Source organism: Chitinophaga alhagiae (assembly GCF_003568665.1).
GTDB classification, from domain to species: Bacteria; Bacteroidota; Bacteroidia; order Chitinophagales; family Chitinophagaceae; genus Chitinophaga; species Chitinophaga alhagiae.
The window spans coordinates 1,325,922-1,441,264 of sequence record NZ_QXMH01000001.1 but is presented as its reverse complement, the minus strand read 5'-3'; the positions used below and the strand labels follow the sequence as shown (position 1 = coordinate 1,441,264).

Annotated in this window: 91 protein-coding genes, 1 tRNA gene, 1 pseudogene and 1 riboswitch (2 of these 94 cut by a window edge); of the genes and pseudogenes, 35 read left to right on the top strand and 58 right to left on the bottom strand. The window is 51.4% G+C overall.

Annotation, left to right across the window (positions count from 1 at the left end; translation table 11 throughout):
* The 3 genes from D3A97_RS05645 to D3A97_RS05635 form a co-directional block, all read left to right on the top strand.
* Nucleotides 1-127: the final stretch of a sigma-70 family RNA polymerase sigma factor gene (locus D3A97_RS05645; protein WP_157986369.1), read on the top strand. It extends 566 nt beyond the left edge of the window; the window shows 127 of its 693 coding nt (coding positions 567-693); its start codon lies beyond the left edge, outside the window; its stop codon occupies nt 125-127.
* Between the two features lie 204 nt (nt 128-331).
* A complete protein-coding gene (locus D3A97_RS05640; RefSeq protein WP_119077421.1) occupies nt 332-541 on the top strand; it encodes a hypothetical protein in 210 nt (69 codons plus the stop codon).
* A 177-nt stretch (nt 542-718) separates the two neighbouring features.
* Nucleotides 719-1,663 (top strand): SPFH domain-containing protein, encoded by a 945-nt coding sequence (locus D3A97_RS05635; protein WP_232825857.1) that lies wholly within the window; start codon nt 719-721, stop codon nt 1,661-1,663.
* Nucleotides 1,664-1,724: 61 nt separating this feature from the next.
* Here D3A97_RS05635 and D3A97_RS05630 read toward each other — a convergent pair whose 3' ends face one another.
* On the bottom strand, nt 1,725-2,174 hold the full coding sequence (locus D3A97_RS05630) for a nucleoside deaminase (RefSeq protein ID WP_198673878.1): 450 nt from the start codon (nt 2,172-2,174) through the stop codon (nt 1,725-1,727).
* A gap of 2 nt (nt 2,175-2,176) precedes the next feature.
* Entirely contained in the window at nt 2,177-4,285 is a 2,109-nt protein-coding gene (ligA, locus tag D3A97_RS05625) for an NAD-dependent DNA ligase LigA (RefSeq protein WP_119077420.1), read from the bottom strand.
* Between the two features lie 89 nt (nt 4,286-4,374).
* Between ligA and D3A97_RS05620 the strand changes: the two genes are divergently transcribed.
* The 10 genes from D3A97_RS05620 to D3A97_RS05570 all read left to right on the top strand — a co-directional run bounded on the left by D3A97_RS05620 (nt 4,375) and on the right by D3A97_RS05570 (nt 22,068).
* Nucleotides 4,375-6,015: an amidohydrolase gene (locus D3A97_RS05620; RefSeq protein WP_119077419.1), complete on the top strand. Its 1,641-nt coding sequence runs from the start codon at nt 4,375-4,377 to the stop codon at nt 6,013-6,015.
* A 36-nt stretch (nt 6,016-6,051) separates the two neighbouring features.
* Nucleotides 6,052-6,756: an NUDIX hydrolase gene (locus tag D3A97_RS05615; RefSeq protein WP_119077418.1), complete on the top strand. Its 705-nt coding sequence runs from the start codon at nt 6,052-6,054 to the stop codon at nt 6,754-6,756.
* Between the two features lie 734 nt (nt 6,757-7,490).
* The gene (locus D3A97_RS05605; RefSeq protein WP_119077416.1) at nt 7,491-10,835 is read left to right on the top strand and encodes a methylmalonyl-CoA mutase family protein; all 3,345 of its coding nucleotides are present in this window, start codon (nt 7,491-7,493) and stop codon (nt 10,833-10,835) included.
* Between the two features lie 173 nt (nt 10,836-11,008).
* Complete coding sequence (locus tag D3A97_RS05600) at nt 11,009-12,787, top strand: MutS-related protein (RefSeq protein ID WP_198673877.1); 1,779 nt, start codon at nt 11,009-11,011, stop codon at nt 12,785-12,787.
* Nucleotides 12,788-12,871: 84 nt separating this feature from the next.
* Nucleotides 12,872-13,954, top strand: a complete 1,083-nt coding sequence (locus tag D3A97_RS05595) for a PA0069 family radical SAM protein (RefSeq protein WP_119077414.1) — start codon at nt 12,872-12,874, stop codon at nt 13,952-13,954.
* Nucleotides 13,955-14,057: 103 nt separating this feature from the next.
* Complete coding sequence (locus D3A97_RS05590; RefSeq protein ID WP_119077413.1) at nt 14,058-15,941, top strand: transglutaminase-like domain-containing protein; 1,884 nt, start codon at nt 14,058-14,060, stop codon at nt 15,939-15,941.
* Between the two features lie 10 nt (nt 15,942-15,951).
* Complete coding sequence (locus tag D3A97_RS05585; RefSeq protein ID WP_119077412.1) at nt 15,952-18,180, top strand: DUF3858 domain-containing protein; 2,229 nt, start codon at nt 15,952-15,954, stop codon at nt 18,178-18,180.
* A gap of 782 nt (nt 18,181-18,962) precedes the next feature.
* A complete protein-coding gene (locus tag D3A97_RS05580; protein WP_119077411.1) occupies nt 18,963-19,529 on the top strand; it encodes a DinB family protein in 567 nt (188 codons plus the stop codon).
* A 171-nt stretch (nt 19,530-19,700) separates the two neighbouring features.
* Nucleotides 19,701-20,432, top strand: a complete 732-nt coding sequence (locus tag D3A97_RS05575) for a hypothetical protein (protein ID WP_119077410.1) — start codon at nt 19,701-19,703, stop codon at nt 20,430-20,432.
* A gap of 229 nt (nt 20,433-20,661) precedes the next feature.
* Complete coding sequence (locus D3A97_RS05570; protein WP_119078444.1) at nt 20,662-22,068, top strand: RtcB family protein; 1,407 nt, start codon at nt 20,662-20,664, stop codon at nt 22,066-22,068.
* A 127-nt stretch (nt 22,069-22,195) separates the two neighbouring features.
* Here the strand turns inward: D3A97_RS05570 and fcl are convergent.
* The 4 genes and pseudogenes from fcl to D3A97_RS05550 form a co-directional block, all read right to left on the bottom strand.
* A pseudogene (gene fcl / locus D3A97_RS05565) lies at nt 22,196-23,149 on the bottom strand (GDP-L-fucose synthase); the annotation flags it as partial.
* Between the two features lie 44 nt (nt 23,150-23,193).
* The gene (gmd, locus tag D3A97_RS05560; protein ID WP_119077408.1) at nt 23,194-24,306 is read right to left on the bottom strand and encodes a GDP-mannose 4,6-dehydratase; all 1,113 of its coding nucleotides are present in this window, start codon (nt 24,304-24,306) and stop codon (nt 23,194-23,196) included.
* Between the two features lie 41 nt (nt 24,307-24,347).
* Nucleotides 24,348-25,475 carry an acyltransferase family protein gene (locus D3A97_RS05555; protein WP_119077407.1) on the bottom strand — a complete coding sequence of 376 codons (1,128 nt, stop codon included), beginning with the start codon at nt 25,473-25,475 and terminating at the stop codon, nt 24,348-24,350.
* A 176-nt stretch (nt 25,476-25,651) separates the two neighbouring features.
* Nucleotides 25,652-27,544 carry an ABC-F family ATP-binding cassette domain-containing protein gene (locus tag D3A97_RS05550; protein WP_119077406.1) on the bottom strand — a complete coding sequence of 631 codons (1,893 nt, stop codon included), beginning with the start codon at nt 27,542-27,544 and terminating at the stop codon, nt 25,652-25,654.
* Between the two features lie 723 nt (nt 27,545-28,267).
* On the opposite strand from D3A97_RS05550, the gene D3A97_RS05545 reads away from it, so the two are divergent.
* Nucleotides 28,268-29,293: a NosD domain-containing protein gene (locus D3A97_RS05545; protein WP_157986368.1), complete on the top strand. Its 1,026-nt coding sequence runs from the start codon at nt 28,268-28,270 to the stop codon at nt 29,291-29,293.
* A gap of 142 nt (nt 29,294-29,435) precedes the next feature.
* Complete coding sequence (locus D3A97_RS05540) at nt 29,436-33,233, top strand: T9SS type A sorting domain-containing protein (RefSeq protein ID WP_119077404.1); 3,798 nt, start codon at nt 29,436-29,438, stop codon at nt 33,231-33,233.
* A gap of 77 nt (nt 33,234-33,310) precedes the next feature.
* Here the strand turns inward: D3A97_RS05540 and D3A97_RS05535 are convergent, their stop codons facing one another.
* From D3A97_RS05535 to D3A97_RS05420, 24 genes are read right to left on the bottom strand one after another with little or no spacing between them, the layout of a single operon-like run.
* Nucleotides 33,311-34,879 carry a hypothetical protein gene (locus D3A97_RS05535; RefSeq protein ID WP_119077403.1) on the bottom strand — a complete coding sequence of 523 codons (1,569 nt, stop codon included), beginning with the start codon at nt 34,877-34,879 and terminating at the stop codon, nt 33,311-33,313.
* Between the two features lie 26 nt (nt 34,880-34,905).
* The gene (locus tag D3A97_RS05530) at nt 34,906-35,565 is read right to left on the bottom strand and encodes a sugar transferase (protein ID WP_119077402.1); all 660 of its coding nucleotides are present in this window, start codon (nt 35,563-35,565) and stop codon (nt 34,906-34,908) included.
* A 3-nt stretch (nt 35,566-35,568) separates the two neighbouring features.
* Complete coding sequence (locus D3A97_RS05525; RefSeq protein ID WP_232825855.1) at nt 35,569-36,780, bottom strand: polysaccharide biosynthesis protein; 1,212 nt, start codon at nt 36,778-36,780, stop codon at nt 35,569-35,571.
* Nucleotides 36,781-36,801: 21 nt separating this feature from the next.
* The gene (locus D3A97_RS05520; RefSeq protein ID WP_119077401.1) at nt 36,802-37,935 is read right to left on the bottom strand and encodes a LegC family aminotransferase; all 1,134 of its coding nucleotides are present in this window, start codon (nt 37,933-37,935) and stop codon (nt 36,802-36,804) included.
* Complete coding sequence (locus tag D3A97_RS05515) at nt 37,935-38,567, bottom strand: acetyltransferase (RefSeq protein ID WP_119077400.1); 633 nt, start codon at nt 38,565-38,567, stop codon at nt 37,935-37,937. The genes D3A97_RS05520 and D3A97_RS05515 overlap by 1 nt, the downstream gene beginning before the upstream one ends.
* Before the next feature lie 10 nt (nt 38,568-38,577).
* On the bottom strand, nt 38,578-39,783 hold the full coding sequence (locus D3A97_RS05510; protein ID WP_119077399.1) for a glycosyltransferase family 4 protein: 1,206 nt from the start codon (nt 39,781-39,783) through the stop codon (nt 38,578-38,580).
* Nucleotides 39,780-40,901: a DegT/DnrJ/EryC1/StrS family aminotransferase gene (locus D3A97_RS05505; RefSeq protein ID WP_119077398.1), complete on the bottom strand. Its 1,122-nt coding sequence runs from the start codon at nt 40,899-40,901 to the stop codon at nt 39,780-39,782. The genes D3A97_RS05510 and D3A97_RS05505 overlap by 4 nt, the downstream gene beginning before the upstream one ends.
* On the bottom strand, nt 40,898-41,317 hold the full coding sequence (locus D3A97_RS05500; RefSeq protein WP_232825854.1) for an acyltransferase: 420 nt from the start codon (nt 41,315-41,317) through the stop codon (nt 40,898-40,900). The genes D3A97_RS05505 and D3A97_RS05500 overlap by 4 nt, the downstream gene beginning before the upstream one ends.
* A 43-nt stretch (nt 41,318-41,360) precedes the next feature.
* Nucleotides 41,361-42,374 (bottom strand): Gfo/Idh/MocA family protein, encoded by a 1,014-nt coding sequence (locus tag D3A97_RS05495; protein ID WP_119077396.1) that lies wholly within the window; start codon nt 42,372-42,374, stop codon nt 41,361-41,363.
* Nucleotides 42,375-42,384: 10 nt separating this feature from the next.
* Entirely contained in the window at nt 42,385-43,503 is a 1,119-nt protein-coding gene (locus D3A97_RS05490) for a glycosyltransferase (RefSeq protein WP_119077395.1), read from the bottom strand.
* Between the two features lies 1 nt (nt 43,504).
* A complete protein-coding gene (locus D3A97_RS05485) occupies nt 43,505-44,638 on the bottom strand; it encodes an N-acetyl sugar amidotransferase (protein ID WP_119077394.1) in 1,134 nt (377 codons plus the stop codon).
* The gene (locus tag D3A97_RS05480) at nt 44,635-45,393 is read right to left on the bottom strand and encodes an AglZ/HisF2 family acetamidino modification protein (protein WP_119077393.1); all 759 of its coding nucleotides are present in this window, start codon (nt 45,391-45,393) and stop codon (nt 44,635-44,637) included. The genes D3A97_RS05485 and D3A97_RS05480 overlap by 4 nt, the downstream gene beginning before the upstream one ends.
* A gap of 1 nt (nt 45,394) precedes the next feature.
* Nucleotides 45,395-46,012, bottom strand: coding sequence for an imidazole glycerol phosphate synthase subunit HisH (hisH, locus tag D3A97_RS05475; RefSeq protein WP_119077392.1), 618 nt, complete (start codon nt 46,010-46,012; stop codon nt 45,395-45,397).
* Nucleotides 46,013-46,022: 10 nt separating this feature from the next.
* Nucleotides 46,023-47,171: a Gfo/Idh/MocA family protein gene (locus D3A97_RS05470; protein WP_119077391.1), complete on the bottom strand. Its 1,149-nt coding sequence runs from the start codon at nt 47,169-47,171 to the stop codon at nt 46,023-46,025.
* Between the two features lie 29 nt (nt 47,172-47,200).
* Nucleotides 47,201-48,172 (bottom strand): SGNH/GDSL hydrolase family protein, encoded by a 972-nt coding sequence (locus D3A97_RS05465; protein WP_119077390.1) that lies wholly within the window; start codon nt 48,170-48,172, stop codon nt 47,201-47,203.
* Complete coding sequence (locus tag D3A97_RS05460) at nt 48,172-49,620, bottom strand: MBOAT family O-acyltransferase (RefSeq protein ID WP_119077389.1); 1,449 nt, start codon at nt 49,618-49,620, stop codon at nt 48,172-48,174. Before D3A97_RS05460 ends, D3A97_RS05465 begins: the two co-directional genes overlap by 1 nt.
* A gap of 13 nt (nt 49,621-49,633) precedes the next feature.
* The gene (locus tag D3A97_RS05455) at nt 49,634-50,836 is read right to left on the bottom strand and encodes an O-antigen ligase family protein (RefSeq protein ID WP_157986367.1); all 1,203 of its coding nucleotides are present in this window, start codon (nt 50,834-50,836) and stop codon (nt 49,634-49,636) included.
* A gap of 13 nt (nt 50,837-50,849) precedes the next feature.
* Nucleotides 50,850-51,995 carry a glycosyltransferase gene (locus tag D3A97_RS05450; protein ID WP_119077387.1) on the bottom strand — a complete coding sequence of 382 codons (1,146 nt, stop codon included), beginning with the start codon at nt 51,993-51,995 and terminating at the stop codon, nt 50,850-50,852.
* Nucleotides 51,992-53,440: a lipopolysaccharide biosynthesis protein gene (locus D3A97_RS05445; protein ID WP_119077386.1), complete on the bottom strand. Its 1,449-nt coding sequence runs from the start codon at nt 53,438-53,440 to the stop codon at nt 51,992-51,994. Before D3A97_RS05445 ends, D3A97_RS05450 begins: the two co-directional genes overlap by 4 nt.
* A 48-nt stretch (nt 53,441-53,488) precedes the next feature.
* Nucleotides 53,489-54,151 carry a class I SAM-dependent methyltransferase gene (locus D3A97_RS05440; protein ID WP_119077385.1) on the bottom strand — a complete coding sequence of 221 codons (663 nt, stop codon included), beginning with the start codon at nt 54,149-54,151 and terminating at the stop codon, nt 53,489-53,491.
* Between the two features lie 6 nt (nt 54,152-54,157).
* Nucleotides 54,158-55,288 carry a dTDP-4-amino-4,6-dideoxygalactose transaminase gene (gene rffA / locus D3A97_RS05435; protein WP_119078442.1) on the bottom strand — a complete coding sequence of 377 codons (1,131 nt, stop codon included), beginning with the start codon at nt 55,286-55,288 and terminating at the stop codon, nt 54,158-54,160.
* 10 nt (nt 55,289-55,298) lie between these two features.
* Nucleotides 55,299-56,582, bottom strand: coding sequence for a nucleotide sugar dehydrogenase (locus tag D3A97_RS05430; RefSeq protein ID WP_119077384.1), 1,284 nt, complete (start codon nt 56,580-56,582; stop codon nt 55,299-55,301).
* A gap of 40 nt (nt 56,583-56,622) precedes the next feature.
* Nucleotides 56,623-57,708 carry a lipopolysaccharide biosynthesis protein gene (locus D3A97_RS05425; protein WP_119077383.1) on the bottom strand — a complete coding sequence of 362 codons (1,086 nt, stop codon included), beginning with the start codon at nt 57,706-57,708 and terminating at the stop codon, nt 56,623-56,625.
* Nucleotides 57,709-57,737: 29 nt separating this feature from the next.
* A complete protein-coding gene (locus tag D3A97_RS05420) occupies nt 57,738-60,212 on the bottom strand; it encodes an SLBB domain-containing protein (protein ID WP_119077382.1) in 2,475 nt (824 codons plus the stop codon).
* A gap of 456 nt (nt 60,213-60,668) precedes the next feature.
* On the opposite strand from D3A97_RS05420, the gene D3A97_RS05415 reads away from it, so the two are divergent.
* Together D3A97_RS05415 and idi are read left to right on the top strand one after the other, a co-directional pair.
* Nucleotides 60,669-61,169, top strand: a complete 501-nt coding sequence (locus tag D3A97_RS05415; RefSeq protein ID WP_119077381.1) for an RNA polymerase sigma factor — start codon at nt 60,669-60,671, stop codon at nt 61,167-61,169.
* Between the two features lie 396 nt (nt 61,170-61,565).
* On the top strand, nt 61,566-62,102 hold the full coding sequence (idi, locus tag D3A97_RS05410; RefSeq protein WP_119077380.1) for an isopentenyl-diphosphate Delta-isomerase: 537 nt from the start codon (nt 61,566-61,568) through the stop codon (nt 62,100-62,102).
* A 266-nt stretch (nt 62,103-62,368) separates the two neighbouring features.
* Here idi and D3A97_RS05405 read toward each other — a convergent pair whose 3' ends face one another.
* Nucleotides 62,369-63,067 (bottom strand): hypothetical protein, encoded by a 699-nt coding sequence (locus D3A97_RS05405; protein ID WP_157986366.1) that lies wholly within the window; start codon nt 63,065-63,067, stop codon nt 62,369-62,371.
* Between the two features lie 66 nt (nt 63,068-63,133).
* Nucleotides 63,134-63,649 carry a YdeI/OmpD-associated family protein gene (locus tag D3A97_RS05400; protein WP_119077378.1) on the bottom strand — a complete coding sequence of 172 codons (516 nt, stop codon included), beginning with the start codon at nt 63,647-63,649 and terminating at the stop codon, nt 63,134-63,136.
* Nucleotides 63,650-63,837: 188 nt separating this feature from the next.
* Here D3A97_RS05400 and D3A97_RS05395 point away from each other — a divergent pair, with 188 nt between their 5' ends.
* Entirely contained in the window at nt 63,838-64,167 is a 330-nt protein-coding gene (locus D3A97_RS05395; RefSeq protein ID WP_119078441.1) for an ArsR/SmtB family transcription factor, read from the top strand.
* 168 nt (nt 64,168-64,335) lie between these two features.
* On the opposite strand, the gene D3A97_RS05390 is transcribed toward D3A97_RS05395, so the two are convergent.
* The 5 genes from D3A97_RS05390 to D3A97_RS05370 all read right to left on the bottom strand — a co-directional run bounded on the left by D3A97_RS05390 (nt 64,336) and on the right by D3A97_RS05370 (nt 69,212).
* Nucleotides 64,336-65,049: a hypothetical protein gene (locus tag D3A97_RS05390; protein WP_157986365.1), complete on the bottom strand. Its 714-nt coding sequence runs from the start codon at nt 65,047-65,049 to the stop codon at nt 64,336-64,338.
* A gap of 38 nt (nt 65,050-65,087) precedes the next feature.
* Entirely contained in the window at nt 65,088-66,017 is a 930-nt protein-coding gene (locus D3A97_RS05385) for a 2-dehydro-3-deoxygalactonokinase (protein ID WP_119077376.1), read from the bottom strand.
* A 112-nt stretch (nt 66,018-66,129) separates the two neighbouring features.
* Nucleotides 66,130-67,410 (bottom strand): MFS transporter, encoded by a 1,281-nt coding sequence (locus tag D3A97_RS05380; RefSeq protein WP_119077375.1) that lies wholly within the window; start codon nt 67,408-67,410, stop codon nt 66,130-66,132.
* An 18-nt stretch (nt 67,411-67,428) separates the two neighbouring features.
* Nucleotides 67,429-68,577, bottom strand: coding sequence for a galactonate dehydratase (gene dgoD, locus D3A97_RS05375; RefSeq protein ID WP_119077374.1), 1,149 nt, complete (start codon nt 68,575-68,577; stop codon nt 67,429-67,431).
* Between the two features lie 11 nt (nt 68,578-68,588).
* On the bottom strand, nt 68,589-69,212 hold the full coding sequence (locus D3A97_RS05370; protein ID WP_119077373.1) for a bifunctional 4-hydroxy-2-oxoglutarate aldolase/2-dehydro-3-deoxy-phosphogluconate aldolase: 624 nt from the start codon (nt 69,210-69,212) through the stop codon (nt 68,589-68,591).
* Between the two features lie 239 nt (nt 69,213-69,451).
* Here D3A97_RS05370 and D3A97_RS05365 point away from each other — a divergent pair, with 239 nt between their 5' ends.
* Nucleotides 69,452-70,696, top strand: a complete 1,245-nt coding sequence (locus D3A97_RS05365) for a hypothetical protein (protein WP_119077372.1) — start codon at nt 69,452-69,454, stop codon at nt 70,694-70,696.
* Between the two features lie 61 nt (nt 70,697-70,757).
* Here D3A97_RS05365 and D3A97_RS05360 read toward each other — a convergent pair.
* Both D3A97_RS05360 and D3A97_RS05355 read right to left on the bottom strand, forming a co-directional pair.
* Nucleotides 70,758-70,829: transfer RNA gene (locus tag D3A97_RS05360), tRNA-Arg, on the bottom strand.
* Between the two features lie 47 nt (nt 70,830-70,876).
* Entirely contained in the window at nt 70,877-71,446 is a 570-nt protein-coding gene (locus tag D3A97_RS05355) for a MarC family protein (protein WP_119077371.1), read from the bottom strand.
* Nucleotides 71,447-71,528: 82 nt separating this feature from the next.
* Here D3A97_RS05355 and D3A97_RS05350 point away from each other — a divergent pair, with 82 nt between their 5' ends.
* Complete coding sequence (locus tag D3A97_RS05350; protein ID WP_119077370.1) at nt 71,529-72,113, top strand: helix-turn-helix domain-containing protein; 585 nt, start codon at nt 71,529-71,531, stop codon at nt 72,111-72,113.
* 159 nt (nt 72,114-72,272) lie between these two features.
* Here D3A97_RS05350 and cobC read toward each other — a convergent pair whose 3' ends face one another.
* The 4 genes from cobC to D3A97_RS05330 all read right to left on the bottom strand — a co-directional run bounded on the left by cobC (nt 72,273) and on the right by D3A97_RS05330 (nt 76,607).
* Complete coding sequence (gene cobC, locus D3A97_RS05345) at nt 72,273-72,830, bottom strand: alpha-ribazole phosphatase (RefSeq protein WP_119077369.1); 558 nt, start codon at nt 72,828-72,830, stop codon at nt 72,273-72,275.
* 168 nt (nt 72,831-72,998) lie between these two features.
* Nucleotides 72,999-73,934 (bottom strand): ABC transporter substrate-binding protein, encoded by a 936-nt coding sequence (locus D3A97_RS05340; RefSeq protein WP_119077368.1) that lies wholly within the window; start codon nt 73,932-73,934, stop codon nt 72,999-73,001.
* Between the two features lie 141 nt (nt 73,935-74,075).
* Entirely contained in the window at nt 74,076-74,675 is a 600-nt protein-coding gene (locus tag D3A97_RS05335; protein ID WP_119077367.1) for a DUF6580 family putative transport protein, read from the bottom strand.
* Nucleotides 74,676-74,693: 18 nt separating this feature from the next.
* A complete protein-coding gene (locus D3A97_RS05330; RefSeq protein WP_198673874.1) occupies nt 74,694-76,607 on the bottom strand; it encodes a TonB-dependent receptor plug domain-containing protein in 1,914 nt (637 codons plus the stop codon).
* A gap of 108 nt (nt 76,608-76,715) precedes the next feature.
* Nucleotides 76,716-76,937: riboswitch (cobalamin riboswitch) on the bottom strand.
* Nucleotides 76,938-76,977: 40 nt separating this feature from the next.
* On the opposite strand from D3A97_RS05330, the gene D3A97_RS05325 reads away from it, so the two are divergent.
* On the top strand, nt 76,978-78,315 hold the full coding sequence (locus tag D3A97_RS05325) for an APC family permease (protein ID WP_119077366.1): 1,338 nt from the start codon (nt 76,978-76,980) through the stop codon (nt 78,313-78,315).
* Nucleotides 78,316-78,378: 63 nt separating this feature from the next.
* Nucleotides 78,379-79,551, top strand: coding sequence for a trans-sulfuration enzyme family protein (locus tag D3A97_RS05320; protein WP_119077365.1), 1,173 nt, complete (start codon nt 78,379-78,381; stop codon nt 79,549-79,551).
* Nucleotides 79,552-79,755: 204 nt separating this feature from the next.
* On the opposite strand, the gene D3A97_RS05315 is transcribed toward D3A97_RS05320, so the two are convergent.
* Nucleotides 79,756-80,406, bottom strand: a complete 651-nt coding sequence (locus D3A97_RS05315) for a tetratricopeptide repeat protein (RefSeq protein WP_119077364.1) — start codon at nt 80,404-80,406, stop codon at nt 79,756-79,758.
* A gap of 116 nt (nt 80,407-80,522) precedes the next feature.
* The gene (locus D3A97_RS05310; protein ID WP_157986363.1) at nt 80,523-81,029 is read right to left on the bottom strand and encodes a lipocalin family protein; all 507 of its coding nucleotides are present in this window, start codon (nt 81,027-81,029) and stop codon (nt 80,523-80,525) included.
* Between the two features lie 380 nt (nt 81,030-81,409).
* Here D3A97_RS05310 and D3A97_RS05305 point away from each other — a divergent pair, with 380 nt between their 5' ends.
* From D3A97_RS05305 to D3A97_RS05290, 4 genes are all read left to right on the top strand, one after another.
* Nucleotides 81,410-82,009, top strand: a complete 600-nt coding sequence (locus tag D3A97_RS05305; RefSeq protein WP_119077362.1) for an RNA polymerase sigma factor — start codon at nt 81,410-81,412, stop codon at nt 82,007-82,009.
* Nucleotides 82,010-82,073: 64 nt separating this feature from the next.
* Nucleotides 82,074-82,967, top strand: a complete 894-nt coding sequence (locus D3A97_RS05300; protein WP_119077361.1) for a FecR domain-containing protein — start codon at nt 82,074-82,076, stop codon at nt 82,965-82,967.
* Between the two features lie 283 nt (nt 82,968-83,250).
* Complete coding sequence (locus D3A97_RS05295; protein ID WP_198673873.1) at nt 83,251-86,595, top strand: SusC/RagA family TonB-linked outer membrane protein; 3,345 nt, start codon at nt 83,251-83,253, stop codon at nt 86,593-86,595.
* Nucleotides 86,596-86,598: 3 nt separating this feature from the next.
* Complete coding sequence (locus D3A97_RS05290; RefSeq protein ID WP_119077360.1) at nt 86,599-88,128, top strand: RagB/SusD family nutrient uptake outer membrane protein; 1,530 nt, start codon at nt 86,599-86,601, stop codon at nt 88,126-88,128.
* Between the two features lie 170 nt (nt 88,129-88,298).
* On the opposite strand, the gene D3A97_RS05285 is transcribed toward D3A97_RS05290, so the two are convergent.
* Nucleotides 88,299-88,529 carry a hypothetical protein gene (locus D3A97_RS05285; protein ID WP_119077359.1) on the bottom strand — a complete coding sequence of 77 codons (231 nt, stop codon included), beginning with the start codon at nt 88,527-88,529 and terminating at the stop codon, nt 88,299-88,301.
* Between the two features lie 1,056 nt (nt 88,530-89,585).
* On the opposite strand from D3A97_RS05285, the gene D3A97_RS05280 reads away from it, so the two are divergent.
* From D3A97_RS05280 to D3A97_RS05265, 4 genes are read left to right on the top strand one after another with little or no spacing between them, the layout of a single operon-like run.
* Nucleotides 89,586-92,228: a DUF1553 domain-containing protein gene (locus D3A97_RS05280; protein ID WP_198673872.1), complete on the top strand. Its 2,643-nt coding sequence runs from the start codon at nt 89,586-89,588 to the stop codon at nt 92,226-92,228.
* Between the two features lie 4 nt (nt 92,229-92,232).
* The gene (locus tag D3A97_RS05275; protein ID WP_119077357.1) at nt 92,233-93,726 is read left to right on the top strand and encodes a DUF1501 domain-containing protein; all 1,494 of its coding nucleotides are present in this window, start codon (nt 92,233-92,235) and stop codon (nt 93,724-93,726) included.
* Nucleotides 93,727-93,729: 3 nt separating this feature from the next.
* Entirely contained in the window at nt 93,730-94,668 is a 939-nt protein-coding gene (locus tag D3A97_RS05270) for a twin-arginine translocation signal domain-containing protein (RefSeq protein WP_119077356.1), read from the top strand.
* The gene (locus D3A97_RS05265; protein WP_119077355.1) at nt 94,665-96,089 is read left to right on the top strand and encodes a c-type cytochrome domain-containing protein; all 1,425 of its coding nucleotides are present in this window, start codon (nt 94,665-94,667) and stop codon (nt 96,087-96,089) included. The genes D3A97_RS05270 and D3A97_RS05265 overlap by 4 nt, the downstream gene beginning before the upstream one ends.
* Before the next feature lie 193 nt (nt 96,090-96,282).
* Here the strand turns inward: D3A97_RS05265 and D3A97_RS05260 are convergent, their stop codons facing one another.
* From D3A97_RS05260 to D3A97_RS05220, 9 genes are all read right to left on the bottom strand, one after another.
* Complete coding sequence (locus D3A97_RS05260; protein ID WP_119077354.1) at nt 96,283-97,566, bottom strand: DEAD/DEAH box helicase; 1,284 nt, start codon at nt 97,564-97,566, stop codon at nt 96,283-96,285.
* A gap of 279 nt (nt 97,567-97,845) precedes the next feature.
* Nucleotides 97,846-98,685 carry an SDR family NAD(P)-dependent oxidoreductase gene (locus D3A97_RS05255; protein ID WP_119077353.1) on the bottom strand — a complete coding sequence of 280 codons (840 nt, stop codon included), beginning with the start codon at nt 98,683-98,685 and terminating at the stop codon, nt 97,846-97,848.
* Between the two features lie 80 nt (nt 98,686-98,765).
* Nucleotides 98,766-99,668 (bottom strand): helix-turn-helix domain-containing protein, encoded by a 903-nt coding sequence (locus D3A97_RS05250; protein ID WP_119077352.1) that lies wholly within the window; start codon nt 99,666-99,668, stop codon nt 98,766-98,768.
* Between the two features lie 150 nt (nt 99,669-99,818).
* Nucleotides 99,819-100,784, bottom strand: coding sequence for a YheT family hydrolase (locus D3A97_RS05245; protein ID WP_119077351.1), 966 nt, complete (start codon nt 100,782-100,784; stop codon nt 99,819-99,821).
* A gap of 185 nt (nt 100,785-100,969) precedes the next feature.
* Nucleotides 100,970-102,820 (bottom strand): family 20 glycosylhydrolase, encoded by a 1,851-nt coding sequence (locus D3A97_RS05240; RefSeq protein ID WP_232825853.1) that lies wholly within the window; start codon nt 102,818-102,820, stop codon nt 100,970-100,972.
* Nucleotides 102,817-103,974: a sialidase family protein gene (locus tag D3A97_RS05235; RefSeq protein ID WP_119077349.1), complete on the bottom strand. Its 1,158-nt coding sequence runs from the start codon at nt 103,972-103,974 to the stop codon at nt 102,817-102,819. Before D3A97_RS05235 ends, D3A97_RS05240 begins: the two co-directional genes overlap by 4 nt.
* Before the next feature lie 57 nt (nt 103,975-104,031).
* Nucleotides 104,032-105,255 (bottom strand): AGE family epimerase/isomerase, encoded by a 1,224-nt coding sequence (locus D3A97_RS05230; RefSeq protein WP_119077348.1) that lies wholly within the window; start codon nt 105,253-105,255, stop codon nt 104,032-104,034.
* A 1-nt stretch (nt 105,256) separates the two neighbouring features.
* Entirely contained in the window at nt 105,257-107,875 is a 2,619-nt protein-coding gene (locus D3A97_RS05225) for a sodium:solute symporter family protein (RefSeq protein ID WP_198673870.1), read from the bottom strand.
* 13 nt (nt 107,876-107,888) lie between these two features.
* On the bottom strand, nt 107,889-108,830 hold the full coding sequence (locus D3A97_RS05220) for a dihydrodipicolinate synthase family protein (protein WP_119077346.1): 942 nt from the start codon (nt 108,828-108,830) through the stop codon (nt 107,889-107,891).
* A gap of 364 nt (nt 108,831-109,194) precedes the next feature.
* On the opposite strand from D3A97_RS05220, the gene D3A97_RS05215 reads away from it, so the two are divergent.
* Complete coding sequence (locus tag D3A97_RS05215; protein ID WP_119077345.1) at nt 109,195-109,902, top strand: FadR/GntR family transcriptional regulator; 708 nt, start codon at nt 109,195-109,197, stop codon at nt 109,900-109,902.
* Between the two features lie 46 nt (nt 109,903-109,948).
* Nucleotides 109,949-110,692 (top strand): DUF2490 domain-containing protein, encoded by a 744-nt coding sequence (locus D3A97_RS05210; RefSeq protein ID WP_119078438.1) that lies wholly within the window; start codon nt 109,949-109,951, stop codon nt 110,690-110,692.
* A gap of 71 nt (nt 110,693-110,763) precedes the next feature.
* Here the strand turns inward: D3A97_RS05210 and D3A97_RS05205 are convergent, their stop codons facing one another.
* Both D3A97_RS05205 and D3A97_RS05200 read right to left on the bottom strand, forming a co-directional pair.
* Nucleotides 110,764-111,993 carry an MFS transporter gene (locus tag D3A97_RS05205; protein ID WP_119077344.1) on the bottom strand — a complete coding sequence of 410 codons (1,230 nt, stop codon included), beginning with the start codon at nt 111,991-111,993 and terminating at the stop codon, nt 110,764-110,766.
* A gap of 36 nt (nt 111,994-112,029) precedes the next feature.
* Complete coding sequence (locus D3A97_RS05200; RefSeq protein ID WP_119078437.1) at nt 112,030-112,701, bottom strand: FadR/GntR family transcriptional regulator; 672 nt, start codon at nt 112,699-112,701, stop codon at nt 112,030-112,032.
* A gap of 146 nt (nt 112,702-112,847) precedes the next feature.
* Between D3A97_RS05200 and D3A97_RS05195 the strand changes: the two genes are divergently transcribed.
* Both D3A97_RS05195 and D3A97_RS05190 read left to right on the top strand, forming a co-directional pair.
* A complete protein-coding gene (locus tag D3A97_RS05195) occupies nt 112,848-113,132 on the top strand; it encodes a hypothetical protein (protein ID WP_119077343.1) in 285 nt (94 codons plus the stop codon).
* 164 nt (nt 113,133-113,296) lie between these two features.
* Nucleotides 113,297-114,130 carry an ion transporter gene (locus tag D3A97_RS05190; RefSeq protein WP_119077342.1) on the top strand — a complete coding sequence of 278 codons (834 nt, stop codon included), beginning with the start codon at nt 113,297-113,299 and terminating at the stop codon, nt 114,128-114,130.
* 215 nt (nt 114,131-114,345) lie between these two features.
* Here D3A97_RS05190 and D3A97_RS05185 read toward each other — a convergent pair whose 3' ends face one another.
* The gene (locus D3A97_RS05185; protein ID WP_119077341.1) at nt 114,346-115,092 is read right to left on the bottom strand and encodes an SDR family oxidoreductase; all 747 of its coding nucleotides are present in this window, start codon (nt 115,090-115,092) and stop codon (nt 114,346-114,348) included.
* Nucleotides 115,093-115,265: 173 nt separating this feature from the next.
* On the opposite strand from D3A97_RS05185, the gene D3A97_RS05180 reads away from it, so the two are divergent.
* Nucleotides 115,266-115,343: the beginning of an FAD-dependent oxidoreductase gene (locus D3A97_RS05180; protein ID WP_119077340.1), read on the top strand. It continues 1,470 nt past the right edge of the window; 78 of the gene's 1,548 nt are visible here — the first part of the coding sequence; the start codon lies at nt 115,266-115,268; its stop codon lies off the right edge, out of view.

Here is a 115,343-nt window from a genome sequence, read left to right as displayed (position 1 = left end):
AATTGCCGAGAAATTAAATTTAAGCCGCTATACCGTTGAAACCCACCGCAAAAACATCCGCCTCAAATTAAAGGTCAGAAATACATCTGAACTGGTGGCGCTGGCCAAACAGATCGGCATGCAATAAACCCCTTTTGCGGACAATTGATAATCAGTTTGTATATGTTCATTTTTAATTTGTAAATCCGCTACAACGCACGTGTGATGTGGGATTGGCGCGAAAAATACCCAAGCTTGGGTATTTTCCGGCGTCTCAAACTCCAGTAATTTAGTAGCCGAATCAGAACGGAGTTCATTTGGATAGTTTTTAGAGGTAGTAATACTTATCGCTATGATAACCGAAGACAAGGCGTATGATATCCTGGCGTTAGATCAGTCAGCCACACCCGAAGAAATAGTTCGCCGGTATCAGACATTAAAAGACCAGTACAAAAAAATAAAGGAAGAGGCAGATGACCTGAAGACCCAGTTGGCTTATCAATTGAAACAGATTGAACTAGACGACGTGTTCATCTACTTCCGTAAATGCCAAAAGATATAAGCAAGTTGTTTACTCTTTCATGCGTTGTTTCGTGTTAACCCGTACACGAACGGTTCATTCATTGTTTGTTATTGTTCCCCTTGCCAAGCGATCCCGGTCTTTGCATCCACGTTTGGAAACCCGCTGCCGCTGTAGTGAAGGATTTTAGTTACATTTGGTAATAAATCCTTACACTACATGATGGATAACATTGTTTTGTATGTTATACTGGGCCTTGTTGCCCTCATTGTACTGTCTTCTTTTGTTACCGTACAGCAGGGCACCATTGGGGTTACTACCATTTTCGGGAAATATAACCGCATTCTCTTTCCCGGTCTTAATTTCAAAATACCCCTCATTGAAAAAGTATTTAAGCGCATTTCCATACAGAACCGCTCTGTGGAGCTGGAGTTTCAGGCCATTACGGTAGACCAGGCCAATGTTTACTTCAAGGCCATGCTGCTGTACTCCGTGCTGAACCAGCAGGAGGAAACCATCAAGAACGTAGCTTTCAAGTTCATGGACGAGCGCAGCTTCATGCAGGCGCTGGTACGCACCATAGAAGGCTCCATCCGAGGGTTTGTGGCCACCAAAAAGCAGGCGGAAGTGCTGGCCCTGCGCAAAGACATCACAGAACATGTAAAAGAACAGATAGACCTTACCCTGGAACAGTGGGGCTTTCACCTGCAAGACCTCCAGTTGAACGACATTACGTTTGACGAGGCCATTATGCGCTCCATGGCCCAGGTGGTGGCCTCCAATAACCTGAAGGCGGCCGCGGAGAACGAGGGCCAGGCCCTGCTCATTACCAAAACCAAAGCTGCCGAAGCTGACGGTAACGCCATCAAGATTGCCGCGGAAGCAGAGCGGCAGGCCGCCCAGTTACGCGGTCAGGGCGTAGCCCTCTTCCGCGAAGAAGTGGCCAAGGGGATGACCATGGCCGCAAAAGAAATGCAGCAGGCCAACCTGGACACGTCTGTGATATTGTTTTCCATGTGGGTGGAAGGCATCAAGCACTTCTCCGAGAACTCAAAGGGCAATGTGATTTTCCTGGACGGGTCTTCCGAAGGCATGGAAAAGAGCATGAAACAGTTGATGAGCCTGAACCAGCTGATGGAAGTGAAGAAAGAGGGAGGGAAATAGAACGTTATTTGAATATAACAAAGAGGCCCGGAAGCAATGCGCCCGGGCCTCTTTCATTTTTTCATTTCCGCCTTGCCGCAAAAAAAGCTTTCACCATACTTAAGCTCTCTTCCCCGCGGAGACCGGTTTCTATTTTTGTTTTCGGGTGAAAGGGCGATTTTTCACCGGTAACCCGGCGGTAGCCGTTCTTGTCATCTGGGGCGGCGTACACAATGCGGCCTATTTTACTCCAGTATAGTGCCCCGGCACACATTACGCAGGGCTCCAGCGTTACGTACAGCGTGGCTTCCGGCAGGTATTTGGCGCCCATGTAATTGAAGGCGGCCGTGAGCGCTATCATTTCAGCGTGGGCGGTACAGTCAGTGAGCATTTCCACCTGGTTATGCCCCCTGCCTATGATCTGCCCGTTCATGACCACCACGGCACCTATAGGCACCTCTCCTTTTTCCTGTGCTTTACGGGCTTCGTTGAGCGCCTGCTGCATAAAATGTTCGTCACTCATGGTTGTCATGTTCAAGGCGCGGTTACCATTTTTATAAAATCGTCTTCAGACAATATTTTTACCGTGTTGATCTTCTTGGCTTTTTCCAGCTTGCTGCCCGCATCTTCTCCCACTACCAGGTAGTTGAGCTTGCTGCTTACGCCGCTCAGTATTTTGCCGCCATGCTGCTCCACCATTTCTTCCGCGTCGCTGCGTTTGAGTTTGTTGAGCGTGCCGGTAAAAAGGAAGGTCTGGCCGCTGAGCGTGCCTTCCGCGGAAAGCGCGCCTTTGGTGCTGTGCAGGTTCAGGCCCAGCTCTTCCAACCGTTTCAGCATATGCAGGTTGTCTTTGTTGCTGAAGAACTGGCGTACGGAACCGGCTACCTTGGGGCCAATGTCTTCCAGCGCCAGCAATTGCTCTTCGGAGAACTGTGCCAGGTCAAGCAAATGATCTACGGCGTTGGCCAGCGTTTTGGCGGTAGTTTCACCTACGTAGCGGATGCCCAGCCCGAATATCAGGCGGTGCAGCGGCTGGGTGCGGCTGTTATCTATAGCCGTGCGCAGGTTGGTGATGGATTTGGCGCCAAAACCTTCCAGTTCGGCAATAGCGTCAAAGTTGAGCGTATAAATGCCAGGCACATCTTTCAGGAGGCCCAGCGTGTAGAATTTCCGCACGTTGCTTTCTCCGAGGCTGCGGATGTCCATAGCGTCTTTACTTACAAAGTGGATCATGCGTTCCACCACCTGTGCTTCGCAGTTGATGTTCACACAGCGCCATACACTTTCGCCCTCCGGCCGTACCAGCTTGTCTTTACAAACGGGGCATTCCGTGGGGAATACGATGTCCCGCTCGGTGCCGTCCCGCAGGTCTGCCATGGATTTTACAATGTAGGGTATCACATCGCCCGCCCTTTCTACCAATACCGTATCTCCTATTTTCAGGTCTTTTTCCTTTATCACATCTTCATTGAACAGGGAAATGGACCCCACCGTTACGCCGCCAATAGGCACCGGGTCAATTTTGGCAACGGGCGTGATGGAGCCAGTACGCCCTACCTGGAACTCTACGTTGCGCAGCTTGCTGGTGGCCTGCCGCGCCTTGAATTTGTAAGCCATGGCCCAGCGCGGGTGGTGGGTGGTCATACCCATTTTGTCTTGCAGGGCGTAGTCGTTCACCTTGATCACCATGCCGTCTATCTCATACGGCAGATCATCCCGGCGGGTCTCAAACTCATTGCAGTAATCTATCACGGCCTGTATGCCGCGTACCACTTTCTTTTCCTTGTTGGGGCTTCTGAAGCCCAGGTCCCACAACATTTGCAGTGTGTTGCTATGCGTTTGTATGGCTGCCGGCTCGGTTGTACCGGGTTGCATGGTATGGTAGCTCATGTTGTAGAGAAAGGCCTCCAGGCCGCGTTTGGCCACCTCTCCGGGGTCTACGATACGCAGGGAGCCAGAGGCAGCGTTGCGCGGGTTGGCCAGCGGGGGCAGGTTTTCGGCCACCCGTTGTTCATTCAGTTTTTTGAACGTGTTTTTATTGATCAATACTTCACCCCGCAACTCTATTTGCTGAATACCGTATGCAGAGAAGTTGGCAGACAGGGGAATGGTGCGTATCTGGCGGATGTTGACGGTAATTTCATCGCCCTGCACGCCGTCTCCCCGCGTGGCGCCGCGGGAAAGCATGTCATTTTCGTAAATGAGGGAAATGCTGGCGCCGTCAAATTTGGGTTCTATACAATATTCTATTTCCGGGAGTTTGGCCAGCTCACGCGCTTTACGGTCCCAGTCTACCAGATCGTCCGCATTGTAAGAGTTTTCCAGGCTCAGCATGGGCACCAGGTGCTGTACGGTGGGAAACAGTTTGGTAAGCCCTTGTGCAACGCGCTGGGTGGGCGAATCCGGAGACACCAGGTTGGGATTGTCATTTTCCAGTTGCTTGAGCCAGGCAAACAGCTGGTCATATTCCTGGTCGCTCAGTACGGGGTCGTCCTGGATGTAATACCGCCAGTCGCTATACCGGATCACCTGCCGCAATGATTCGGCCAGTTCTTCGGCGGTGTCTTTAGAAGGTTTTGCCGCCTGGACCAGCAGGGTTTTGCCAAGGCGCGCCAGGGTTATTTCTGTTTCTTTTGTGTACATGATGAACTTGATAAGTCAAAAACTCTGGCGTAAATTTAGTCTTTACCCTGCAATAAATTTGCCCCGCACCGGGCCATAAAAACAATAGTATGCCGAAAAGACTCCCTCTCTGCCTTGCAGCGCTACTGGCATTTACCGCTTGCAGCCGGCGGGAAAAAGCAGACCTCATTGTTCATCATGCCCATATTTACACCCTTGATTCCGCCAATACGGTAGTACAGGCCATGGCCGTGAAAGACGGGAAAGTGCTGGCCACGGGCACCAATGAATTTATACAGGGCCATTACTCGGCGGCAGCGGAGAGGAACGCTGCCGGCGCCGCCATTTATCCCGGCTTTAACGATGCGCATGCGCACTTTATGGGCTATGCCGCTTCCCTGCGTACGGTTGACCTGCGGGGTACCAAAAGCTGGGAGGAAGCGCTGGAGAGCGTGAAGGCCTTTGCGGCCACCCGCCGGTCTGCCTGGGTGCTGGGCGGTGGCTGGGACCAGAACGACTGGGAGCAGCGGGCCTTTCCGGATAAAACCGGCCTGGACAGCCTTTTTCCCAACACCCCGGTTTTACTGCGGCGTATAGACGGGCATGCCGCCCTGGCCAACCAGGCCGCCCTGAACGCTGCCGGCATCCAACCCGGTCAAACCATTACAGGCGGCACTTTTGAAACAAAAAACGGGCAGCTTACCGGCCTGCTGGTAGATAATGCCATAGATCCCGTAGCGGATAAAATACCCGACCCCTCGCTGCCCGAGCTGGAAGAATCCCTGCTGAAGGCGGAGGCCAACTGCCTGGCCGCGGGCATTACCAGTTTAACGGACTGCGGCCTCTCCGTTCCCGACATGCAGTTGCTGGACAGCCTGCTGAAACAGGGCCGGTTGCACCTGGGCCTGAACGTTATGTTGAGTGACAATGAGCAGAACATCAGCTGGCTGGTAAAAAACGGGCCTTACCGGAGCGGGCGGCTGCAGGTGCGCAGCGTGAAATTTTATGGAGACGGCGCGCTGGGTTCCCGCGGGGCCTGCCTCTTGCATGATTATTCAGACAAGCCCGGATGGAAAGGGTTTATGCTGAAAGACCGCGCCTATTTTGAGCAACAGGCCGCCCGGCTGGCAGAAGCCGGTATACAGATGTGTACCCATGCCATTGGAGACTCCGCCAACCGCGAAATACTTCGTATATACGCTGCCGTGCTAAAGGGCAAGAACGATCAACGCTGGCGCATAGAGCATGCGCAAGTGATAGATCCGGCAGACTTCGGGCGGTTTGGGGAAAACAGCATTGTGCCCTCCGTACAGCCTACCCATGCCACTTCAGACATGTATTGGGCCGGGGAGCGGCTGGGCGCACAGCGGTTGCGCCATGCATACGCCTACCGCCAGCTGCTGGAACAAAACGGCTGGCTGCCCCTGGGCACGGATTTTCCTGTAGAAAGCATTAACCCCCTGTTCACGTTTTATGCCGCGGTGGCCCGGAAAGACAACAGCGGCTACCCGCAGGGCGGTTTCCAGCCGGAAAATGCCCTTACCCGCGAAGCCGCGCTGCGGGGCATTACCCTTTGGCCTGCCGCTGCCGCCTTTGAAGAAGCAGGGAAAGGGAGCCTGGAGCCGGGCAAAGCGGCAGATTTTGTGATCACCAGTGAAGACCTGATGCTGGCCCCGGAAGATAAAATTCCTGCAATTAAGATTTTAGCTACTTATATTTACGGAAAGGCGCTCTACGAAGCTGGCCGTTAACTACTGCATTTTATTGACATTCCACGATTATGTACTATGTCCGCCAAGAACATTAACACCCACCTCATTGAGATCCAGGATTACTTCAAAGCCGCTATATCAGTGGATTGTGTGATATTCGGCTTTGACGAGAACGAGCTGAAGGTATTGCTCATAGAATCCGACCTGAAAGAATTTAAAGGCAAATGGTCGCTCCTGGGAGACATCATGCACCCCGATGAAGATATTGAAACCGCCGCCTACCGGGTATTACGGGAGCGTACCGGCCTGGAGAACGTGTACATGGAGCAGGTGCAGGCCTTTGGGGGCATCAACCGGCACCCCGCAGGCAGGGTGATCACCATTGCCTATTATTCCCTGGTGAACATAGAACATGTAGAGCTGAAAACCCACTCTAACGAGCTGCACTGGCATGCCGTGAAAGACATCCGGCAGATGGCCTTTGACCACCGGGAAATATTGGCCACCTGCCTGGAAAGGTTGCAGCGCAAGGTGATAGACCAGCCGGTAGGGTTTAACCTGCTGCCCAGGAAGTTCTCGCTGCGCGAGCTGCAGAACCTTTATGAGGCTATCCTGGACGTGAAGCTGGACCGGCGGAACTTCCGCAAGAAATTTTTTGCCATGGACTACCTGATAGATCTCAATGAGGAAGAACAGGAAGTACGGCACCGCCCCGCAAAGCTGTACAAGTTCAACCAGGAGAAATACAACCAGCGGCACAAGAAGAGTCTTGGCTTTTGATACTATTTTAACTTCCAATCAAATTTTCATTTCTTCCCCGATCCTTTTCCCTGAAGGGTTTTAGCGTACCATATCCGGGTACGCCGCCTGTATATTTTCTGCCAGTGCCTGGTAAAAATTGTTTTTTAACAAAATTTTAATTAAGATTGTGTAAAATATACACACTAGTGGATTCGGGGTATATTTTACAGTAGTAGCCAGAGACCAAACATCTAAATCGATCAGGTAAAATTTATTGGAAAAAGAAAACCCGGTACTGAAATACTTCAGCCAGCAATGGCTTTTCATATTATTCTTATTGCGTTTTATCAATTCCACGTTATGTTTTACAATTAGATAGATCACCTTTTGAGAAAATGGGGTTGGTCGGGATTTTTCCCGGCCGCCCCTTTTCGTTTTTAGTACCGCCTGGCCGAAGGGGCATTAAGGGCGCCCGCTAAGCAACAAACCAATGTTCCTTCAGCTTTTTGACCTGGCCTGAGAAAACTTGTATTCGCCCCCAATATTTTCTCCGTTTATGCTACATACAGATGGCCGGAATGGCGGAATTTTACAGCAGCGGGATTTGCAAGCATGTTTGGGTAAGCCGGTCGAAGGAGCCGGTTTGGTTAATTTTTTTTATCGTCATTGTATAGTCGTTGAAAAATTTCCAAAGGAACATCCCCCTCCTTCAACCAATACTAATTCTCCGTCTCAACGCGCTACAGCCCCTATTTTCGTAAATTGCATGCCTTATGTCATATACACCACAACACAAGGTCCGTATTGTTACGGCAGCCGCATTATTTGACGGGCACGATGCCGCTATCAACATTATGCGCAGGATCATGCAAAGCACGGGAGCGGAAGTGATACACCTCGGCCATAACCGTTCCGCGGCGGAAATAGTGGATTGCGCCATTCAGGAAGATGCGCAGGGCATTGCCGTTACGTCTTACCAGGGCGGCCACATCGAGTTTTTCAAATACATGTATGACTTACTGAAAGAAAAAGGCTGCGGTCACATCCGCATCTTCGGCGGCGGTGGCGGTACCATACTGCCCGCTGAAATAGAGGAACTGCAGGCGTATGGCATTACCCGAATTTATTCTCCTGACGATGGCCGCAAATTTGGCCTGGGGGGCATGATAGAAGACGTGATACAACAATGCGATTTTGAAACGGTGAAACAGGGAGAATGGAAGCTCCAGCAGGAAAAGCTGACAAAGAACGCCGCCCCTGAAATTGCCAAAGCCATCACCTATGCGGAAAACTTTGCCATGAACGGGCAACTGGCAGACCTGGGAGCAATGGCTGCCCGCAAGGCGCCCGTGCTGGGTATTACCGGCACCGGGGGCGCAGGCAAGAGCAGCGTAACGGATGAGCTGGTGAGGCGTTTCCTGCATGAATACGATAACCGCACTATAGCCGTCATATCGGTAGACCCCTCCAAGAAAAAGACCGGCGGCGCCCTTTTGGGAGACCGCATCCGGATGAACAGCATCCACCACCCCCGCGCGTACATGCGCTCCCTGGCCACGCGGGAAAGCGATAAAGCCATCAGCCTGCATATACAGGAAGCTATTGACATCTGCAAGGCCGCAGGCTTCGATTTCATCATTCTCGAAACCTCCGGCATAGGCCAGAGCGATACCGCTATTGTGGACTATTGCGATGTGGCGCTTTACGTAATGACACCGGAGTACGGCGCCGCTTCCCAACTGGAGAAGATCAACATGCTGGACTATGCGGACGTGATCGCCATTAATAAATTTGACAAGGCCGGCGCCCTGGACGCCCTGCACGACGTGCGTAAGCAATATAAGCGCAACAACGGGCTGTGGGAAGCCAAAGACGATGAGCTGCCGGTAGTAGGCACCATTGCCTCCCAGTTTAACGACGCCGGCGTGAACCAGCTCTTCTGGCGCCTGATGCACCGCATTGTCGAAAAAACCGGAGTATACTTCGGGGAAGACCATCCAGACAAGCCCATACTCACTACTTCTACCAAATCCCAGATCATACCGCCCGCCCGCGTGCGCTACCTGGCCGAAATAGTGAGCGGCATTGAGGAGTACGGCGCCTGGGTAAATGAACAATGCGCCCTGGCCACGCAATGGTACCAGGTAGAAGGCGTGCTCAAGGCGCCCGGCTTGCAGCATGCAGATGAGCTGCGGCGCATCAGCGAACAGGTGCAATCGCAACTGCACGCGGACTGCAGGCAAATGATAACCGCCTGGCCCGCGCTGAAAGAAAAATACAAAGCCGATCATTACGTGTTCCAGGTGAGGGACAAAGAGATCAGGCTGCCGCTCTTTTCCGAAAGCCTTTCGCATTCCCGTATTCCGAAGGTAAGCCTGCCGCACTATCAAGATTGGGGAGACATTCTTCGCTGGCAGCTCACAGAAAACCTGCCGGGAGAGTTTCCCTACGCCGCCGGCGTGTTTCCCCTGAAAAGGGAAGGAGAAGACCCTACCCGCATGTTTGCCGGCGAAGGCGGCCCGGAACGGACCAACAAACGCTTCCACTACGTTTCTGTAGATCAGCCCGCCAAACGCCTGTCTACCGCGTTTGACAGTGTAACCCTGTATGGCGAAGACCCCGCCTACCGGCCGGATATTTACGGTAAGATCGGCAACTCCGGCGTGAGTATTGCCACGGTAGACGACGCCAAAAAACTTTACAGCGGCTTTGATCTCTGCGACCCGAAAACCTCCGTGTCCATGACTATCAACGGGCCGGCCCCCATTCTGCTGGCTTTTTTCATGAACGCGGCCATTGACCAGGAATGTGAAAAATACATTGCCGCCAACGGGTTAACGGAGCAGGTGGAAGCCACTATCAAAAAGAAATTCTCTGACCATCCCCTGCCGCACTACGCCGGCAGCCTGCCCCATGGCAATAACGGTTTGGGGCTGCAACTGCTGGGCATTTCCGGCAGCGATGTGCTGGAACCGGGGGTATATCAGCAAATAAAGGCCCGCGCCCTCAGCACCGTGCGCGGCACTGTGCAGGCAGACATTCTGAAAGAAGACCAGGCGCAGAACACCTGCATCTTCTCCACGGAGTTTGCGTTGAAGCTGATGGGAGACGTGCAGGACTATTTCATCCGCGAAAAAGTACGCAACTTCTATTCTGTAAGTATTTCCGGCTACCATATTGCGGAAGCGGGCGCCAACCCCATCACGCAACTGGCCTTTACGCTGGCCAACGGCTTCACTTATGTAGAGTATTACCTCAGCCGTGGCATGCACATAGATGATTTTGCACCCAACCTCTCTTTCTTTTTCAGCAACGGCATGGACCCGGAATATGCCGTTATAGGCCGTGTGGCCCGCCGCATCTGGGCCAAGGCCATCAAACACAAATACAAAGGCAACGAGCGTTCGCAGAAACTGAAGTATCATATTCAGACCTCCGGCCGCAGCCTGCATGCGCAGGAAATAGATTTTAACGACATCCGTACTACCCTGCAGGCCCTCTACGCCATTTATGACAACTGCAATTCCCTGCACACCAATGCCTACGATGAGGCCATTACCACGCCTACCGAAGAAAGCGTGCGCCGCGCTATGGCCATACAACTCATCATTAACCGGGAGCTGGGCACCGCCAAAAACGAAAACCCCAACCAGGGCAGCTTCTTTATTGAAGAACTGACAGACCTGGTGGAAGAGGCGGTACTGGCGGAGTTTAACAGGATCACGGAACGGGGCGGCGTGCTGGGCGCTATGGAAAGAATGTACCAGCGCAACAAGATACAGGAAGAAAGCCTGTACTACGAGTCTCTCAAACATTCCGGCGTGTTCCCGATCATCGGCGTGAACACCTTCCTGAACAAGAACGGTTCTCCCACTATTATCCCGGCGGAAGTGATCCGTTCCACACAGGAGGAAAAGGAGTTCCAGATCAACGCGCTCACTGCCTTCCAGGAACGGCATGCCAACCTCAGCGCTGAAAAGCTGAAGCAGTTGCAGGCCGTAGCCGTGCAAAACGGCAACCTGTTCGCCGAGCTGATGGAAACTGTCAAATACTGCTCACTGGGGCAGATCACGCATGCGCTGTATGAAGTGGGCGGGCAGTACCGGCGGAATATGTAACGAGATCACACGCAGAAAAAGCACCCCTTAGCCGAAGAAGCGGCTGAGCGCATGGCTTCGGGACCGATGTTACAATCGTTCCCGGGGCCATGTTCCTTGTCAGGCTAACAAGCTATTGTTTTTTGGTGGCCTACCCTTGCCATTACTCCTCATTTTTGCCTTATCTTTCCGGTATGCAACCGGCAACCATCTATCAGCAGCAAATAGACAATTTCAAAGCCCAGCTATCCCGAACGGCCGCCCGGCTTACCAATCTCAGTATGGCGCGGCTGGCCTGTTTCATCGGCCTCCTCTATTTTGGGTACCGGTATTTTACCACCGCTTTTGCCGTAATATGGCTGCTGCTGATGCTGGCCATGCTGGCAGGTTTTGTGGCGAGCCTGGTGTTTTACCAGCGCGCAAAAGACCGGCAGGCTTTGTTGCAGGCGCTGTTGGACCTGAACGAAAAGGAACTGAAAGTGGTAACGGATCATGTGGCGGATTTTGATGACGGGGAAGAATTTGTCAATGATCAGCATGATTTTTCAGGTGACCTGGATGTGTTTGGGCCTTCTTCTCTCTTTCAATACCTCAACCGCACCGGCACCCTCACCGGCAAGCAGCATTTGGCCAATGCATTGCAGCAGCCGATGCAGAACGTGGAAAATATTCAGGCTATGCAGGAAGCGGTGCGCACGCTTGGCGGCCAGGTGGAGTTCAGGCAACTGTACGCTGCGCATGCGCGGTTATCCAGAGAAGAGCCGAAAGATGTACGGGAGATCAGGCTGTGGCTGGATGCGCCCATGGACTTTCTGCAACGCCGTGGCCTGTTCCTGATAAGCTGGTTGCTGCCTGCCCTGTTGCTGCTGGCAGTGGCTTATTATGCGAGCAGCGGCAATTACGTGCCGATGTTATGCCTGCTGTTTGTTAACTGGGGCGTGTTGCTGCTGAACGTGAAGAAAGTGAATGCGCAACACCAGTTGCTTTCCAATAAAGAAAAGCTGCTGCACAAATTTGCCAACCTGCTGCAGCTGATCAAGCAGGGCAACTGGCAAGGTTCGGCGTGGCTGCAAGCCCGGCAGGCCAAAGCGGCGGAAGCGGACAAAGATCTGAAAAAACTGGCGCGCATCAGCAATATGCTGGACCAGCGGCTGAACCTGCTGGTGGGGGTGGTGCTCAATTCTTTCATCCTGTATGAGCTGCATTGCATCCTTGCCCTGGAAAAATGGAAGGCCCGGCATAAAGAAGATGTGTGGACATGGCTGCAGGTGATGGCGGAGATGGAAACGGCCAACAGTCTTGCCACTTTTGCCTATAACCATCCATCCTATACATATCCGGAACTGGTAAATACGCCCGGCGTAAAAGGCACGGCCGTTGGCCACCCGCTCATCCCACAGGCGGAATGCGTAACAAATGATTGCAGCATCGGGGAGCAGGAACAGTTTCATATCATCACCGGTTCCAACATGTCCGGCAAAAGCACCTTTCTGCGCAGCGTAGGCGTGAACTGGCTGCTGGCCATGACAGGCGCGCCGGTATGCGCGGCCGGGTTTACCTGCAACCCGTTGCGCATTATGACCTCCATGCGCATCAAGGATTCTATTGCCCGGCATACTTCCTATTTTCAGGCGGAACTGTTGCGGCTGCAGCATATTATACAGGTACTCAAAACCGGCCAGCAGGTATTTATTATCCTGGACGAAATTTTGAAAGGGACCAATTCCGAAGATAAACTTACCGGCTCCCGAGAACTTATCCGCCATTTTCTCCGTTTCCACTGCATGGGCATGATTGCCACGCACGACCTGGAGCTGGGCTCATTGGAGGCTGAATATCCCCGGCAGATCCGCAATTACTGCTTTGAAAGCAGCCTGAGCAACGGTCAGCTGCTGTTTGATTACCGCATGCGCCCGGGTATTGCACGCAACAAGAACGCTACCTTCCTGATGCAGCAGATGGAGATCATCTGATGGGTGTAACCCGAAAGCAGGTTCAGTGCAAATTATTTGGAATGCTAATAAATTTAGTATAAATTTACTAAAAATATTAGCGTAATGACGCTCCCTTTTAGCGATACACCGTCAGAGAACCCTTATTATAAAGGGCGAGGCGCCCAGGTAAACCCGAAAAACAGGTTCCTGGAGCAGGAATATGCTCAGGAACATGCGGAGGGCATTGATGAATGGTGGCAGGCAGACGTGCCTACCCAGATCTTTGAGGAACATGCTAAATCCGTAGTGAACAAGGTAGACAGCCCGGATGTAGGCATGTGGTACTCCATGAACCCGTACCAGGGCTGTGAGCACGGCTGTATTTACTGTTATGCCCGTAACTCGCATCAGTACTGGGGGTTCAGCGCAGGGCTTGATTTTGAGCGGAAGATAGTGGCCAAACGCAACGCGCCGGAACTGCTGAAGAAGTTCCTCAATAATAAAAACTGGGTGCCCAAACCTATTTCCATTTCCGGCAATACGGACTGCTACCAGCCGCTGGAACGCAAGCTGTGGCTTACCCGCCAACTGCTGGAGGTAGCCTGGGAGTACCGCCAGCCTGTGGGCATTATCACCAAAAACTCGCTGGTGTTGCGAGACAAGTACATTCTCCAGAAAATGGCGGAGCATAAGTTGGTTTGTGTGTTCGTATCTCTCACTACGCTGCAGGAAGATCTTCGCCAGAAAATGGAGCCCCGCACCGCCACGGCCGCGCAGCGCCTGAAAGTGATACGGGAATTGTCTGAACTGGGCATTCCGGTAGGGGTGATGACAGCCCCGCTTATTCCGGGCCTCAATGATCATGAGGTGCCCCGCCTGCTGGAACAGGCTGCTGACCATGGCGCCAGGTATGCCGGCTACACGGTGGTGCGCCTCAACGATGCGGTGAAGATCATTTTTAACGACTGGCTGTATAAAAACTTCCCGGACCGGGCGGACAAGGTTTGGCACATGATAGAAAGCCTGCATGGCGGCCAGGTCAATGACAGTGATTTCGGCCGCCGCATGCGGGGAGATGGCAACCTTGCGGAAATGGTGCGGCAGCAGTTCAAGGTACATACCAAACGCCTCGGCATCAATGCGGAACGGTTTGAGTTCAATACGTCTCTTTTCCAACGGCCCAACAACCAGTTGAGCTTGTTCTGAGGGGTCGGCAACCGGCGGTACAGCAAATAGCGTGCAGCGGCATAAGGATATATTATATATTTATAATATTTTGTATTTTTATGTCCCTTACACCTATACGTTTATGCGAATTGCACGTAACTGTCTGTACCTGAATGTTTTATTATTCAGCCTGTTGCCGGTGGCATCTCTCCGGGCCGGCACAGACAAAAATATTGTGATCAGCGAGCGGAAAGAACGGTACGAGTTTACCAAAGGCGACGCAAAAAATCCCGTTTGGGTCAAACAGTATTTTTCTACTACCTACCGCTGCAACGAGTTCCGTGGCACCATTCCTTACAGTACGTTTTATGATGATTATAGCCGTGTAGACGATGTAAAGGCCTATGTAAGCGGAAATCGTGTAAAAGGCCTGCGGCCGCAGCATGGTTATTATTCCATAGAAGGTTTTTTTTACTCAGACGCCAGGGTGTGCGGTTTCATGCTGGACCTTGAAAAAAAGGGCCGCGAAAGCCGGGTAGACCTGGAAAAGACCGTGCTGGACCCGCGTTACTTCACCTCTGTGTATTTCAATGAAGACTATTTCCTGCACCGTAAAGAAATAACGCTGGTAGTGCCGCGCTGGATGCAGCTTGAAATAAGGGAAATGAATTTTAATACCGCCGGCATCAGTAAGAGTAAGGTGTTTGACGAAAAAGCCAATGCGGACATATACACCTATACCATTCTTGACCAGCCCGCCGCAAAAAAAGAACTGTCTGCGCCCGGGCCTTCGTACCTCTACCCTCACCTGCTGGTATGCAGCCACTTTGCTGAAACACCGGCTGGGCGCATTACCTACTTTGGCAATGTAAAAGACCTGTACAACTGGTATCACAGCCTGGTAAAAGAAATAGGGAACGATCCCGGGCCCGTTAAAACTGCCGCGCTGCAGATAGCCGGAGAAAAAAACAGCGAGATCGATAAGGTGCGCGCTGTGTATGCCTGGGTACAGGAAAACATCCGCTACATTGCTTTTGAAGACGGCATAGCCGGTTTCAGACCGGCCCCTGCGCAGGATGTGCTGCAGAAAAAGTACGGGGACTGTAAAGGCATGGCCAACCTGCTCAAGGAAATGCTGGTATCCCTCGGGCTGGATGCGCGGCTTTGCTGGATAGGCACGCGGCACATTGCTTACGATTATTCCATGCCCACATTGTCTGTAGACAATCACATGATTTGCGCGGTAAACCTCCAGGGCAGGCAGTATTACCTGGATGCCACGGAGACCTATATCGGCCTGGATGAGTATGCGGAACGTATTCAGGGCCGGCAGGTGCTTATAGAAAATGGCGGGGAATATATCTTGTCCCGCGTGCCGGAGCGCACGTATGAGCAGAACCGGCAGCAGGAGCGGCGCAGCCTGCGTATAGAAGGCAATGACCTCACCGGTACGGCCCGCCACCGCCTCACGGGCGAATGCACGGAATACCTGCTGACACAGGTACACAGCATCAAAAAAGAAAAGCTGGAAGAAGCGATGCTGCAATATCTTACAGCAGACAACCGCCTCTACGGGATCTCCGGTATCCAAACCAACGGCCTTCAGGACCGCGGCCCGGAACTGACCATTCAGTACAAGGTGCAGCATAAGGAGGCCGTGAACAGCTTCGGGGACGAGATGTACATAGACCTGGATTTCCGGAAAGAAATGGACGGCGCCGGCATTGACACGCTTACACGCGTACATGATCTATGGCTACATTTCAAAAGACAGGTGCTGCAGGAAACCACCCTGTCCATACCCGCCGGGTACAAGGTGAAATCCCTGCCGGCACCGCTTTTGGTAGACCAGCCTAAATACGCTTTCAAGGCCGCTTATGAGGTGAAAGGCAACGAAGTGGTATACCGGAAGGAGATCATCATCAAAAACACCCGCCTGCTGAAAAGCGAATTTGGTCAGTGGAACGAAGATATACGCCGGCTGAAACAAACCTGCCAGGAACAATTGACCCTTACCAACAAATAAAAACCATCCAATGAGAACCTTCATAATCGTATTAGTCAGTCTGCTGCTGCTGGTGATGGGCATGGTAGCCCAGGATAGAAAAACAGCGCCCTGGGACGTAAAGGCGGAAGTAAAATACAAAAAGCGGCTGGCGGAAGTGAAGGAGGAAATATGGAGCGCGGAGCATGCCGGCTTCAATAACCGCACCGTACCCACAGAGCATGCGGGCGAATCTGCCGTGATACTGTCCAAACGCCAGGAACTGACCACCCCCGACAAAGACCGGGAACTGCACCAGACCACCCGGCTGCTGGTAAAGATCAATGACAAGGCCGCGCTGGAAGAATACTCCGGTTTTACCTTCAATCAATACGAGCTGTATGCCACCGGCGGGTTCAATACGCTGGACCCTTTCAGCAAAACTACCGCCGTTACCTATGTGGGCGCCAGGGTGTACAAGCCGGATGGCAGCATGAAAGAGGTCTATTCAGACGAGGCGGTTGTAACAGACGTGGACCGCTGGAAGCGCAAACAGCGCAAGCTGGCTATTCCGGGCTTGCAGGTGGGAGACTGCATAGATTACTTCATCCGCACGGAGCGGTTCATCAACCATGCCAATGCCTATACGGAAGAAGTGTTTGTACTGGGAGACGAGCATCCTATATTGGAATACGCCATTCACGTGGCGGCCTGGGAGGAGGTGTTTGCCCTGGAATACCGGGCCATGAACGGTGCGCCGGATTTTAAACAAAAAATAGGCGGTAGGATGATGGAGCTGGACATGCTGGTGCGTAATGTGCCTGCCCAGCCCCTCAACCTCTGGATGAACCCCTTTCGCCAGATGCCGCTGATACGCCTTCACCTTCGCATAGGCGGCCGCCGGGAAGGCCTGGGCCGCCGCAGGGAGGGTACGGTGTACAGCAACCCCAACGCGGTGAAGATCAGGGATGAAAGTGTAGCGCAACTCGTGGCCATGCGTAACCTCACTTCCCGGCAAAACTTGCCTTTCCTGGGAGAGGTATGGGAGCATGTTAAACGTTTCAAGCGGGAGCACCGCAATGCAACAGAAGAGGAGCTGGCCGCGCATATCTACTACGTGATCCGCTACATGGGCCTTTACCGGGTAAAGCCGGGAGAAGAGATAGTGGTAGACCAGCGGCGAAACTATGCGGGTCTCAATGAGCATAACTTTCTGCTGTATGTCAACTATATGCTGGTAAAAAATGACATTGAAGCAGACTATGTGCTGGTGACCCCCCGGTACGGCCCCGCCCAGAGTGAGGTATTTGAAACGGACGATTACCGGCTGATGCTGAAAACCACCGGTAAAAAGCCGGTATACATGAGTGCGGTGGGCATTTTTTCCAGTTCAGACTATGTACCCGGCGCCTACGAGGGCCAGCGGGCCCCCCTGGTGCCCGGCGGGCCGAAAGCCACCTCCATGAAAGGGCAGGTGGAAGTGCCGGTGAGCACTGCGGCAGACAACCGGCAGGTGGAGCGCCTGCAGTTCAGTTTTGGCGAAGCAGACATGCAGCAGCTCCGGATTGCGCGTACCACCACGGTTACGGGCCATTTCAAAAAAACGCAGCAACAGCAGCTGCTCCTGTTTGAAGATTATTATGAAGCGGAACGCAAGGCCCTGGGCATTCCGCAGTCCTTCATGGAAGAGTTTGCAGACAGCCGCCGCAACAAAGTATTGGCGGAAGAGTACCGCCATGCCTTTGACAGGGCCAGGGAAGAACAACGGGAATATTTCCTTGACGAGATCAAAGATCAGTTTGAAAGGTTGCCCGAGGTGCTGGAAATGTTTAACATCGTGAAAATGGGCCTCCGTCATACCGAGCCGGAAATGGAGTACACTACCCGCTTTTCAATGAACGGTTATGTTAAAAAGGCGGGGAACAATTATATATTGGAAGCGGGCCGCCTCATTGGCCCGCAGATGGCCATCAAACCGTCGCAGAGGGAACGGAAAGCGGATATATACATGCCCTTTGCCCGCAGTTTTGAGTACAATATGGAGTTTGCCATACCGCCCGGGTATACGGTTGAAGGGGCAGATAAACTGGCAAGGAACATTGATAATGAATGCGGGAGCTTTATAGTGACCACGCGGACCACTGACGGAAAGCTGGTGGTACAGGTGAGGAAAGTATACAAAAATGCTTTTGCCCCTGCCGCCAAATGGCCGCTGCTGCTGCAAATGGTAGATGCTGCTGAAGAATTTCAGCAGCAGAAGCTCCTGTTGAAGAAGGCATAAGCATTGGTATGATGCCTGGAAGGCCCGGCAGTGGCGCTTTTCCCGGGCGCGGCGTGCTGGTCTTATTAAACCGGGGCGTGCACCATCGGTCAGCCGGAAAAATCTGTTGAATGCAATTGCTCCTGAAGCCCTTTGCCGGCGGGCATTTGGAGAGGCAGAAGCCTGCGGGGAAGCGCGTTTTGCAGCGGGGAAACAATTTTTTAATAAAAAGAATTTCCGGATAAAAGAAATAAAATTTATCTTTGTTACGTAACAACAAACTTAACAGTGTCACGCAATTGTACATATAAGATAAAGGTCTCAAAACGCATGCTGAAGAAGCAGGCGGATGAGAGCATGCGGGCATGTTATAGCTGGTACTAACGAATACGAAGTTATCCAACAGAGATATAACAAGAAGGTCCCGCAGGAAAATGCGGGGCCTTTTTTTATAAGTGATGATGAAACCGAGCATGAGAAAAAGTACTTGCACAGGGCAATGTTCCTGTGAAGTTCCATCCGGCCTTAAAATCAATTATGAACGGATGAAAGATTTGATTATCAGACTGTCTGTAGAGCGAAGCATGGCAAAGGCGCCAGGGGCATTGTATGTCATACAATGCAGGCGGAGAAGGTATGTTAAAATGTAAACGAACACTACGTTAACGTTATTAATAGCCCGGTCCGCCATAAAGCGGGCCGGGCTTCTTTTTTAAAGGCATATGGAAAATAAAACAATTGAACATCTATATATAACACGGTAAGCGCTTTCGGGAAAAGCGGTTGCCCCAAAAACAAGAGCAATGAGAAATGTAGTACAATTCGTAAGAGAGGCCCTGATCAACAATTTCCGGGAACTGGACAAATGGTTTCAGAAAGAGGAAGCATTGCTGGATTACAAACCCTCCATGGACCAGTGGAACATCCGCGAGGTGCTGGAGCATATTAGTCTGACCAATTATTTCCTGCTGCTCACCATCAATAAAAGTACCCGCAGGGCACTGGAGCGCAAGATGGATGGCCTGATCATCATGGCGCCGCATGATTATGAGGAAAAGTTCAGGCAGATAGAGATCGTGCGCAGCAAATCCTTTGGCTGGGTAAATCCCGCCCACCTGGAACCTTCAGGCAGCCGGGACCTGTACGAAGTGAGGATGTTGCTCAAACAACAGTTTGCACAATGCATGTACAACCTGAGCCTGCTCAAGAACGGGGAAGGCAGGCTGGTAAAAACCATGATGACCGTTAACAACCTCGGGAAGCTGGATATTTATCAATATATCTTCTTCCTGACCAAACATATAGAACGCCACCAGGCACAGATGCAGGAGCTGCGCGAGCAGTATGAAGACAGCGCGGTGGCCGTTTAAATGAGTTACGCAAAAGGTAAAGAGTCAACCCCGGCTCCCGCCCTTGGCGGGAGCTTTTTTTATGCAGAATTTTTTAAAAAAAGAACAAAATGAGAAAAAGTACCAGGTCCACATACAACCCGATCAACAACAACCGCCTGGCGGTATTATCGATGAATTACAATATCAGGTATGATGGACAATATGACGATGGCGGAGGAAAGCTGCTCCTTGCTCTCCTTCCGCATACGGTGCCCGCGGGCAAAAAAACGCGCACTGCGCGAGCACCGGGAAAAGCAGTTACGGAAACTTGACCGTGAACAACGGGAGCTGCGTAGAGAACAGCGCCGGCTTGGGTATGTTGACCTTGAGCAGCCCCTTATGAGGGGTTGGAAACGTACATTTGTACTCCAGCCAGACGTGGTCGGCGGAAGACATGCCACCTTTTACCAGCAGGTGCTGGAGAAGATCAATACGGTGCAATACCACCCTGACCGGCATTTCCTGGCTAAAAAAAGAATAATGGGCCGGAAGAAGCGGGTGCCGCGGAAGCAGCACCTCCTTACATTTTCCGCCGCGGCATTCAGCCGCCGGCAATTCACGGTGTGCGAGCAGCGGAAATTCCATACCATAGAGTATTGGAGCAACCGCACCAAAAGGTTTGAAACGGCGTATGTATTCTCCGACCAATGGTGCTTCCGGTTGCAGGTACGCCCTAATATGATCACAAAAGTGCGGCTTGAAAGCACACTGATGGAGCAGCGGCTCCAGGAGATCGGCAACTACCTGGAAGGATATGCCCTGTACGGCCAGCTGCACCGCCTGCATGGGCGTAGCTACCGGTGGTGGCGTAAGTTCCGGAAGCGGGACCACAAGCGTCTTCGCCGTAGGCCGGTGGAGCTGTCGGGAACCTGGGAGGTTTAAGCGGCATTTCTCACTTATGCTGTGCAATTCGCTGTTTTTTGACGGAACAATGCAACCTGGCAAATTGGCTGTTCTTACTACCGTAAAACACACGCTTTGCCAGGCTACCTGTACCGGCAGGCATGAACAGCTACGGGGCACTGTATTTGCGGTTCCTCTTGTAGCCACTAAAATTTTGACACTTTGGGTGCGGCCAGAGGCCTTTGGCCGTACCTCAACTAAAACCTATATGGCCAAGTTAAAATTAAGGGGGAAAGACCTCCGCAACATAGGGTACCCCGAGGGGCCCGTTATCAGCGTAGCAATTACGGTGATGGAACAACATTACAAACATCATGGGCAGGCAGACGCCCTGGGCCTGTTGCGGCAGGTATTGCAAAACCCGGAGGCGTTCAAAAGTGAAGAACACCTGGGCCGCATAGCGGAGAAACTGATCGTGGAAGAAACCGCGGAAATACCGTTGAACGAGACCCCGTTACCGTATGAGGTGTACGGCCGGGAATTTATTGATGAAGGTGCTATCCGCCAGATGGACTACGCCATGCGGTTGCCTATAACGGCCGCCGGCGCCCTGATGCCGGATGCGCACCAGGGTTATGGCCTGCCTATTGGGGGCGTGCTGGCTGCAAAAAATGCTGTTATTCCCTACGGCGTAGGAGTAGATATCGGTTGCCGCATGTGCCTGAGCATTATAGACATCCCCGCTGAACAACTGGAGAAAAAAGCATCCGTTTTCAGGAGGGAACTGATTGCCGGCACCGTATTTGGCGCCGGGGCCGAATGGAAGCCCCGGGTAGATGATGCCGTGCTGGAAAGCCCGCTGTTTGCTGAAATAGGCCTGCTGAAACACCTGCAGGCCAAGGCTGCCGCGCAATTGAGCACTTCCGGCTCCGGCAACCACTTTGTGGAATGGGGGCTGGTAGATATGCTGGAGCCCTGGGAAGGCCTGGTGCCAGGCCGTTACCTGGCATTGCTGTCTCATTCCGGTTCCCGTGGCTTGGGAGCGCAGATCGCGGGTTATTATACCAACCTGGCCCGGGAAATCCGCCAGCTGCCGCGCGAAGTGCAGCACCTGGCCTGGCTGGACCTGGATTCCGAAGAAGGACAGGAATACTGGCAAGCCATGAACCTGGCCGGCAACTATGCCTCCGCCTGTCACCATCACATTCACCGCCGGCTGATAAAAGCGGTAGGCGGCGCTTTGCTGGCACGGGTAGAAAACCACCACAACTTTGCCTGGAAAGAAAAGCATAACGGTGAAGAGCTGGTGGTACACCGCAAAGGCGCTACACCGGCAGGCAAAGGCGTAATGGGCGTTATACCCGGCTCCATGACGGCTCCTGGCTTTATTGTGCGGGGGCGCGGCGAGGCCGCCTCACTGCATTCCGCCAGCCATGGCGCCGGCCGGCAGATGAGCCGCTCCAAAGCCACACAATCCTTTACCGGCCATGCGCTGGCTAAAATACTGGCAGAGCACAAGGTAAAACTGATTGGCGGCGGACTGGATGAGGCGCCGGGCGCTTACAAGAACATTGCTGCCGTCATGGCGGCACAGACATCCCTCGTAGACGTAGTGGGCAAGTTTTACCCGAAAATTGTGCGGATGGCGGAAGCCGGCGGGTTGAGAGAGGATTGAGAAGTCCTGCCTGGACAGTGGGGGTGGATTCTGGAAAAACACGGATAACAGTGGGAGGTATGCTCACGATATTATTGCGCATAAATAAGGGCAGATCAGCTTACTGGTCTGCCCTTATTTATGCTATTCAAAATTTCTCTTTATACACGCTCCGTATCCCTTCCTCCAGGTGAATGGACGCTTTCCAGCCGAGGCCGGTCAGTTTGGACACATCCATCAGCTTGCGGGGCGTGCCGTCTGGCTTGGTAGTATCGAACTGCAATTCCCCTTCGTACCCCACAATTTTCCGGATCATAGCGGCCAGGTCTGCAATGCTGATGTCTTTCCCCACGCCAATATTGATAGGCCCCGGCTCGCTATATTGCTGCATCAGGAAGTAACAGGCATCCGCCATATCATCCGCATGCAGGAACTCTCTCAAAGGAGTGCCCGTGCCCCAGATGGTTACTGCCGGGTCTCCTTTCTCCTTGGCATCATGGAACTTTCTTAACAGGGCAGGCAGCACGTGCGAGTTCTGCAGGTCATAATTATCGTTAGGCCCATAAAGGTTGGTGGGCATCACGGATATGAAGTCTGCGCCGTATTGGGAGCGGTAGGCGTCACACAGTTTGATACCGGCTATTTTGGCAATGGCATAAGGCTCATTGGTAGGCTCCAGCAGGCCGGTGAGCAGGTATTCTTCTTTCAGCGGCTGCGGCGCCAGCTTCGGGTAAATGCAGGAGGAGCCGAGGAACATCAGTTTTTTCACGCCATGCACATATGCCTGGTGGATCACGTTGTTCTGGATCATGAGGTTATCATAGATAAACTCCGCCCGGTAGGTATTGTTGGCCACAATACCGCCTACCTTGGCCGCCGCCAGGAACACGTACTCCGGCTTTTCTGCCGCAAAAAAAGCTTCTACAGCCGCCTGGTTGCGCAAATCCAGCTCTGAGGATGTGCGGGTCACGAAGTTGGTGAAACCGGCTTTTTCTAGCCTCCGTTTAATGGCGGAGCCCACCATACCCCGGTGGCCGGCAATGTATATTTTTTCGTTTGTCTGCATGTTGATCAACGTTTCTATAGTTTCTCCGGATGTTTTGCCAGTACTTCCGGGCGTTTTGACAAGTCGTTTGAGTCCGGCCCCTACTCAAACTGGTTCAATACTTTAAACCCGGCATCTTTCAGCAACTTTTCCCGTTGGAACAGCTCTATGTCTGCCGCTACCATTTCTTTTACCAGGGCCTGTAGATCATATTCCGGCTGCCAGCCCAGTTGTTTGTTGGCTTTGGTAGGGTCGCCTATCAGGAGTTCTACTTCCGTAGGCCTGAAATAGCGGGGATCTATGGCTACTACTTCCTGGCCCGGCTGCAGCGCGTAAGCGGGGTTGGAGGCCTGTTTAACAATGCCTTTCTCGTTTACGCCTTCACCGCTGAACGCCAGTTCCACCCCAATTTCAGCAAAGCTGAGGCGGATAAAATCACGCACCGTGTTGGTAATGCCGGTGGCAATCACGTAATCTTCCGGTTGATCTTGCTGGAGGATGAGCCACATGGCCTTTACGTAGTCTTTTGCATGGCCCCAGTCACGCTTGGCGTCCAGGTTGCCCATATAGAGCTTGTCCTGCATGCCGAGCGCTATTTTAGCCACCCCGCGCGTGATTTTACGGGTCACAAAGGTTTCCCCGCGCAGGGGACTTTCGTGGTTAAAGAGGATGCCGTTGCAGGCAAACATTTTATAGGCCTCCCGGTAATTCACCGTGATCCAGTACGCGTACATTTTGGCTACGGCATAGGGAGAACGGGGGTAGAACGGGGTTTTTTCAGATTGGGGCACTTCCTGCACCAGGCCGTACAACTCAGAGGTAGAGGCCTGGTAAATACGGGTTTTCTGGGCCAGGCCCAGCAGGCGCACCGCTTCCAGGATGCGGAGGGTGCCGATGCCGTCTACATCCGCCGTGTATTCCGGTGTTTCAAAGCTCACCTGCACGTGACTCATGGCGCCCAGGTTGTATATCTCGTCCGGCTGCACTTCCTGGATGATGCGGATGATATTGGTGGAGTCTGCCAGGTCCCCGTAGTGAAGCGTCATCTGCACATTTTTCTCATGGGGGTCCTGGTAAAGATGGTCAATCCTGTCTGTATTAAAAAGCGAAGTGCGGCGTTTGATGCCATGCACTTCGTAGTTCTTTTTCAGCAGTAATTCTGTTAAATACGCGCCGTCCTGGCCCGTAATACCGGTGATTAATGCTTTTTTCATTGAGCGGGATGGTTTGATCCCGGCAAAAATAGCATTTCGTTTTATACCCTGATATAAATCTTCTTTCTGTCCATCCACCAACCCAGCAGCCACAGCAATAACACGTGAAAGATACCGAAGAGCAGTGAGCCCGGATAGTCACCAAACGCGGGACGGAACACATGGTTATACAGCCAGGAATACATATTCTCGTTCTTTTCCCCGAGCCGGAACAGGAAGTACAACTTCACCACTACGCCAGACATCACATAGATGAACAGGGGGTTTTTGCCGAATACCTCAAAAAAGTAGGTACCCCATCGCCAGTTCCTCATCTCTATCAGGTAAATGAGAATGGAAAGCAGCAGGGTGGCAATGCCTACAGTATAGAGGGTATAGGAGCTTGTCCAGATCTTTTTGTTAATGGGGAATACGGTGCCCCAGAGTATGCCCAGCACTATCAGCATGCTGCCGGCCAGTACCAGCTTGAGCAGCATACCTCTGGCATGCCGGTTCTGCTGTACATAGCGCCCCACCAGGTAGCCGAATACCACGTTGCCCACCGCAGGCAGGGTGCTGAGGAGGCCTTCCGGCTCAAAGGGAATGCCTTCGCCCTTATACATATGGTTTTCGCCAATGATGGCCAGGTCTATCTGCAGCCCGATATGCCCTTCCAGGCTGTAAGGGTCGCTGCCGCCGAAGAACCACAGAATGGCCCAGTAACCCAGCAGCAGCACGCAGGTGGCAATAAAGGCTCCTTTAGGCCTGAGGTAATGTACCAGCAGGGCGCCAATGCCATAGCAAAGGGCAATGCGTTGCAACACGCCGAGGATGCGCAGGGTATCCAGGCCTTTCATGACAAAGTTGCCTTCGGCGTTATACTTTATGAAAGGGAACCAGCTCAGGAGCAGGCCTATGACGAAAATGAGGGCGGTGCGTTTGAATATCTTGCCCAACACGGCCGCATTGCTCATGGTGTTGAATTTCTTCATGGCAAAGCTCATGGCGTTGCCAACAGCGAACAGGAAGAAGGGGAATACCAGGTCTGTAGGGGTGCAGCCATGCCATTTGGCATGCAGGAAAGGGGAATATACGTGGCTCCAGCTTCCGGGGGTGTTTACCAGTATCATACAGGCTATGGTGAGGCCGCGGAATACGTCCAGCGAGAGGAAACGTTGATTTTGGTTCATTGTCAGGTCCTATAGGTTCAGTCAATAAAGCTAATATAAAAAATGGGATTCCCCAGGGGTGCCAGGCCGTGGCAGGGGCAAATCCCTCCGCCGTATGTAAATTCCGGTGGAGGCTTTTCTGCTGATTACGTTACGGGCGAGCGATCTGCAGAACGGGATCAGGATAATTGCGGCGTTCAGGAAGCCAGCTCGCTCAACTCCAGCCAGCGCATGCCTTTTTCATCCAGCAGCTGCATTACTTCACCAATGCGCAGGGAGGCCTGGTTCAGTTGTTCAAAAGGCAGGTTACCGGCGGCCATCTGCCCGACCAGCAGCTTTTTTTCTTGCTCCAGCGTTTCTATTTCTTTTTCCAGCAGCTCCATTTCCCGTTTTTCCTTGAAAGACATTTTACGGACCTTCTGCTCCTGTGGCAAGGCGGCAGGCGTATTTTCAACCGCAGGTTTAGGAGGCTCCGCCCTGATCTTTTCCTGGTCTTTTTCCCAATCCCTGTACTGGGTATAGTTGCCGGGGAAGTCCCGCACTTCTCCATCGCCTTCAAATACGAAGAGGTGGTCTACCAGTTTATCCATAAAATACCGGTCGTGGCTCACTATAATGATGCAGCCCTGGTAGTTTTGCAGGAAATCTTCCAGGATGCTGAGCGTGGGCAGGTCAAGGTCATTGGTGGGCTCGTCCAATACCAGGAAATTCGGGTTGCGGAACAGGATGGCCAGCAGGTGCAGGCGGCGCTTTTCACCGCCGCTCAACCTGGAGATGTAGGTGTACTGTTTTTCAGGAGGGAAGAGGAAGAGGTTGAGGAACTGGGCGGCACTTACCTTGGTGCCGTCTGCCAGGGGGAAGTTTTCCGCGATGCTCTTGACGAATTCGATCAACCGCATATCTTCCTTTACGATCAGCCCTTCCTGGGAATAATTGCCAAAAACAACCGTATCTCCCACGTTGATCTTGCCGGAGTCTGCTTTTTCCGTTCCCAGCAGCAGGTTCAGGAAGGTGGATTTACCTACGCCGTTTTTCCCCACCACGCCTATGCGTTCCCCTTTTTTGAAGGTATAGTCGAAGCCTTTGAGTATCTGAAGCTTGCCGTAGGCTTTGTACACTTTTTTCAGCTCCAGCACTTTGCCGCCCAGGCGGGTCATTTTGACGTTCAGTTCCAGCTGTTGCTGCTCTATGCGTTTGGCGGCGCGCTCTTTTACGTCGTAAAACGCGTCTATCCGTGATTTTGCTTTGGTGGTGCGGGCCTTGGGCTGCTTGCGCATCCACTCCAGCTCTTTGCGGTAGAGGTTACGGGCTTTTTCGGTACTGGCCTTGTCTGCCTCTTCCCGGGCGGCCTTTTTTTCAAGATAGTTCTCGTAATCGCCTTTATAGATATATAGCTGGCCATTGTCTATTTCCATGATCTCATTGCAGACACTGTCGAGAAAATACCGGTCGTGGGTGACCAGCAGCAGGGTTACGTTTTCCTGGGCAAGGTAGCTTTCGAGCCATTCTATCATGCCAATATCCAGGTGGTTGGTGGGCTCGTCCATAATGAGCAGGGTGTGTTTGTGTTCAAACCCTATGTCTATCAGTACTTTAGCGAGGGCCACCCGTTTTTGCTGCCCACCTGATAACGTGCCTACACGCTGGTCCAGGTGATGGATATTGAGTTTGCCCAGTATTTGTTTCACCTTGGCGTCAAAGTGCCAGGCGTTCAGCTCATCCATTTTCGCAATGGCGGCGGTGAGGACCTGTGCGTCCGGCTCACCCTCCTGGTCTGTGAGCTGTTCGTATTCCTTGATGGCGTTGAGAATGGGATGGTCGTGGTCAAAGATGTTCTCGAGTACCGACTGACTTTCGCGGAAATTGGTAGCCTGTTCCAGCATTACCACTGTGACGCCTTTGTGTATCCATACCTTGCCTTCATCCGGGTGCTCCTTGCCGGTGAGTATCTTGAGCAGGGTAGATTTGCCGGTGCCGTTGAGGGCCACCAGGGCTATTTTATCGCCTTCTTCAATATGAAAAGAAATATCCTGAAAGAGGGGCTTTTCCCCGTATGATTTGGAAAGCCCTTCTACCGTTACATAATGCATGGTGCGAAGTTAATTGGGTTTTTCCAGATTTATTTCGTATATTCATTTAAGCTATTATATGATGACCTGTAGATACGGAGACCTTATTTTGACCATCCAGCCAATTCGAAGAATCAGCAGTACATACATATTATAATTATGAGTATGCTTCCTGTGAAAATGATGCAGCCGGGGAGAGACGGAGGATGCATTTCATTCAGTGTGGATTCCCCATTGGATAACGGCCTATCTTTTGTTTGTCTCCCCTGGTTACGAAAGATAACGGGCTGATCAAAAAGATCGGCCCTTTTCTATGTAGGAAGAGGCGGCCGGATAGGACATGAAATATTCCCATTAGCTTATAGCTATACCAGGTTGACACTTATAGCGAGCAAGCTCGTCAGAACTTGGAAATCGGGGGAACTTGCTTAGCGGCAATGGAGGATAGAACGCTGCTTAGAGATGCTAAATGAAGAAGAGCTTCGACAGATTTTCATCACGGTCGTTTTTGCTATTGTTTGCGAAAGACCTTATTAAAAATTAAAACCAAAATTGTGGCAACTCAACCTTAATCTGCAAGATGGAGAGGTATGTTAAATGCTGATTAACCAGTATTTATGAAATTAATACCTGTTGTGAACTATTTGGCTTAATTTATGCGTTATGTAATGACATAGTAGATTGTTAACTATATAGAGAAGTAGTACTGTGATAAAAATTATACTAAACTTCATTATTGTTTTTTTGTTCACATTTTCTTCCTGTGCGGTCAAATCACAACCAATGCCGTCGGTAAAGGTTTTTTTTGCTGGAACCCAGCTGCCTTCCAAAGCACCCTCAACAGGGAACGGTAGAAAACAGGTTTTTCAGGTGAAGAACGCAGTGGAGTTGATCGCTGCTGCAAAGCAATACAAAGATGGGGATGTGATCTATCTTGGCCCTGGAATGTTCGATTTCACCGAAGCTAGTGTACTCGAATTTCCCCTGAAGGTCGTTCTACAGGGCACTTACGATCTCAAAACTCAGACCGGTACCACCGTGTTCACCGGCCGTTTGGGTCATCAGCCTGTGATAAAACTAACTGGTAAAGGGTCGAAATTTTTGAATATCAGGATGAAAGGCCCTGACACTTCCAGGAGAACTGAACAGATGATGAAGCTCTACCAAACCAACGAATATTATTCTATCCCTAACAGTCGGGGCATTAGCGTAATGGGTGATGATATAACCGTATCCGGCTGTGAATTTTTCGGCTGGTCTGAAGCAGCTATTTATATTGATGAAGCAAAAGGTGTAGAAGTGATGAACAACTATATTCATCACAACCAACGTGAAGGATTGGGTTATGGGGTTTGTCTAAACAAGTCTTCCGCCAGAATATATTACAATTACTTCGATTGGAACCGGCACGACATTGCTGGCACAGGTAGAACTGGAACCTGCTTTGATGCACAATACAACATGGTCGGAGCCCATAAAAGTTCACATTCGTTTGATATGCACAAGATTATGGACGAATCTATTAGGAAAGAGATCGCTGGTGATACGATTATTATCAAAAATAACTGGGTGTATGTGAAGGACCAGGAATTTGTTCGAATTAGCGGGGCTACCCGATTTTATGTTTCTATTGAAAACAATCAAATGGTAAACCTCGAAAAGAAGCCTATCAAAATCTTGCGTGCTACCGGGCGAGAAAAAGTGGTAGGCAATCGGCAGTTGAAAAATAATGCGTGGGTAAAAAATATAAAGCGAGGTGATATACAGTAGCGGGTTCTTATATTTTACATTAGGGAATGTAGGCAAAAATAGTATATTTATCAGTGGTTAGTAAACTGGCACATGTTTACTTCCTTAAGCTCCCAGATATTTTGGGGCAAAGCATGGCAGAACTATATCCAAAGAAAACGAAATGAAAGTATTTTTATGGTTGCTTCTTCTCTCGGGAGCATTCTTTAATGCAAAGGGACAAGCATCAATTAAATTATCCGAATACTCTCCTTCTAATAAAACAATTGCAGCCGGAGATGGGAAAGTGTACAATTGGCTGGAAATCAACAATACGGCTTATGAATCACTTGAACTTTCTGAGTTCGAATTGATCGTGACACCTGAAAACGGTTCGCCGGCGACGGTTGCTTTACCCCCCGGGAAAATTATGTGTGGTGAGTTCAAGATGATTTGGTTCGGTGCTTCTACCAGCACAATTGTCGGACAGGATATTTATGTTGCTGCCACTGTCCAGAATGTGAGGTCTGTACTGGAGTTAAGGCATAAGACTTCCAACCTCATGATAGACATTATGCATGTGCCTTCACTGCTGAAAGATGACGAAACGTTAAATGAACAGCACCTCCTGAATCTTCCTCCGGTGATGTTGCCTGGAATACAGTCTACTCCTTACGCGAGAAATCTCTTCGCCTCATCCTGGTCCAAACTTACAAATCATACTGCATTTCAGGGTAGGGACAGTTCGCCCAACGCACTTCTGCTGTTCAAAAACAAATTATGGGTAATGGCTGGTTGGAGATACGAGCCTGAAAATGGCGATTATCATTCCCGTTCTGATATATACAACTCAGACGATGGCATCAACTGGACTCTGGTGAATCCTTCTCCACCTTACCAGCCTTATAGCGGTTTTATTGTTTATAAAGATAAAATGTGGGCATACGACGATACTGGCATCTGGAATTCCGATGACGGCGTGACATGGGAGTTCCTTGGCACATCGCCTGTGAGGGCCAGCAGCAGAGTGTTACTGGTAAACGATACTATTTGGTTCGTGGATACATATGGGAACGCGGGTTACTCGCCTGATGGGCTCAACTTTACGCTTACCCGAAACGGTGATGCTCCATGGGGCCTGCGCGACTGGCCAGGATTTGTATATCATCGCAATAAGTTTTGGGTATATATTGGCCGCAAATACATTGACGGCGTACAACACGCAACTAACGATGTATGGTCTTCCTCAGATGGTATCAGCTGGGAACTGATGACGGATGAGGCAGTGCTTCCCAGCCGCTTTTGGCACATGTACGGGGCCTTTGAAGATAAGATGTGGATTATCGGTGGAGCATCGTGGGACAGTGTGGGCAACGCAAATAACGGCAACTTTAATGACGCTTGGTACAGCGAGAATGGGAAGGACTGGAAGCTTTTGTCTCAAGATAACTATCCCAATCGCCACGCGGCGATGATTAAAAACTTTAATGACAGGCTTTATTTCATGTGTGGATACGGTGGCCTTAGCTTGGATCGTTTGTATAATGATGTTTGGGTATTCAACTATCGGATTTATTATTCCCGTAAAGGGCAGGATCTTTCGGAGTTGTCCAGTTGGGGCACCGTACAGGATGGTACGGGACTTCAACCGTTGTCTTTCGACCAGTCCAATGCTATTTATGTGGTTACTAATGACAGCGCCTATACGCTTTCAGGATCATGGCAGGTAGCCGGGAAAAATTCGAAGATTATATTAGGCAACGGTCGAGACTCAGTAACGCTAAAGGTAAATCCGGGTGTGAATATACCTACGGGGATGCATCTTACGGAGCGCTCCCGACTGGAATGGGAGTCTTCCTCCCCCCCCAATATAGCCAGAACAGCTCCATCCTCGACCGTCGCGTTCATAAATACTGAAACTACCCTGCCCGGGGTACAGAATGGTTACTATAACCTGGAGGTCAGCAATACGCAGCTCACAACCGCGTCCAGCGTGATAAAGGTTGGGCATAATCTCCGAATGACGGGATCTGTGATTACAGATAACGGAAATAGCAGCGGGATATGGATTTATGGTAGCTTATATGCGGATAACAATACCAACACAAAAGGTGTTAACCTGGAGATGAGGGGCTCAGAAGATGCTGAAATCTTACCGCTGAACGGAGGTGAACCGATAATTGGCGACCTTGTTATACATAAAGATGACGGAAGTGTGACACTTGGCACGAATTTGCATATTTTGAACATGTTCACTTACGTTAAGGGAGATTTGCAGAAGAACGGTTTTCAACTGATGTTTGACAATAAAGGATCAATGCGGCTGGCTGGCAACGAGCAGGGGCTTAAATTGAGCAATTTTATTACACCCGGATCGGAAGTTTACGACTTGATGATAAATAATCCTAATGGTGCTGTGCTTGGGCAATCTATAAATATCAACGGTATACTCAGGATGGTTAACGGCCAACTTGTCTTGCATGAATACGATCTTGGCATTGCCTACGCCCTTGGAGGCAGTGAGCAGAGTTATGTGCAAGCTGACAGCAGCGGCATGTTGCGGTTCAAAGCCAACTTGGATGAGGTGACCCTTCCAATAGGTAACAAGAAAGGTTTTATGCCTGTAACTATTTCCAGCAATGCAACTGAAGGTATAATGGGCCTTAACTTCAGCAATATCGAAAAACTGGATAACCTGGAGTCCGCAAGGTTTGTACATCCTACTTGGAACCTAGACGCCGGAACAATGACGGATATTGACGTAAATGTGGAGCTCAGCTGGAAGCAATCCGATGAAGGAGAACTGTTTGACAGGAACGAATGTGGTGCGGCAATATACAGACTGGAAGGATTCCTCAACAAACAACGGCCATCGGCGGCAAGCCCAGATACTGAAAATTCCTTCAGTGTAAAAGCCAGAATGAAATTAGCAGGTACCATTGTTGTGGGGGATTCTGCGTCTACTGCTACCAAGCAATATCAAACCGTGTCTGTAGAACCATCGGGTGTCATCGAAAAAAAATATGGCGATCCCTCCTTTACACTTAGCGCGGGTAGTTCTTCAGGCCTGCCCGTAATCTTTTTATCAGATAACGATGTGCTCATGGAGACGGATAGTCACTTTGATATCATGAAGGCGGGCACCTCGGTAATTTCTGTTTTCAGCGAAGGTTCGGACGATTATGTACCTTCAGATACAGTTAAAGTGACCGTAATTGTTACGCAGGCATTACAGCCTCCGCTGGAAATAGACACCAGCACTTTGGTGAAACGCTATGACGATGAGCCTTTTACTCTTTTGGAAGAAACCAGCTCCATTTATGGTCCTATTGTGGTTGAATCGGCAACACCTGAGGTAGTGCAGGTTCACGACGATACAATAATCGAGATCAACAGCGTTGGTCGAGCGCTGCTTGCTGTACATTCTCCCGGCAACGAAAATTACCTGCCTTCTGATACCGTATATGTAACGGTGGTGGTAAAAAGAGCATTGCAGAATATTACCATAAATAGCCTAGTTGGACGTAAAGTATTGAACGTCGATACTCCTTTTGTGCCGGTAATATTTGACAGCGGACTTTCTCCCACGGTGAGCATCTCCAATACTGCTGTGGCCGCTTTCGAAAATGGCAGAATCGTATTGAAATCCAGCGGTGAAACAAACGTTACGATCGAGCAGCCAGGCAACAAATATTATGCCCCCTTCCAACGCCAGCATTTTCTGTTGAAAGTAATGGAATGGGGTACCCTGAAGGTTTATCCTAATCCGACTACCGCGTGGCTAAATGTGGTCGTAGGCGATGCTGTAGGCAGCGAATACTATTATCAATTACATGACATACAGGGGCGCAGAATACTATACGGCCCTATTAATCCGAGAGACAACCTCCGCATTGATCTCAGTGCGTATCCCTCCAATACTTATATTCTGAAGGTGACTGGTCCCAGTTATAGCAAATCGGTGAAGATCATAAAACAATAGGGTTTAACATGATATAGAGAAGCGACCATACCGAACGGTCGCTTCTCTATATCATGGCTTATGTTCTTCTATGGGGATCAAAAATCATAATTGAACCTTCGGAAGGTGCTGCGCAACCCCACTTGAAATATCAGTTCCCGATGATTGAACAGGTCATTTTTTTCCTGTCTGCCCGCCACGGACACCTCCAAGCGGAGGTTGTTTTTGGGGTTTAGTAAGAAGGCGATGCTACCCCGTAAGTACATAAGGTCAGTTGTAATACCTTGCCCTATTTTGTTTCCATATTCTTTCGTTCTGGTATGATAGGAAGCAAAAATATCTTTTCCGTAATTGGTCATCCCGGAATCGAGGCCATACCTTGCGAGCTGTACCTCACCGCGGAAATACCATCTTTTGTACTGATAATCGGCAAGGTTCATCCATTCTATGAAATTGGCCCCGAGGGGATGGGCCAGCGCTTGGTTATAATGGGTATATGCCAATAGGCTGTTACGCTGCGCGTAAGTAAATGGTCGCGCGGCATTTACTTCGGTAAGCAGGTTCAATGCAGGCACCCTGAAGAGATTGTTCGAACGGAAACCCAACTGGCCACCAAATTTATTTCCCCACCAACCTTTTCCGGAAGTCACTTCTTTGAGCTTAAATTCATCGAGTATAAACTGGCCATAGATAGTACTGTTTGTCGACAGATCATATTTGGCGTTCACGCCCATCAGCGCGTTGTCTGGCGAACCTACTGAAAATTCTACTGGGCGAAGCAATGCCAGCGGTATGAGGTAGCTGAAGTCGAATCCGCGTTTGCCTGCGGTATCCGCATCGTTCCAGATAACAGCCTCAAACAGACCAAGGGAGAACTTATTCGTAATGTTCCAGTCAAGGTAGTGAAACACCCCCCATTTTTTTCGATAGCCATTGAGGAATGAAAGTTTTGGTTCTTTCATGTCCATAAACTGCGCCCACATCACCATATATTTCACGTTGCCTATCCCAGCAGTGAGTTTGAGGAAGGGATAGTTAAACGAATTGTCTGAAAGCAACATCGACCTGTAACCATCACCAATGAAATTGCGATCATAACCCAACTGAACGTTTAGATATTTGCTCGGTGTGAAAGATAGGAGGGCGGAAGTATATGCGAAATCGAAAGAAGCGCCGCTGCTGTCGAATTTTACTTCTCCCTGACCCGGAATGATCTGCTCACGGCGAGTAAATTCATCCAGATATCGAGGATATTTGCCCTGGTTCTCATAAAATTCTGCTCGAAACTCAAAGTTTTTGCCTAGCCTACCCCCGGCAATAGCGCCACGGGTGTTGAGCCATATGGTATTGCGGGCAGAACTGTTTCCTAACTGAAGGTCTGGCAGCAGGCTGAAGTAAAAGTTATAATCGGGGTGATCATATTCCAGAAGATGCTCCTGAAACAGTTTGCGATGCACCCAGCTTCTTGCTTTAGGAACAGAATCTGAAGGCAGAACAAACTGTCGCTGCTGAATGTAATCCCGTATGGATGAGTGATAATTACCACTGTCTATTTGCGAGCGATAGAAACCGATAGAGAACTGGCTACCGGCATTCTGGGCCATGCCGTCAAACATGGTAAAAAGCAGGCAAATCAATAGGGAATTTAGTTTCTTTTGCAGTTGCATACGATTTCGATTTACAGGGTAAATGATTATTTCCGTTTGGGAAGATCGGTGAAAACCTTGTATGGAAGATGGGTGCGAGGGGCGAGAATGACCACTACGGTGAGTATCAGGATCATAAAGTCTACATATAATGATCTGCGACGGTGATACCACAATTCCAGCTCTCCTTTGTATGGAAATACAAACAGCCTATAGAACTCTTGGGGTGGCATGTTTGAATTAGTAACCAACTCTTCCTCGTCGCGGAATATTATGGAACCTATGCCGGTAATGCCAGGTACTGACTGGTACACCTTTTCCTGCACTTCAGGTGAATATTGATCGAAACTCTTTTTCATCAGCGGACGGGGTCCAACGAAACTCATTTCACCAGACAGGATATTGAGTAATTGTGGTAGCTCATTGATTTTGCTGAAACGCAGGAAACGCCCGATCCTAGTCACACGTGGATCATTTCTTAGTGTGATCTCCCCTCCCGGCATGTTTGGGCTGTTCTTTAGCATGGTAGCAAACTTCCATATGCCAAACTTGCGGTTGCAGTATCCAATACGTTCCTGCCTGTAAAATACTTCCCGTTCATCTGTAAATAACAGAATGATACATATTGGTAGCATAAAAGGCAGCAATAGTAATAACAGCAATGATGCAAAAGCAAGGTCAAATATCCTCTTAGTAATGCTGTACATAGATTACATTCTTTGGTCAAGATTTTTACCTGTTTCAATATGATTGAAACCAGGGATGACGGTTTTTAATGTTCCGATGATATCCTGTTTCTGTAGGTGTTCTTGCCTGAAGAGCTGTTCTATGCTATTGATGACATTTCCAATCGCTTGGAGATTTTTCCTTTCAGCGTTTTTTACGACGCCGATAGCGCTGAAAGATGTATAATCCAGCACTTCCTGTGTGGTAAAAAATTCCTCAAATGATTTTTCACCTGAAGTGTCTGACTCAAAAAAATACACCGGATATTGAATACCGGGAATAGCGGCGGCCTTTTCTCTTGCTTCCTGCTCTGTTGTACAGCGGTCTGCCTCAAAGCCGTGCGCCTTCAGGAGATCAACGGCTATGTCTGCAAAAGATATCATTTCTTCTTCGTTCAGTTTTGGAAAGAATATATCGCCTGGTTCGCCGAGAATGCATGCCAGCATACATAGTTCACCTGATTCGCGGGGAGACACGAAATATCTTCTAATGTCGGATGGAGCAGAGAGCGGCTGTTGTTTCTGGAGCCTTTCCATAAAGCCGAACAGCAGACTGCCATTTGAAAATGCAACGTTGGCGAAACGGGCGGTAGAGATGTTTATCTGGCTGGCATAAGCCATGATCACATCTTCCATTAGCTTTTTGCTAGCCCCCATTACATTTACTGGGTTGGCGGCCTTATCGGTGGAAACACAGAAAAAGTGTTTGGGCGGTGCGGTGAAAAGCAGGTCCAGGAGCGCTTTGGCCCTGATCACATTGTTTTCGATCATGGCTTCTATGGAGTACTGGTCTTTCTCGCTGCGTACGTGCTTATGTGCTGCAAAATTCGCTATAATGTCAAACGGTCCTTCGTGGCGGAAGATTTTTTTGAAAATATCACTGGAAAAGTCGATAGGGTAGGTCAGGAATATTTCGGGCACAATTGTGTCGGGAGTACTTCTCACATCACGTACCAGTTCGGTTAACCCGTTTTCGTTAATATCTATGACGATCAGCTTCGCCGGTTGGAACCGGAGAATAGCCTTGATGAAAGATGAGCCGATTGTACCGGCTCCACCTATTATCAGGGCTGATTTGCCTTTTATTCTTTCGCTGAGCTTGTGGTAGTTGTCGCGGATATCCCTTGCAAAAAGACTTTCGTTGCGACGAGTAATGTATTGTTGTATGAATTTTTCAGTATGGAAAATCCGCATCATTGCGCTATAGTTTAATTATGATTAGTAAAATGCCTTAATAGCTGTGGTTATCGCTTCCAGGTTTTCTTCTGTGAGATTGACCGAACTGGGAATGCTCAAGCAGTTACCGTACACTTTCTCCGAGGTATGGTTATGCGTGATATAAGGTGCGTTTTTGTACATAGGAAGCAAGCTCATCGGCACCCAGAATGGACGGCACTGGATGCCTTGGGCGTTTAGCGTCTTTAGCAACTCGGGCTGGCGCATGGTACTCATGGTAAAAAGCCAGCAGTTGGGGTCTACATCGGAAGATACTTCTTGGAAAAGGATGTCACCTACGCCGCGCAGATGCTCCCTGTAATAGTTGTCCATATATTTCTTGCGGAGGATAAATTCGGGCAGTTGCTCCGTCTGGGCCACGCCAATAGCCGCCAGAATATTTACCAAGCGATAGTTGTAACCCACTTCGTCATGATAATATTCAATGGGGTCTTTTTTGGCGGTGGTAGTGATATGTTTGGCCTTTCGCGCAAGTTCTTCATCGTTAGTCACAATCATGCCTCCTCCGCCTGTGGAAATGATCTTGTTCCCATTGAAGCTGAAGGCGCCGAACAGGCCGAAGGTGCCACTATGGCGGGCTTTGTAATAGGAGCCAAGCGATTCGGTGGCATCTTCAATAACAGTAAGGCCGTATTGCCCCGCAATGTGCATAAACCTATCCATATCGCACATATTGCCGAGCACATGCACCGGCATGATAGCCGCAATAATGCCATTATCTTTTTTGTATCGCAATTTACCCTGGTCGTCCCGCAAGGTTTGAGTTAGGAGGAATTCTTCCAACAGCTCTATATCCAGTTGCCAACTGCCCGGCGTAACATCCATGAGGATAGGTTTCGCACCGGTGTAGGAAATGGAGTTGATGCTGGCCACAAAGGTGATGTTGGGGGCAATTACATAATCTCCTGCTTTTACGCCGCCCAACTGTAGGGAAATATGCAGTGCGGCAGTACCGTTCATGGCCGCCACGGCATACTTTGCACCGCTAAACGCAGCGATCTTTTGTTCAAATCGGTTCACAAATTCGCCAGCAGTAGAAATCCATCCTGTATCTAGGCATTCTTTAACATATTTCCATTCATTGCCTGCCAGATGGGGTACTGATAATGGTATCATTAGTTTGATGTTTTATTTAGAGGCCTGCCGGGGTTCCCGGCTACCACCATATTGTCGGGAATATCATGGATAATGACGGAGCCTGCCCCCACGGTCACATTTCTACCAATAGTTACGCCCTGCCTAATAACCGCATTGGCGCCGATAAAGGTTTCTTCACCAATGCTTACATTTCCTGCAAGAACTGCGCCAGGGGCAATATGGGCAAATTTGTTAATAATACATTCATGTTCAATAACGCAGCCCGTGTTGCAGATCACGCCTTCGTGTATCTCTGCCAGTGCGTTCACGGCCGCATTGATCCCGATCATTACGCCGGCATTTGCCGCTACTATACCGTTTACGGAGGCGGACGGATGTACAGCGTTTGCTATTAATATCCTGTTTTCCTGCAGGAATTGCGTTATTTTCCGCCGGGCGTGATTATTGCCGACCGCAACAAAAAAAAGGGTGTCGCGGTGCCATCTGAGTGTTTCGACGTTTTTCTCGCTACCGAGGTACGATAAATCAAATGGATTAGCCTTTTTTTCTTCGTCGTCCATATATCCGGCCAGCAACCACCTGTCCGCGGTAAAAATATTTATAACACTATACGCATGGCCGGAATAGCCGATAAGTATCACGGATTGCATAATACATTGGTTATAAGGTAAAAATAGCCAAATATTCTTTAGCAAGGCGATCAAATGTACGATGTGTTAACAGGAATTCCTTGCCTTTCAGCCCTATTTCCGCGAGCTCGGTGCGAGGAGTCAAGTAGTATTCATACAGTTTATCCGCCAGTGCTCGACTGTCACCATACTTCACAAATGCTCCGTTGCCTGCTTCGTTTACCATGCTTTGAAAACCGTCGTAGGAGCATACCAGGGGTTTCCCTGCATACATATAGTCGATCCATTTATTACGGGAAAGACCGTATGCAGCAAGAAAAGATTCAAAACTGTCGTAACATACATGTACCTTGACTAGCAGATCATTTATTTGGCTCTTTTTCAGTGGGGGAAGAAATAATACGTTGGGGAGGCCTTTAGCTTCTTCTTGCAGGTTGGGCTTATTGGATCCGTCTCCCACAATTACGAAATAGATATCCCGCTCGTTTTTCAGCAGGCGTGCGGCTTCCACAAGGGTAGAGAGGGGATTGTTAATACTGATGGTCCCGGCATAGCAAACCACGAACGCATTCGGTGGAATCGCGTTAAAATAGCCTGGAGGAATGGATTCTTGCTTTTCGTAAAAAGAAAGGCTGAGGCCTTGCGGAATGCAGTATACGGGCGCACTAGAGCTTGATACATTCCTAACATGCTGTTGCAAGTTGGGAATGGTGCCTACAATTGCGTCTGCCTTTCGGTAGCCGAACTTTTCGATCATGGCCAGCAGGCGAATAATTGGATGCTTGGGGGAGTAATTGCCGAGTAGAATGGCAGAAAGTGGCCAGATGTCGCGTACTTCAAAGATCAAGCGGGCTTTGTGCTGGCGTGCGTATATCCAAGCGGAAATTACTGTAAACAGGGAAAGAGATGATGCAATGACGACATCAGGCCTGCCTGCTTTTTGCTTTGGCATGGTGAGCACCTGCCATTCAAAATGCAGCCAGCTTAAGAACCGTGAAATGCCAGTAGACGTTTTGCTTCTGTAAGTATTCAGCCAGAATGTTTTTACGCCGTTAATGACCTCGAAAAACATTTTCCCTTTGAATTTGGGGAGGTTGTCACTCATATGGCTGGCATTGGAAGTGATGATGGACACCTCGTGCCCCATTTTTACCCATTCTTCAGATAAGTAAAAATGCCGTGTGCCGAAAAAATATTTCTCGGGGGAAGCATACTTGCAGATGTACCAAATATTCATTTTTTTATTTTGAAAAATTCCATGATATGACCGGTTACGTATTCGATATCGTCCTGTGTCAATTCAGGGTACATAGGCAAAGAAAGCAGCATCTGCTGGTTGCCGGTGGCTACAGGATAGTCATCCTGTTTCAGGTCCAGATGCCGATAACATTCCAGGTTGGGTAGCGCTGTGGGGTAATGCACGGCGGTTTCGATGCCTTTTTCACCCAGGTAGGCTTTCAGTTCATCCCTACGGGATGTTTTGATGACGTAGAGGTGAAAAGTATGCGAGGTGTTGACTCGAACAGCGGGAAGCTCAATATCTTCCACACTCTGGAGCAGGCTGGTATAGATCCCGGCGTTTTTCTGCCGGCTGGCTGTCCAGCCGAGAATGTAAGGTAATTTAGCAGTAAGGATGGAAGCCTGTAGCGCATCCAAACGACTGTTGATGCCTTCTATCTTATGCGCATGTTTTACGAGCGCACCGTGGTTAGCATACATCCTGAAGGCGGAGGCGATATTGTCGTCGTTGGTAAGAATGCAACCGGCATCGCCATATGCGCCGAGGTTTTTGCCTGGGTAGAAACTGAAGGAAGCGGCAATGCCTATAGTACCTACGCGTTGGGCGCCGTATTGAGAAAAATGCGACTGCGCGCAGTCTTCGATGAGGAAAAGCTTATGTTTATCACAAATGGCTTTCAGTTTGGACATGTCGCACACCTGGCCGTGAATATGTACGGGAATGATGGCTTTTGTCCGGGGAGTGATCTTTGCTTCAATCATGTTGGCATTGATCGTATAAAACTCATCAATGTCGACAAATACGGGTTTAGCACCAGTTTGCGAAATGGTTTCGGAGCTGGAGATCCAGCTATATGCGCTGGTGATCACTTCATCGCCTTCTCTAATGCCCAGCATTTTCATGATAATGTACAAAGAGTCAGTACCATTACCCACGCCGATGCAATGTTTTACACCATACAGGCTTTTGAAGGCCTCTTCAAAGTTCTTAACGTATTTGCCGCCGATAAAAGCAGTTTCGCTGATCACATTGTAGATGGCCTTATCTATTTCGTCTTTTATAGAAATGTATTGAGATTTGAGATCTACGAATGGTACTTTTCTGATTGTGTTCATAGTGTTTTGATTAGTTTAGCAGGGTTACCGGCATATACGCCTGGCGTATGAATATCTTTCGTTACCACGGCACCCGCGCCTATAACGGTGTTGGAGCAGATGTTGACGGGGAGGATGGTGGCATTGGAGCCGATGGATACCTTGCTGCCAATGCTGGTCTTTCGCCATTTGGTGATGTCTCCCATAGCCGGGCCTCCACCGGAAAAAAGGTCGTTGATGAACATGACACCGTGGCCGATAAAACAATTGTCACCGATTGTTACCAGTTCACATACGAAACTGTGCGACTGGATTTTACAATCTTTACCGATGATAACATTTTTCTGAATTTCTACGAAGGGGCCAACGAACGTTCCGTCACCGACCTCACAGCCGTACATGTTCACGGGATGTACAATTTTAACATGTTCTCCCATCTTGACGTCCTTTATCCCTGAAAAGTATTCCTGCATCATACTGTTAATTATTTTCCGCTGAGGTGTATATTTTATTAATGATCTCAACAGTCTTAAGTCCCTCAAAGGCATTGGTTGAAATGGAGGCCCCGTTGTTTAGAACCTGAACGAGATTTTCATACACCTTATCGTGATTGGACATAGAACCTTGGTACGCTCCGTAGTTATTGGCCTTGTTACCTTCCGGCAGGTCTTTAAACTCGAAGCCTTCAATTTGCTGGTATTCCAGTTCGTTCAAGTACTGTCCACCGATTTTTACAGTGCCTTTTTCCGCAAATATGGTCAGTGAGCCCTCCATGTTTTTTTTGTAGCTATTCACAGTGTAATTGATAGTGCCAATAGCCCCGCTGTAGAACTCCATTACCACCACACCGGTATCTTCAAATTCGATGATGTCTTTATGCGCGAAATTGCGAGTAATGGCATGTACTTTTTTGATGTCACCCACAATCCAGTAAAGGAGGTCAATGAAATGGCTGAATTGCGTGTATAAGGTACCTCCGTCGAGTTTTTGCGTGCCTTTCCAGGAATTACGATAGTAGTCTTCGTTCCTGTTCCAGAAGCAACTAAGTTGAACGCTGTAAATTTTCCCGAGCGCACCTTTTTCCATAGCATCTTTTACGGCCGTGACGGGTGGGTTGAAACGGTTTTGTTTGATGGCGAATAGGCGTTTATTGTTTTTCTCTGCCGCTTTTATCATTTCGCCGCAGTCGTGTACAGAAATGGCCATGGGTTTCTCGCACAATACATGAAAGCCGGCATTAAGGGATTTGATACTATGTTCCGCGTGTAGACCGTTGGGACTACAGATAGATATTACATCTATGTCCTTTTCTTCTGCCAAAAGGGTATCAATATCGGCATACACCTTGGCACCGTATCTACTGCCAAGCGCTTCCGCTTTCGTCTTGTCAATATCGACAACAGCCGTGAGCAGGCCGTTGTTTTTAATATGTTCTGCGTGTCTTTGGGCGATCCTGCCACATCCGACAATAGCAAATCTGATGTTTTTTGTCATTTTCCTGGTTTTAACTTTTATAGATCCGGGTGTATGTGTCCGCAATTTTGCACCAGCGGAACTTTTCCGCCGCCTGGGTTGCACCAGCGGCCATCTGGGCATAATTTCCTGCTATCGCATTTATTTTGTCCGCAATATCTTGTACGTTATGTGGGTTCACATGATAGCCTATCTGTCCTTCCGGGAAATAGCCGTCTATTCCCTGGCTTTCGGTGTATATTACTGGCAGTCCCTGGCTCATGGCTTCGATATATACAATGCCAAAAGTTTCGAACAGCGAGGGCATTACAAAAATATCTGCTTTTCGGTATTGTTCCAGTAATTCGTTTTTGTCGCTGGTGCGGGGGAGGAGGGTAACAAGGGCTTTTTCAGCTATAGCCGCTGTCTTTACCGTTTTGTCGCCGTTACCCCCTCCGCCCAGTATAATGAGTTGCACGGGGCGCACGGTAGCCAGCCGCTTTGCAGCAGAGATAATACTGGGTATATTCTTATTGACGCTGAAATCGCCTACGTACAGCAGGCGTAGTGTGTCTGTGGTTAATTCGCGACGTTCATGCATGTGATCAAACCAGAACTCATCTGCGCCATTAGGCACTACTATGCACTTATTCTTGATGGCGCGGGCTACACTAGAAGGGAGAATGTCGTTCAGCAGCTTTTCCTGGTATGACGGGGAAAGGAAAATAATCTGTTTGGCTTCCCGCAATATTTTATAGGCAAGGCCTTTAAGGTGTTTCATGTACCTGAAAAATATATTGATATCTGTATTTCTCACTGCCACGATATACGGTTTGCCGTATTGCTGTTTGAGTCGAAGGGCCACTGCTCCGTCGCTGAAAAGGAAGTGGGCATGTACAATGTCAACAGCACTAGGATCGGTGCGAGATGCGAGATCTTTCAGCACCGTTCGGATTTTGAGATGAAATAGAAGACGATGATATTTTTTCAGGATATGTGCATAATGGTATACTGTATTTTCAAGCGTGCTATTCTGATACAGACCTACTTCATAAGCAGTGCGTACAGGCACATATACAATCTGGTAATGCCCCTGACGGCCTAACGAGGTCACTAGGTTATTATAAATGCTTTGTTTGGCGTAGTCACTGCAAATATGAAGTATTGTCATATTATTTTGAGTATATACCTTTTTTGCGCATCCAGTTAAGAAATTTTTTCAGGCGGGCTACGCCCTTTTCGCTGTTGTTGTAAGATTCGTAAGTGGTAGGCGGTGCCCGCATGATACTTTCGAATTTAGTGGGATCAAGTTCCAGCTTTTTTATCACGAAATCCTTGTCTTGCTCCAGCATATTCATATCGGCCACCGGGTCTTTGATAAGCTCAAGTGCTTCGTCCCGGGTCAGCTGGCCGGCATGAATGAGGTCGGATAAATGGCCCCTTCGTTTGTCTATATTGAATTTCCTGGGAAGGATGTAAGCTTGGTAAAAGCGGGTATAAACGGATTCGTAGTGTTTGCCGCCGTAATATAGCCAACCCAACTCATTCTGCAATATTTTCATCACCTCGTTTTTGTCATAAGGAATATAGTTGAGAATGCTGATCACTTTTATACGGCGAATGAAGATATAGTAAAAAAGGTCGAGGAAACTAAAGTGAGGGTAATGTTTCAACTTGACGATACCAAATCTTTTGTGTACCGCGTTGATGTATTTCCAGTCGGAATGACCATAAGCCCATTTTTTTACTGCGAGGGACTCGGTAGCGAAGTTCATGCCGTTGATGATGTATTTAATGCCTCTTTTGGCGGCTTCTTTAAAAAGTAGTGCGTTGATGGCATGATCCGTAGGCACTTCGCCATCAGGTGTGGAGGCATACAGGAAGGAAAGCTGCAGGTTCTTAAATTCTTCCCAGTCGATTACGTAGGTGTACAGATCGATATTGAGTTTGTCTAGCGTTTTTTCGATGTTACTCACCGCTAACTCCGAGTTCCATCCATTATCGAAATGAACAGCGAGAGGATTAAGGCCTAGTTTTTTGGTGAGATAGGCTACGTAGGTGCTGTCTACGCCACCACTAACACCTATAATGCAGTCATACTCAGCGTTATGTTTGTCTCTTTTGATCCGGCTTATCAGCTTTTTTAGTTTTTGCGTGGCTAGATTGCCGCGAAACACACGAGTATCAATCAAATCGGTGTACCGCGTGCAGTGATTACAAACGCCTTCCTGGTTAAATTGTATATCCGGGTCGCTAGTGTCCATTATACAACGGCTACAGATCTGATATGGTCTTTTATCGGTCATGGTAAGTATTCTTTGAGGACCTCCTGAGAAGGATAATTTATCAATACGGCTTTGTGTTTACCTTTATATACAAAAATACTGCCTGCAGATACGGCTGAAGCACCCGCGAAGGAGATCACTTCTTTCATGGAAGCAAGATCCGCCGCACCACCGGAAGCTACTACAGGCACTGTCAAAGCGTTGCTGAACTGGCGTGTTATGTCGAGATCGTAACCTTTCATGTGCCCTTCCTTGTCTATGGACTGCAGATATATTTCACCGGCGCCGGCGTTCACACAGTTTATGGCATGTTCCAATGGGGGAATGGGTAGTTTTTTGCTGCCACTATGCGTGAAACCTTCATATTTTCCCCAGAAACTTTTTTTTACATCTATAGAAACTACGATGCTTTGACTGCCAAAGATGGCCGCTGCGGAACGGATCAGTTCAAGGTTGGTGCTGGCGCTGTTAAGAACCACTTTTTCTACGCCGAGGTTAAAGAGCTTTTTGATCTGGTCGAGCGTCTGTATGCCACCACCGTAGCCGATGGGCATAAAACTTTCACTTGATATATCTTTTATCCAGGCGTAGTTGGGTTCTCGGTTCTCTACGCTGGCGGTAATGTCTAGCAGCATCAACTCGTCTACTTCTTTTTCGTTGAAGATGCGCACTGCGTTTATAGGGTCTCCGATGTAGGTTGGATTCTTGAAAGAAACCGTTTTCACCAGGCCTTTGTTTTTCAATAGCAGAACAGGTATGACTCGAACTCTCAGCATATTAAATGTCAAGGAAATTTTGAAGTAATCTTATGCCATATTTATGGCTTTTCTCCGGATGAAACTGTACACCGTAAATATTACCTTTTTCCAGGCTCGATGCAAACTCCAGCCCGTGTTGTGTGGTGGTGAGTACTTCTGCTGGGTCAGAAGCGGAAGCATAAAAGGAATGCACGAAATAAAAGCGGGGATCTTCGGGCATGTCTTTGAACAACCGGCTGTTTTTATTTACCAGTGAAACGTGGTTCCATCCCATATGAGGCACTTTCAGTTTTACCTCGTTGTCAGAGAACTGGAATTTTTTCACGGTAGCGTTGAACCATCCAAGGCCGGGCTGCACACCTTCCTCACTCCGCTGTGTCATCAGCTGCATACCCAGACAAATGCCAAGCACTGGCTTTTTGTCACGGATGACAGCCTCTTGTAGGGCTTCTGACAAGCCGGATTTGCGCAGTTGCAACATTCCATAGTCGAAATGGCCAACGCCGGGGAGGATCAGCTTTTCAGCGATCCTGATCTCGTCAGCGTTTCCTGAAATGCAGGCTTTCCCCCCGATTCTTTTGATCATGTTCAGGATGGACCCGATGTTGCCTGCTTCGTAATCTATAATTGTGATCATTGCATCTTTATTAGAGTTGACCTAATTCTTTAGGCCAGTATTTTTTTACTTGTACGGTGGCCCCTGTGCGGTAGGCTTCTACTCCAGCGAGGGCTACGGCAACAGATCTTGCGGCATCCAACGCGGTACATTGTAATTTCGCTTCGCCGTTTACTGCGTCCAGGAAATTTTTGGCAGATTGGTTTACTGCCAGGTAATGTTCATATAGCCTGATCGGATAAAAACCTATATTGTACTGTGCATTGTACGGATATATCTTCATGAGTTTTTCGAACATATTGGAAAAGCCGGTGATGGCAAGATCTTTAATAAAGGCCTGTTTGCGGCCGGGCAGCGTATTTTTCTTCGGCCGTGCGAAGATTTTGAAACCGCCATCTTTTTCAAACAGCATATTGTTGAAAATGCTCCGCTGATCGCCATAAATCTGTACTGTATGGTCCTGCGGCCTTCCGGCACCGAAGGCAGTCACCACTTTACCTATCACACCGGACCGGAATTTGAGCAGTATCACATTCAGATCACTTTCCGGGTATTCCGGGAAGCAGATGTTGTTGGCCATGCCACATACTTCCACTACTTCATCCTTCATGATCCAACGCAGCAGGTCAACGAAGTGAATGCCAGAGTAAATAAGCGGCGTGGCATTGTCTCTCAACCGCCATTCGTCATACTCGAAAGCTCTTTTGGTAAGGTTGTGCACGTAATACCCTTCTATGTAGCCGATCTTTCCCAACTGGCCCTGGCGTACAATATTGTGAATTTCCGTATGCACTGGCAGGCATCTCATCTGGTGCTGTACACCTACCACCTGCCCGGGATGGCGAGCAATAGCATCCAGGATCTTGCGAATGCCTTCGATGGAATCCGTCAGCGGCTTTTCGCAAAGTACATGCTTGCCGGCGCTAAGACTATCGGCAATATAATCCGCGTGGGTATTGTCAGGGGAAGTTACTACAACGATATCTATCCCGCTGTTAAGGAATTCCGTAAGGCTGTAAGTGGTAAAGATGCTAGGCAAATAAAATCGAGCCCTTTCAAAGGCGGTTTCTTTTATATCCAATACACTGGTAACACTGCAATCCGAAAATCTTTCAAAATGTTGAAATAGGGCTATTCCCGCTCCTCCGAATCCAATTATACCAATTTTATGCTTTTTCATGTTGCTGTTTTATTCAAATATCATTCAGGTTATTTCATTTGAGTCGCAAAAATGTTTGAATTCATATATTTCTTAAGGTCTGTGGCAAACTGCGCTGTAAATGCCTCGGCCCCTGTTTTGTTTAAATGTTGCGAATTATAGAAATATTTTTTGTCATAGCAAATAGGGGTGCTAGAGTAATCCCAGAGAGGCACCTGGTGCTCTGCTGCGATAGACCGGTAAGTCTCTAATATCTTGTCCCTGTTGCGGCTCAACGGATAGTTCTCAAAGTATTCGGGCGTGTAAACAAGCACCACCCGTATATTTTTTGACTGCGCTTCGGTGATGATCTTTTTAAGATTGCTGATTGCGGAGCTTTCGATTGGATAGTTCACCCCATGAGGGTATTGTTTTTTGAACTTCTCGAAATCTTCCTTCCACCTGGCGTCTATAGGCAAATAGCCTTTGTTGATAACAGTTTCCTTTTTGAGCTTCAGGTATCCGTTTAGCGACCACAGTACGGTTCTGAATCCGTATTTGCCGAAGGCATAGAGAGGAATATATTTGTAATACCAATAATCAGGTTCTATACTTCGCAACTGCTTGTATATCTGTGGGATATAAAGGTAAGGAATGTATTGTTCGCCTTTCCAGACGTACTTCCTGGTTTCAAGAGATTCGAGGTCCAGCCCTTGCACTAATATTTTGGGCGTGGGGTTATGCTGAAAGTAAGTTTGTAGTTTGGGCAGTTGCATTTCGAAAAAGGAACCATCTGACCCGATGTTAAAGCAGCGTTGACCAGTTATTTTTTCAGCGATTGCCGGGTCGAAATGATGGAAAGTGCGTGATGAACCGGAGAAAATAACGTCTGCCGCAGCCTCCCCAGCAATCAGCTGGTTCCATATGCCGTAATTTCCAGTGCTATTTCGTCGCAAACCCTCAACCAGAAACAGATGCAGGCATGTAGCTAAGCAAATTAGCAACAAAATAAAAGCTTTTAACCGGATCAGTGGTTTTTTCATCAAAATTGAAAGTATATGAATTGTTGACCTTTGTACTCTCCAAAAAGTACAATAATAATGATAAATAAACAATAAACTAACCATTTGATTGGCAATGGTTTAGTGCCAATCACGCTACTTAAATTATATTTTGAATGAATGTATTCAAGTATCAGCAACCCAAAAATTGAGCTGATAGCCACTATTATTTCCATCCAATTGAGTCCCAGACCTTCCAAAGAATATCGATAACCGGAAAAGTTAATGATTTCTCTCAGAGAATAAAATGCTTCATTTACGGTATTAGCGCGGAAGAACACCCAGCCTATCAGCACCAGGTGGAAAGTGACCATCATATTCACAAATCGGTAAAACCAGCTGCCCTTTTTCAGGCCGGCCATTTGCACCAGCCTGTTGCGGAAGGGCCGTGTTACGAGGGCGAACACGAGGTAGAATCCATGTAACGCGCCCCAGATCACATAAGTCCAGTTTGCACCATGCCAAATGCCGCTTACCAGGAATGTAACAAATAGGTTCCAATAATGCTTCCATTTTGAGCTCGTCCGGTTTCCTCCCATTGGGATGTAAAGGTAATCTCGAAACCAAGTTGAAAGAGAAATATGCCAGCGTTTCCAGAATTCGGATATACTCTGGGAAACATATGGCCTATCGAAATTTTTCATGAGGTTGATTCCCATTACCCTGGCTGCCCCCAGTGCGATGTCTGAATATCCGGAAAAATCGCAATAGATCTGGAATGCGAAGAAATAGGCAGCCAAGAGCAGTCCGAAGCCGTTTTGGGCATATACGTCGTCGTTTACAGTGTTTACTAGAATTGACAACCTGTCGGCTATAACCACTTTCTTGAACATACCCCAAGCCATTTGTTTGAGGCCGGATACAAGGTTGGCATAATTGAATCGCTGCACCTTATGGAACTGCGGCAATACGTTCTGTGGCCTTTCGATGGGGCCTGCCACCAACTGAGGGTAAAACATTACATATAGTGCATAAATGCCAAAATGCCTTTCAGCCTTGAAATTACCCCTATATATTTCAATCGTATAACTCATGGCCTGAAAGGTGTGGAATGAAAGCCCGATGGGCAGAAGTATTTGTAGATAGGGAATGGGGTTCTGCCGGCCCAAGCCACCTAGCAATAGGCTGAGATTATCGTTAAGGAAATTGAAGTACTTGAAGAAACAGAGTACACCAATGTTCGCGATGAGGCTGATAACGAGGTAAACCTTCCGCTGTTTAGGTTCTTTGGCGTTTTCGATACAGATGCCGGCAATATAGTCTATAATGATCGTGAAAAAGAGGATCAAGATGTATACAGGCACAAAGTACATGTAGAAATAACAGCTGGCCAGAAGGAGCAGCAACCAGCGGAATTTGTGAGGCAGCAAAAAATACAATATGGTTACGATCGGGAAAAATATGAGAAAAGCAATAGAATTAAACAGCATACCATACGTTAGTTTATAGCAATTTATTATCTGTTTGGTTCACAGTATTCCAGGTTACCCCAAGATAAATGGCCAGAAAAGTGCTTAATTGAGGTATTACGCAAACTGTTTCTGTAAAGTCTACGGAAATCATTACCAGGCCGATTAGGATCCTCGTGATATTATTTTTAACAAGTAAAAATTTTGAAAATAAGATGTAAAGATATATCAAATATCCCAATATGCCCCGCTCTATCAGAAGCAAAAGGGTAGCGGATTCCATGCCTTTGTGCGGTGCGCCGGTACTCATCATCAGTTGCTGTTCATTGCCTACGCCCACCCCAAAGAACGGTCGCTCTCCAATAAGTGGGATGGCAAATTTCGCAATCTCGCTCCTGATGCTGTACGAGTTGCGATCCTCACTGGAGAGACTGGACAGCCGGAAGATATTATCTATAGCCTCAATTTGCTCATAATTGGAAAGCACATAAGCAATCCCTGCCAAAAAGAATAGGAAAACGACTAACAAAGGAATGAACTTGCGTTTGTGAAAGAGGTATATCAGCAGTGTTACAATAAATGCTGCCAGCGAGGTTCTTGACTTGGAAAACAGGGTGAGGTTGAGAATGGTAACGATGAACAGCGCTACCTTCTGATTTTTGGTGAGCCGCTGGTTGCCTTCCGTAAACAATATCAGGAAGCAGAATACTGTGAATACGCCAAATACATTCGAGTTTCCCAAGTAGGAAACTGGTCGTTTCATCAGTGTAAGTACACCCTCTACTTCTTCCCAGGCGCCGTCGTCGTTGATGATATACGCGGGCTGGAAAAAGAACTGGTACGCAGCCACAAGGAACGAAAGAATGAGCAGGTAATAAAGAACAGAATAATAAAAGTCGGTTTTTTTTACATTGAGTACCCTTACCAGGTAATAGAAGATGATCGGCACCAGTGCTCGGAGAAAACCGGCGATGGTGAACCCGAAGGGAGAGGTAAGGTAAGACAGCAGGAGGCTGAGCACAAAAAGTCCCAGGAAAGCAATCTCGTTCTTCGTCACAAAGCGGTTCGAGTAGTTCGATGTTATGAAGATGAATATGGGAATGGTGATAAATGTGCCAATATTATACAGCCAGTATGGCAACATAGGAATATATCCCAGGAGGCTGATGAAAAATAGCATGGCGAACATGACGTTTTTCAGACCGGCGTTGTGATATTTTAAAAAAAAGTCATTCATTTTATACCAACTACTAACTGGTTTTATTGTATTGTGCATACAGTTCTTCCAATCTTGCGGCACAGGCAATGTTGCTGTGATATTCGGTCACAAATTTAAGGCCTCTGTCTGACAATGCATTCCAGTCATCCATTGCCAGCAGCCGTTCAAACTGCTGAACCAGCCCTTTAGCATCATATTCAGCGGCCAGAAAATGGTTCGCTTCCGGGATGATGTGCGGAATGTCTGCATGGGTAGTAGCTATCACGGGGAGTCCTAATGCTTGCATTTCAAGAATGATGGTGGGTGCCCCGCCTTCAGAGCCGCCATCGGGAGCGGTTTCGCTAGGATGGAAAAACAGGTGCATGTTTTGCGATAGCTGGTAGATCTGCGGAAGTGTTCTGGAGCCGAGGAAAGTGACACGGGAAGCCAGGCCGTTTGCATTTACGTATTCCTTCATCTGTTGCTCTTGTGGACCGCTGCCCACGATCTGGGCCTGAAAACTGAAGCCTTTTCCAAGCATAATCCTGAAAGCCTCCAGCGCTCTGAGGAATCCTTTTTTGGGATAGAAGTTGGCACACATTAGTATTCGGAGCGGCTCCCCGCCCACTGGCCTCTTGCGATATGAAAAAGGAATATCTCCCAGAGGAATGCCGATGCGCACCACGGCCACTTTATGTGCAGGGCAGCCCAGCTCCACTATTTTGCCCTTCATAAATTCCCCCTCCACAATAATACGGGCAGCTTTGTGAAACAGTGTATGATACCGTTCGTCCCACCCAGGCAGTTTCGGCACGTCCGACATGTCTGAGCCATAGAAGGTCACGAAAAGATTCTTTTTCAGTTTTTCGGCCAGCGGTATCGCATAATATCCTTGCGGTCCCATATGCGCGTGAAGCACTAGTATATCGGCTTCTTCCTTCAACAGTTGATAGTAGGCAACCCAGTCGTTGACCGGCCGCGCTTTGAATTTCATCTTTACGGTTAGGAATTTGTCTAACAACCAGGTAAAAGAAAACAACCGCGATGTCTTGATGATCTTACCATAAGGATACAACTTAAGGTCGCGGGTAATGATCTCCCGGCATGCTACCCAGTGTTCATACTTTCTGAACCCCTTCAACAGGAAATAAACAAAGCTAACCCTGAGGTATTGGTCTCTTAAATGTATTATCTTCATAACGAATTCCTTGTAAATGATTGTAATGTTGCTTTCAACCCGGGTAGACTCGGCAGGAACTGCAGACCAGAAAGCGCAAGAGCCAGCGCGGATACTAGCAATTTATAGGACACCGGAATTTCCAGTCGTACAATAAAATAATCCGAAACGGTAACAGCAATGAATATGAAAATAGACACCACAAGCGGCTTCAATTGATAATTCAACGGATAATTCCGTTTATTATAAATGTTGATTGCAATAAAACCGGCAAATGTCATAATTATCTGGCTAATAGCGCAGCCTATCATGCCCAGGAGAGGGATCAACAACAGGTTTGCTGACATGCCCATTATCAGCATAATGCAAGTGATGAACATTTCAATGCTAGTTCGCTTATGGATATTGGTGGTCATGGCCAGTAGCATAAACAGGACGTTGAACGCATTGGCCATGATGAGGAAAGGGGTGTAAAAGCTGGACGACAGATACTCCGGCTTGGACAATAGGCTTAAGAAATAGTGATCGGCAACAATGACGCCGCCACCCATAAAAAAGAAGACCCTGGTGAAAATGGCGAGCACTAGATTGATCTTGCTGTTGAATTCCAGGGCGGTTGCGGATTGGTGCAGTGAAAGGTAGTACGGGGTGAATGCGATCATAAATCCGTTTACCAGTACAATTCCTAGGATGCCGGTTATTTTCTGTGCAACGTCGAATATCGCTACTTCCCTTTCGCTGGTGAAATACAACAGAAAGTAACGGTTGCCATAAGATATAAGGTAAGATATCGTGTTGGCAATGGAAAGCGGCATGCCGTAGGTCACGAGGTATTTTACAGCGGGCTGGTGCAGTCGGAAAGCAAAATAGCGGGCAATAAAAATGCTGCCCGTCAATACACTGAGCAGGGAAGAAATGGTATAACCCCAGAATATGTGCTCTACTGCAAAGGCGGTATGGTAAATGATAAAATAATTAATCAAGAACAGGCTTAGTACGTCAGAGATGGACAGGATTACATACTTTATGGATTCATTGTTTGCACGCAATACGCCAAGAATCATGTTGAAGAGAATACGGCTAAATGCCCATGTCAGCATCAGCGAAATAAACGCAGGGTTATCGGGTAATTTGAATGCCTCAAGTACATTGAAACCAGCCGCCCGCACTGCGAAGGTCAGGCCGGCAATGACAAGGAAGATGAGGAAAAAAATTACCAGTAGCGAAGATACGGCCTCTTTACGCTCCTTAAGTCCGCTATATTCTGAAAAATAACGTAATATCCCATTGGAAACGGAAAGCGAGAACAGTACGCTCAGAAGGTTGCCCGTCACATAGAAAATGGAATACAGCCCATAGTCGGTAATGTTGAGCTTTTCCAGATAGATGGGCACAAGCAGCAACACAACGGCCGTATACAACATATTACCAAGCCCATAAATCAGAAAGTTCTTTTTTAAACTCATATTGAATATTTCATATCACATTGGACCTAGAATTTCACTTCGCTCTCTTTAAGGTTTACGGCCAATGAAAATGCTGTTGCAGTCTTCCAGATCTTGGTACTCTTCTATTTTCCTGAGATTAAATACTTTGAAGGACGATTCGTAAAAGGCAACTGTTTTGGTTTTGTAATTGGAGAGGTCTTCGGAGGTCTTTTCAACTAGAAATACAAGCCCTCCGGGTTTTGTTACCCTCAGCACTTCGCTTACTGTCTTTTCCAGCACGGTCATGTTGGTTACAGAGCCAAGCACGAGACAGATCCAGGTAATGTTCACGCTGTTGTCATCAAGTGGAATGATGCCTTCTTTCATGAGGTTGTAGTTTACCAGGGGAGAAGCCGGCGCAATATCCAGCAGATGTTGGATTGGATCAATGCCTACGGCTTGGCAATGGCAGAGGACCGCCAGGTCGTGCGTAAAACGGCCTGGTCCGCAGCCAAGATCCAGTAGTAGCTTTTCGTCCCCTTTCAGTTCTTTCTGAAGGAGCGGGAAAAGGATGTTCTGCTGTTTTTGAGTAATGGCAGCCAGTTCTTCTTCCGAATGTCCTAAATGAATGACTGATCTGGCGCCATATTGCTTGGCCCTTTTTTCCCAGTACTTAATAGACGAAGTACTGGTAAAAAGTGGCGCAACAGCGTGTTTGATTTTCCGAAGTATTTTTAATAGCACAAGCATATTTTTTTAGGGCTTAAAGAAGCGGGTTACTTCAGCACAGACTTTTTCCACTGCGGCTTCATCCAGGTTCAGATGCATGGGCAGCCTTAGGAGTCTTTCACTTTCGGTGGTGGTATATTCGTCAACACCCTGGAACCGTCCGAACTGCAAGCCTGCTTGGGAAGAATGGAGGGGAACATAGTGGAAGGTACCCTGCACGCCATTTTCCTTCAGGAAACTGATCAGGGCCTGACGCTGTTCGATGTTTTTTAACTTGATATAGAACATATGCGCATTATGCTTTACTTCAGCGGGAATGGAGGCGAAATTGATCAGTCCTTCTTTTTCAAGCAAGCTGAGCTTTGAATAGTATGAGTTCCAGATAGCTAGTCTTTTTTGAGTGATCGAGGCAGATTCCTCCAACTGGGCGTACAGGAACGCTGCATTCAGCTCGCTGGGAAGATAGCTGGAACCAATGTCTACCCAGGTATATTTATCTATCTGTCCGCGGAGGAACCTGGAACGGTTCGTTCCTTTTTCACGAATAATTTCGGCCCTTTCTGCAAAAAGCTCTTCATTGATCACTAGAGCACCGCCTTCACCGCAGTGAACGTTTTTAGTTTCGTGGAAGCTGATGCAGCTGAGATGCCCGAATTTGCCTACCGGCTTTCCCTTATAGAACGATTGAAGGGCCTGCGCTGCGTCCTCTATTACTAGTAGGCCGTGTTTAGCAGCAATCCCCATAATACTGTCCATATCGCAGGATACGCCGGCGTAGTGAACAGGCACTATTGCTTTAGTGCGTGGCGTAATGGCAGATTCAATCTTCTCAGCGTTCATGTTCATGGTAGCGGGATCAACGTCCACAAATACGATTTTCGCCCCCCTCAAAGCGAAGGCGTTGGCGGTAGAAACAAAAGTGAACGAGGGCATAATGACTTCATCCCCGGCTTCGATACCTGCAAGCAGCGCGGATATCTCTAGCGCATGCGTACAGGAGGTTGTTAACAGGGCTTTGGGTGCTTGGTAGAAGTTCTCCAGCCAGGCGTGGCATTTTTTTGTGAATGAACCGTCTCCGCATAGTTTTTTTAGCGATAATACTTCATCCAGCAGAGGTTTTTCTTTACCGGTAATCAGTGGAACATTAAATGGTATCATATAAATACTATTACAATCTTGCATCTACTATGTCTCTATTGATAAATGCTTTTGTATCAAAAATAACTGTATTGTGACTGTTTTTCAGCTGTTTGAAATCAAGCTTCGAGAATTCCTTATGCGCCACAGCCAGCACAATGGCATCGTATTGCAACTCAATTTTACTAATGAGCGAAATGCCATATTCCTCCTTTACTTCATTATGATCTGCATAAGGATCATAAACGTCTACTTTTACACCAAACTCTTCCATCTCCCGCACAATATCTATCACTTTGGAATTTCTGATATCAGGGCAGTTTTCCTTGAAGGTAATCCCTAGGATCAGTGCCCTGGTGCCATGGACTTTCAGGTCTTTGCGGATCATGAGTTTGATCACCTTCCCAGCTACAAACATGCCCATGTTGTCGTTCACCCTTCTGCCGGAGAGTATAACTTGTGGGTGATAGCCCAGCGATTCCGCTTTATGGGCCAGGTAATATGGGTCTACGCCAATGCAATGGCCGCCTACCAAACCCGGTTTATATTTGAGGAAGTTCCATTTGGTGCCTGCTGCTTCGATGACATCGGTAGTGTCTATGCCCATCCTGTCGAATATGAGTGCTAGTTCGTTCACAAAACTTATATTCACGTCCCGCTGTGCGTTTTCGATCGCTTTGGAGGCCTCCGCTACTTTCAAGCTTGGAGCCCTGTGCGTACCGACGGAAATGATGCTAGCGTAAAGGTTGTCCACTATCTCGGCTATTTCAGGCGTAGAACCGGAAGTAACCTTCTTGATCTTGGTGAGAGTATTGACTTTGTCTCCCGGATTGATCCTTTCAGGTGAATAACCACAGAAAAAATCTTTGTTGAAAGTAAGGCCGGACATTTTTTCCAGCACGGGCACACAATCTTCTTCCGTACAACCGGGGTATACAGTGGACTCATAAATGACAATATCTCCCTTTTTTAGCTGCTTTCCCAGCATGGCGCTAGCTTTTAATAGGGGCTGAAGGTCGGGAGCTTTGAACTGGTCAATAGGGGTAGGCACGGTTACAATGAAAACATTGTAATCCACAAGTACCTGCACATTACTGGAGAATTTGATCGGAGGCCGTTCCCTGCTGCCCGCTATTGCCTCCTGTAGCTCCTCCGGGCCTGCTTCTCTTGTGCGGTCTTTACCACTGGAAAGTTCCCGGATCCTGTCATTGTTAATATCAAACCCCAATACAGTATATTTTTTACTGAACTCTATCGCCAGAGGTAATCCTACATAACCAAGCCCGATGATGGCAATTTTGTATTGTTGATTCATGCTGATTTATTTTGAAATAAAATGTTTCTGGGTAATTACATCAATTTGTCATGATGCTCTTCAACAATCTTCTGAATAAAAGAAAAAAGCAGATCAGTATGCCCCCAAGAATACCGCCTGTAACAAGCGATTTCAACTTGCCGAGTTTTTGTTTTTTAAGGGGTAATATAGGGGTATCTACGATCTGTATGATGGGGGTTTCCTGCGAATAGGCTGCGCGGTTTATTTCAAGATTTTTGATCACTTCGCTGTACATGGTGAGCAGCACGGTTTTGTCACGTAACGCCAGTTCTGTACCTACAGTGGATACCTTTCTGGCCGGGTTCAGGTTCAGGTCTTGAGAAGCGGCGGCAGAATAGGTTTTACGATTCAGCAGGGTTTCGAGGGAATCTGCCTTGGCCTGGAGTTTGGTAATGTTGGATTGTGAACGCTGGGTTTTGGTGGCGACATAGAACTGTGTGGCTTCCTTTACGAGCCTTTCCGTAAACATTTTGGCGAACATTTCGTTTCGCGAAACACAATTTACATGGATAAAGGCCAGCTTTTTATCTGGTTTGCTTACTGTGAGATCTTCCTCTGTGACACGTTTGTAGATCAAGAACAGGATACTGTCCTGCAGGCGGCTGAATTTTTCCCTGGCCTGGCCTTTCGGGTAACTGATGTGTTTCAGTTTTTCTGAATGATGTATCTTTTCTCGGAGGTCTGGCATAAATGAGATGTAATAGTCTGCCAGTGTCGTGTTTTTGCCATTGAGGTTGATGGTGGACAAGAGAGACTTTTCAACCATCAGGCGCGACTTCAGGAACTCCATTACGTTGTCTCCAGAAAACAAGCCGCTGCCTGTAGAACCTCCCAAGTCGATGCCGAATTGGCTGGCCAAGCCGGCATAAGCGCCTAACTGGCTGGTTTTGGCGTCTTCCAGCACAAATGAAAGTTCTGCTACATATTTTGTCTTTTCGAGAAAAGAAACCGCCAACCCGATGCCTCCCCCCAATATTCCAAAGAGCACAATTATTTTCCAGCGGGCCAGCAGATACCGAATGGAGGTATTTATCTGGATAATAATATCCTTTAGCGTAATTTCTTTATCAGGATGGTTCTGCAAGTTCTCTAGGCTTCTTTCCATACAAGGAAAATATGAATCAGATTAAGTAGTTATTGTATTTTATCCAGCAGCGTAACAATGATCAATGCGATAGATGCTATACCTGTACCTATACCTACTACTTCCGCACCACTGAGCCCTCTGCTATCTTTTTTCGCAGGAACATATATCTCAGCGCCCGGCTTCAACCTTGGGAAGCTGTTGAAAAAAAGAATACGTTTAGTGCTTTTCACATCGCCGTTGGCATACACCACATAACTTCTTTTTTTTAAGGCATTACTGGTAAAACCACCTGCGTTTCTGACATATTCGCGGAAGCTTTGATTATTGTCGTAACGCACTTTCTTGGGGAAATACACTTCGCCAAATAGCTGAATAGTCTGTAGCTTTTTTGGTATTTTAATGATATCTCCCTCTTCCAGCAACAGGTCATATTTAGAGCCTGGTTTCGTCATGATCTCCTTCAAGTTGATGCCGAGCAGCTGCTCCTTCTGCGAAAAAGTGGATTCCATTTTACGGATAGCAAGGCTATCGGCCAGCTTGTTGTAGTATACTTGTAGTTTGGAGTCTAGCAGGGCACTGTCGGAGTTGTTTATGAATGTTTTACGCAGCAGCAGCGCGCCCTCGGGATATGCTTCAGGCCTTAGCCCTCCAGCCCTTTTTATGACATCAGAAATCTTCTCACGTTTGGACTGGATAGTATAGTAACCAGGATACACCACTTCTCCGTCAATGGAAATAGAAGCCTGCTTCGAGTAGGAAGGAGTCCGGCGTACCACCACTTCGTCAAAAGGCTCCAGTAAAAAGCCATTTGCGCTGGAGAGGTCTTTATTCAAGTCGAACTGCGCTACGATGGAAGTAGTGCTGTCTATGGTGGAGCTATGCCCATTATTTCGTATACGTCTCGAAACTTCAACTCGCTGCAGCGATGCAGCATCGCTCAGCCCGCCTGCCATGAGAATGAGGTCTCCCACCTGCATGCTGTCCGAATAGCTAAAATATCCTGGCATGTTCACTTCTCCTGATATCTTTACTTGGAATTCCTCGAGAAGGGCAAGCTTTGAGTAAATTACTACGCTGTCTTCACGCATAAGTGACACTGAACGGCGATTATTGACAATATCTTCAACGTTGAAACTCAGTGAAGATGGGGAGAAGTCTTCTTTCAATCTGAAGATAACGGCGCGCGCCATGGAAGCCTCTTCCTTCACACCATCTGCTCTCGTAATCAGATCGGCTACGGTCATATTATTTTCCAACGCGTATTCGCCAGGATGAAATACAGCACCCGTGATGTATACTCTGTTAGAAAAGCGGCCCAACACGGAATCAATCGTAAATTTATCGCCAGAGCGTAGTTTGAAGGAGAGGATTTCTGCACTGGGCACGTTTACGATCTCGCGTTCCTTATTATTAATACGGCTGACGCGGATTACATCGCGATAAGCGATATCGGTGAAGCCGCCAGCATAATCAAGTATGTTTTGGAGTGTTTCTGTTTCTTTTGTTTCAAATATTGCGGGACGTTTTACTTGTCCGGTAAGTTCAACGCGTGTTTTATAAGGATTCACCCGAACGATGTCCTGATCCTGTAATACAATATTGTTTGTTAGATCACCCTGATTAAGAAAATCATATAAGTCAAATTGTGAGATGGGGGAGCCGTTGCGGATCACCTGTATGTTACGGAAGGAACCATTCTCGCTAGGTCCGCCGGAAGCATATAAAGCATTGGCCACGGTAGCGAGGGAGGGTAGCATATATGTTCCGGGGCGTTCAATCTCACCGATCAGTAACACCCTAATACTACGAATTGCGCCGAGAGATACTTGTACGAATGTATTGCCTGATTTGATTCCATTGTAAATGACAGTCAGCTGTTTAGTAATCCTGTTTTTGGCTTCCTCCATGGTGAGACCGTTTACGTAAACGGGGCCGAGGTAAGGAACACGGATATTGCCTTCGGGCGAAACCTTTAATTTATGTTGTACCTCAGAGTAACCATACACGTCTATCACCAATTCGTCGCCTGCGGCCAATTTGTAGTTAAGCGGTGTAGGCATACGGAGATTGGGCTCGAAGGTGAGGTTTTTGTTGGTGAATAGTTCCGCGCCGAATATCTTTTTACGCCGAGCTTGGTAAGCTCTTTCTTCCGCAGTCATGGGTTCTTTATCGCGGGCAGATTGGTAATTCATATCATCCGGATCGATGCCACGATCATTATTGTCAGGCGAGTCTGTTGACGGGCGAAAGGAGGGTGAAGCGAGTTCCTTATCGAGATTGAGCAGTCGGATGCGGTCTTTGAGTTTGATCACCTCGGATGCAGAAATACCCTTTTGTTGTGCATAATTATCCAGATCATCAAGGGGCACCTTGTTCCGTTTCATCTCCACTACCACTTGCCTGATTTGCTCATCAGACAATTCATCTACCTTCACTTTTTGGGCTTGGGGAATAACAGGAACCTGAGCATAGACGCACAGGCCGATAGACAGGAACAATTGAATCAATAATAGCTTCTTCATGCAGTATCCAGATAATAAATACACTTCTCAAGATATTTCGGCCGTTTTCTGCAAACTTCTTACCAAATAAAGGGTTTACAAAAAGGGATCGGCAAATTTATTGAAAATAACATATAAATGTTAGCAGGCTGAAAATCAATGGGACAATACAGGCAATTTTTCTCAAGATATAAAACCACAAGACTAGTGTGGGCGTATGTATTGTGGTGTATTGATTATCTACTCGTATGTCTATAATTATATATTTGTTTTATGTTTTATATGTGTGATTAAACATGCCATGACCCGTTAACCACTATTTACGCATGTGAATAATATTTCTTGTTATGTTATTAACTGTTGATTATGAAATAATTACTTGTTAATTAACTCTGTCTGGTAACGGAAAAAAATCAAGGAAATTGTTTGGAGTAACGCATTATTTTGTTTAAATTAGAATAACAAAAATTAAACAATATGTCATCCGCTGAATTTAACACCCTACTGCTCAGCAATGCTGACTTCCTAAAACCCTTCGCCATCACCTTGACCAAGGACAGCGAATCCGCCAAGGATCTTTACCAGGAAACCATGTTCAGAGCTCTTTCAAACCAGGAAAAGTACCTCGCAGGCACCAATATCAGGGCCTGGCTGTACACCATCATGAGAAATATCTTCATTAACAATTACCGGCGAAAGTCAAAACAACACCTCTGCTTCGACAATTCCACCAACGACTTCCTGCTCAATACCCAACAGGTGATCATTGGTAACCAGGCAGAAAGCGGGCTGAGAATCAAAGACATACAATTGAGCGTTCACAACCTCCCCGGCATTTTCAAGAAACCGTTCATTTTGTATCTCGACGGATTTAAATATTTCGAGATCGCTGAAATCCTTGAAGAACCATTAGGAACCATTAAGAGCCGTATCCACTTTGCCCGTAAAATGTTGAAAGCCCAGGTAACCCGTTTCTAACTTTCCTTTTATTTAACATCCGCTTTCCCCGGATTACTCCAATCACAATATCCCTTTGAGCCTTTGTACTGAACCCGGAACTTAACCCGCCGGACAGGTAATGCCGTATTGTAACCCGGCGTAACAAAGCACTCAAAGAAACGCTGATCCCCTCCGGCCAAACGCAGGAGAATATAATTGCATGCAGCGAAAGGGCCGCCGTGCATCCGGAATGTTTCCACGCTGAAGGTATGCTGCAGATACACCGCAAACGGGAATGCCGCAGATTTCCGATCCCCAGGGCCACTTCAGCCAACAATGCTGCAACACCACCGCAGACAGCCCCATTTTTACACACTGCTGTAAAATCACAACAACTTAATATATATTTATAGGCTAAACCATTTCCGCTGAGTAATGCTACAACCGCCTGTTATACTAGTGAATGAAAAGGACGAACCTGTTGGCACCATGGAAAAAATGGAGGCCCACCAGAAGGGATTGCTACACCGCGCATTTTCCGTATTTGTAATCAATTCCAAAGGGGAGATGCTGCTTCAGCAGCGGGCGCTCCACAAGTACCATTCAGGCGGGTTATGGACCAATACCTGCTGTAGCCACCCCTTACCGGGAGAAGATGTACTGGCTGCCGCCCACCGCCGCCTGCAGGAAGAAATGGGGTTTGATTGCGGGCTGGAGGCAATTTTCAGCTTCACTTACCGGGCAGCGCTTGACAACGGGCTCACGGAGCACGAATTTGACCATGTATTTTTAGGCGTGTACGATGGCGTCATAACGCCAGACGCCGAAGAGGTACTGTCACACCGCTTTTTACCGCTCGGTACCATTCGCCGTTTGCTGGCCGAAGAACCGGATACCTTTACCCACTGGTTTCAACTGGCATTCCCGAAAATGGAGGCGTACCTGGAAAACAAGGAAAAAGGAGGGGAATGATACTTAGCATGTAGAAAAGCCTGACTACCGGCCAGAGACAACAACCTGTTTACATGCAGAAGGTGCTAATATACCATCGCGGCAACCGGGAACTTTCGGGATTTACCTGCGGTTTAGTCTTCCCTACCGCGCTAGCCATGCGTTATTATAAATTGGAGATCCTATAGAAACCACTCAAAATTTTTCGTTCTATTGCCCGGTAACTTCCTCTCTGCGGCCAGATGGATCTATCAACGCTTTCGAGACAGGTGAAAAAACATAACTTCTTATCCGCCTTTCCTGAACCTGGCACAAGCCTCCACAATAAACCGGATAAAATCATAATCCGCCGCCTCTGCCGTGAACTGATAATCCGGCCGGCAGGTATTCATAAACCGGGCCAGGCTATCACCCCGCAGGCCGGTAAACTGCGTTACCAGCGCAGGCGTGAACCGCTGGTCAATGAATTTTTGCTGCTCATAACTGAGCAGCCGCTCTTTGAACACATCAGCCCGTTTGTTGCTTTTGAAAGAAAGCGCTTTGTATAGTTTGTAGATATTGATGCCAATGCCCGTTGGGGTGATCATGCCTACTTCGTGCCAGCGGGGCCGGCGGAAGTTGAACGCCTTGTTGTATTCTTCCCGTAGCGCCAGGGAATCTGCGGTATGTGTGCGTTTGCGGACTTCAACGCCAGGTAGCCGGGTGATCTGTGTATGGAGGAACAGTACCTTGGGCAACCGGCCGGCCTGTATGGCCAGCGGCACGTACCCGATGGTGGTAAAGAGCAGCGTATCGCCAGATTGCGCCGTAATACGGAAGTGGCCGCTGCCGGCGGATACTGCGAGCGTACCGGAGCGGATGTTCTTGATGGATACACCGGGCAGCGGTAAGGAGTCCCGCCCGGCTACCAGCCCTTCCACCATAGATTGGGAAAACAGCGCATGGCTGCATAATAACGGCAGTATGACAGAAAATATCCTGCGCATGGTTTCACAAAAAAGCTGAAACAAGATATTCCCTTTTTTACTAAAGAAAAGTTAAGATGCAAGCGGTCAGAATTTGTCTTTCGCGGCTTTCTGGGCGCGGATCATTTCGCCGTACCCCATTTTCTTTGCCAGCCCGTTAATGGAGAGCGCAATACGTTTGGCACGGGTTTCTTCGGTTTTGGCGCTGTCTATCCACTTTGAAAAATACCGCTGGTGGCTGGGCGGCAGGGTATTGAAAAAAGCCTGCGCCTGAGGCTCCTCCAGCAGGCAGGCCATAAAATCTGTATCCATCTGGTATGCCACCTTGTCTTCTTCCAGCTGCACCTTCACGGAGGCGCCCTGGCGTTTGCCAATGCCCTTGCGCATGGCCGCGTTGACGGCCAGTATGTAGTCACCTTCACCCATGGGCACCAGGGATGTCTGGTGAATAGGGTAGGCATCCAGTAAGCCTTTTACGCGAAACGACTTTTTGGTGCCGGGTTTGAGCTTGGCAGCAAGGTTGGCCGGCACTTCGAGGTACGTCCAACCGGTTTTCTCTCCTTGTGAGTCAAATTTTTTAAGGATGGCCGTGAACTTGATCATAATCGCAAATTAATTAAAATTGCCGCTAGGCGTACGGGTGATGGGAAACACCTGATTGCCGGCACCCCTGTGCAACAAAGATAAGCTCCTGAATGCCTGGCCATTCCGGAGAAGACCCGCTCCGCCCAAACGGTTAAATTGATACGTAACCATTAGGTTCCGTATATTTGGAGCAGAAAGCACCCAACATGAGAAGAGATGTTTTTCAGGCCATAGCAGACCCAACGCGCAGGGAAATCATTCACCTGCTGGCGCGCCGGCCATTGAACCTCAACACGGTGGCGGAGCATTTTGACATCAGCCGCCCTGCCGTATCCAAGCACATCCGGATATTAACAGAATGCGGCCTGGTGGTGATCAGGCAGCAGGGCCGGGAAAGGCATTGCATGGCTGACCTGGGCCGGTTGAAAGACGTGGCCGACTGGGCGGAGCAGTACCGCGTTTTCTGGACAAAAAAGCTGGACGCGCTGGATGCGTTCCTGACAAAGGAACATAAACCGGCAAAACAGAAAAAATGAAATGCTCCACAGCATTGCAAGGTAACAGAAACAGGGCTATAGCAATAAGATATGATCATCTGTTTACCCGTACTTCCACAAGGCTTTGTCATTGCTGGAAAGCTATGCTAGACGCGCTATATTGAGCACAGGGGAAAGGGCTGGCTCGGTTGCCCTCTTATAATTAGCTCATTCCTTCGGATCAGGCATTGCCGCAAACTCCTCCATCCCCTCCTCCGGGCGTATAAAACCCAGCTGCGGGCGTCCCACCAGTGCTCCCATCCCCACGCCGCACCGTAAAAAGTAGATCTGCCCTGGCCGTACGTCCACTATCACTTCTTCCCGTGCCTCCGTGCGTGCCCATATTTTGATTTCGCCGTTGTGGGGCAATTTGATCGTGAACTTGCAGCCATTTTCTACCCGGCCCACCAGGGAGTCATTCACGTGCAGGTTGTACCCCACCGCCCAGCCGTAGCCGCCTTTGGGGCGGTACACGCAGAGCAGGGAATAGGAAGCGGTGTCAGGCAGCATGGCCTTCAGCGCTGTTTCTTGCCTGGCGCGCCTTTCCTCCAGCATGGCCGGCAGGTCTTCCTGGTAATAGATGTCTGCCCGCAGGCGGTAGCAGGTGCTGAGGGCGTCAGGTCTTTTGAGCTGTGTTATTTTCACAATGTTGGCGCCCTGGCTTCTGGCTTTGTTGCGGGCTTCTTCCATGGTTTGTTCGTACCCGCAGCGCATTTTGAAACCGCCGTCTTTGATCCGTATGTTGCCAATGTGTTTGGCGGAAGTGGGAGCAGCCTCGTTTTCCTGCAATATGAGTATGGGTGTACCGGCGGAAAGCGCCTGGCAGAAAGCGATGGCCGGCATCAGCAGGCAGGCCGTCAAGAGAGCGAAGAAATGCTTCATAGGTATAATTATCTGGGCACTAAAATACAAAACGGCCGTTAGTGCCGCAAATTTGAAATAACGGCCTGTTGCCCGTGTATCAGTGCTTCATCCGCATCTATCACCGCCGCTACATCAATTTGAAGTACTCGGCAGGCCAGTGTATAAAGCGGGGTATGCAGGGGGCCCGCCACCAGGTATACAGGCAGGCGGGGCGGAACATCTTTCAGCTCCGAACCAATGAGCAGGCCGCTTAAATAAAAGTGGTTATGTGCCGGCGGTACCTTTTTGAGCAACTGGTTAGTGCGTACCATAAAGGCCGCATGCAGCAGGTTGCCGGTACGCCCGGCGTGTACTCCTTCCGTAAAGATATCCTGGCAGGCGGGGTCATCTAGCTGGCCGCCAGCACTCACCGATGCGGCCAGGATACTGTGGGTGGACAGCAGGTCAAAAAATTCGCCCGTCATGAAAGATTGAAAACGCAGTGCCTGCCTGCGGTGTACCGTTACGTGCTTTGGATGGGTACCGGGCATGAGCAGCAGTTGTTCCTGCTCCGTATCCGGCAACCACGCGGCGCAGCCTGTTATTTTGGTTTCCTCGCCGCGCATGACGTCATGCCCGCTGCTGGCGCCGGAAATAATGATAAAACGGTTAAAGGTCCGTACCGCCAGGTCTGCCCCGCTCAGGCTGAAGGGCAGCTCTTTGTAAGGCAGCTCCGTCATGCCAATGCTGGAAGACGCCATGCCGGACAGTACTACGGGCACCTCCTGCAGCGGCAGGCCTGTTTTTTCCGCCAGCGTAGCGATCTGCCGGTTGATAATAGCGGCAAAAAAGTCTTCGCGGGGCAAGGATGTTTGCTGCCACTGCTGGTAGGTGCCGGCAATGCCGGTACCTGATCTTTCTTCTGCCGTTACCTTCAGGCTCCCGGCTTCTACCAGTCTTAACCGGAATGAGCTGGTGCCCCAGTCGCAGCTTAAAAAATGGTCCATTTGCTGCTATGTTTATAGATCGTTCTGTTCAATACAGCCCATGCCTGCTGTTCTCCTTCCATGAACACTATCCCGGTGGCTGCTAATATCATCACTTTCCCAACCATGAACACTATTCATCGCCCGCAATTTTTATCCTTTCCACGTTCCCCACCAGGAAGATATATGAACAGGCGCCCACTACGCCCAGCACCGCCACAAACACCAGCGCCGGCGCAAAGCTGCCGCCGCTGGCCAGCACGCCGATCACAATGGGCACAATGATGCCCGCCAGCTGGCCAATAAAGTTAAACACCCCGCCTGTAAGATTGATGAGGTGCTTGGGCGCCAGTGTGGATACAAATATCCAGGTGATGGAGGCAAAGCCTATCCCGAAGAAGGAGAGGGACATAAAAAAGATGATGAGGCCGGGTGTATTTACGTAGTTGGCGCCCACTATGAAGGCGGATATCAACAGGCCTATGATGATGGGCCATTTGCGCGCCTTGGCGGGAGATGTGCCTTTCTTGACGAGGTAATCAGACAGGAAGCCGGAACATAAAATACCGATAAACGCCGCCAGGTAAGGCACAGAGGCCCAGTAACCGGATTTGATGAAGTCAAGCCCGCGGTAGTCTACCAGGTATTTCGGGAACCAGGTGAGGAAAAACCAGGTGGTGGCGTTCACGGCAAACTGGCCAAGGTAGATGCCCCAGAGCTTGCGGTAAGAAAGCACGGCCTTCAGGTCTGCCCAGCGAAAGGCGGATCTCTTTGCCGCCTGCTGTTTGTCCAGCAGGCCGCCGCCGCTTTCAATATGCTGCAGCTCTGCGTTGTTCACGGCCTTGTGCTGATGCGGGTCCCGGTAAAAGATGTACCACACTATGCCCCATATAATGCCAATGAGGCCGGTCACTACAAACAAGCCTTTCCAGCCTACTTCAAGCTGGATGCTTGACAGCACCGGCATCAGGAAGGCCAGGCCCAGGAATTGCCCGGAGGTATACACGGCAATGGCGGAAGCCCGTTCGTTGTCAGGGAACCAGTTGCTCACCACGCGGTTGTTGATGGGGAAGGCCGGCGCTTCAAACACGCCGGTGGCCATGCGCAGGCCGAAGAGCGTGGCAAAACCCTTTGCAAAACCCTGCATGACGGTGGCGAGCGACCAGGCTATGAGGCTGAACGCGTACAGGATGCGGGGGCTGAAGCGGTTCACCAGTATGCCGCCGGGTATCTGGAAGGCCAGGTACGTCCAGCTGAAGGCGGAGAAGATCAGCCCCAGTTGTACGGGGGTGAATTGAAATTCCTTGTCTATTTCAGAAGCGGCCACGGCCAGGTTGCTCCTGTCCATGTAGTTGATCACCACGTTCACAAATATCAGGAACAGTACCTGGTAGCGTATTTTAGTAGGTTTCATCAAGTTGCAGATCTGTGTTTACCATTCCGCCACACTGCCATCTGTATGCCGCCATACGGGGTTGCGCCAGTTGTGCCCTTCGGCGGCCATTTTTCTTACATGCGTTTCGTTGATCTCTATGCCAAGGCCCGGTTTGGCGGGAATGTCCACATAACCGTCTTTATAGTGGAACACGGTTTTATCCGCCAGGTAGTCCAGCAGGTCGCTGCCCTGGTTATAGTGGATGCCCAGGCTTTGCTCTTGTATAAAGGCGTTATGGCAGGTAGCGTCTACCTGCAGACAGGCGGCCAGAGCAATGGGCCCGAGCGGGCAATGGGGGGCCGCGGCCACGTCAAAGGCCTCTGCCATGGAGATGATCTTTTTACATTCGGTGATACCGCCGGCGTGGGAAACATCTGGCTGAATGATGTCTGCATAACCTTCTTTCAGCAATGTTTTGAATTGCCATTTGGAGAACATGCGCTCGCCGGTGGCAATGGGGATGGCCACATGCTGTGCAATGTCCCGCAGGTCTTCGTTGTTTTCCGGCAGTACAGGCTCTTCAATGAACATGGGGCGGAAGGGCTCCAGTTCTTTGGCCAGTATTTTGGCCATGGGTTTGTGTACGCGGCCGTGGAAGTCGATGCCGATGCCCATGCCCGGCCCGCCGGCTTCCCGCACCGCGGCAATGCGCTGAATGGCGGCGTCAATTTTTTCATAGCTGTCTATGTACTGCAGCTCTTCGGTGGCGTTCATTTTTACGGCCAGGAAACCCTGCTCCGCCATTTTGCGGGCGGCCAGCCCTACTTCCGCCGGGCGGTCGCCGCCGATCCAGGAGTAGACCTTCATTTTATCCCGTGCCTTGCCGCCCAGCAACTGGTGAACGGGGGCGTTGTAGTATTTGCCTTTAATGTCCCACAGCGCCTGGTCAATACCGGCAATGGCGCTCATCAGGATGGGGCCGCCGCGGTAGAAGCCGGCGCGGTACATCACGTTCCAGTGGTCTTCAATATGCATGGGGTCTTTGCCCAGCAGGTATTCCATCAGCTCGTCTACCGCTGTTTTAACGGTGGCGGCCTTTCCTTCTATTACGGGTTCTCCCCAGCCGGTAATGCCTTCGTCTGTTTCTATTTTGAGGAACAGCCACCGCGGCGGCACCTGGAACAGTTCGTAACTTTTTATTTTCATAACGTCTTTTTTCAGGATTGAATGGCCTTGATGAACTGCCGCGATCTTTCGGTCAGCTGCTGTAGGTATGCCGGGGTAACGGCCGCCTTTGCGTTCACCAGTGCGCTGCCGATGCCGAAGCCCGCGGCCCCGGCTTGCCGGAAGTCCCGGATATTTTCAGGCGTGATGCCGCCGGTGGGCAGCAGGTGCATTTTGGGCAGGGGCGCGGCAATGTCTTTGATGTAAGCGGGAGACGTGGCGGGGAATATCTTGATCATGTCTGCGCCCTGTTTGTAAGCGGCATAAACTTCCGTGGCGGTGTAAGCGCCCGGTATGCTGACCATGCCCAGGTCCCGGGCGGCTTTGATCACTTCCGGCTCCAGGATGGGAGAAAGAATGAAACGCGCTCCCGCCGCGGCCGCATCGCGGGCGGCGGCGGCATCCAGTACGGTGCCTGCGCCGATGATCATTTTATCGCCCATTTTGGCGGATACTTCCCTGATAACGGCCAGCGGCTCCAGGGAGTTCATGGTGACCTCCAGCAGCCGGATACCGCCGGCGTACATGGCCTCGGCCAGCAGGAGCACGTCTGCCGGCTGCACGCCGCGTATGATGGCAATAACTTTGTGTTCGAGTATTTGTGAGAGCGTAGACATGGAATTTATTTCGGTGTTGAATGATGAAAGATAGAAATAAAGAAGTGTATTTTCAACATTTCCGACCTGCGCACCCCACCCGAGCCTCCCGTTACCCCTCCGGGAAATAAATATTTCCAGCCGTTCTTCCGGAAATGTCAATTTTTTAATTAACTTTGAAATACAAAGTGCTTTGAGTAAACGGCACTACCTGTCAAAAAGTCTCTAAAAACAATGACAATCAATTCATTAAAGAGTTTATGAAAGACGAAATATTATCCAACCTCAACGATCCCGCGCAGCTGGAAAAGCTGTACAGGGCCAATAAATCAGCCTTTAAGGAAGCATTCAGCGCATTGCTGCCGGAGCTGAAAGACAACAGCCTCACCGGCTTCTGGAACGCCCGGCTGAATTTCACCAGGGAAGAAATTTCCTGGGGTACCGCCAGGGACCTGCTGTTTGTGATCGTTGCCGCACTGGTGGCCGGCCTCATTGCCAAACTGCCGGCGTTCCTCCATATAGATGAAGAGCTTTTCTATACCAGGAACATCAGTTTTATCGTTTTCCCGGCGTTAATGGCCTACTTTGCCTGGAAGAACAGGCTGTCTGCCGGCAAGGCCGCTTTCATAACCGGCGCAATGCTGGTTGGAGTGGTCTTTATCAACGCCTTCCCCGCAGACCCCAAAAGCGATACCCTGGTGCTGTCATGCATCCACCTCGCCTTGTTCCTATGGTCTTTGCTTGGTTTCGTTTTTGTTGGCGGAGCTTTGAATGATCTGGAAAAGCGGCTCGGTTATTTAAGGTACAATGGTGACCTGATCGTGATGACAACGCTCATCGTCATAGCAGGGGCTATCCTGACCGGGGTAACTCTCAGCCTTTTCCGGCTGATAGGACTGGATATTGAGCATTTTTATTTTAACTACATAGTGGTGTTCGGGCTGCCCGCGGCGCCCATCCTCGGCACCTGGCTTACCCAGGCCAATCCGCAGCTGGTAGGGAAGGTCTCACCGGTCATCGCCAGAATTTTCAGTCCGCTCGTATTGGTGATGCTGGTCATCTATCTTGTTGCCATTATTTATTCCGGCAAAGACCCCTATAACGACCGGGAGTTCCTCCTGATCTTTAACGCCCTGCTGGTAGGTGTAATGGCCATCATTTTCTTTTCCGTGGCGGAAATATCCAAAAACGCCAAAAACCTGCGCGAGGTGTGGGTACTTTTCCCGCTGTCTGTTGTCACCATTATAGTGAATGGCATTGCGCTGTCTGCCATCCTGTTCCGGATCGTGGAATGGGGTATCACGCCCAACCGTGCGGCGGTGCTGGGCGGCAATACTTTAATGCTGATCAACCTGGTGCTGGTGGCCGTGCAGCTCTACAAGGCGCTGGTGAAAAAGACAGATATTTCCGGGGTGGGAACGGTGATTTCTTTGTACCTGCCGCTCTATTTTGCCTGGACCATCATTGTGACCTTCCTGTTCCCGTTGATATTCGGTTTCAGGTAGCGGGGCATCATTAGCAATAAAAAAAGGCGCCGGGTTTACCGCCGCCTTCTGTAAAAACTCGTAGCCTCGCCTGGAATCGAACCAGGATCTGGAGCTTCGGAAACTCTTATACTATCCATTGTACTACGAGGCCGAAAAGGTCTGCAAAGCTAAACTAATTTAACAATTTCCGAAACATTTTTATAGCGTGCCGATGTTGCTCTTGAAAATGCGCACCGCAATGGCCAGCAGTATCACGCCAAAAAACTTGCGTACCACCATCAGCCCCGCTTTGCCCAGGATGCGCTCGATCCAGCTGAGGGAGCGCAGCACCACGTAAATGATCAGCAGGTTGACCAGGATGCCGGCCAGTATGTTGTAATCGCCAAAGTCCGCTTTGAGGGACATAATAGTGGTCAGCGTACCGGAGCCGGCTATCAGCGGAAAAGCAATGGGCACCAGGCTGCCGGTTTTCGTGTCCTGGTCGCTTTTGAAAAATTCTATGCCCAGTATCATTTCCAGCCCAATGATGAAGATCACAATGGAGCCGGCTACCGCAAAAGATTGCAGGTCTACGCTCATCAGCTTCAGGAACGCTTCCCCCACCAGCAGGAACGCCACCATCAGCACGCCCGAAGCCAGCGTGGCCTTCACAGCGCTGATCTCGCCTATCTTCTCCTTCAGCGAAAGCAGTATCGGTATGGAACCAAGGATGTCTATTACGGCAAACAGGGTAAAGCCAACAGTGATGATCTGGTCTAAACTGAACATATGATGGAATTTTGGCAAAAGTAGGGCATTCTTCCCCCCAATATGCACTAAAATATTTAATTTGTCACTTATTTGAACGGGTATGCGAGAAGATATTATTATCCAGATCAGTAACAAGATCAAGGAGAAAAGGAAGGCGAAGGGAATTACCGTACAGGAGCTGGCGGACAAGGCAGATGTGAGCAAGGGGCTCATTTCACAGATAGAGAACAACCGTACCGTGCCCTCGCTGCTGGTGCTGGTCAACATTATACGGGCGCTGGACCTGGGCATGAACGAGTTTTTCATAGATATCAGCGAGCATCAGCAGGCCGCCAAAGTGATCATTAAAAGAAAAGACGAATACCAGGCCTTTGAAAAGGAAAGCGCCAGGGGCTTCCAGTACAGACGCATTCTTGCCCGCAGCATCAAGGGCGGCCCCACGGATTTTGTGCTGCTGGAACTGAAGCAGGGCGCCCGCCGCAACCAGCTTGTAAAAACAGACGCCTACGAATATAAATACGTGATCAGCGGCACCGTGGAGTACCTGATCAACGGGGAGTCCCATATTCTCCACACGGGAGACTCCATTTTTTTCGATGGCCGCCTGGGCCACAAACCTTCCAACATCGGGGAGAACGATGCCCTGCTGCTGGCCGTTTATTTCTTCCAGGAAACTGAAAAATAAGGGGGTACAAGCCGTATAACCCTGCCCGGCCGCCGTTGTGTCACTCACTTCAGCGGCAGGAAGCCTGTGTCTTATCCTGAAAAAACTTTACAGAGGGGTATGTTAATACTGATTTGGCTTTACAGTTGGCGGGCAAAGTAGTGTCTTATCGCAAAAACCTTACAGGTTCACACCTTTCACTTCCAGGCCTTTTCCGTTCAGATGCAAGTGTGCCACGCGCCCGTATTCCACCCTGATCTTGTAAGAAGCCTCAATGGGCGTGTTGCTGGCATAGGCCAGTATGGAGCGGATCACGCCGCCATGGGTAACAATGGCGGTATCCTGGCCGGATGCAATGATCTCCCGGAAGGCAGCTATGCTGCGGTTATAGAGTTGCGTATAGCTTTCGCCGTTGGGCATGGGCCGGTGCAGGTAGTCGGCCATCCAGTCCTGTGCGGTGGTTTCGGGAATATTGTCCCAGGGTTTCATTTCCCAGTCGCCAAAGTTCACTTCCTTCAGCCGCTCGTCTGTCTGGAAAGTGCCGCCAAAGAGGAAATGCGCCAGTTTGCTGCAGCGTTGCAGCGGACTGGCAAATACCGTAAAGTTTTTGCCGGGAAGAATTTCCTGTACACGGGTGGCTTCCGCGGTAAAAGTAGGTGCAAGGTCAAGGTCGGCAAATCCGTAGCAGGTCCCGTAGGTAATGGCAGGCGTGGTGTGCCTGATCAGAAAAATGTCCATATCAGGGCGCAAATATACAACTCTTTCGGGGAGCGGGGCGGCAGGTGATGGATAAGCGGCGCATGGTGTTGGAGCTGAATGCGCAAAACGTTCTACGGCCCCGCAGCAGGCCAGCGCATCCGGTATGCAGGCTTCAGCCAGCCTCCTATACTGCCGCTGCACAGGGCATCAGCTTACAGCGCCAACTTGCGCCATCACCCGGAACTTGTGCGCCAGCCCTGCCGGCGCGGCAAATACGCCGGGGTGGAACAGGTGAGCCAATACTTCCACGCCATCTACCAGCGTGCTGGCGCTGGGTTGGGTAAAGAGGTCGTAGTCCGCCAGGTACACTTCATGCTGGCGTACGGCCTGCAATTGCTCCCAGCCGGGCACGCGGGTAAGCAGGTGCAGCTCTTCCGCGGAACGTTCTGTCAGAAAGCCGCAGGGCGCTATCACCAGCACTTCCGGGTCATAACGGAGAATTTTTTCCCAGGGTGTTACAATAGAATCTCCCGCCGGGTTGGAGAGCATGTCTACCCCGCCCGCATAGGCCACCTGGTAAGGTATCCAGTGGCCGCAGTTATACACCGGCGCCATCCATTCCATGATCATCACGCGGCGCAGCGGCGCCCGGTGGGCGCGCAGGCGGTCCGTTACCCCGTCCAGCCGCTGTTGCAGGCCGGCCAGGTAGCGGTAGGCGGCGGCCTCTTCGCCCAAAGCCTTTCCAATGGTTATGGCGCAATTAAAAACATCCTGCAGGTTATTGGGGCTGAGGCTCACCAGTTCCGGCTGTTTGGGCAGTTTGTACACTGCCTGCTGTGTGCAATGGGTATCTATCTGGCATACCTCGCAAACATCCTGCGTAAAGATCACATCAGGCGCTATGGCGGCCAGCAGCGGCTCATCTACATAGTACAGGCTTTTGCCCTGCGCTTTGGACGCGGAAAAGATGCGGTCTATTTCTTCGCTGCTGTATTGTTTGCCTTCCAGCACGCAGCGCACCACCTTCTGCTTTTCGGCCAGTGCGGCGGGCGGGCATTCAAAAGTGATGCCGTTCAGCAGGTGCTGCAGGCCCATGTCATAGATCATTTGCGTGGCGGCGGGGAGAAAGGAAGAAGCGGTCATAGCGGAATGTGCTGTAATGAAAGTGAAAGAAGGGCATTTGCTTTTTTTGCCCGGTATGGCAAAAGCCGGAAGGGACGCTTGTTGGCATGCACCTTCCGGCTATTTGCCTGGTAAACAACGGGGCGCCGTTGGCGGGAGCGTCTACCGGTGAACGGCCAGCGCCGGTATCTTGTGCTGCATGTATTCAAACAGCCCGAAGAAAATACCGCTGTATACCAGGTTACTGAGCAATGTGTTTTTCAGGAAGGGCAGGCCCATGGCGTAGCACTTCATCAGCCCCTGCCAGTCTTTCGTGTAGGCCACGCCGGTAGTCATGTCAATATTGGAAGGGCTCATCCATGTACCGAAATCGGCTATTAGCCAATACAGTACGGCGGCCGCTATGGAAGCCGCCACTATGGGCAGCACCCGTACTTTTTTGATCAGCAGCTGCCCTGTAAGCACCACGGCCGCAAACCCCAGGTAGTTCCAGTACCAGCCGTCAAACAGGAAGCCGCTGGCGTATTGTTTGTATACCGTTTGCATCATGATCACGTCACTGAGAAAAAGCGTGGCCAGCGGGAACAGGTAGCTTTTCCACCGGTCTGCAAAATAGGCGCCGCCAAACAAGGCCATGGCGCCCAGCGGGGAAAAGTTGGAGAAAGGCGTAATATGCCCTGCTGCCGTAACGCGCAGCACGCCTGCCACTATAATGAACAGCAGCAGTACTATGAAACGGGGCTGTAAGTTTTTAACTGACATATAAAAATGATTGAGCGTTTACAGTTGAAAGGCAATGCCGGCCTGCATGGTGAAACCCTGTACGGAGTAGCCGTAAATTTCCCAGTACTTCCGGTTGTTGGTGATGTTATTGGCGTTCAGGAACAGGCGGCCGTTGCCGGTGAAGCGGTACTCGGCGTACATGTCCCAGATGGTGTAGGCTTTCAGCGGTTGCGGTACGCCGGTGAAGGCGCCGGGGGCGTAATATATATCGTCCCGGTCACCGGTGTGGCGGATGTTGGCGCCTACATAGAACTTGGAGAAACGGTAGCCGATGTTGAGGCCGCCGGTGTGGGCGGGGCGGCGGGCCAGGTTGTTGTAAGACGTGTCTTTCCCCGGCGTGGCGGCCACGGTGGTAACAGCGCCGTCCACATACGTGTAGAACGCTTTGATGTCAAGCCCTTTTACCGGGTGGGCGGTTACTTCCAGCTCCACGCCTTTATCGTTCTGTTTGTTGTAGTTAACGTATTGGTAGTTGATGTAGGAGATCACGTCTTTAATATCCCTCTTGAACCCTGTAACGCGCAGTTCCAGCTTGTCTTGCAGCAGGGAGGCCTGTGCGCCGCCCTCATAACTGGTGGCCTTTTCAGGCTTCAGGCCGGGGTTGCCCCACTGGCTGTAAAGGGAGGTAAGCGTAGGCGCTTTGAAACCGGTAGAAATGTTGACGAACAGCTTCACTTTATCCCGGATCATATAAGAAGGGTTGATGCTGTACGTGAAGTGGTTGCCGAACTGTGAATGCAGGGTATACCGGCCGCCGGCTTCAAGGCTGAACCCGTACAGGTCTTTGATGAAGAGAGACAGGTAGGGGCTGGTATTGTACTGGGTGCCGATGCCGAAGGTGCCGGTGTTGATGAGCGTGGTGTCCATCAGTTCTGATTTGCGGTACTCCACGCCCGCCAGCGCCTGCAGCCAGCCGGTAATATTGTAATGCGCGTACAGTTCCCCGAAATAGGAGCGGCCGTCCAGGTCGGTAACGCCCCAGGAAGATTCATCGTGGCGGGTTACTTTCTGGTAGCCGAAGTTGGCGTGCAGCTGGCCTTTGCCCAGGTCGTACAGGCCGCGCATGCCGGTGTGCAGCATGTTGGACTTGTTGTTGTTGGTCTTGCTGTCCTGGAAAGAGCCGGCATCGTAGCTGCTTTTATAATCTGAATAGATCAGGAAGGGCGTAAAGCGCAGCTGTTCGGTGGCCTGTATACCGAAATTGGCCATCAGGCTGCTTTGTTTATAACCGTCGCGGTCAAACTGCGGGTTGGTAACGGTATCAAAGGGGGCGGCCTCGGAAATGCCGTCTGTTTCAAAATGGGTGAAGGCCACGTTGTAGTCTACATTGTCACGCTGGCCGCGCAGCCCCGCCGTGCCTTTGATGCTGCGGTTGCTGCCCCAGGCCAGGTTGCCGAAGCCGTTCAGCGGTTTGCCGCTGCCTTTGCGGGTAATCACGTTGATCACCCCGGCAATGGCGTCTGCCCCGTAGAGGGTAGACTGGGTGCCGCGCAATATCTCAATGCGCTCAATGGCGTCTATGGGCAGCAGGCGCAGGTCAATGGCGTTGCCGGTAAGGCCCGTGGCGTCCCCTACGGGAATACCGTCCAGCAAAATGGTGGTGTATTGCGACGTAGCACCCCTGAAATACAGTTCCTTGTTTTTGCCGGGGTTGGAACCGGCGCCGTTGATGAGGATGCCGGCCTGCTCGTTGAGCACGTCCGTAACGGTGCGGCCCACGTTCCTTTCAATTTGCTCCCGCGAGATCACGGTCAGTACCTTGCCGGTCTCGCTTTGTTTTTTGGCGAATTTGGTAGCCGTAACAACTACGGTGTTGAGTTGAGACACGTGCGCGGTGTCTTCCTGCGCAAAGCCGGGCCGGCCCAGGGCCAGCAGGCTGAATGCCATCAGCGAAAAGCTCGTTGTTTTCATGTAAGTGAACAGGTTGATAATTTTTATACGCGCGGAAGGGGGAAAATTGAAAATGTATAGCATGCGGTTGCGCACATACACCCTCCGCTTTTCACCCGAAAGCGCGGACTGAATACGAGGTATGCGGCAGGTCTTCTGGCTCTCCCGCTTTCCGGTGGTACCTTCCCATTCCGCCGGGCGGAACAGTGGTTGCAGATACCGGAAAACGTTCCCTTTATATCGGGAGCGGGATTACAGCTACGGGGATAGCTCCGGATTTACACCGGATTCCCTATTAATGCCCTGTGTGCGAGTGGCTCGCGCCGGGCAACCGTTTACCGGCAGCAAACCTACGGATATTTTATGTAAATAATCGGTTATCTTGTATAGCATGAGTATTAAACCAAAGCTGGGTCCCTTTGACCTTACCATGATCGTAGTGGGGCTGGTGATTGGTATGGGCATTTTCAGAACACCCGTCAGCGTGGCGCGGGAAACAGGTACGCCGTTGCTGTTCTATACCGTATGGGTGCTGGGAGGCCTGGTTACGCTCTGCGGGGCGCTTACTTATGCGGAAATAGGCTCCCGTTACCCCGTGGCGGGCGGGTTTTACAAGGTGCTGTCTTACGGCTTCCATCCCGCCTATTCCTTTATGATCAACTGGACGCTGGTTATCTCCAACGGCGCCTCCATTGCGGCGGTAGCGCTGGTGGGGGCGGAATACATTGGCCCGGTGCTGTTGCCCGAGGCCATGCAGCACGAAGGCGGGCGCAAGACCATTGCCATCACCGCCGTTATTGTGCTTTATATTATCAACATGCTGGGCATCCGCATGAGCGCCAGCTGGCAGAACGTGCTCACCGTGTTCAAGATCACCCTGGTGCTGCTGCTCTGCCTGGCCGCTTTCAGCAACTCCGTGGCGCCTCCCGTGGCGCAGGCGGTAACGCCGGTGTCTCACGGCTGGGCCTACATTTTTGGGGCGGCGCTGGTGCCCGTGTTCTTTACCTATGGCGGTTACCAGCAAACCATCAACTTCGGCAGCGATGTGCGGGAGCCGTCCAGGAACATGCCCAAAGCCATTTTTCTCGGCATCGGCATCATCCTGCTGCTGTACATTACGGTGAACTACGCCTATGTAAAAGTGCTGGGCTTTGAGCAGCTCAAACATACCGATGCGCTGGCCGCCCGCATGGTGGCCGTGTTTTTCGGGGAGTACGGGTTCAAGATCACTTCCGTACTGCTCTTCCTGTCCGTGCTCGGCTACGCCAATGTGAACCTGATGAGCAACCCCCGCATGTATTACGCCATGGCGGAAGACGGGGTGCTGCCCGCCGTGTTCAAACGGGTAAACAGCAAAACGCAGGTGCAGGAAGTGGCGCTATCCGTGTTTGCCGCCATGGTGGTGGGCATGCTGTATTTCATGAACAATTTCGACAACATTATCCGGTACGTGATGCTGTTCGATACCATTGGCCTGGCTTCCGCGGCCGCCACCATTTTCATCCTCCGCAAAAACACCGCCCACCTCAACAATACGGGCATCTACAAAATGAAACTGTACCCCCTGCTCCCCGCTTTTTTTATTACCGTTTACCTGTTTGTTACCGTCAACATCTTTATCAAAGACATTGAGCAGGCCCTGAGCGGCATGGTATGGTTCGTGGTGGGGCTGCCCATCTACTTTTTCATGAAGCGGGCGGTGCGGCCGGCCGGCAACCCGGAAGCATAGTTTTGCCGCGCAATGATTCCGGTACGCGGATTGTTGCGTACTTTGTGGGCAGTTTTTATGCATATGGATTTATCTTATATAATTAATGAGCTGGGCGAAGAGCGGGAACACTATTTTAATGCCATTGCTCCACCTATTGTACAGAGCAGCAATTTTGCCTTTGACACGGTAGCGGCCCTGCGTGACCTGTTGCTGGACGAATACAACGGCTTTCTGTATTCAAGGGGCAACAATCCGACCATAGATATTTTGCGCCAGAAACTGGCCGCGCTGGACGGCGCTGAAGATGCGCTGGTATTCAGCAGCGGGGCGGCGGCCATTTTTGCGGCCGTGCTCTCGCAGGTAAAAAAGGGAGATCATGTGGTATGCGTGCGCGATCCTTACAGCTGGGCGCGGCGCTTGTTCGAAAATATATTGCCCCGCTTCGGCGTAGACACTACTTTTGTAGACGGCACCCGCACGGCCAATTTTGAGGCCGCCCTGCGCCCCCATACCAGCCTGATCTACCTGGAGTCTCCCAACTCCCTCACATTTGAGCTGCAGGATGTGGCGGCCGTGGCCCAACTGGCGCGCAGCCGCCATATCACCACCATCATAGACAACAGTTATTGCACCCCGCTGTACCAGCAGCCTTACCTGGCGGGCATAGACCTTTGCCTGCAGTCCGCCACCAAATTCATCAGCGGGCATAGCGATACCATGGCCGGTGTGCTGACGGGCAGCCGGGACAGGATACGCCGCATTTTTGCCTCCGAGTTCCTGAACATCGGCAGCGGCATTGCGCCGTTCAACGCCTGGCTGCTGCTGCGGGGCCTGCGCACGCTGGAAATACGCCTGCAAAGGAGCGCAGACAGTACCCGTAAAGTGGTGAGCTGGTTGAAAACCCATCCCCGGGTGCGGAAAATATACTTCCCGCTAGACCCTGATTTTCCGCAATACGAACTGGCCGCGCGGCAAATGAAAGGGGCCGCGGGCCTGGTCACCATTCAGCTGAACGCGGGCAGCCGCGGGCAGGTAGAGGCTTTTTGCAACTCCCTGCAACACTTTCTGATGGCCGTATCCTGGGGCGGCCATGAGTCCCTCGCTTTCCCTGCCTGCGCAACGCTGCGCACGGAAGATTTTGACGTGAACGATCCCAGGCACAGCCTGGTGCGCCTGTACATCGGGCTGGAAGATGCGGATTACCTGGTGGCCGACCTGGAGCAGGCGTTGAAGAAGATGGGCGAGGTGGAATGAGCGGGGAAAGGGATGTTTGAACGGGGTGGAACATAGCATAAACCGCAATATGCTTACCCGGCAAGAACATGCCATATGCAAAGGCACCGGTGAATGGCAATATCGCACCGGCATCGGGAATACCGCTTTAACCAGAATGTGATATAAAAAGCTGACCCGGCCCTTATGAGGCCGGGTCAGCTTTTTATACAAAAGTTCCTTGCATCAACCGGGCATCCGGCTGATGTATTTTTCCATTTCCTTGATCTGCCCTACGATCTGTTGCGTAGTGGGCTTCTGCGCCTTGGCGCGGCGGAAGTAGTCTTTCGCGGTCTTGAAATCGCGGCGGCTCATGGCAATAGAGCACAGCGTGAGCAGGGCCGCGGCCGTGTTCTCTTTATCGGGCAGGCCCAGGCGTACCGCCTTTTTCAGGTTCGTGTCCGCCGTTTTGATGTCGTTCTTCTGGTAGGCAATGGTGCCCAGCTGGAAAAACTGCATGCCCTCATATTCCTTCATGGGGCTGCCGGACTTGATGCTTTGTTTCACCGCGGCCTCCGCCTTGTCAAGGTCCTGGTTGTACATGGCCAGGTTGCTTTGCATGAAATAGTATACAGAGCGGATGGGTTTATAAAGCAGCTTCGGGAATTTGATCTGGTTCATGATGCGCATGGCATTTTCCACATCGCCGGCTTCTACGGCTTCCTGTACCAGCCGCATGGGGCCAAAAAGAAAGTGCGTAACGATACATACAACGGCCAGCACCAGCACAATGGCGGCTTCCCACCAACCAAAGGCAACTCCGAGGGCAATACCCGCCGCCAGCAGCACAATGCCCAAAGGCAGGCGGTATTTGATAAATAAGTTAAATGCTTTCATAATATTTGAACGAAGGGCAAAGATACAATAACTAAAAAGGAAAAAACCAGGTAAAATGCCCGGTTTTTTCCTTTTTCGAATAAAAATGCGTGGCCCCCTGAAAGCGGGTGGCCGTCTTAATTTCTGTTGAAAGTGTATACGATGTAGGCGGTTTTTCCGTCAACATTCACGGGAGCGCGCCATACCATGGTGGTATTGTCTACGGAAGACAGTTCCACGGAGTAACCGTCTGCCGTGTTCTTTGCCTTTACGCCCTGCAGCAGCTCCTTGAACTTGAACATAATGACGCCGCCTTCGTTACGGGTAGACCACATGATGCTTTGTGTAGCGGCATTGCAGCCTTCCCCTGTTGAGGTGATGGCGTAGGAGCCGTACCCGTTCTCCGGCAGGTTCCACTGGCTGCCTTCCAGGCAGGCGGGGGGAATGTTGGAAAATACCGTGCTGATCCTGGAGGTGGAGGGCATGCCTTCAAAGTTTACATTGTTCAGCGTCCACTTGCCCTTGGCGGCCCGGTGGGTGCTGTTGGCAGTGGGGGCACTGGCTCCCTGCTGGGAGGCGCAAGCGCTCAGCAGCATGGCCGCTGCGCCGAAAACAGTAAACAGGCGGATCAATTGCTTTGTCATTGTTTGGATGTTTTTGCTGGATGGATAACAAATTTCCGGCCAAAAGTGTTGTTGCCGGGCAAACGGTTGGGCATAATAAATAAACAGCCCGGTCACGTATTTTGTCCATTCACGCCATACCGGCATGCCCGCAAACGGGTACCGCCTACATTTGCACCGTTGATAACCCCGTTCATGCACCCCGGATATATACATCAACGTTCACATATGAAATTAACAATGAGACACCCCCGCAGGGCATTTGCGGGGCATGGGAAAGCCTTATAGGAATATGCTGCTAATATGACGGGCGCGGGCTTCTGCCTGTGCCTTTTCTTTTCACGCCCATCTTTTCGCCGTTATTCCTTATTTTACACCTGACTAAATCGAATATTCTGCTCATGCCGGATACCTATGATCAGGGTAATGATCTTACGGACTATTGGAATGCAGTGAGAACTGGCAATTCCCGGGCATATGCACAGATCCACGGCCAATTACATCCGGTATTGTACCGGTACGCCTTTGCCATGCTCGGGGATGAAGAGCTGGCGCAGGATGTGGTGCAGGAGCTGTTTATCCACATCTGGTACAAAAAGGAAAAAATAGGAGCGTTGCAAAATGTGCGCGCTTTCTTTTTTACCGCCCTCCGCCGCCGCGCCCTCAACCAGTTGAGAGGCCTGCGTAACCTGCAGATACTGACCCCCGCGGAGCCGGATATTGAATTTTCCGCGGAAGACATCGTGATCGGCCAGGAGCAGCAGGCCGCCCTGCAGCAACAGATCAGCCGTTACCTCAACCAGTTGCCCAAACGGCAGAAAGAAGTGCTCTTCCTCCGCTTTTACGAAGAGCTGCCCTATACGGAAGTGGCCGCCATTATGAAGGTGAACTACCAGTCCGTGATCAACCTGGCCCACAAGGCCATTACCCAGTTGCGCGCCCAGATGGGTAAATTGCCGCTCTGGTGGCTGTTCTTCTCTGTTCTCTCAAAAATTCTCTGAAAAAAGCCGGTTAAAAAGAGTATCCCCCGCCCGGCGTTGTGTCTTATAATAAACAGCGGACGTTATGGACGATCAATTTTCACCGCAGGAGCAGGACCGCCCGCCCTTCCGCTTTCGCCGGCAGGAAGTGCCGGAAGAAAGCACAGCGGCCAGCTGGCAGCACATTGCTTCCCGCCTTTCCGGGAAAAAGACCGGTACCGGCAGGCGCCGCGTATGGATGGCCCTGTCTGCCGTGGTCATGCTGCCCGTTTTAGCGTACGCCTCTTATTTTATGTATTGCCACATTGTAGCCAACAGCACAAAAGAATACCATACGGCTTACGGGGAAATAAAACGGGTAGTGCTGCCAGACAGCTCCGTCGTATTTCTCAACGCCAACTCCACCCTGCGCGTGCCGCTGGAGTGGCCCCCTGAAAAGGGCCGCAGCGTTTGGCTGGACGGAGAGGGCTATTTTGAGGTCAGCAAAAGGAAAGGTACGCCCAATGCCCGTTTTGTTGTACACACGCCGGCTATAGACGTGGAAGTGCTTGGCACAAAATTTAATGTAAATATGCTGGGGCAGCGCACCACGGTGTCATTAAAAGAAGGCAAGGTGCAACTGACCGCCAAGGCGCCCATCAGCAAGGGGAAGAGCGTGTTCATGATGAAGCCGGGAGATGAGGTGCTGGTGGGGAAAAACTTTTCGCAACTGAAGGAAGCCATCAATACGGAACTGATCGCAGACTGGCGTAATCACCGCTACCACTTTGACAATACGTCCATGGCGGATATTTCCGACATGATACTCAACAAGTTCGGGTATACTGTGGTGATACTGACGCCGGAGCTGGAACAGCGTACCATCAGCGGGGACCTGTATGCCGAGAACATCAGGCAGCTTTCCCGCGCGCTGTCTATCACCATGAACATTAATATTGAAACTAAAGACGAGCAGATGTTGTTCTCTATAAAAGATTAAGAGCAGCATATACCAAAATCGGATCGAAGAATACTGACAGTTCCTGAAAGAAAAACTGGTTAAGTAAGGCTTATCAATATCAACCCAATTTTTGACCTGGCCGTTCCATATTATGAAATCGACAGTATTGTTGCATAGCGCCTTGTTGCTTGCGGTTGCAGCGATCACTCCCGGAGGGTCTCTTGCCGGCCACCCGCAGGATGTGACCGCCGCCCGCCGGGCACAGCGCGCAAAGCAAGATGTGTCGGTTCCCTGGCAACAGCAAAAAACACTTTTGCAACTGTTGAAGGAAATTCATAGAACATATAAAATAGACCTGCTGTACGAGGCTAAAAACCTGCCAAAGGTAAAGGTAGACTTCACGCCCGCCGCATATGACAATGTGGAGGACATGCTGAAGGCGCTGCTCACGCCGTACGGGCTGCAGGCGCAGGCGGTGCAACCCAATACCTGGGCCATAGTGCCGCTGCGGGAAGAGCCCAACGGCAAACCCAGGCCGGCGGCGCCCGGCAAACAGCAGGCGGCGGAAGATGCACAGCAGAACGCGGCCCTGCTCCGGTTGCAGGGCGCGGCCAACATGACGGTACACGGTTCCGCACCTGACACGGTGAAAAGGGTCAGGATATCCGGCCGTATCACAGACAGCGAAAATGCGCTGCCGCTGCCCGGCGTGGCGGTAATGGTAAAAGGCGATATGCGCGGCGCGCAAACGGATGCGGACGGCAGGTATACGGTAGATGCGGTGCCCGGCAAGGTGCTGGCCTTCAACCTGCTGGGCTACGAATCACGCCAAGTAACGGTGTCGGCCCAACGGAATATTGACCTGGCGCTGGATGTGAGCAACCGCGCGCTCAATGAGGTGGTGGTGGTAGGGTACGGCAGCCTCCGTAAAAGCCTGGTTACCGGCGCTATTTCTTCCGTAAAGGGTACGGACCTGGCCAGTGTTTCCGCGGGGCGGGTAGAACAGGCCCTGCAAGGCCGCGCGGCAGGCATCATGATATTGCCCGTATCCGGCTCGCCCGGCAGCGGTATGCGGGTGCGCATCCGCGGCACCGGCTCCAACGGCTCCTCCGAACCGCTGTATATCATAGACGGTATGCGCGCCGGTAATATGGAATACCTGGACCCTTCTGAGATTGCATCTGTAGAAGTGCTGAAAGATGCGGCATCCGCCGCTATCTACGGCGCGGAAGGGGCCAACGGCGTAGTGATCATCACCACCCGCTCCGGCCAGCGGGATGCAACGCCCCGCGTGGAATACAACATGCAATACGCCAGCCAGTCCATTCACAAGCCCATGAAAATGATGAACGCGGAACAGTACGCCCGCTACCTGGCGGATGCGGGCACTTCCGGCACTATCCCCGACCCCGCGGAATGGGCGGGTAAACAGGGTACCGCGTGGATGGACGAGATCACGCAAAACGCCCCCATGCAGCGCCACTCGCTCAACTTCAGCAGCGGCACGGAAAGGTCTACCTACCTCCTGGGCGCTTCCATGTTCCACCAGAACGGGGTCATAGGCGGAGAAAAAGCCCGCTTTGACCGCTATACGGTACGCCTCAATACGGACCACCAGGTGAAATCCTGGCTCAACGTGGGCAACCGCCTCTCTTACGCTTATTTTAAAAGGAACGGGGTATCGGAAGATTCCGAGTTCGGCGCCGTGATCAACAGCGCCATCATGATGGACCCCACCATGCCCATGGTATACACCGGCGCCCTGTCTCCCCGCGCGCAAAAAGCGCTGGACGACGGGTATACGCTGGTGAAAGACGCCAACGGCCGCTACTACGGCATTTCAGATTATGTGTTCGGAGAGGCCGGCAACCCCCTGGCGCAGATAGACATCACCCACAATACCACCACGCAGCATAAAATAACCGGCAACGTGTACGCGGAAGCGCAGCCGCTCGCCAGCATCAAAATAACCACCCGCTTCGGCATAGACGCCATGTTCCTCCGCAGCCATGCCTGGATGCCGTCTTTTTATTTTAATGCCAGCCGCCTCAATACTTCCCCCGGCACATTTGACAACAACGAGAACTGGAACAACTGGCAATGGGAGAACTTTGCCACTTACAGCCGGAAAATAAATTATCACGACTTCAGCCTCCTGGCGGGCATGAGCGCCCTGCGCCGTAATTATAACCGGCTCAACGGCAGCGCCTACGGCATGTTCAAGGAACAGAAGAACTTTGGCTATCCCGATTTTTTGCCGGATGGCCAGGACCGCATCGGCGGGGTGCAGACCAGCACCTCCATGGTATCTTATTACAGCCGCCTGCAGTATAATTATAAAGACAAATACCTGCTGAACGCCACCCTGCGCCGGGACGGCTCTTCGCTGCTGCCACCGCAGAACACCTGGGGCACCTTCCCCTCCATATCCGCCGGCTGGATAGCCACCAACGAGGCCTTTTTCCCCCAGCTGCCGCTCAACTACCTGAAGCTCCGCGCCAGCTGGGGGCAAAACGGCAGCATTGCCAATATCAACATCGGTGACTGGCAGGCGCTCATCACCACGCAGAGCATCAGCTACCCGGATGCGGACGATAATTTCCACAGCGGCGCGGAACCTGCCGGCCTGGAAAACCGTTTCCTGAAATGGGAGGCCAGCGAGCAGCTGGACTTTGGGGCGGATATGGGGTTTTTCGACAACCGGTTGAGCATTACCGTAGATTATTATAACAAGACCACCAAGGGCCTGCTCACGCCCGGTACGGTGCCCAGCTTTGTGGGCAATGTACTGGCCACGGTGAACGGCGGCGACGTGCGCAACAAAGGCTGGGAGTTTGAACTGCTGTACCGCAGCAACAGCGCCCGCGCTTTTACGTTTGAACTGGGCATGAACCTTACCACTATTCACAATGAGGTGATCCGGCTCAACGAGTTCGTAGACCGCCTGCCCGGCTCCAACGTGGGCACCGGCTGGCGCGCAACCTGGTTTGAAAAGGGGTACCCCATCTGGTACTTCCGCGGCTATAAAACAGCCGGTATTTTCCAGGACCAGAAAGAGGTGGACGCCTATACCGCGCGTATCAAAATGACCGTACCGCCCAAGCCCGGAGACCCTGTTATCCTGGACATGGACGGAGACGGCACCATCTCCAACAGCGACCATACTTTCATTGGCAGCCCGCACCCCAACGTGGTGTACGGCGCCAACCTGCGCATGGCGTACAAGGGGGTTGACCTGGTGGTGCTGGTACAGGGGCAGGCCGGCAATGATGTGCTGATGGGGTTTAACCGCGTAGACCGGCCCACGGCCAACCGGCCCGAATTTTTCTATAAAGACCGCTGGACGGGAGAAGGCAGCACCAACGAATGGTTTGCGCCCAATACCAACAGCGAGTTTGTATACAACAGTGACATGATGCTGTTTGACGGTTCGTATATGCGTGTGCGGCAGTTGCAGTTGGGGTATACATTGCCCGAGCGCCTGATCAAACGCATCCGTTTCCGCAATGCGCGTGTATACGGGTCGCTGGACAATTTTTTTACGCTGACAAGATATAAAGGAATGGACCCGGAGGCCGGCAGCAATGACGTGAACAGCCTGGGGGTGGACAGGGGGGTGTACCCCATTCCCCGCTCCGCCGTAGTGGGCCTTTCCTTCAGTTTTTAAACCATGAGCCTGAAACAGGTCATATCATCCGTTTTACTCTTCCTGGGCATGCTGGCCAGCTGCTCCCGGAGCTTCCTTGACCAGGAGGTGCCCGGCAGGTCCCCGCTGGAAGGGTATTACCAGACGGATGCGGATGCCGTGACCGCCACGTTTGCCGTGTATGATTTCCTGCAGGCGGAATACAACTGGGGATGGGGCAGCCCGCTAATGGTGAAAACGCTGCCTTCAGACGAGAGCAACGCCGGCGGCAACGGCCCGGCAGACCAGCCGCATTACCAGGCGCTTGACAAATACACGTTCGAGTCGCAGAACCAGGGCGTGCTCTGGGTGTGGCGGGTCAATTATTTTGGCGTGTACCGCGCCAACCAGGTCATTAACCGGGTAAAGGGCGAAACGGAGACGCAGAAAAGGATGATAGCCGAATGCAAGGCCCTGCGCGCATATTTCTATTTTGAACTGGCGGCCTTGTGGGGAGATGTGCCGCTCATTTTGCAAGACCTGCAGGTAGATGCCTATAACGCCACTCCCCGCGCCAAACGCGCGGATGTATACGCGCAGCTGGAAAAAGACCTGCAGGAGGTGATCCCGCAGCTGCCCCTGAAAAGCGCGCTGCCGCATGCAGACCGCTTCCGGGTGTCAAAAGGCGCGGCGCAGGCGCTGCTGGGTAAAATATACCTGTACCAGGGCAAATGGCCGCAGGCGGCGGAGCAGTTCAACGACGTGATCGTTTCCGGGGAGTACGGGCTGGAAACGGCGTTCAAAAATGTTTTTTCGCAGGCAGGGGAGTTTGGGGTGGAAAGCGTGCTGGAGGTGCCCTTCTCGGAAAAGAAAGGGTATACGTGGGATAATTTTCCCTGGGGCGCGTTCCGCCAGATAGAGAGCAACATACATGTACAGCTGATGGGCCCCCGGGAAGAATATTATACACCCGCGCCCGGAGATTCGCTGAATGCGGGCTGGGGCTTTAACACGCCCAAACCCAGGCTGTACAATGCCTTTGTGGCCGCGGGCGATGTAGTGCGGAGAAAACAAACGCTCATGTCTGAAGCGGAGCTGACGGCCGCCGGCGGTAAATGGACGGCTCCCACGGCCTGGGATTACGAAGGGTACCTGCAGCGGAAATACGGCTCGTTTGCCACCCGCACGCAAACCGGCGGCGGGGCCGCGGCCGCGCTGAATTACGGTACCAATAACAAGCTGATACGGTACGCAGACGTGTTGTTAATGGCCGCGGAAGCATACTACCGGGCGGGTAACGAAGATCGCGCGCGGGCGGAGCTGAAAAAAGTGCGCCTCCGGGCGGGCCTGCCGGAAATAACGGCGGCCGGCCAGGCATTGTTCCAGGCTATTGTGAACGAACGGTTTATGGAGCTGGCCTTTGAAGGTTTCCGCTACCTGGACCTGGTGCGCTGGGGCCTGGCCGCGCAGGAACTGGGGCCATTGGGCTTCCGGGCCGGCAAACATGAACTGCTGCCCGTACCGGATGAAGACGTGCGGGTGGGCAACCTTACCCAGAACCCGGGGTATAATTGATCCGGTTTTCGGGAAAAACAAATAACGCCCTCCCCGGCGTAATGGGGTGCAACGTAGTTATTGATAAAAGCGATATATTAAAGTAGATGTTAGGTAAAAGGGCCGCCTTTCCAGGCAGCCCTTTTTTAATGTTCAATAGGGAACATGGGATGGTTGATTTGGTTTTTGATTTACGGCACGGGTTGGCCGATGGCCCACTCCATCTCCTGCCGGGGCATCTTTTCCGGGTCCAGCATTTCGCCGTCTCCCGTGAGCAGCCACCGGATGTTCAGTTCTTCAAAGTTTTGCGCAATGTCCTTGACAATGTCTACGCTGGGTTTAGCCCCCTCTATCCGGAAGAGGCGCGCCACTTTTTCGCAGCTATTATAGTTCAGGCAGCGGCTGAATTCAGACGCCGTCATGTTTTTGTGCTGTAAAAAACAGCTGAGTCTTTTCGCAATCGGTTCCATAATAAAAACAGATCTTTCTCTTTAGAGTCTCGAAATGAAAAAAAAGGGTGAAAGATTTCAGCGAAAAAATATTTTTTCTTTCCACATTCACCCTGACCCCCATTAAAATCACTCTATAAGTATGGGAGCCCCCGCATTCAAAGGAATGCATCGCACCCGGTCAAACAAACCGGTTGGGAAAGGGAAGCTCCGGATTACGGACGTGGATCCGTAAAGGCCAGTCTGGCTGAGCGACTCGCAAGGCATTTTCAGGCGGCGGGTACCCGGAAGGGTTCCCGGAGCCGTTTTTGCCGGTCCGGCCTTTCATCGTTCCATACCCCAATACCGGACTATGGCCAACGTGGTGCAGCCTTTTGAGGCAGCATTTTTTTCAAGATAGTCTCATGTCTAATGTATGCATATACCGGGGGGTGAATTCTTTCACCCTTCTTATTTTTTTTGTTAGCCACCCATACCAACCCCCCGTGGCGGGTTAAAATTTGTTAAGGCCTCCCGTGCAAACGGGAGGCCTTTTATTGATAGTATATTAACAGTAGCCTCAACCGAACCTCAAGCGAACGTGAAGCGAACGAGAAGCGAAGGAGAACCGAAAGAGAGAAAGGGTAAAATAGCATCAGTTTTGAGCTTTCCGGCCATCCGCCACCCCCTAAAAACGCAAAGGGCCCCGGTTCAACGGAGCCCTTTACTTATGGTTGTTCAAAGGAGCTGATATGTAATGTCATAAAAATAGGAAACCGCGTTCAAAACCGCGCCTGGCAACAGATATATTTGTTGCTATAAAGTATCGGATTTTTCAAATTATAAGAAAATCAACTATTTTTTATCGTTTTGCAACTAGAAGGGTTTTTTGTACATTTAAATCAAATTCCGCCGGAAGCAGCAACAGTGCAGAAAAAGACATAGATTCAACAACGGAAAGGGGCGGGTGCTAAACTCATTATTAAGTATTACGATAAGCAAATGTATTATTACTCCACGTACCGGGCCGTGCTGTGCGCATGCGTCTTTATGATGGCTGCTGCCCAGTTTGCGGGTTGCAGTAGCCGGAGGCAGGTCGATTATAGTTCCGAAGTAAAACCCATTCTCAACAAACATTGCATCAGTTGCCATGGCGGCGTAAAACAAAGCGGCGGCTTCAGTGTGCTGTTCCGCGAAGAAGCGCTGGGCAACACCAAAAGCGGCCATCCCGCCATTATTCCCGGAGATGCGGGCCGCAGCGAGTTCATCCGCCGCCTTCACAGCAAAGACCCTAAAGAGCGCATGCCTTATAAAAGCGCGCCGCTCAGCAAGGAAGAGATCAGCATCCTCACCCGCTGGGTAGAACAGGGCGCGCAATGGGGCGAACACTGGGCTTACGTTGCTCCTGCAGCGCCCAAAGAAAAAGAAGCCGGTATAGATTTTTATATCAACGAAAAACTGGAGGAAGAAAACCTGGGCGCCGCGCCGGCAGCAGATAAAGTAACCCTGCTGCGCAGGCTCAGCCTGGACCTGACCGGCCTGCCGCCCGCAGATAACATGATGGCCGCTTTCCTGGCAGACAACAGCGCGGGCGCCTATGAGAAAATGGTAGACACGCTGCTGGCCTCACGGCATTACGGGGAGCGCTGGGCCGCCATGTGGCTGGACCTTGCGCGCTTTGCGGATTCCAAAGGGTACGAAAAAGATGCCAAGCGGGAAGCATGGCGCTACCGGGACTGGGTGATCAGCGCGTTCAACAAAGACATGCCGTACAACCGCTTTACGGTAGAGCAACTGGCCGGCGATCTGCTGCCGGACCCCACGGATGACCAGATGATAGCCACCGCCTTTCACCGCAATACCATGAATAATGACGAAGGCGGCACGCAGGATGAAGAGTTCCGCACCGCCGCTGTAATAGACCGTGTAAACACCACCATGGAAGTGTTCCAGGGTACTACCATAGCCTGTGTGCAATGCCATGCCCATCCCTACGATCCGTTCCACTTTGAGGACTATTACAAACTGATGGCCTTCCTCAATAATACCCGCGATGAAGATACGCCCGGAGAATACCCCACCTTGCGGCTGTATGACAGCATTGGCCGCAGGCAGGTAGATACGGTAGCCGCCTGGGTAGCCGGCCATGCCGGGAAAGATGAAGAAAAAGAGATACGGGATTTTCTCCGTACCCTGGAGCCCAAGATCCATGCGCATGACCATGACTCGTTCGTAAACGGGGAACTGGCAGATACCAAATACCTCAGCATCCGCAACGGTGGCAGCTGCCGCCTCAAAGACGCGCCGGTGAACGGCAGGGGCAACCTGCTGATGTTTTACTGGACGAGGAACGACGGCGGTTCCATGGAGATACGGGCCAACAGTTTAACCGGCCCCGTTATTGGCCGCACCCGGCTGGAAAAAGGCAGGGGCATTATCAACGTGCCCATTGAGCCGCTGGAGGGCCGCCACAACCTGTTCTTCGTATTCCGCAACAGCAGCCTGGAACCCTTGCAGTCCGTTTGCGCGGTGGAGTGGATGGCCTTCCGCGAAGACCTGCCGGGCAAAGGGGAACCGGGGTATAGAACGGTAGAAACGGCTTTTATGAAACTGGTGAACGCCGCTCCTGAAAGCGTACCGGTAATGGTGGAAAACCCGGGAGAGATGTTCCGCCCCACGCATGTTTTTGAAAGGGGCAACTGGCTGGTGAAAGGCGAGCAGATGCAACCCGATGTACCGGCCTCGCTCAATCCCTTCCCCGCCAACGCGCCACGTAACCGCCTGGGGCTGGCGCTGTGGATGACCAGCAAGGAGAACCCGCTTACCGCGCGTGTAATGGTCAACCGCTTTTGGGAACAACTGTTCGGCACCGGCATTGTGGAAACGCAGGAAGATTTTGGTACGCAAGGGTTTTTACCGTCTCATCCCGCCCTGCTGGATTACCTCGCTTACCGGTTTATGAATACCCATGGCTGGAGCATGAAAGCCCTGCTGAAAGAAATGGTGATGTCTGCCGCCTACCGGCGGGATTCCCGCAGCTCCCCTGAACTGCAGGAAAAAGACCCCGCCAACCGGCTGCTGGCCCGCGGCCCGCGCTTCCGCCTCACCGCGGAGCAGGTGCGGGACCAGGCGCTGGCCGTAAGCGGGCTGCTGAGTGAACGCATGTATGGCGCCAGCGTAATGCCCTACCAGCCGGAAGGCATTTGGCAGGCGGTGTACAGCGGCCAGGCCTGGAAAACCAGCGAAGACGGCAACCAGTACCGCCGCGCGGTATATACCTACATCCGCAGAACAAGCCCGTACCCCTCACTGGTCACCTTTGACGGCTCCAGCCGCGAGGTATGCCTGCAGCGGAGGATACGCACCAATACGCCGTTACAGGCGCTGGTAACGCTGAACGACCCTGTGTTTGTGGAAGCGGCCCGGCACCTGGCCCTCAAAATGAAAACAAGCGGCGGTGCAAACAAAGCAGCGTGTATCCGTGCAGGTTATAAAGCCGCCATGTTCAAAGATATTGACCCGGCCCGGCTGGGCATACTGGAAAAGCTGTATGCACAGGCACAGGCAAAATACAGCAAAGCGCCCAAGGACGCGGCCGCCCTGGTACAGGCCGGTGAAGACGCGCACCTGGCCGCTTTAACGGTGGTTGCCAATGCTATTCTCAACCTGGATGAGTTCTTATCCAAATCCTAAGATCATGTCAGCAAAACTCATAAAAGAAGCAAACGAACAGGCCGCCCGGTATTTTTCCCGCCGGCACTTTCTGCAAAATTGTGTGACCGGCCTGGGCGCCACGGCGCTCACGTCGCTGCTGGGAGGCTGCAACTTGTTCTCCTCATCCGGCAACGGCGGCGGCATGCCGCAAAGCCTCAACCCGCTTGACCCGAAAGCCCCGCATTTCCCCGCCCGCGCCCGCAGTGTTATTTACCTGCACATGGCCGGCGCTCCCTCGCAGCTGGAAATGTTCGACTATAAACCGGAACTGCAAAAGCTGCACAACCAGTTATGCCCGCAGTCACTGCTGGAAGGAAAAAAATTTGCCTTCATCCGCGGTGTGCCCAAAATGCTGGGGCCGCAGGCCAACTTCAAACAGCATGGCCAGTCCGGGGCCTGGGTGTCTGACTATATGCCGCACTTTGCAGGCATGGTAGACGAAGTGAGCTTTTTGAAAGCCGTGCAAACAGACCAGTTCAACCACGGCCCGGCCCAGCTGTTCATGCACACCGGCAGCGCCCGCCTGGGCAGGCCCAGCACCGGCGCCTGGGTAACGTATGGCCTGGGCTCTGAAAACAGCAACCTGCCCGGTTTTGTGGTGCTCACCTCCGGCGGCAAAACGCCCGATGCGGGTAAAAGCGTGTGGGGCAGCGGTTTTCTTCCATCTGTATACCAGGGCGTGCAATGCCGCTCCAAGGGAGACCCCGTGCTGTACATCACAGATCCCGACGGCATGGACCGCGATCTGCGGTACCAGTCCATACAGGCCATCAATGAAGTGAACAAGCTGGAATACGAAGCCTTCTCAGACCCGGAAACCCTTTCCCGCATTTCACAATACGAGCTGGCCTACAAAATGCAGATCTCCGTACCCGGCGTAATGGACATCAGCAGTGAGCCGGCCTATATTCATGAACTGTACGGCACGCAGCCCGGCAAGGAATCTTTTGCCAACAACTGCCTGCTGGCCCGCAAGCTGGTGGAAAAAGGCGTGCGGTTCGTGCAGCTGTTTGACTGGGGCTGGGATGCCCACGGCACAGACGAGCATACGGCGGTAGACCTGGGCATGCGCAACAAGTGCCGCGAGATAGACAAGTCCATTACCGCGCTGCTGCTTGACCTGAAGCAACGCGGCCTGCTGGATGAAACGCTGGTGGTGTGGGGCGGCGAATTTGGCCGCACGCCCATGCAGGAAAACCGCGAAGGCAAGGAAATGCCTTTCCTGGGCAGGGACCACCATGCGGAAGCATTTACCATGTGGATGGCCGGCGCCGGCATCCGCAAGGGCGTTACCTGGGGAGAAACGGACGAGATCGGTTTCAGCGCTGTAAAAGGCCAGGTGGCCGTTCACGATATTCACGCTACCATCTTGCAACAACTGGGTTTTGATCACGAAAAACTGACCTATCACTTCCAGGGCCGGCCTTTCAGGCTGACAGATGTGGGCGGCCACGTTATAAAAGAAATTATAAGCTAACCTATGCAACTGAACAGAAGGAACTTTCTCAAACAATCCGCCGCCGCGGGGGCCACGTCTTTATTGCCTTCCCTGCCGGCGTTCAGCACCGCTCCCGGAGAACAGCAAACCCCTGCGGCAGCCGGTTTCAGGCTGGTGGTACTGGCCACCAACTGGGGCTTTCAGGGTAGTACGGACGAGTTTTGCCGCCGCGCCAAAGAGGTCGGTTATGACGGTATTGAAATGTGGTGGCCGGGCGATGCGGCGGCGCAGGACGCCCTGTTTGCCGCACTGGCCAAATACCAGCTGGAAATAGGTTTTCTCTGCGGCAGCGGCAGCAGCGATTATGCCAAACATGCGGAACAATTTGAAGCGGCCCTGAAAGCCGCCACCGGCCAGCAAAGGCAGCGCCCGCTGTATATTAACTGCCACTCCGGGAGAGATCATTTTTCTTTTGAGCAGAACACCAAGCTGATTGAAATAACCACCCGCATATCACAGCAAAGCGGCATACCGGTGTGTCATGAAACGCACCGCTCCCGCATGATGTTTGCCGCCCACATTACCCGCCGCTTTATTGAAACACAGCCCGCCCTCCGCCTCACGCTGGATATTTCCCACTGGTGCAACGTACACGAGTCGTTGCTGCAAGACCAGCAGGAAACCGTAGCCATGGCGCTTTCCCGCGCGGAGCACGTGCATGCGCGCATTGGCCACCCGGAAGGGCCGCAGGTAAATGACCCCCGCGCACCGGAATGGGAAGGCGCGGTAAAGGCGCACTTTGCCTGGTGGGACGAAATTGCCCGCCGCAAAAGAGAAAAAGGGGAAGTGATGACGGTGCTTACGGAATTTGGCCCGGTAGACTATATGCCCGCCCTGCCGTATACCCGGCAGGCAGTAGCCAACCAGTGGGACATTAACGTACATATGATGAAACTCTTAAAAGCGCGGTACGGGAAATGACGATCTTACTGGAAGTTTCGCAGACCGGCTGGGGCCTGTTTTTCGGGCGCTTTCACCCGGTGCTGGTACACCTGCCCATTGGCATGCTGCTGGTGGCGTTCGTACTGGAAGCATTGAGCAAGCACAGGAGGCTGGCCATACTGGGCGCGGCCGTACTGCCTGTGCTGATATTCGGCGCGGTGTCTGCCGTGGCCGCCTGCGTAGCGGGTTACCTGCTGTCTCTCTCCGGCGGGTACGATGACGGCGCGCTGGCCCTGCACATGTGGCTGGGGATAGGCGTAGCCGTTATATCCGTATTGTTATGCGTATTGAGAAGGTACACCCTCTTCAAAAAGAGCTGGCTGGCAGTTTCCGGCGTAATGGTGCTGCTGCTGTCTGCCGCCGGCCACTATGGCGGCACGCTCACGCATGGAGATGATTACCTGACCGCGGCCCTGCCGCTGGGCAAAAAGAAAACGGCCGCGGCCACGCTCACCGGCCCGCCGGAAGAAATAAAAGTGTATGACCAGCTGGTGCGCCCCGTGCTGGAGCAGAAGTGTTATGGCTGCCACAACGAACAAAAGCTGAAAGGCGGCCTGCGGCTGGATGGCATCAAACACATCCAGGAAGGCGGCGAGAACGGCCCGGTGCTGAAAGACAGCCTGCCGGAAATGAGCGAACTGTATAAACGCCTGGTGCTGTCTGAAGACGATGACAAGCGCATGCCGCCCAAAGGCAAGCCCCAGCTGAACCCGCAGCAGGTAGAAATTATTTACTGGTGGATAGCGCAGGGCGCTTCGCCCACGGCCACGGTAAAAGACCTCCATAAAACGCCGCGCATACAGCTGGTGCTGGAATCCCTGCAGCCGTCCCGGGGCGGGGAGGCCAATCCTTTCATTCCCGAAGCGGAAGCCGGCGCTCCGTCAGAAAAAGACGTGGAAGCGCTGGAGGCTATTGGCGTAAAAGTGATGCCTGTTGCCGCGCAAAGCGGGTATGTGATGATCAATGCCATCAACGCCGCGGCGTTCGGTAACCGCGAAGCGGAACTGCTGCTGCCCCTCAAATCTCACATTGCCTGGCTGAAGCTGTCCAACACACAGGTTGGGGATTCTGCCTTGGCCGCCATAGCGGAACTGCCGCACCTGACCCGCCTGCACCTGGAGAATACCGCGGTAACAGACGCAGGCCTGCCGGCGCTGGCCGCCAGCAAATCGCTGATGTACCTCAACCTGGTAGGCACCAAAGTAACAGGCAAAGGCCTGCAGGCGTTGCACCAGAACAAGGCCCTGCGGGAGGTGTATCTCTATAAAAGCGCTGTAACCCCTGCGGAAGTAACCACGCTGAAACAGCGCATGCCCCGTGTGAAGATAGATACGGGCGGGTACCACATGCCCGTGCTGGCAACGGATACGCTGGTGTTCAGGAAAGAAAAGAAATCGTAACGCTGTTGTGTAGCAAAAAATAAAGAGGACGTTTTACATGTAATTGCTGCCTGAAGGCAGTTGGAGGATCGGCGCCTGTCTGCCCTTGCCCTCAACATGTAAAACGTCCTTTTCTTATTCTTCTATGCGCGGCACCCTTTAACACGGTCACCGCGCCGCCTGTTTGGGCGGTTGTTTCTCGTTCCTATATGCACTACGCCTGCTGTTGCCGGTTACCACGGCCGCCGCGCCACCTGTTGGGGCGGTTGTTCCGCTTCTTGGCCGCTACCTGCTGGGAAGATGATTGCCGCATCTGCACGGCCGGTACGGGTTTCACCGTGGCGGTCACAGAAGTTTGGCTGGCAGGGAAAGGGTGGTCTTTGATCACCGGAATTTCCTGCGCTATCAGTTTGGCAATGTCTTTCACATACGGCAGCTCTTCCGCTTCACAAAAAGAGAGGGCTATACCGCTGGCGCCCGCCCTGCCCGTTCTGCCAATACGGTGCACGTACGTTTCCGGTACGTTGGGTATTTCGTAATTGATCACGTGCGAAAGATTGTCCACGTCAATACCGCGGGCGGCAATGTCTGTTGCTACCAGCACGCGGATGCGGCCTGCCTTGAAATCGGTCAGGGCGCGCTGGCGGGCGTTCTGTGACTTGTCTCCATGTATGGCGCTGGCGGCTATCTGCGCTTTGTTCAGCTCCTTGGCCACCCGGTCCGCCCCATGTTTGGTCCTGGTAAACACCAGGGCGCTGGAGATGGACGCATCTTTCAATACATGCACCAGCAGCGCGCGTTTGGAGCTTTTATCCACATGATAAAGGCGCTGCTCCACTTTTTCAGCAGTGGAGGAAACGGGCGTTACCGCTACCTTCAGCGGGTTGGTGAGGATGGAATTGGCCAGGCCCGCAATTTCTGCCGGCATGGTAGCGGAGAAGAACAACGTCTGGCGTTTTTCAGGGAGTTTGGTGATCACCCTTTTTACATCGTGAATAAAACCCATGTCCAGCATACGGTCTGCCTCGTCCAGCACAAACTGGCGGATGTACCGCAGGTTGATGTGGCCCTGCTGCCAGAGGTCCAGCAGGCGGCCCGGCGTGGCCACCAGTATGTCTGTGCCATGCCTCAGGGCTTGTATCTGCGTTTGCGGGGATACGCCCCCGAAAATGACCAGGTGTTTGATGCCGGTATGCGCGCCATAATCCCTGATGTTCTCTGCTATCTGGATGGCCAGCTCGCGGGTGGGCGTAAGTATCAGTGTTTTGATATGCCTGTCCGGCACCTGCGCCGTTTGTTTTTCCTGATATAATAATTGCAGGATGGGAATGGAAAAGGCAGCCGTTTTACCGGTACCGGTTTGCGCACAGGCCAGCAGGTCTCTCTTCTGCAATACGATGGGTATGGCCTGGCTCTGGATAGGTGTGGGCGTATGATAACCCTGTGTTTCAAGCGCACGCAAAATGGGCGCAATGAGACTTAATTTCTCGAATGACAATATGTTATGATTTTGCTAAAATGATGCTAACAATCCTGCTTAAAAAGAAGGGAAGGATGGCTAGATTGTATATCCACACATCATTTTAATGAACCTGACTGCGGCTTTTGCCGAGGAGGGGATATAGAAATATCCGCAAAGGTACGGAATTTCCGGCAAATGGGGATGGATGGGCAAAGTCTTTGTAAAATGGGCCGGCGCTGGCGCCGGCCCCGGAAGGGAGCGTGTTAAAATGTTTTTCCCGCATCATGTTTGTTTCCCTGGCGGGCGGCCCCCCGCTCAGTTGAAATCCGTAGCCGTGGCCAGGTGCTGCCAGCTGTGCAGGTCTCCCTCCACCGCCGCCATTTTCTGGCGGGCCAGCTGATAGGCGTCTGGCCCCAGGAACAGGTGGAGCGGCGGCTGTTGGGCCTGGGCGGCCGCCAGTATCACGTCAATGCCTTTCTCCGGGTCTCCGGGCTGCGCGCCGTTGATCTGCTGCTGGTGCGCGATCTGTGACTGGCGGGTGGAGGTGTACGCCGCAATAGGGTTTGCGGGCACCGCCAGCGATCCGGCGGAAAGGAAATTGGTGCGGAAGTAACCGGGGCTGACAATCACCACCCTGATGCCAAAGGGCGCCACCTCCGCGGCCAGTGACTCGGAAAGCCCTTCCAGCGCAAATTTGGTACCGCAGTAGCTGCCGAAACCGGGAAAGGCGCCGTTGAACCCGCCGATGGAGGAAATGTTGAAAATAGTGCCGCTGCCTTGCGCGCGCAATACCGGCATTACATGGCGGATCACGTTCAGCGGGCCAAATACGTTTACATTGAAGTTGTTGCGCACTTCCGCGTCTGACAGCTCTTCCAGCGTGCCAATGAGGCCGTAGCCGGCGTTGTTGACCACCACGTTTATAGTGCCGAAGGTGTTCACCGTTTCCTGTACGGACCGCAATACGCTCTGTTCGTCTGTTACGTCTGTTTGCAGCGGCAAAAAATTCTCATGCTGCCCCACCGCGTTAACGAGCGTTTCCTTTTTGCGCGACGTAGCGGCTACCCTGTACCCCTGCCCCAGCAGTTTTTTTACGAGTACCAGGCCAAAGCCTTGTGAAGCGCCTGTAACATACCATACTTGTTGCTGTGCCATGTGTGTTGTTTTTGATAGCACAAAACTAGCGCGGCGGATGGCCACGGCTGTTAATCAATTCAAACCAAAAATTGCAAAAATCAAACGGTGCGGAAAGAGCGGGGCGTTACCTGCGTTTTTTTCTTGAAAAAATTATTGAAGTGGGCCGGCTCCTGGAAACCAAGGCAGTAGCCTATTTCAGATACGTTCCAGTCTGTATGGCGCAGCAGCATTTTGGCTTCCCGCACAATGCGCTCCGCTATCAGCTCGGAGGTAGATTTACCGGTAGTGTCTTTCAGCGCCTTGTTGAGATGGTTCACGTGTACAGACAACTGGTTGGCAAAGTCTATGGCCGTGCGGAAGTTGACCTGTTGTACGGGAGACTGGATGGGGAACTGCCTTTCCAGCAGCTCGCTGAACATGGTGGAGATGCGCCCGGCCGCGTTGCCGTGGGCATGTACTTCCTGCGCGGGCTGCATCTTGAGCCCGGTGTGGATCAGCTCCAGTGCATAATTGCGCAGCAGGTCGTATTTATACGTATAGTCAGCCTGCAGCTCCGCCAGCATTTTCTCAAAGAGGTCCCGCACCGGTTGTACCTGCGCCGCGGGCAGGTGTACAACGGGCTGGCCGCCCGGCCTGAATACGGGGAAATCCAGCAGCCTGATGGAGGTGAACTGGTGGAAGAACGCTTCCGTGAATATGCAAAAGTAACCGCCCTGCTCTTCAGAAAGATGCTCGCACTGGTAGGGCACCTGCGGGTTGGCAAACATCAGGGCGTGGTCTTCTACTGCTATTACCTTGTCCGCGAAATAATAACGGTTCCTGCCGCTTACAAGGGCCACCTTGTAGAAGTCACGACGGCTGTAAGGCAGGGGCCTGGCTTCGCGCCCCACAAATTCCGCCGAGTTAAAAACGTTGAAATGACCGATCTCTTTCTCCAGGCCGCCGGGTACCTGGAGGTCTTTGGCACGGTAAAATTCTTCCAGGGTTTGGGTCTTTTCCATATACCAAATCTACGAATAAATGTTTTTCCGGAATTTTTTTCGGAACAGGGAGACGTAGTGCTGTTCACGGCCGGGGCGGGCGGCAGCCTGCCATCAGAATAAGCGCGCAGGCCCCGTTGTAAAACGGGCCATTGATGTACAAGCCCGTTTTCAGGGATGCTCGTGAATGAACTGGAAAGCCCTTCTTTCAGACCAGTAATGTTTGCCTGAAAAGGTCACAAACCCCACATGCCCGCCGGTTTGCGGGGTTTCCAGGTGGAAGAAGGGGTTTTGTTCCGCTTCCTCATAAGGAAAGCTGCCCTTGCCAAGAAAGGGATCGTCCAGTGCATTGATGAGCAGTGTGGGAATGCGGATGCCGGGCAGAAATTGCCGGGAGCTGTTGCGGGCCCAGTATTCTTCTGCGTCCTTGTAGCCATGCATGGGAGCTGTGTAGCGGTCGTCAAACTGTTTGAAGTTTCGGATCTCGTCAAACCGCTCCAGCGAGATCTTACCGGGGTAACGAAGGGCTTTCTCTTCCAGCTTGGCGCCCAGCGAGCGGATGAAACGTTTCATGTAGATGGCGTTATGCCGTTTTTCCAGTTCCAGGGAGCTATCTTTCAGATCGCAGGGCACTGAAATGGCCACCGCGGAGCGGACCAGGGGAAGAATGCCCGTACTTCTTTCGCCCACGTACTTGAGGGTCACATTACCGCCAAGGGAAAAACCCACCAGGTGAAGGTGCGTGTACCGGCCGGTGGCGGCCATATGCTCTACCACGGTTTGCAGGTCCCCGGTTTCGCCGCTGTGGTAAAAGCGGAGGGCCTCATTGCTTTCCCCGCTGCACCCGCGAAAGTTCATGGCAACCGTATCATACCCGCCTTCATTGAAAATGTTGACCATACCGGTAACGTACTGCCTGCGGGAGCTGCCTTCCAGCCCGTGGAGTATGATCACCAGCTTGCGGCTGTTCACGCTGCTGAGGTCAAGATCAATAAAATCGTTATCCGCTGTACGGATGCGCGTACGGGTGTACCGCGCTGTTTTTATTTTCCTGAACAGGGAGGGAAAAATGGTCAGCAGGTGGCGGTTCCGCAGCAGAAAGGGAGCCTTGTAATCCGTGGTGGGTACAACGGGCATCTTTTTTTTTGTAAAGATAGAATATTTGGAGCGGCAGGCAGGAGACAAAAGAGGGCCGGTGACTGTGCATGACCGGCCCTCTGTCAGGATCAATGGCGCGTAACACCGCTACAGCGGAGGTACAAAGAAGGCCGGCCAGTATACCTGACCGGCCTTCTGCACAGGATCAATAAAGCGTAGCACCTTCACGGCGCGGGTATAAAGGTGAACATCCACTTCACGGGGTTATGCCAGTCCGGCCCTTTGAAGCTGCCCACCGGCGCTTTTATTTTAACGGTGTTCCAGCCTTTGCGCAGGGGAATGATTACCGGCGCGCGGTATTCATATCCTTCATCCACCAGCGGAATTTCGCTGTCTCCCTTTTGCCCGGCCCTTTTCCAGTGGGGCGGCGGCACCAGGCTGCCGTTTACCCATACGGCGCTGTGGCGGTTGTCCCACGCGCGGGCGGGCGGTGAGTCTGTGTTCGGGGAGCGGGAAAAGTTGTTGAACCCTATCCAGAACTTTTCAGGGCCTGCCTTGTTGCGCCAGATCCTGGTGTAAGCGTACCAGGTGGTGTTCTCTTCCGGCGCCGGTAAAGCGCCCGTTACTTTCGGCGCCCACCAGTGGCGGAGAATAACCGTGCCGCCCACGGTTTGCAGCGCCGGTGCGCCGGTAGTATCAAAATCACGGGCAAGGTCTCCATTATTCCGGAAGGGGCCGTACAGGTCCCATACCAATGCGGATTGGGCTGCGTAAGGGAAAGATAATGTTGAAAAATAGCGTTGCCGGTGCTGCAGGAGGCGTTGCTCAAAAGCGGCAAAAGAGGTGGCTTTTGCCGTGCCGGGCGCGCCGATGGCGGCGGCCCAACCGGGGTACCCGCCGCCTTTCCAGACACGTTCGGAAAAGGCCGGAATGCCCGGGTATACAGCGTTCATGCGTAGCAGGTCATCTTCATGCCGCACCTTCCGGTCGTGCCAGAGGCACAGCGTGGCGCCTTTCATGGCCGTGTCTATTTCCCGGAAGAACAGGGTTGCCACGGTTTCCAGCGGGTCCATATGGTTCAGGTAAAGATGGCGGGAGTCTACATACTGCAGGGAAGTATCCGTGGCGCCATCATTCATCCACAACTGGCGGAGCGTGCCGGGGTGCAGGTTGCCGCCGGGGCTCCAGCCAATGGTTTGTTTGCCCAGGGAATGCAGCAGCGCTGTTACCTCCGGCAGAAATTGCCGGTTGGAAATATGTACCTCGTCACCGCCGATGTGTATATAAGGTACATCGTACGTGGCGCAAAATTCCCGCAGGATGCTTTTCACGATGGCCAGCCCTGTGTCTGACTGCATGTCTGTTTTCATGGCGCGCCTGAAGGCGGTGCTATGGCCGGGCATGTCTATTTCCGGCACAAGGGTGATATAACGGTCACGGCAGTACGCTATCAATTCCCGCATGTCGGCTTCGGAATAAAATTTCCCTTTGTTGCGTGTCATGTGCTCCGGCGCCGTCAGTTGAGGATATTGCCTGCAGGCCAGCCGCCAGGCCACGTCTTCAGTGGGGTGGAAGTGAAAAACGTTCAGCTTGTACCGTGCCATTACATCGATCTGCTGTTTCAGCAGCGGCATGCTTTGGTAGTTCCTGCCCACGTCCACCATGTAGCCGCGCCAGGCAAAGGCCGGCCAGTCTGTAATGCGGCATGCCGGTATCTTGCTGTTGCCCCGGGCCAGTTGCTGCAGGGTCTGTATGGCGTAGAACGCGCCGGCCGCGTCCTGGGCCGTTATCACAATACTGTCCGGGTGTACCTGCAGGGTGTACCCTTCCGGCCGGTTGCCGCCGCGGCGGACCACCACGTAATTGTTGCTGCCCTGCGCCATTCTGGCCTGCGGGAAGAGGGTTTGCAACAGCCGTACCTCCCGCCTGAACATGTCATCCGCCGGCAGCAGGTACCGGCAGGCCGCTTTTTCAAAATGCCCGGCGTCCCAGCTTACCTGCTGCGGTGCGGGGATCAGCGCCGGCTGGGCGTGGGCGGCAAACGGCAGCAGCAATGTTAGCAGGCGCCGTATCATAATTTGATCTTTACGGGAACGAAGGTGATGGTGCTGTAATTGTCTTTTTCATACAGCACGCCCACAGCCCTGCGGGACAGCCGCACAATGTCCGAATAGGCGGTTTTGCTGCTTTTCAGCGCGCCGGGGGAGCGGTCTATCACGTAGCTTCTTTTCCATGTTTTACCATCGTTGGTGCTGATGCGCAAGGTGAGATTATCCCGCTGGGTGGTGTCTGCCGCGTTGCAGAAAGCAAGTACATGCCCTTTTTTGCGGCGTTGCAGCGTGAGCAGCGTGCCCTGGCATACTGGGTCTGGCAGGTTGCGGTCAAAATAGGCGGTATCCCAGGTGGCGCCGCCGTCTTTACTGACGGCCACTATCCTGGCCCGCACATCGCCCTGCTGGTTGCGGACGTTCATCATGAGGCGGCTGCCGGAAATATCCGCGGCAATGGCCTCGTTACCGCCGGGAACAGCTACGCTCCCGCCAAGGCGGAAGGTTTTGCCATGGTCATCGGTATAGAAACCATGCGCGCGGTAATCCCGGAAGTGCGGTTGCGGCGGCCCGGCGGAGTGGTTGGCGGCAACAAATATCCTTCCTTCGAACTTCCCGCTTTCAAACTGCATGGCGTGGCCGGGCGTGTTGGCATAGCTGCGCCAGTCTTCCGGAAAGGAATAGGCCGGCGGAAATGAAGGGCGGTGCGTTTGGGCGGTGATGTTCACCGGGTCAGACCAGGTGGCGCCATTGTCTGCGGAGGTTTTGTACCAGACCTCGCGCAATCCTTTCCCTTTCCGCACTTCTCCTTCGTGGTTGTTGCCGGTGTTGTAAAAAAGGAAGATGCGGCCGCCGGGGAAGGCGGGATCTCTGGTATCTACAACCGGCGCGGGGTTGCCAGCTTGCAGGGAGTCATAGTCTACTACTTCCTGCAGGGCGCTCCATGTTTTGCCGCCGTCTGTGCTGCGTTTCATCACAATGTTGATATCCCCGAAATCTCCTGCGTTGTGTACACGCCCCTCGCAAAATGCCAGCAGGTGGCCGTTGGGAAGCCCGATAATGGCGGGGATGCGGTAACTGCGGTGCCCTTCCTGGCCGGCCGTAAATACCGGTACGGACTGGCTGTAGGTAACCATGCTGCTGAGCACCAGCACGCACAGTAAAAAAAGTCTGCTCTTCATGATCCTGTTATTTTGATCCGGGCAAAATTTCTCACGATGCCCGGGACCTTGAATTTTTTATAGGCTGCTCCCTGCTTTACGGGCAGCGTTTTGTTCCTTTTTCTCCAGGTGCTCCTGCAATATCTGCAAACAATACCATTCCTGCCGCGGCAAATGGAACGGGCCTTTGAAGAGGTTGCCCTTGGCCGTTTGCGCCACCGTACCGTTGCGGTGCAGGTAACCGAACCACTCCCCGTTTTCCGTATCATGAAAATGGCTGTAGGCATATTGATGCACCTGCCGGTGCCAGCGCGCGTATTTTTCGTTGCCGGTCATCAGGTATGCCAGTAAGGTGGCTATGATGGCCTCATTGTGCGGCCACCAGAACTTCATGTCCTGCCAGTATTCCTGCACCGGTTTATGATAAACGTCCCGGAAGTAAAAGATGCCGCCATACTCTTTGTCCCAGCCCCGCTCCCACATGTAGTCCAGCATTTTGCAGCCCAATGCGGTGAGGCGTTCATCATTACCGCGGTGGCGGGCTTCGTGCAGGATGAACCAGGCGCCTTCTATGGCGTGGCCGGGGTTGAGGGTGCGGCCGTCTATGTGGTCAATAATGCTGCCGTCTGGCGCTACGGTCTCCATTACGCAGCGGATATCGTCTTTCACAAAAAAGGTCTCTATTTCAGAGATCCACTGGTCAATGTACGCATCACAGCGCTCATCGCCAATGGTGGCGCGCAGCTGCTGGGCGGTGTTGAGCATGATCATGGGCACGCCAATACCGCGGGCGGGCCGGGTGCTTGTGTATTTGGAGGGCAGCAAACCCGGTGTGGACGCATATTCCAGGCATTGCCCGAACAGCGCGCGGGCAAATGATGCCATGCTGTTGCTGCCGGTGGCCTGTGCATATGCCGCGGCGGCAATTACGGTAAAGGTTTCAGAGAAGAAGTACCGCCGCTTGCGGATGGGCTGGCCGTTGCGGGCCATGTGAAAGAACATGCGGCCATCCGTATCAAAACAGTGTTGCTGCAGGAAGTCAATGCCGTACCTGGCGCCCTGCAGCCACTCCGGGTTGCGAGATACGGTGTTGTAAAGGGTAGACAGCAGCCAGGCGGCGCGGCCCTGTATCCACACGGCCTTATCATCGTCCAGCAAGGTACCGTTGGCCTCGCGCATGAGCAGATAGCCGCCGTACTCCTTGTCGTAACTGCGGGGAAACCAGAACGGAACAGTGTTGTCCAGCAATTGCCGCCGGTAAAAATCCCGCAGGTGCAGCAGGTCTGTAGTTGAATAAAGCATATTAGTTCTTATAAATGGTTAAGCCGGCAATATCTTTCCGCTGCCCCGCCACCAGGCTGAACAGGTAGCCGCATACCGCGCAGCTGGCCAGGCCGGTCAGCGCATACAGCAGCAGGTTGATGTGCGTGTAGCGGTACACCAGGTATTGTATCACACCGCTGACCAGCAGCCCCGCCGTAGCGCCAAAGGCGTTGGCCCTGCGGGTAAAAATGCCCAGGACGAACAGGCCCGCAATGCCGCCGGTGAACAGGCCCAGGATGGTGTTGAACTGGTCCCAGAGAGACACAATGCCGGTACCGGCCATTACCAGCGCAATTACGGTACCGAAGATGCCTACGGCCAGGGTAGCGGCCCGCGCGGCCAGCAGGTAACTTTTCTCTGACCTGGCGGGGAATATTTTCCGGTAAAAATCATTGACAAATACGGTAGACACCGCGTTCACACTACCGTTAAGGCTGCCCATGGCGGCGGCAAAAATGGCGGTGATCACCAGGCCGGAGATGCCGTTGGGCAGCTCGTTCACAATGAACCAGGGGAAAATGGTGTCTTGCGAGTCCAGCGCAATGTTCACCTTTTCCGGATGTTGCTGGTAAAAGAGGTATAACAGCGTGCCGAGCGAAAAGAAGATGATGGTGGAAGGCAATGTCATCCAGGCGCTGAGCTTCAGGCTGCCAACGGCGGTCTTTTCATCTTTGGTGGTGAGGTAACGCTGTACCACCGTCTGGTCTGTGCCATACACGGTGAGGTTCAGTGCCAGCCCGCCGATCAGCACTACCCACAGCGTGGGGGAGCTGAGGTCGAAGTGAAAGTCCAGCAGCTTCAGTTTGGCGTTGGCGGCAAGACTGGCCCAGGCCTCTCCCGCAGTGCTTTTCATGCGCATAGGCAGCAGCACCAGCGACAGCAGGGCGCCGCCCAGCAGTATGATCACCTGTACTACCTCCGTCCAGATGACCGCTTCCACACCGCCCAGTACCGTATAAAAGAGGCTTACAATACCCATGATGAGAATACAGGTGGTAACGGGTATGCCTGTTACCACGGAAAGCGCAATGCTGGGCAGGAGCAATACAATGCCCATGCGGCCCAGTTGCAGCAAAATGAACAACAGGGAGGCCAGGCCGCGGGAGAGGTAGCTGAAACGTTTTTCGAGGTATTCATAGGCGGAGGTAACGTTCAGTTTCCGGTAGAAGGGAATAAAGAAACGCACCACCAGCGGCATTACCATAATGATGGTCATGAGCAGCAGGAAATACGTCCAGTTGGTAGCGTAAGTTTTGGCGGGAATGCCGATGAAGGTGATGGCGCTGAGCTTGGCGCCGAAAATACTGAGGCCGGTGGCCCAGCCGGGAATCTTCTGGCCGCCGCGGAAATAGTCGTCTGTAGAAGCCTGGTGACGGGATGTCCAGATGCCGATGGCGATCATCAGGAGCAGGTACAGGGCCAGTATGGTGTAGTCTGACCAGGAGAAGAACTGTTTTCTTTCAATAACGCCTTTCAGGATGGCAGGGGTGCGCACGCCCGGCCGCACCTCGCCGCCCGGAATAAAAATATCGCCGCCCCATTTTACCGCGGTGGTGGTAACGGGCGTTTCAAACGGCAGTTCGCCGGTTTTGGTCCAGGTGTTGGTAACGGTGTTGAAGAGGTGGATATCGCGGCTGAACCCGCGGTGTTCTGTGAGCAGCGGCAGTTTCTGCGCCTGCAGCGCCGCTTTATGGCCATCAGGCGCCGCCTGGATGGCGGCGTTGAACGTTTCTATGCGGTGAAATACATCGCCCTTGTCTCCGCCAAATAAAAGGATATAGGTAGCACCGGTGGCTATGCCGGTACCGGCGGAAAGCGCGGCAGCGGGCACGGGGGCCATTTTTTTCCATTGCCCTTCCTGCAGGTTGTACTGGTATACGCTGTTGTGCAGCTGGCTGATGCCGGTGGCGGTGCGCGTTCTGCCGCCAATGAGGTACAGGCAGGGATACTCGCCGTTTGACTGTACAACGGTTACTGCATGGGAAACCGCCAGCGGCAGGTCTGGCAATTGCTCCCAATGGCCGGCGCCGGGTTGCAGGCGGTAGAACGTGCGGAGGGCGCCGGTGTCTGTTTCGCCGCCGGTGAGGTATACGGTGTTGCCATGCAGGGCGGCGGAGGCGTTGGTAACAGGCTGCGGCAGGGAAGGCATGGGGATGTTCTCCAGCTTCTGCTGTACAGCGTTCCATTGCAGCAGGAACACCTCCCTCCGGGGGCCGTTCTCATTTTCCCCGCCTATGCAGAGCAGGCCTTGCGGCGTGGTAACGCTGGCGGCGTAGGCAAATGAAAATGGCAGGGTAACCGGCGGCAGCCAGGTAGAATCAGGCCGCAGCAGGTACACATCGTTATGATATTTTTTGTGGCCGCCTTGCCAGGGCATGCCGTCCGGGAAGTTGGCGCCGCCGGCAATCAGCAGCAGGTCATGGTGCACGCCCGCGCTGGCGCCGGCCAGGCCGGGCTGCTCTGTTGCTCCCCGCGGCGGGGGCAGCGTGGCGGGAACCGACCAGTGGATATGGTTGTTGGCCGGCTCCTGTGCCCCCAGCCGGGAAATGGAGAGCATGGTAATGAGAAATGTCAGTTTGATAAACAGTGAAAAATGCATCGCGCGTTTTTTGTCAGCCCTTCACAGCAGCTGGCAGTTGAGAACAGAAAGATGTAAAGTCAAGCGCTGCTACGTCTTTTGCAAAAGCCTCCAGCCTTTCCGCGCTCATGTTAGACACGGGCTTGCGGAAGCCGCCACAGTCAAGCCCTATCATTTTCATATAGGCTTTACCGGTAGCTATGCCGCCATATTTCCCCAGTAGGCGTATCATGTCTATGGAACGCTGCTGCAGGGCGCGCGCTTTTTCCAGCTCACCGTTTTCCCAGGCCCGGATAAGGTCCAGGTAAAGCGGGGCGGCATAGTTGAAAGTGCTGCCCACAGCGCCTTTTGCGCCAATGCTGAGCGCCGGCAGCATATTCTCGTCCCGGCCCCAAAGCATATCGTAATACCCGTTGCGGAACCGCAGGCAGCTCAGGAAGTCCATAAAGTCTTCATGTGTATATTTGATACCGGCAAAATTGGGGCAGTGCCCGTCTATGGCCTGCAGCAGCTCTATCATGTTAAAATGTACGCCGGTGAGCACCGGGATGTGGTAGTAGTAAAACGGCATGTCCGGCACCGCCGCCGCAATTTCCATGCACATATCCGCCAATACTTTCACGCTGGCCGGTTTGAAATAGAACGGCGCCGTAAACGCCACGGCATACAAACCCGCTTCCCTGGCGTGCCTGGCCAGCTCAATACATTCCGCCACGCTGGTGCCCCCCAGCAGGGTGATCACCTTGAAGTCTCGTTGATCAACGGCGGCGGATGCCCAGGCCTCCGCCACCAGCTTGCGCTCGCGGAGCGTGAGAGATACGCCCTCGCCGGTAGACCCGCAGATGAACGCGCCGGATACACCGTTATTCTTTAATAGTGCATAGTAGGCCGGTATCAGTTCCAGATGAAGGTTTCCGTTGCCGTGCATGGGTGTGAAGGGGGCCGCAACCAGGCCCGCTAGATGTTCGATATTCATATTTCGGGTTTGAAGTATTTGGAAAAATCCCGGAAGACAAGACTATCCCCGGCCTGTCATAATACGCCAACGCATACTTAACTGGTTAAGCATGCTGAGAGAGATGGGTTACAACAGTTGTTGATGAACCAATATTTTCTTTTTGCTGCTGCTTTCATACGAATGAGATTTTAGTTGTATATTCATACTATGTTCTGTATTATGTATGACATAATAAAGTTAAAAATATTTTACCGGTAATTCCAAATAAATATTCAGAAATAAATTAAAATATTGATTGTCAATTAAATAAACAGAACCAGGAAAGGAACGCTACCTACATTCTGCTTCTTTTCCACTATTTTTGAATTAAGTATAACATAATATGACTCTGACGGCTATCAAAGACAGTTTTAAATCAATAGACACCAGCACGCTGGTAGACAAAGTGGAAGCGAACCTTGTAGAACTGCTGCAGGAGCGGAAATTAAAGGTGGGAGATTCCATACCCAAGGAAATGGAGCTGGCGGAAGCCCTGGGCGTAAGCCGCACCGTAGTGCGTGAAGCCTTGCTGCGCCTGCGCATCATGGGGCTGATAGAATCCAAGAAGAAAAAGGGCGCCGTTATTACCAGTCCAGATATTTTCGGCATCCTGAGCAAAAGCATGAACCCGCATGTGCTGGACCAGGATACGCTGAAGGAAATGTTCGAGATACGGCTGGTACTGGAAATCGGCATGGCCGACTTTTTATTCCATCGTATCACAAAGGAAGACATCCGGGAGCTGAAAAAAATAGTAGGCAAGGAGCCGCCCGCCACGGAGCATCACCTTTTTAACATAGACCATGAAATAGCCTTCCACGGCAAGCTCTACGAAATTGCGGGCAACGAGACCCTGAAAAAATTCCAGAAAATGTTGTTGCCGGTATTTGACTACGTGCACAAGAGCGGGCTGCTGAAAAAACAGCCCCGCCTGCGTAACTTCCTTTCCCACAAGGGTTTGGTGGACATACTGGAAAAGGGCACGCCGGAAGAGTTCCGCATAGGCATGCGCAAGCACCTGGAGAACCACTTTGCACGGCTGTTTGAATAATGCCGCCCGCGCTTTATTTTTGAACCGGTCCAAAAGCAAGGTTCATATGAAGCAATACATTCTGACTACGGGGATTTTCTTTTTCGCCATGCTGCGCGTACATGCGCAGCAGCAACAAACCGCTGGCTGGCTGGCGGTGTTCAACACCTTCCGCGTTCCGTCATCCAAATTCAGTGTGCACCTGGATGCACAGGTGCGCTCTTCAGACAAGTTTGAAGCGTTCCAGACGTTTATAGTACGGCCGGGCATTAACTATCATGTGCGCAAGAATATGGTAGCCACAGTGGGATATGCCTGGATACGCCTTCGTTCTCCCTACTCCAACATGGCGAACCTGATAGATTACGATTATTTGTCCGAGCACCGTATCTGGGAGCAATTTATCGTGAACCACCAGGTAGCTTTCATTCCGCTGCAGCACCGTTTCCGGGTGGAGCAACGGTTTATGCCCAAAAGCATTGTGGAAGAAAGCGGCCTGAAAAATGACGGGTTTGACCTGGCGCACCGTTTCCGGTATTTTCTGCGGGGCATTATACCTGTAGACGGATCGGAGCAATTTGAAAAAGGCATTTTTGCGGCGGTGCAGAACGAGCTGTTCCTCAACTATGGGGACCCTTCCCGCACCAACGGAAAAACCTTTGACCAGAACCGCGCGTACCTGGCGGTAGGTTACCGCGTAAGCCCGCGCTTTGATGTGGAAGGCGGTTACCTTAACCAGTTCATTTCAGGGGCCGGCAGTGCGCGCACTACGTTCCATGTAGCGCAGATAGCTGGTTATGTGAGGTTATAAGCTATAGGCACAATAAAAAAGCGGGTGCATCTCCTGATCTGGATACACCCGCTTTTTTTTTATACAAAACGTCAGGCTGCTTTCCGTTTTCCTTCAATATTCGGTAAAAACCCGGTCAGCAGGCCAATAAGCGGCAGATATGCGCAAACCTGGTATACGTAGTTGATGCTGGTACGGTCTGCCAGCTCGCCCAGGAGCGCGGAGCCAACGCCGGCCATGCCGAAGGCGAACCCGAAGAAGAGGCCGGCTATCAGGCCTACCTTACCGGGCACCAGTTCCTGCGCATATACCAGGATGGCGGAAAACGCGGAGGAAAGTATTACGCCGATGAACACGCTCAGCACCACCGTCCACAGCAGGTTTACATGCGGCATCAGCAGCGCAAAGGGCGCCACGCCCAGTATGGAGATCCAGATCACGTACTTTCTGCCGATCCGGTCCCCCACAGGGCCGCCAATAAAGGTGCCGGCGGCAATGGCAAAGAGGAATACGAACAGGTATACCTGCGAGTCCTGCACGGACACATGGAACTTGTCCATCAGGTAAAAAGTGTAATAACTGGTCAGGCTGGCCATGTAGAAGTACTTGGAAAAAATGAGTACCAGCAGGATGAACAGCGCAAAGGCCACCCGCCCTTTAGACAATTGTACGCCGCCTGATACGGCCGCTTTCTTTTTGGGCCTGGCGCGCTGCGGGTTGTTGAGGTACCAGCGGCTGATGCGCAGCATTACTACAATGGCCAGCAGGGCCATCAGGGAGAACCAGGCAATGTGCAACTGCCCGAAAGGCACAATAATGGCCGCGGCCAGGAGCGGGCCAAGGGAGCTGCCGGTGTTGCCGCCCACCTGGAAAAGAGATTGCGCCATGCCGTGTTTACCGCCGGAGGCCATGTAGGCCAGGCGGGACGCTTCCGGGTGAAAAATAGCGGAGCCCACGCCTACCAGCGCTACAGACAGCAATACCATGGCAAAACTGTGGGAAAGCGCCAGGCATACCAGTCCCAGCAGTGTAAAGCCCATGCCAATGGCAAGGGAGTAGGGCTGCGGGCGCTTGTCTGTGTACAGGCCCACCAGCGGCTGCAGAATGGACGCAGATAGCTGGAAGGTGAGGGTAATCAGGCCCACCTGCGAAAAACTAAGGTGCAGGGAGTCTTTTACCAGCGGGTAAATGGCGGGGATGAGCGACTGGATGGTGTCGTTCAGGAGGTGGGTAAAACTTAATGCCAGCAGTACGGAGAACACCGTTTTTTCTGCTGTAATACGGGCCGATGCGGTTTCTTCGGCATCCAATACAGTTTCCATTTTTGTCAGATCATCTGATATTTAGGTGAAAAAAAGTTATTTCACGCTGCTGCTGATGCGGGAGGCCCAGACCAGCGCCTGCGCGGAGTCTTTGTCTATAATACTTTCCAGCAGCGCCTTGTGCAGGTGCTGCGTTTCCAGAAATGTGACTGTATCTGTAAATCTGTCTTTGAACGATTGTATCAGATGGGTGGCAATTGTCTTGTACAGGTCCACCATAATTTCATTGCCGGAGGCCATGGCTATGGCGGTGTGAAAATCAACGTCCGCCCGCCGGCAGGCTTCCACATCGTTGGCCCTGGCCGCATCGTACCTTTTTTTGAGAAAAGCTTTCATGCGGGCTATATCTTCTTTAGTACGGTGCATGGCGGCTTTTTCCGCAATTTTCACCTCCAGCAGCAAACGCACCTCATTCAGGTCCTGGAAATGGGCGCGGTTGAACCGCTGCGCCAGGGGCTCTGCCAGCGCCTGTTGTGATATTACAAAGGTGCCGAGGCCCTGTTGCACCCTTACCAGCCCTGCATTCACCATCTGCCGCACCGCCTCACGGATGGTGGAGCGGCCCACGCCAAACTGTTGCATCAGCTCGGGCTCCGTGGGCAGGCGCTGCCCTACGGTGTAAACACCGGTACTGATCAGCTGACGCAGTTGGGCGGCCACTTCGTCCGCCAGGTTCCTGCGCTGCAGCGGTTGATAATTAGTCATCATATCATCTGATGTTTGCAAAGGTAATACAAAGTTCATAATGCGGAATACATTTTTTTAACAAAGGAACGGCGTGAAAAGCTGGCCCAAAAACCATCATAAACCATTAAATTTGTAGTCCTTTGTTGTCTATAAAAAAATGTTGTCCAATGGCATTACCTAAATTCATGATTGCAGATGACCCGGTAACGGATCCGGATAATGAATACATCTTCCATACGGAGAAGCCCAGGTTTTTTGCCAAACGGGTGGAGGAAGATGAGGAAGTAGCCTACATTGATATTGTAGAGGAAATTGATAACGTGGAAGAGTATTTCCATGGCGAGCCTGAAAAAAAGCAGGAGCTGCTGGATGAGCTGGAAGACTGGTATTACTCTTACATGGAGTGGCTGGAAGAAGATGAAGATGATGAGGATGACGATGACGAGGATTAAAACCTTTTTCCCCTGTTATACCGTATGCGGCCAATGTTTCCCCGGGCCTGGGCTTAACGGCGGTATGACCGGCGTTATGGCAGCGGCGGCGCCTGTTTGCGTAACCGGGCGCGTGCCTGTTGAAGCCACCCGGCGCCGGTACCGGCGCTCTCTAACATCTTCTTATGAACCCGGAAACAGACAATAGCAAGGGATTGCGCCCCTGGCAGGTGCAGTTGCATGAACTGATCTACGAGTCCGAAAAGCCTGCCGGCAAGGCATTTGACGTGGCGCTGCTGGCCTGCATATTAGCCAGCATTGTAGTAGTGATGCTGGATAGCGTGGCTACCCTGCATGCGCGGTACGGCGGGTTTTTCTACGCGCTGGAATGGACTTTTACCGGTATTTTCACCCTGGAGTATATTTTACGCCTTATTTGCATCCGCAGGCCCCTGCGGTATACGTTCAGCTTCCTGGGCATTATAGACCTGCTGGCCATTGTACCCACCTACCTGAGCATTTTGTTTGTAGGCGCCCAATCCCTGATGGTGCTGCGCGCTTTGCGACTGTTGCGCATTTTCAGGATATTCCGCCTGGTTCATTTCATTTCTGAAATGCGTTTTCTTACCGTGGCCATTCTCAACAGCCTGCGGAAGATCAGTATTTTTATCTTGTTTGTGCTTACAGTGGTGGTGATACTCGGGTCTGTGATTTACCTGGTGGAAGATGAGAGCAGCGGGTTTACCAGCATCCCGCAGTCAGTATACTGGGCTATTGTAACCATTACCACCGTGGGGTATGGGGATGTGGCGCCGGCTACCACCGTTGGCAAGCTGATAGCGAGCTTCATTATGCTGCTGGGATACGGAATTATTGCCGTGCCTACCGGCATTGTGACCACGGAAATGGCCCTGGCGGCCCGCAACAGAACGCAGTCACAACAGGCCTGCCCGTCTTGCGGCAAAGAAGGCCATGACCAGGACGCGCGGTTCTGCAAATACTGCGGGCACCAATTGTAAGCGTGCCGCTAGTTGCACTGCCCCAGCGCAAAATAGATGATCACGAAAACCAGCACAGTACCCAAACATCCGCCCCCGAGTTTCTTGGCGCCATAACCGGCAATAACGGCCCTCCAGAATTTATTCATATGCCCGGTAGTTTTGTTTCTTTAATGTAACACTTTTTCCCCGTTTTTTACTGTCTGGTGCATCTGCATGTCTTGGGCGTTGTTTTTTCATATGCTTTGTAAATGCGGCCTGATGTGTATTTCTACAAGATCACATCTTTTGGGCTGGGTCAATACGTAGTATACGCAGGTTGCAATGTCTTCCGCCTTCAGCATTTTCATCTTTTCTTCCAGCACCCGCTGCTCTTCCGGAGATTGCGGCTGCATGTCCGTGCCCACGGCGCCCGGCTCTATGAGGGTCACTTTAATGCCCCAGGGGTTCACCTCCTTGCGCAGCGATTCCGAAAGCCCTTTGATAGCGCTTTTGGTGGCCACATACAGTGAACTGTCTTTTTCCTTTGTTTCCGCGCTCATAGAACCAATGTTGATAATGTGCCCGCTGCTGTTAGGCCGCATGCGCTTGATGGCCGCTGCCGCGCAGGCCACGTAACCCAGCAGGTTGGTGTGGATGATGTACTGCCACTCGCTGTAATGGCCGTCCATAATACCCGAATAGCCCAGCGCGGCATTGTTGATGAGCACGTCCAGCTCGCCAAGGGCCTCATCCACCTTCTCAAAAACATACGCTATATCACTTTCGCGGGACACATCTGCCGTAACACCGGTGATGTTCGCTTCCAGACCGGCTTTTTGCGCGTCCTGCAACGTATCGTTCAATTCATTCTCATGCCGGCCAAAGATGAGCACTTTGGCGCCGTGAGATGCCAGCAGCAGCGCGGTAGCGCGCCCTATGCCGGTAGTGCCGCCGGTAATGAGCACCTTTTTGTTTTGCAGGTTTTGTGGTGTGTTTTCCATGATCAAATATTTTTAGTGTTCTTTTTCTGACCAGGTGAGGGTGATCTTGTGGTGCTGCCGGTGTTTAACGCAATGATCCACAGTTGATTCATTAAAAATGGTGCCACACAAGCCATAGCTGTTTTACATGGCATATGATTTGGACTTTTTACCCTAAAACGAAACACCCATTTATGAATACAAGAGACGGACGTTGCGTGAGCCTTTGGCAGGGCAGCTGCAACATATACCAGGCAAGGCCTGCGGTGCAG

Coding starts and splice junctions, on each gene's coding strand:
- D3A97_RS05640 (WP_119077421.1), top strand. CDS start 332: ATGATAACCGAAGACAAGGCGTATGATATCCTGGCGTTAGATCAGTCA.
- D3A97_RS05635 (WP_232825857.1), top strand. CDS start 719: ATGATGGATAACATTGTTTTGTATGTTATACTGGGCCTTGTTGCCCTC.
- D3A97_RS05630 (WP_198673878.1), bottom strand. CDS start 2,174: ATGACAACCATGAGTGACGAACATTTTATGCAGCAGGCGCTCAACGAA.
- ligA (WP_119077420.1), bottom strand. CDS start 4,285: ATGTACACAAAAGAAACAGAAATAACCCTGGCGCGCCTTGGCAAAACC.
- D3A97_RS05620 (WP_119077419.1), top strand. CDS start 4,375: ATGCCGAAAAGACTCCCTCTCTGCCTTGCAGCGCTACTGGCATTTACC.
- D3A97_RS05615 (WP_119077418.1), top strand. CDS start 6,052: ATGTCCGCCAAGAACATTAACACCCACCTCATTGAGATCCAGGATTAC.
- D3A97_RS05605 (WP_119077416.1), top strand. CDS start 7,491: ATGTCATATACACCACAACACAAGGTCCGTATTGTTACGGCAGCCGCA.
- D3A97_RS05600 (WP_198673877.1), top strand. CDS start 11,009: ATGCAACCGGCAACCATCTATCAGCAGCAAATAGACAATTTCAAAGCC.
- D3A97_RS05595 (WP_119077414.1), top strand. CDS start 12,872: ATGACGCTCCCTTTTAGCGATACACCGTCAGAGAACCCTTATTATAAA.
- D3A97_RS05590 (WP_119077413.1), top strand. CDS start 14,058: ATGCGAATTGCACGTAACTGTCTGTACCTGAATGTTTTATTATTCAGC.
- D3A97_RS05585 (WP_119077412.1), top strand. CDS start 15,952: ATGAGAACCTTCATAATCGTATTAGTCAGTCTGCTGCTGCTGGTGATG.
- D3A97_RS05580 (WP_119077411.1), top strand. CDS start 18,963: ATGAGAAATGTAGTACAATTCGTAAGAGAGGCCCTGATCAACAATTTC.
- D3A97_RS05575 (WP_119077410.1), top strand. CDS start 19,701: ATGATGGACAATATGACGATGGCGGAGGAAAGCTGCTCCTTGCTCTCC.
- D3A97_RS05570 (WP_119078444.1), top strand. CDS start 20,662: ATGGCCAAGTTAAAATTAAGGGGGAAAGACCTCCGCAACATAGGGTAC.
- gmd (WP_119077408.1), bottom strand. CDS start 24,306: ATGAAAAAAGCATTAATCACCGGTATTACGGGCCAGGACGGCGCGTAT.
- D3A97_RS05555 (WP_119077407.1), bottom strand. CDS start 25,475: ATGAACCAAAATCAACGTTTCCTCTCGCTGGACGTATTCCGCGGCCTC.
- D3A97_RS05550 (WP_119077406.1), bottom strand. CDS start 27,544: ATGCATTATGTAACGGTAGAAGGGCTTTCCAAATCATACGGGGAAAAG.
- D3A97_RS05540 (WP_119077404.1), top strand. CDS start 29,436: ATGAAAGTATTTTTATGGTTGCTTCTTCTCTCGGGAGCATTCTTTAAT.
- D3A97_RS05535 (WP_119077403.1), bottom strand. CDS start 34,879: ATGCAACTGCAAAAGAAACTAAATTCCCTATTGATTTGCCTGCTTTTT.
- D3A97_RS05530 (WP_119077402.1), bottom strand. CDS start 35,565: ATGTACAGCATTACTAAGAGGATATTTGACCTTGCTTTTGCATCATTG.
- D3A97_RS05525 (WP_232825855.1), bottom strand. CDS start 36,780: ATGATGCGGATTTTCCATACTGAAAAATTCATACAACAATACATTACT.
- D3A97_RS05520 (WP_119077401.1), bottom strand. CDS start 37,935: ATGATACCATTATCAGTACCCCATCTGGCAGGCAATGAATGGAAATAT.
- D3A97_RS05515 (WP_119077400.1), bottom strand. CDS start 38,567: ATGCAATCCGTGATACTTATCGGCTATTCCGGCCATGCGTATAGTGTT.
- D3A97_RS05510 (WP_119077399.1), bottom strand. CDS start 39,783: ATGAATATTTGGTACATCTGCAAGTATGCTTCCCCCGAGAAATATTTT.
- D3A97_RS05505 (WP_119077398.1), bottom strand. CDS start 40,901: ATGAACACAATCAGAAAAGTACCATTCGTAGATCTCAAATCTCAATAC.
- D3A97_RS05500 (WP_232825854.1), bottom strand. CDS start 41,317: ATGGGAGAACATGTTAAAATTGTACATCCCGTGAACATGTACGGCTGT.
- D3A97_RS05495 (WP_119077396.1), bottom strand. CDS start 42,374: ATGACAAAAAACATCAGATTTGCTATTGTCGGATGTGGCAGGATCGCC.
- D3A97_RS05490 (WP_119077395.1), bottom strand. CDS start 43,503: ATGACAATACTTCATATTTGCAGTGACTACGCCAAACAAAGCATTTAT.
- D3A97_RS05485 (WP_119077394.1), bottom strand. CDS start 44,638: ATGACCGATAAAAGACCATATCAGATCTGTAGCCGTTGTATAATGGAC.
- D3A97_RS05480 (WP_119077393.1), bottom strand. CDS start 45,393: ATGCTGAGAGTTCGAGTCATACCTGTTCTGCTATTGAAAAACAAAGGC.
- hisH (WP_119077392.1), bottom strand. CDS start 46,012: ATGATCACAATTATAGATTACGAAGCAGGCAACATCGGGTCCATCCTG.
- D3A97_RS05470 (WP_119077391.1), bottom strand. CDS start 47,171: ATGAAAAAGCATAAAATTGGTATAATTGGATTCGGAGGAGCGGGAATA.
- D3A97_RS05465 (WP_119077390.1), bottom strand. CDS start 48,172: ATGAAAAAACCACTGATCCGGTTAAAAGCTTTTATTTTGTTGCTAATT.
- D3A97_RS05460 (WP_119077389.1), bottom strand. CDS start 49,620: ATGCTGTTTAATTCTATTGCTTTTCTCATATTTTTCCCGATCGTAACC.
- D3A97_RS05455 (WP_157986367.1), bottom strand. CDS start 50,836: ATGAATGACTTTTTTTTAAAATATCACAACGCCGGTCTGAAAAACGTC.
- D3A97_RS05450 (WP_119077387.1), bottom strand. CDS start 51,995: ATGAAGATAATACATTTAAGAGACCAATACCTCAGGGTTAGCTTTGTT.
- D3A97_RS05445 (WP_119077386.1), bottom strand. CDS start 53,440: ATGAGTTTAAAAAAGAACTTTCTGATTTATGGGCTTGGTAATATGTTG.
- D3A97_RS05440 (WP_119077385.1), bottom strand. CDS start 54,151: ATGCTTGTGCTATTAAAAATACTTCGGAAAATCAAACACGCTGTTGCG.
- rffA (WP_119078442.1), bottom strand. CDS start 55,288: ATGATACCATTTAATGTTCCACTGATTACCGGTAAAGAAAAACCTCTG.
- D3A97_RS05430 (WP_119077384.1), bottom strand. CDS start 56,582: ATGAATCAACAATACAAAATTGCCATCATCGGGCTTGGTTATGTAGGA.
- D3A97_RS05425 (WP_119077383.1), bottom strand. CDS start 57,708: ATGGAAAGAAGCCTAGAGAACTTGCAGAACCATCCTGATAAAGAAATT.
- D3A97_RS05420 (WP_119077382.1), bottom strand. CDS start 60,212: ATGAAGAAGCTATTATTGATTCAATTGTTCCTGTCTATCGGCCTGTGC.
- D3A97_RS05415 (WP_119077381.1), top strand. CDS start 60,669: ATGTCATCCGCTGAATTTAACACCCTACTGCTCAGCAATGCTGACTTC.
- idi (WP_119077380.1), top strand. CDS start 61,566: ATGCTACAACCGCCTGTTATACTAGTGAATGAAAAGGACGAACCTGTT.
- D3A97_RS05405 (WP_157986366.1), bottom strand. CDS start 63,067: ATGCGCAGGATATTTTCTGTCATACTGCCGTTATTATGCAGCCATGCG.
- D3A97_RS05400 (WP_119077378.1), bottom strand. CDS start 63,649: ATGATCAAGTTCACGGCCATCCTTAAAAAATTTGACTCACAAGGAGAG.
- D3A97_RS05395 (WP_119078441.1), top strand. CDS start 63,838: ATGAGAAGAGATGTTTTTCAGGCCATAGCAGACCCAACGCGCAGGGAA.
- D3A97_RS05390 (WP_157986365.1), bottom strand. CDS start 65,049: ATGAAGCATTTCTTCGCTCTCTTGACGGCCTGCCTGCTGATGCCGGCC.
- D3A97_RS05385 (WP_119077376.1), bottom strand. CDS start 66,017: ATGGACCATTTTTTAAGCTGCGACTGGGGCACCAGCTCATTCCGGTTA.
- D3A97_RS05380 (WP_119077375.1), bottom strand. CDS start 67,410: ATGAAACCTACTAAAATACGCTACCAGGTACTGTTCCTGATATTTGTG.
- dgoD (WP_119077374.1), bottom strand. CDS start 68,577: ATGAAAATAAAAAGTTACGAACTGTTCCAGGTGCCGCCGCGGTGGCTG.
- D3A97_RS05370 (WP_119077373.1), bottom strand. CDS start 69,212: ATGTCTACGCTCTCACAAATACTCGAACACAAAGTTATTGCCATCATA.
- D3A97_RS05365 (WP_119077372.1), top strand. CDS start 69,452: ATGAAAGACGAAATATTATCCAACCTCAACGATCCCGCGCAGCTGGAA.
- D3A97_RS05355 (WP_119077371.1), bottom strand. CDS start 71,446: ATGTTCAGTTTAGACCAGATCATCACTGTTGGCTTTACCCTGTTTGCC.
- D3A97_RS05350 (WP_119077370.1), top strand. CDS start 71,529: ATGCGAGAAGATATTATTATCCAGATCAGTAACAAGATCAAGGAGAAA.
- cobC (WP_119077369.1), bottom strand. CDS start 72,830: ATGGACATTTTTCTGATCAGGCACACCACGCCTGCCATTACCTACGGG.
- D3A97_RS05340 (WP_119077368.1), bottom strand. CDS start 73,934: ATGACCGCTTCTTCCTTTCTCCCCGCCGCCACGCAAATGATCTATGAC.
- D3A97_RS05335 (WP_119077367.1), bottom strand. CDS start 74,675: ATGTCAGTTAAAAACTTACAGCCCCGTTTCATAGTACTGCTGCTGTTC.
- D3A97_RS05330 (WP_198673874.1), bottom strand. CDS start 76,607: ATGAAAACAACGAGCTTTTCGCTGATGGCATTCAGCCTGCTGGCCCTG.
- D3A97_RS05325 (WP_119077366.1), top strand. CDS start 76,978: ATGAGTATTAAACCAAAGCTGGGTCCCTTTGACCTTACCATGATCGTA.
- D3A97_RS05320 (WP_119077365.1), top strand. CDS start 78,379: ATGGATTTATCTTATATAATTAATGAGCTGGGCGAAGAGCGGGAACAC.
- D3A97_RS05315 (WP_119077364.1), bottom strand. CDS start 80,406: ATGAAAGCATTTAACTTATTTATCAAATACCGCCTGCCTTTGGGCATT.
- D3A97_RS05310 (WP_157986363.1), bottom strand. CDS start 81,029: ATGACAAAGCAATTGATCCGCCTGTTTACTGTTTTCGGCGCAGCGGCC.
- D3A97_RS05305 (WP_119077362.1), top strand. CDS start 81,410: ATGCCGGATACCTATGATCAGGGTAATGATCTTACGGACTATTGGAAT.
- D3A97_RS05300 (WP_119077361.1), top strand. CDS start 82,074: ATGGACGATCAATTTTCACCGCAGGAGCAGGACCGCCCGCCCTTCCGC.
- D3A97_RS05290 (WP_119077360.1), top strand. CDS start 86,599: ATGAGCCTGAAACAGGTCATATCATCCGTTTTACTCTTCCTGGGCATG.
- D3A97_RS05285 (WP_119077359.1), bottom strand. CDS start 88,529: ATGACGGCGTCTGAATTCAGCCGCTGCCTGAACTATAATAGCTGCGAA.
- D3A97_RS05280 (WP_198673872.1), top strand. CDS start 89,586: ATGATGGCTGCTGCCCAGTTTGCGGGTTGCAGTAGCCGGAGGCAGGTC.
- D3A97_RS05275 (WP_119077357.1), top strand. CDS start 92,233: ATGTCAGCAAAACTCATAAAAGAAGCAAACGAACAGGCCGCCCGGTAT.
- D3A97_RS05270 (WP_119077356.1), top strand. CDS start 93,730: ATGCAACTGAACAGAAGGAACTTTCTCAAACAATCCGCCGCCGCGGGG.
- D3A97_RS05265 (WP_119077355.1), top strand. CDS start 94,665: ATGACGATCTTACTGGAAGTTTCGCAGACCGGCTGGGGCCTGTTTTTC.
- D3A97_RS05255 (WP_119077353.1), bottom strand. CDS start 98,685: ATGGCACAGCAACAAGTATGGTATGTTACAGGCGCTTCACAAGGCTTT.
- D3A97_RS05250 (WP_119077352.1), bottom strand. CDS start 99,668: ATGGAAAAGACCCAAACCCTGGAAGAATTTTACCGTGCCAAAGACCTC.
- D3A97_RS05245 (WP_119077351.1), bottom strand. CDS start 100,784: ATGCCCGTTGTACCCACCACGGATTACAAGGCTCCCTTTCTGCTGCGG.
- D3A97_RS05240 (WP_232825853.1), bottom strand. CDS start 102,820: ATGATACGGCGCCTGCTAACATTGCTGCTGCCGTTTGCCGCCCACGCC.
- D3A97_RS05235 (WP_119077349.1), bottom strand. CDS start 103,974: ATGAAGAGCAGACTTTTTTTACTGTGCGTGCTGGTGCTCAGCAGCATG.
- D3A97_RS05230 (WP_119077348.1), bottom strand. CDS start 105,255: ATGCTTTATTCAACTACAGACCTGCTGCACCTGCGGGATTTTTACCGG.
- D3A97_RS05225 (WP_198673870.1), bottom strand. CDS start 107,875: ATGCATTTTTCACTGTTTATCAAACTGACATTTCTCATTACCATGCTC.
- D3A97_RS05220 (WP_119077346.1), bottom strand. CDS start 108,830: ATGAATATCGAACATCTAGCGGGCCTGGTTGCGGCCCCCTTCACACCC.
- D3A97_RS05215 (WP_119077345.1), top strand. CDS start 109,195: ATGACTCTGACGGCTATCAAAGACAGTTTTAAATCAATAGACACCAGC.
- D3A97_RS05210 (WP_119078438.1), top strand. CDS start 109,949: ATGAAGCAATACATTCTGACTACGGGGATTTTCTTTTTCGCCATGCTG.
- D3A97_RS05205 (WP_119077344.1), bottom strand. CDS start 111,993: ATGGAAACTGTATTGGATGCCGAAGAAACCGCATCGGCCCGTATTACA.
- D3A97_RS05200 (WP_119078437.1), bottom strand. CDS start 112,701: ATGATGACTAATTATCAACCGCTGCAGCGCAGGAACCTGGCGGACGAA.
- D3A97_RS05195 (WP_119077343.1), top strand. CDS start 112,848: ATGGCATTACCTAAATTCATGATTGCAGATGACCCGGTAACGGATCCG.
- D3A97_RS05190 (WP_119077342.1), top strand. CDS start 113,297: ATGAACCCGGAAACAGACAATAGCAAGGGATTGCGCCCCTGGCAGGTG.
- D3A97_RS05185 (WP_119077341.1), bottom strand. CDS start 115,092: ATGGAAAACACACCACAAAACCTGCAAAACAAAAAGGTGCTCATTACC.